This window comes from Quadrisphaera granulorum, from assembly GCF_003149145.1.
Lineage (GTDB): Bacteria > Actinomycetota > Actinomycetes > Actinomycetales > Quadrisphaeraceae > Quadrisphaera > Quadrisphaera granulorum.
This window is the reverse complement of record NZ_QGDQ01000019.1, coordinates 1-105,506: the sequence shown is the minus strand read 5'-3', so window position 1 is coordinate 105,506 and position 105,506 is coordinate 1. Positions and strand designations below refer to the sequence as shown.

Annotated in this window: 111 protein-coding genes, 2 tRNA genes, 1 pseudogene and 1 riboswitch; of the genes and pseudogenes, 78 read left to right on the top strand and 36 right to left on the bottom strand. The window is 70.4% G+C overall.

The features are described 5' to 3' along the window. Window positions 1-64: 64 nt before the first annotated feature. Entirely contained in the window at window positions 65-433 is a 369-nt protein-coding gene (locus tag BXY45_RS15010) for a hypothetical protein (RefSeq protein WP_109775312.1), read from the bottom strand. A gap of 45 nt (window positions 434-478) precedes the next feature. Between BXY45_RS15010 and tnpC the strand changes: the two genes are divergently transcribed. Continuing rightward, window positions 479-2,008: an IS66 family transposase gene (gene tnpC, locus BXY45_RS15005; RefSeq protein ID WP_109775311.1), complete on the top strand. Its 1,530-nt coding sequence runs from the start codon at window positions 479-481 to the stop codon at window positions 2,006-2,008. Between the two features lie 22 nt (window positions 2,009-2,030). On the opposite strand, the gene BXY45_RS15000 is transcribed toward tnpC, so the two are convergent. Then, the gene (locus BXY45_RS15000; RefSeq protein ID WP_109775310.1) at window positions 2,031-2,414 is read right to left on the bottom strand and encodes a helix-turn-helix domain-containing protein; all 384 of its coding nucleotides are present in this window, start codon (window positions 2,412-2,414) and stop codon (window positions 2,031-2,033) included. Between the two features lie 149 nt (window positions 2,415-2,563). Further along, entirely contained in the window at window positions 2,564-4,027 is a 1,464-nt protein-coding gene (locus BXY45_RS14995) for a hypothetical protein (RefSeq protein WP_109775309.1), read from the bottom strand. A gap of 42 nt (window positions 4,028-4,069) precedes the next feature. Here BXY45_RS14995 and BXY45_RS23375 point away from each other — a divergent pair, with 42 nt between their 5' ends. Continuing rightward, a complete protein-coding gene (locus tag BXY45_RS23375) occupies window positions 4,070-4,207 on the top strand; it encodes a hypothetical protein (RefSeq protein ID WP_170131541.1) in 138 nt (45 codons plus the stop codon). 480 nt (window positions 4,208-4,687) lie between these two features. Here the strand turns inward: BXY45_RS23375 and BXY45_RS14990 are convergent, their stop codons facing one another. Continuing rightward, window positions 4,688-5,491 (bottom strand): adenine nucleotide alpha hydrolase family protein, encoded by an 804-nt coding sequence (locus BXY45_RS14990; RefSeq protein ID WP_170131540.1) that lies wholly within the window; start codon window positions 5,489-5,491, stop codon window positions 4,688-4,690. A gap of 844 nt (window positions 5,492-6,335) precedes the next feature. After that, complete coding sequence (locus tag BXY45_RS14985; RefSeq protein WP_109775307.1) at window positions 6,336-7,589, bottom strand: flagellin N-terminal helical domain-containing protein; 1,254 nt, start codon at window positions 7,587-7,589, stop codon at window positions 6,336-6,338. 853 nt (window positions 7,590-8,442) lie between these two features. On the opposite strand from BXY45_RS14985, the gene BXY45_RS14980 reads away from it, so the two are divergent. Further along, on the top strand, window positions 8,443-9,114 hold the full coding sequence (locus BXY45_RS14980) for a transposase family protein (protein ID WP_109775306.1): 672 nt from the start codon (window positions 8,443-8,445) through the stop codon (window positions 9,112-9,114). 118 nt (window positions 9,115-9,232) lie between these two features. Here the strand turns inward: BXY45_RS14980 and BXY45_RS14975 are convergent, their stop codons facing one another. Then, the gene (locus BXY45_RS14975; protein ID WP_109775305.1) at window positions 9,233-10,678 is read right to left on the bottom strand and encodes a bifunctional cytidylyltransferase/SDR family oxidoreductase; all 1,446 of its coding nucleotides are present in this window, start codon (window positions 10,676-10,678) and stop codon (window positions 9,233-9,235) included. Window positions 10,679-10,772: 94 nt separating this feature from the next. Here BXY45_RS14975 and BXY45_RS14970 point away from each other — a divergent pair, with 94 nt between their 5' ends. Continuing rightward, window positions 10,773-12,257 carry a hypothetical protein gene (locus BXY45_RS14970; RefSeq protein WP_109775304.1) on the top strand — a complete coding sequence of 495 codons (1,485 nt, stop codon included), beginning with the start codon at window positions 10,773-10,775 and terminating at the stop codon, window positions 12,255-12,257. Between the two features lie 14 nt (window positions 12,258-12,271). Here the strand turns inward: BXY45_RS14970 and BXY45_RS14965 are convergent, their stop codons facing one another. The 3 genes from BXY45_RS14965 to BXY45_RS14955 form a co-directional block, all read right to left on the bottom strand. Then, the gene (locus BXY45_RS14965; protein ID WP_109775303.1) at window positions 12,272-13,039 is read right to left on the bottom strand and encodes a methyltransferase domain-containing protein; all 768 of its coding nucleotides are present in this window, start codon (window positions 13,037-13,039) and stop codon (window positions 12,272-12,274) included. Then, window positions 13,029-14,132 (bottom strand): DegT/DnrJ/EryC1/StrS family aminotransferase, encoded by a 1,104-nt coding sequence (locus BXY45_RS14960; protein WP_211319600.1) that lies wholly within the window; start codon window positions 14,130-14,132, stop codon window positions 13,029-13,031. The genes BXY45_RS14965 and BXY45_RS14960 overlap by 11 nt, the downstream gene beginning before the upstream one ends. Before the next feature lie 83 nt (window positions 14,133-14,215). Next, window positions 14,216-15,217: a Gfo/Idh/MocA family protein gene (locus tag BXY45_RS14955; RefSeq protein WP_109775301.1), complete on the bottom strand. Its 1,002-nt coding sequence runs from the start codon at window positions 15,215-15,217 to the stop codon at window positions 14,216-14,218. 158 nt (window positions 15,218-15,375) lie between these two features. Between BXY45_RS14955 and BXY45_RS14950 the strand changes: the two genes are divergently transcribed. Then, the gene (locus tag BXY45_RS14950) at window positions 15,376-16,353 is read left to right on the top strand and encodes a GNAT family N-acetyltransferase (protein WP_211319599.1); all 978 of its coding nucleotides are present in this window, start codon (window positions 15,376-15,378) and stop codon (window positions 16,351-16,353) included. On the opposite strand, the gene BXY45_RS14945 is transcribed toward BXY45_RS14950, so the two are convergent. Both BXY45_RS14945 and BXY45_RS14940 read right to left on the bottom strand, forming a co-directional pair. After that, entirely contained in the window at window positions 16,325-18,199 is a 1,875-nt protein-coding gene (locus BXY45_RS14945) for a glycosyltransferase family 2 protein (RefSeq protein ID WP_109775300.1), read from the bottom strand. The genes BXY45_RS14950 and BXY45_RS14945 overlap by 29 nt on opposite strands. After that, complete coding sequence (locus tag BXY45_RS14940) at window positions 18,196-20,208, bottom strand: tetratricopeptide repeat-containing glycosyltransferase family 2 protein (protein ID WP_109775299.1); 2,013 nt, start codon at window positions 20,206-20,208, stop codon at window positions 18,196-18,198. Before BXY45_RS14940 ends, BXY45_RS14945 begins: the two co-directional genes overlap by 4 nt. Before the next feature lie 162 nt (window positions 20,209-20,370). Between BXY45_RS14940 and BXY45_RS14935 the strand changes: the two genes are divergently transcribed. The 32 genes from BXY45_RS14935 to csrA all read left to right on the top strand — a co-directional run bounded on the left by BXY45_RS14935 (window position 20,371) and on the right by csrA (window position 50,215). Then, entirely contained in the window at window positions 20,371-21,660 is a 1,290-nt protein-coding gene (locus tag BXY45_RS14935) for a flagellin N-terminal helical domain-containing protein (RefSeq protein ID WP_109775298.1), read from the top strand. Window positions 21,661-21,766: 106 nt separating this feature from the next. Then, window positions 21,767-23,212, top strand: coding sequence for a flagellar filament capping protein FliD (fliD, locus tag BXY45_RS14930; RefSeq protein ID WP_109775297.1), 1,446 nt, complete (start codon window positions 21,767-21,769; stop codon window positions 23,210-23,212). A gap of 55 nt (window positions 23,213-23,267) precedes the next feature. Beyond that, the gene (gene fliS / locus BXY45_RS14925) at window positions 23,268-23,702 is read left to right on the top strand and encodes a flagellar export chaperone FliS (protein ID WP_109775296.1); all 435 of its coding nucleotides are present in this window, start codon (window positions 23,268-23,270) and stop codon (window positions 23,700-23,702) included. After that, window positions 23,699-24,094 carry a hypothetical protein gene (locus tag BXY45_RS14920; protein ID WP_109775295.1) on the top strand — a complete coding sequence of 132 codons (396 nt, stop codon included), beginning with the start codon at window positions 23,699-23,701 and terminating at the stop codon, window positions 24,092-24,094. The genes fliS and BXY45_RS14920 overlap by 4 nt, the downstream gene beginning before the upstream one ends. 12 nt (window positions 24,095-24,106) lie before the next feature. Then, window positions 24,107-25,387: an EAL and HDOD domain-containing protein gene (locus tag BXY45_RS14915; RefSeq protein ID WP_109775294.1), complete on the top strand. Its 1,281-nt coding sequence runs from the start codon at window positions 24,107-24,109 to the stop codon at window positions 25,385-25,387. Window positions 25,388-25,561: 174 nt separating this feature from the next. Further along, window positions 25,562-25,903: a flagellar basal body rod protein FlgB gene (locus BXY45_RS14910; protein WP_109775293.1), complete on the top strand. Its 342-nt coding sequence runs from the start codon at window positions 25,562-25,564 to the stop codon at window positions 25,901-25,903. Between the two features lie 10 nt (window positions 25,904-25,913). Then, entirely contained in the window at window positions 25,914-26,330 is a 417-nt protein-coding gene (locus BXY45_RS14905; protein ID WP_109775292.1) for a flagellar basal body rod protein FlgC, read from the top strand. A gap of 1 nt (window position 26,331) precedes the next feature. Then, the gene (fliE, locus tag BXY45_RS14900) at window positions 26,332-26,748 is read left to right on the top strand and encodes a flagellar hook-basal body complex protein FliE (RefSeq protein ID WP_109775291.1); all 417 of its coding nucleotides are present in this window, start codon (window positions 26,332-26,334) and stop codon (window positions 26,746-26,748) included. Then, window positions 26,748-28,355 (top strand): flagellar basal-body MS-ring/collar protein FliF, encoded by a 1,608-nt coding sequence (fliF, locus tag BXY45_RS14895; RefSeq protein ID WP_109775290.1) that lies wholly within the window; start codon window positions 26,748-26,750, stop codon window positions 28,353-28,355. The genes fliE and fliF overlap by 1 nt, the downstream gene beginning before the upstream one ends. A gap of 42 nt (window positions 28,356-28,397) precedes the next feature. After that, entirely contained in the window at window positions 28,398-29,393 is a 996-nt protein-coding gene (gene fliG / locus BXY45_RS14890; protein ID WP_109775334.1) for a flagellar motor switch protein FliG, read from the top strand. Next, window positions 29,377-30,141 carry a FliH/SctL family protein gene (locus BXY45_RS14885; protein WP_109775289.1) on the top strand — a complete coding sequence of 255 codons (765 nt, stop codon included), beginning with the start codon at window positions 29,377-29,379 and terminating at the stop codon, window positions 30,139-30,141. Before fliG ends, BXY45_RS14885 begins: the two co-directional genes overlap by 17 nt. Continuing rightward, the gene (locus BXY45_RS14880; RefSeq protein WP_281270602.1) at window positions 30,138-31,493 is read left to right on the top strand and encodes a FliI/YscN family ATPase; all 1,356 of its coding nucleotides are present in this window, start codon (window positions 30,138-30,140) and stop codon (window positions 31,491-31,493) included. The genes BXY45_RS14885 and BXY45_RS14880 overlap by 4 nt, the downstream gene beginning before the upstream one ends. After that, on the top strand, window positions 31,493-31,951 hold the full coding sequence (locus BXY45_RS14875) for a flagellar export protein FliJ (RefSeq protein ID WP_109775288.1): 459 nt from the start codon (window positions 31,493-31,495) through the stop codon (window positions 31,949-31,951). The genes BXY45_RS14880 and BXY45_RS14875 overlap by 1 nt, the downstream gene beginning before the upstream one ends. Further along, window positions 31,948-33,000 carry a transglycosylase SLT domain-containing protein gene (locus BXY45_RS14870; protein ID WP_245961839.1) on the top strand — a complete coding sequence of 351 codons (1,053 nt, stop codon included), beginning with the start codon at window positions 31,948-31,950 and terminating at the stop codon, window positions 32,998-33,000. The genes BXY45_RS14875 and BXY45_RS14870 overlap by 4 nt, the downstream gene beginning before the upstream one ends. Beyond that, window positions 33,000-34,694 carry a flagellar hook-length control protein FliK gene (locus BXY45_RS14865; RefSeq protein WP_109775287.1) on the top strand — a complete coding sequence of 565 codons (1,695 nt, stop codon included), beginning with the start codon at window positions 33,000-33,002 and terminating at the stop codon, window positions 34,692-34,694. The genes BXY45_RS14870 and BXY45_RS14865 overlap by 1 nt, the downstream gene beginning before the upstream one ends. Window positions 34,695-34,765: 71 nt before the next feature. Then, the gene (locus tag BXY45_RS14860; protein ID WP_109775286.1) at window positions 34,766-35,347 is read left to right on the top strand and encodes a flagellar hook capping FlgD N-terminal domain-containing protein; all 582 of its coding nucleotides are present in this window, start codon (window positions 34,766-34,768) and stop codon (window positions 35,345-35,347) included. Window positions 35,348-35,531: 184 nt separating this feature from the next. Further along, entirely contained in the window at window positions 35,532-36,857 is a 1,326-nt protein-coding gene (flgF, locus tag BXY45_RS14855) for a flagellar basal-body rod protein FlgF (protein ID WP_109775285.1), read from the top strand. A 215-nt stretch (window positions 36,858-37,072) separates the two neighbouring features. Beyond that, the gene (locus BXY45_RS14850) at window positions 37,073-37,441 is read left to right on the top strand and encodes a flagellar FlbD family protein (RefSeq protein WP_109775284.1); all 369 of its coding nucleotides are present in this window, start codon (window positions 37,073-37,075) and stop codon (window positions 37,439-37,441) included. After that, window positions 37,441-38,208 (top strand): motility protein A, encoded by a 768-nt coding sequence (locus BXY45_RS14845; protein ID WP_109775283.1) that lies wholly within the window; start codon window positions 37,441-37,443, stop codon window positions 38,206-38,208. The genes BXY45_RS14850 and BXY45_RS14845 overlap by 1 nt, the downstream gene beginning before the upstream one ends. After that, a complete protein-coding gene (locus tag BXY45_RS14840; protein WP_109775282.1) occupies window positions 38,208-39,152 on the top strand; it encodes an OmpA/MotB family protein in 945 nt (314 codons plus the stop codon). The genes BXY45_RS14845 and BXY45_RS14840 overlap by 1 nt, the downstream gene beginning before the upstream one ends. After that, window positions 39,145-39,618 carry a flagellar basal body-associated FliL family protein gene (locus tag BXY45_RS14835; protein ID WP_109775281.1) on the top strand — a complete coding sequence of 158 codons (474 nt, stop codon included), beginning with the start codon at window positions 39,145-39,147 and terminating at the stop codon, window positions 39,616-39,618. The genes BXY45_RS14840 and BXY45_RS14835 overlap by 8 nt, the downstream gene beginning before the upstream one ends. 130 nt (window positions 39,619-39,748) lie before the next feature. Further along, a complete protein-coding gene (locus BXY45_RS14830; protein ID WP_109775280.1) occupies window positions 39,749-40,690 on the top strand; it encodes a flagellar motor switch protein FliM in 942 nt (313 codons plus the stop codon). Further along, window positions 40,687-41,445, top strand: coding sequence for a flagellar motor switch protein FliN (gene fliN / locus BXY45_RS14825; RefSeq protein ID WP_109775279.1), 759 nt, complete (start codon window positions 40,687-40,689; stop codon window positions 41,443-41,445). Before BXY45_RS14830 ends, fliN begins: the two co-directional genes overlap by 4 nt. Window positions 41,446-41,447: 2 nt before the next feature. Then, a complete protein-coding gene (gene fliO, locus BXY45_RS14820) occupies window positions 41,448-41,948 on the top strand; it encodes a flagellar biosynthetic protein FliO (RefSeq protein ID WP_109775278.1) in 501 nt (166 codons plus the stop codon). Beyond that, a complete protein-coding gene (gene fliP / locus BXY45_RS14815) occupies window positions 41,945-42,901 on the top strand; it encodes a flagellar type III secretion system pore protein FliP (RefSeq protein ID WP_109775277.1) in 957 nt (318 codons plus the stop codon). Before fliO ends, fliP begins: the two co-directional genes overlap by 4 nt. Window positions 42,902-42,903: 2 nt before the next feature. Then, the gene (locus BXY45_RS14810) at window positions 42,904-43,176 is read left to right on the top strand and encodes a flagellar biosynthetic protein FliQ (protein WP_172601956.1); all 273 of its coding nucleotides are present in this window, start codon (window positions 42,904-42,906) and stop codon (window positions 43,174-43,176) included. Window positions 43,177-43,189: 13 nt separating this feature from the next. After that, a complete protein-coding gene (locus tag BXY45_RS14805; protein ID WP_109775276.1) occupies window positions 43,190-43,993 on the top strand; it encodes a flagellar biosynthetic protein FliR in 804 nt (267 codons plus the stop codon). After that, window positions 43,990-45,096, top strand: coding sequence for an EscU/YscU/HrcU family type III secretion system export apparatus switch protein (locus tag BXY45_RS14800; RefSeq protein WP_109775275.1), 1,107 nt, complete (start codon window positions 43,990-43,992; stop codon window positions 45,094-45,096). The genes BXY45_RS14805 and BXY45_RS14800 overlap by 4 nt, the downstream gene beginning before the upstream one ends. Before the next feature lie 189 nt (window positions 45,097-45,285). Then, window positions 45,286-47,334, top strand: a complete 2,049-nt coding sequence (locus tag BXY45_RS14795) for a flagellar biosynthesis protein FlhA (protein WP_109775274.1) — start codon at window positions 45,286-45,288, stop codon at window positions 47,332-47,334. Continuing rightward, window positions 47,309-48,844 carry a hypothetical protein gene (locus BXY45_RS14790; protein ID WP_146211223.1) on the top strand — a complete coding sequence of 512 codons (1,536 nt, stop codon included), beginning with the start codon at window positions 47,309-47,311 and terminating at the stop codon, window positions 48,842-48,844. Before BXY45_RS14795 ends, BXY45_RS14790 begins: the two co-directional genes overlap by 26 nt. Beyond that, the gene (locus BXY45_RS14785; RefSeq protein ID WP_109775272.1) at window positions 48,841-49,596 is read left to right on the top strand and encodes a PilZ domain-containing protein; all 756 of its coding nucleotides are present in this window, start codon (window positions 48,841-48,843) and stop codon (window positions 49,594-49,596) included. Before BXY45_RS14790 ends, BXY45_RS14785 begins: the two co-directional genes overlap by 4 nt. Before the next feature lie 304 nt (window positions 49,597-49,900). Beyond that, window positions 49,901-50,215, top strand: coding sequence for a carbon storage regulator CsrA (csrA, locus tag BXY45_RS24585; RefSeq protein ID WP_109775271.1), 315 nt, complete (start codon window positions 49,901-49,903; stop codon window positions 50,213-50,215). Here the strand turns inward: csrA and BXY45_RS14775 are convergent. The 4 genes from BXY45_RS14775 to BXY45_RS14760 form a co-directional block, all read right to left on the bottom strand. Continuing rightward, window positions 50,181-51,362 (bottom strand): glutamate--cysteine ligase, encoded by a 1,182-nt coding sequence (locus tag BXY45_RS14775; RefSeq protein WP_172601955.1) that lies wholly within the window; start codon window positions 51,360-51,362, stop codon window positions 50,181-50,183. The two genes, csrA and BXY45_RS14775, sit on opposite strands and share 35 nt — an antisense overlap. Before the next feature lie 106 nt (window positions 51,363-51,468). Then, window positions 51,469-51,681, bottom strand: a complete 213-nt coding sequence (locus tag BXY45_RS14770) for a DUF6480 family protein (RefSeq protein WP_109775329.1) — start codon at window positions 51,679-51,681, stop codon at window positions 51,469-51,471. A gap of 104 nt (window positions 51,682-51,785) precedes the next feature. Further along, window positions 51,786-52,361: a type 1 glutamine amidotransferase domain-containing protein gene (locus BXY45_RS14765; protein ID WP_109775270.1), complete on the bottom strand. Its 576-nt coding sequence runs from the start codon at window positions 52,359-52,361 to the stop codon at window positions 51,786-51,788. 114 nt (window positions 52,362-52,475) lie between these two features. Further along, window positions 52,476-53,984 (bottom strand): LCP family protein, encoded by a 1,509-nt coding sequence (locus BXY45_RS14760; RefSeq protein WP_109775269.1) that lies wholly within the window; start codon window positions 53,982-53,984, stop codon window positions 52,476-52,478. On the opposite strand from BXY45_RS14760, the gene BXY45_RS23370 reads away from it, so the two are divergent. Next, entirely contained in the window at window positions 53,974-54,225 is a 252-nt protein-coding gene (locus BXY45_RS23370) for a hypothetical protein (protein ID WP_109775268.1), read from the top strand. The two genes, BXY45_RS14760 and BXY45_RS23370, sit on opposite strands and share 11 nt — an antisense overlap. A gap of 144 nt (window positions 54,226-54,369) precedes the next feature. Here BXY45_RS23370 and BXY45_RS14750 read toward each other — a convergent pair whose 3' ends face one another. Then, window positions 54,370-55,833, bottom strand: a complete 1,464-nt coding sequence (locus tag BXY45_RS14750; protein WP_109775267.1) for an LCP family protein — start codon at window positions 55,831-55,833, stop codon at window positions 54,370-54,372. Between the two features lie 292 nt (window positions 55,834-56,125). Here BXY45_RS14750 and BXY45_RS14745 point away from each other — a divergent pair. Beyond that, a tRNA-Ser gene (locus BXY45_RS14745) sits at window positions 56,126-56,216 on the top strand. Between the two features lie 54 nt (window positions 56,217-56,270). On the opposite strand, the gene BXY45_RS14740 is transcribed toward BXY45_RS14745, so the two are convergent. Then, window positions 56,271-57,851: a hypothetical protein gene (locus BXY45_RS14740; protein WP_109775328.1), complete on the bottom strand. Its 1,581-nt coding sequence runs from the start codon at window positions 57,849-57,851 to the stop codon at window positions 56,271-56,273. A 253-nt stretch (window positions 57,852-58,104) separates the two neighbouring features. Between BXY45_RS14740 and BXY45_RS14735 the strand changes: the two genes are divergently transcribed. Next, a tRNA-Arg gene (locus BXY45_RS14735) sits at window positions 58,105-58,177 on the top strand. 111 nt (window positions 58,178-58,288) lie between these two features. Here BXY45_RS14735 and BXY45_RS14730 read toward each other — a convergent pair. The 3 genes from BXY45_RS14730 to BXY45_RS23360 all read right to left on the bottom strand — a co-directional run bounded on the left by BXY45_RS14730 (window position 58,289) and on the right by BXY45_RS23360 (window position 60,335). Continuing rightward, on the bottom strand, window positions 58,289-59,386 hold the full coding sequence (locus BXY45_RS14730; protein WP_170131539.1) for a tyrosine-type recombinase/integrase: 1,098 nt from the start codon (window positions 59,384-59,386) through the stop codon (window positions 58,289-58,291). Window positions 59,387-59,484: 98 nt separating this feature from the next. Next, the gene (locus BXY45_RS23365) at window positions 59,485-59,694 is read right to left on the bottom strand and encodes a helix-turn-helix transcriptional regulator (protein WP_170131538.1); all 210 of its coding nucleotides are present in this window, start codon (window positions 59,692-59,694) and stop codon (window positions 59,485-59,487) included. A 53-nt stretch (window positions 59,695-59,747) separates the two neighbouring features. Then, window positions 59,748-60,335, bottom strand: coding sequence for a VldE C-terminal domain-containing protein (locus tag BXY45_RS23360; protein ID WP_170131537.1), 588 nt, complete (start codon window positions 60,333-60,335; stop codon window positions 59,748-59,750). A gap of 357 nt (window positions 60,336-60,692) precedes the next feature. On the opposite strand from BXY45_RS23360, the gene BXY45_RS14720 reads away from it, so the two are divergent. The 17 genes from BXY45_RS14720 to BXY45_RS14640 all read left to right on the top strand — a co-directional run bounded on the left by BXY45_RS14720 (window position 60,693) and on the right by BXY45_RS14640 (window position 77,234). Further along, window positions 60,693-61,145 (top strand): helix-turn-helix domain-containing protein, encoded by a 453-nt coding sequence (locus BXY45_RS14720; RefSeq protein WP_109775326.1) that lies wholly within the window; start codon window positions 60,693-60,695, stop codon window positions 61,143-61,145. A 48-nt stretch (window positions 61,146-61,193) separates the two neighbouring features. Continuing rightward, window positions 61,194-61,685, top strand: coding sequence for a hypothetical protein (locus BXY45_RS14715; protein WP_109775265.1), 492 nt, complete (start codon window positions 61,194-61,196; stop codon window positions 61,683-61,685). Next, on the top strand, window positions 61,682-62,929 hold the full coding sequence (locus tag BXY45_RS14710; RefSeq protein WP_109775264.1) for an MAB_1171c family putative transporter: 1,248 nt from the start codon (window positions 61,682-61,684) through the stop codon (window positions 62,927-62,929). Before BXY45_RS14715 ends, BXY45_RS14710 begins: the two co-directional genes overlap by 4 nt. Continuing rightward, on the top strand, window positions 62,926-63,555 hold the full coding sequence (locus tag BXY45_RS24580; RefSeq protein WP_109775263.1) for a phosphatase PAP2 family protein: 630 nt from the start codon (window positions 62,926-62,928) through the stop codon (window positions 63,553-63,555). Before BXY45_RS14710 ends, BXY45_RS24580 begins: the two co-directional genes overlap by 4 nt. Window positions 63,556-63,896: 341 nt before the next feature. Continuing rightward, the gene (locus BXY45_RS14700; RefSeq protein ID WP_109775262.1) at window positions 63,897-64,277 is read left to right on the top strand and encodes a hypothetical protein; all 381 of its coding nucleotides are present in this window, start codon (window positions 63,897-63,899) and stop codon (window positions 64,275-64,277) included. A 138-nt stretch (window positions 64,278-64,415) separates the two neighbouring features. Next, a riboswitch (cyclic di-AMP (ydaO/yuaA leader) is annotated at window positions 64,416-64,578 on the top strand. A 15-nt stretch (window positions 64,579-64,593) separates the two neighbouring features. Then, entirely contained in the window at window positions 64,594-65,109 is a 516-nt protein-coding gene (locus BXY45_RS14695; protein WP_170131536.1) for a C40 family peptidase, read from the top strand. Between the two features lie 614 nt (window positions 65,110-65,723). Further along, on the top strand, window positions 65,724-66,668 hold the full coding sequence (locus BXY45_RS14690) for a F510_1955 family glycosylhydrolase (protein WP_109775260.1): 945 nt from the start codon (window positions 65,724-65,726) through the stop codon (window positions 66,666-66,668). Between the two features lie 149 nt (window positions 66,669-66,817). After that, a complete protein-coding gene (locus tag BXY45_RS14685) occupies window positions 66,818-67,318 on the top strand; it encodes a hypothetical protein (protein WP_109775259.1) in 501 nt (166 codons plus the stop codon). A 52-nt stretch (window positions 67,319-67,370) separates the two neighbouring features. Beyond that, the gene (locus tag BXY45_RS14680; RefSeq protein ID WP_109775258.1) at window positions 67,371-68,090 is read left to right on the top strand and encodes a DUF305 domain-containing protein; all 720 of its coding nucleotides are present in this window, start codon (window positions 67,371-67,373) and stop codon (window positions 68,088-68,090) included. 383 nt (window positions 68,091-68,473) lie between these two features. Next, entirely contained in the window at window positions 68,474-68,824 is a 351-nt protein-coding gene (locus BXY45_RS14675; RefSeq protein WP_109775325.1) for an NADH-quinone oxidoreductase subunit A, read from the top strand. A gap of 383 nt (window positions 68,825-69,207) precedes the next feature. Next, a complete protein-coding gene (locus BXY45_RS14670) occupies window positions 69,208-70,314 on the top strand; it encodes a hypothetical protein (protein ID WP_146211221.1) in 1,107 nt (368 codons plus the stop codon). Window positions 70,315-70,368: 54 nt separating this feature from the next. Next, on the top strand, window positions 70,369-71,247 hold the full coding sequence (locus BXY45_RS14665; RefSeq protein WP_109775324.1) for an NADH-quinone oxidoreductase subunit H: 879 nt from the start codon (window positions 70,369-70,371) through the stop codon (window positions 71,245-71,247). 3 nt (window positions 71,248-71,250) lie between these two features. Beyond that, the gene (locus tag BXY45_RS14660; RefSeq protein ID WP_109775256.1) at window positions 71,251-71,820 is read left to right on the top strand and encodes an NADH-quinone oxidoreductase subunit J; all 570 of its coding nucleotides are present in this window, start codon (window positions 71,251-71,253) and stop codon (window positions 71,818-71,820) included. Beyond that, complete coding sequence (locus BXY45_RS14655) at window positions 71,817-72,119, top strand: NADH-quinone oxidoreductase subunit NuoK (RefSeq protein WP_109775255.1); 303 nt, start codon at window positions 71,817-71,819, stop codon at window positions 72,117-72,119. Before BXY45_RS14660 ends, BXY45_RS14655 begins: the two co-directional genes overlap by 4 nt. Window positions 72,120-72,156: 37 nt before the next feature. Further along, entirely contained in the window at window positions 72,157-74,172 is a 2,016-nt protein-coding gene (locus tag BXY45_RS14650) for a proton-conducting transporter transmembrane domain-containing protein (RefSeq protein WP_109775323.1), read from the top strand. Window positions 74,173-74,189: 17 nt separating this feature from the next. Beyond that, window positions 74,190-75,797 (top strand): complex I subunit 4 family protein, encoded by a 1,608-nt coding sequence (locus BXY45_RS14645; RefSeq protein ID WP_109775254.1) that lies wholly within the window; start codon window positions 74,190-74,192, stop codon window positions 75,795-75,797. Between the two features lie 21 nt (window positions 75,798-75,818). Next, the gene (locus BXY45_RS14640) at window positions 75,819-77,234 is read left to right on the top strand and encodes a proton-conducting transporter transmembrane domain-containing protein (protein ID WP_109775322.1); all 1,416 of its coding nucleotides are present in this window, start codon (window positions 75,819-75,821) and stop codon (window positions 77,232-77,234) included. 143 nt (window positions 77,235-77,377) lie between these two features. Here the strand turns inward: BXY45_RS14640 and BXY45_RS14635 are convergent, their stop codons facing one another. The 4 genes from BXY45_RS14635 to BXY45_RS14625 all read right to left on the bottom strand — a co-directional run bounded on the left by BXY45_RS14635 (window position 77,378) and on the right by BXY45_RS14625 (window position 80,786). Further along, window positions 77,378-77,710: a metal-sensitive transcriptional regulator gene (locus BXY45_RS14635; protein ID WP_109775253.1), complete on the bottom strand. Its 333-nt coding sequence runs from the start codon at window positions 77,708-77,710 to the stop codon at window positions 77,378-77,380. A 216-nt stretch (window positions 77,711-77,926) separates the two neighbouring features. After that, window positions 77,927-80,293, bottom strand: coding sequence for a heavy metal translocating P-type ATPase (locus BXY45_RS14630; RefSeq protein WP_172601954.1), 2,367 nt, complete (start codon window positions 80,291-80,293; stop codon window positions 77,927-77,929). Between the two features lie 116 nt (window positions 80,294-80,409). After that, the gene (locus tag BXY45_RS23355; protein WP_170131535.1) at window positions 80,410-80,580 is read right to left on the bottom strand and encodes a hypothetical protein; all 171 of its coding nucleotides are present in this window, start codon (window positions 80,578-80,580) and stop codon (window positions 80,410-80,412) included. Then, window positions 80,577-80,786, bottom strand: a complete 210-nt coding sequence (locus tag BXY45_RS14625) for a heavy-metal-associated domain-containing protein (RefSeq protein ID WP_109775320.1) — start codon at window positions 80,784-80,786, stop codon at window positions 80,577-80,579. Before BXY45_RS14625 ends, BXY45_RS23355 begins: the two co-directional genes overlap by 4 nt. 228 nt (window positions 80,787-81,014) lie before the next feature. On the opposite strand from BXY45_RS14625, the gene BXY45_RS14620 reads away from it, so the two are divergent. From BXY45_RS14620 to BXY45_RS14610, 3 genes are all read left to right on the top strand, one after another. Continuing rightward, entirely contained in the window at window positions 81,015-81,506 is a 492-nt protein-coding gene (locus BXY45_RS14620; protein WP_109775252.1) for a hypothetical protein, read from the top strand. Window positions 81,507-81,842: 336 nt separating this feature from the next. Next, window positions 81,843-82,700, top strand: a complete 858-nt coding sequence (locus BXY45_RS14615) for a GNAT family N-acetyltransferase (protein WP_109775251.1) — start codon at window positions 81,843-81,845, stop codon at window positions 82,698-82,700. A gap of 181 nt (window positions 82,701-82,881) precedes the next feature. Beyond that, window positions 82,882-84,078 (top strand): acyltransferase family protein, encoded by a 1,197-nt coding sequence (locus BXY45_RS14610; RefSeq protein WP_109775250.1) that lies wholly within the window; start codon window positions 82,882-82,884, stop codon window positions 84,076-84,078. Window positions 84,079-84,168: 90 nt separating this feature from the next. On the opposite strand, the gene BXY45_RS14605 is transcribed toward BXY45_RS14610, so the two are convergent. From BXY45_RS14605 to arsM, 5 genes are all read right to left on the bottom strand, one after another. Further along, window positions 84,169-84,591: an arsenate-mycothiol transferase ArsC gene (locus BXY45_RS14605; protein ID WP_109775249.1), complete on the bottom strand. Its 423-nt coding sequence runs from the start codon at window positions 84,589-84,591 to the stop codon at window positions 84,169-84,171. Next, window positions 84,588-84,941, bottom strand: a complete 354-nt coding sequence (locus tag BXY45_RS14600) for an arsenate reductase/protein-tyrosine-phosphatase family protein (protein ID WP_109775319.1) — start codon at window positions 84,939-84,941, stop codon at window positions 84,588-84,590. Before BXY45_RS14600 ends, BXY45_RS14605 begins: the two co-directional genes overlap by 4 nt. Before the next feature lie 131 nt (window positions 84,942-85,072). Then, the gene (locus tag BXY45_RS14595) at window positions 85,073-85,771 is read right to left on the bottom strand and encodes an arsenate reductase ArsC (RefSeq protein ID WP_109775248.1); all 699 of its coding nucleotides are present in this window, start codon (window positions 85,769-85,771) and stop codon (window positions 85,073-85,075) included. Continuing rightward, on the bottom strand, window positions 85,768-86,916 hold the full coding sequence (arsB, locus tag BXY45_RS14590) for an ACR3 family arsenite efflux transporter (protein ID WP_109775247.1): 1,149 nt from the start codon (window positions 86,914-86,916) through the stop codon (window positions 85,768-85,770). The genes BXY45_RS14595 and arsB overlap by 4 nt, the downstream gene beginning before the upstream one ends. A gap of 34 nt (window positions 86,917-86,950) precedes the next feature. Beyond that, a complete protein-coding gene (gene arsM, locus BXY45_RS14585; protein WP_109775246.1) occupies window positions 86,951-87,760 on the bottom strand; it encodes an arsenite methyltransferase in 810 nt (269 codons plus the stop codon). A gap of 122 nt (window positions 87,761-87,882) precedes the next feature. Between arsM and BXY45_RS14580 the strand changes: the two genes are divergently transcribed. From BXY45_RS14580 to BXY45_RS22940, 5 genes and pseudogenes are all read left to right on the top strand, one after another. Further along, window positions 87,883-88,260 carry an ArsR/SmtB family transcription factor gene (locus tag BXY45_RS14580; protein ID WP_109775245.1) on the top strand — a complete coding sequence of 126 codons (378 nt, stop codon included), beginning with the start codon at window positions 87,883-87,885 and terminating at the stop codon, window positions 88,258-88,260. A gap of 93 nt (window positions 88,261-88,353) precedes the next feature. Further along, window positions 88,354-88,838, top strand: a pseudogene (locus tag BXY45_RS24740) (GNAT family N-acetyltransferase). Window positions 88,839-89,082: 244 nt separating this feature from the next. Beyond that, window positions 89,083-89,676, top strand: a complete 594-nt coding sequence (locus tag BXY45_RS14570; RefSeq protein WP_109775318.1) for a SigE family RNA polymerase sigma factor — start codon at window positions 89,083-89,085, stop codon at window positions 89,674-89,676. Continuing rightward, complete coding sequence (locus tag BXY45_RS14565) at window positions 89,673-90,683, top strand: hypothetical protein (protein WP_109775244.1); 1,011 nt, start codon at window positions 89,673-89,675, stop codon at window positions 90,681-90,683. Before BXY45_RS14570 ends, BXY45_RS14565 begins: the two co-directional genes overlap by 4 nt. 218 nt (window positions 90,684-90,901) lie before the next feature. Further along, complete coding sequence (locus BXY45_RS22940) at window positions 90,902-91,300, top strand: hypothetical protein (RefSeq protein WP_146211220.1); 399 nt, start codon at window positions 90,902-90,904, stop codon at window positions 91,298-91,300. A 208-nt stretch (window positions 91,301-91,508) separates the two neighbouring features. On the opposite strand, the gene BXY45_RS14555 is transcribed toward BXY45_RS22940, so the two are convergent. The 3 genes from BXY45_RS14555 to BXY45_RS14545 all read right to left on the bottom strand — a co-directional run bounded on the left by BXY45_RS14555 (window position 91,509) and on the right by BXY45_RS14545 (window position 92,855). After that, the gene (locus BXY45_RS14555; RefSeq protein WP_109775242.1) at window positions 91,509-91,928 is read right to left on the bottom strand and encodes a hypothetical protein; all 420 of its coding nucleotides are present in this window, start codon (window positions 91,926-91,928) and stop codon (window positions 91,509-91,511) included. A gap of 307 nt (window positions 91,929-92,235) precedes the next feature. Then, window positions 92,236-92,616 carry a type II toxin-antitoxin system VapC family toxin gene (locus BXY45_RS14550; RefSeq protein ID WP_109775241.1) on the bottom strand — a complete coding sequence of 127 codons (381 nt, stop codon included), beginning with the start codon at window positions 92,614-92,616 and terminating at the stop codon, window positions 92,236-92,238. Beyond that, entirely contained in the window at window positions 92,613-92,855 is a 243-nt protein-coding gene (locus BXY45_RS14545) for an AbrB/MazE/SpoVT family DNA-binding domain-containing protein (RefSeq protein ID WP_109775240.1), read from the bottom strand. Before BXY45_RS14545 ends, BXY45_RS14550 begins: the two co-directional genes overlap by 4 nt. 233 nt (window positions 92,856-93,088) lie before the next feature. Here BXY45_RS14545 and BXY45_RS14540 point away from each other — a divergent pair, with 233 nt between their 5' ends. Together BXY45_RS14540 and BXY45_RS14535 are read left to right on the top strand one after the other, a co-directional pair. After that, complete coding sequence (locus BXY45_RS14540) at window positions 93,089-93,511, top strand: PadR family transcriptional regulator (protein ID WP_109775239.1); 423 nt, start codon at window positions 93,089-93,091, stop codon at window positions 93,509-93,511. After that, window positions 93,504-94,184, top strand: coding sequence for a hypothetical protein (locus BXY45_RS14535; RefSeq protein WP_146211219.1), 681 nt, complete (start codon window positions 93,504-93,506; stop codon window positions 94,182-94,184). Before BXY45_RS14540 ends, BXY45_RS14535 begins: the two co-directional genes overlap by 8 nt. 169 nt (window positions 94,185-94,353) lie before the next feature. Here BXY45_RS14535 and BXY45_RS14530 read toward each other — a convergent pair whose 3' ends face one another. Continuing rightward, window positions 94,354-94,827 carry a VOC family protein gene (locus BXY45_RS14530; RefSeq protein ID WP_109775237.1) on the bottom strand — a complete coding sequence of 158 codons (474 nt, stop codon included), beginning with the start codon at window positions 94,825-94,827 and terminating at the stop codon, window positions 94,354-94,356. Between the two features lie 133 nt (window positions 94,828-94,960). On the opposite strand from BXY45_RS14530, the gene BXY45_RS14525 reads away from it, so the two are divergent. The 6 genes from BXY45_RS14525 to BXY45_RS14505 all read left to right on the top strand — a co-directional run bounded on the left by BXY45_RS14525 (window position 94,961) and on the right by BXY45_RS14505 (window position 99,923). After that, on the top strand, window positions 94,961-95,659 hold the full coding sequence (locus tag BXY45_RS14525; protein WP_211319592.1) for a response regulator transcription factor: 699 nt from the start codon (window positions 94,961-94,963) through the stop codon (window positions 95,657-95,659). Window positions 95,660-95,733: 74 nt separating this feature from the next. Continuing rightward, the gene (locus tag BXY45_RS14520) at window positions 95,734-97,086 is read left to right on the top strand and encodes a sensor histidine kinase (RefSeq protein ID WP_109775236.1); all 1,353 of its coding nucleotides are present in this window, start codon (window positions 95,734-95,736) and stop codon (window positions 97,084-97,086) included. An 87-nt stretch (window positions 97,087-97,173) separates the two neighbouring features. Continuing rightward, a complete protein-coding gene (locus BXY45_RS14515; protein WP_109775235.1) occupies window positions 97,174-98,046 on the top strand; it encodes a COG4705 family protein in 873 nt (290 codons plus the stop codon). Between the two features lie 171 nt (window positions 98,047-98,217). Continuing rightward, on the top strand, window positions 98,218-98,340 hold the full coding sequence (locus BXY45_RS24575; protein WP_281270601.1) for a hypothetical protein: 123 nt from the start codon (window positions 98,218-98,220) through the stop codon (window positions 98,338-98,340). Between the two features lie 81 nt (window positions 98,341-98,421). Beyond that, the gene (locus BXY45_RS14510; protein ID WP_109775316.1) at window positions 98,422-99,306 is read left to right on the top strand and encodes a COG4705 family protein; all 885 of its coding nucleotides are present in this window, start codon (window positions 98,422-98,424) and stop codon (window positions 99,304-99,306) included. Further along, window positions 99,303-99,923, top strand: coding sequence for a DedA family protein (locus BXY45_RS14505; RefSeq protein WP_218566927.1), 621 nt, complete (start codon window positions 99,303-99,305; stop codon window positions 99,921-99,923). Before BXY45_RS14510 ends, BXY45_RS14505 begins: the two co-directional genes overlap by 4 nt. 3 nt (window positions 99,924-99,926) lie before the next feature. Here BXY45_RS14505 and BXY45_RS14500 read toward each other — a convergent pair whose 3' ends face one another. The 3 genes from BXY45_RS14500 to BXY45_RS14490 form a co-directional block, all read right to left on the bottom strand. Further along, complete coding sequence (locus BXY45_RS14500) at window positions 99,927-100,700, bottom strand: ABC transporter permease (protein ID WP_211319591.1); 774 nt, start codon at window positions 100,698-100,700, stop codon at window positions 99,927-99,929. Window positions 100,701-100,853: 153 nt separating this feature from the next. Further along, window positions 100,854-101,477 (bottom strand): maleylpyruvate isomerase family mycothiol-dependent enzyme, encoded by a 624-nt coding sequence (locus BXY45_RS14495; protein ID WP_211319590.1) that lies wholly within the window; start codon window positions 101,475-101,477, stop codon window positions 100,854-100,856. 321 nt (window positions 101,478-101,798) lie between these two features. Then, window positions 101,799-102,572 (bottom strand): 2-phosphosulfolactate phosphatase, encoded by a 774-nt coding sequence (locus BXY45_RS14490; RefSeq protein ID WP_109775234.1) that lies wholly within the window; start codon window positions 102,570-102,572, stop codon window positions 101,799-101,801. A 308-nt stretch (window positions 102,573-102,880) separates the two neighbouring features. On the opposite strand from BXY45_RS14490, the gene BXY45_RS23865 reads away from it, so the two are divergent. The 5 genes from BXY45_RS23865 to BXY45_RS14470 all read left to right on the top strand — a co-directional run bounded on the left by BXY45_RS23865 (window position 102,881) and on the right by BXY45_RS14470 (window position 105,447). Continuing rightward, window positions 102,881-103,048, top strand: a complete 168-nt coding sequence (locus BXY45_RS23865; protein WP_211319589.1) for a hypothetical protein — start codon at window positions 102,881-102,883, stop codon at window positions 103,046-103,048. A 23-nt stretch (window positions 103,049-103,071) separates the two neighbouring features. Next, entirely contained in the window at window positions 103,072-103,518 is a 447-nt protein-coding gene (locus tag BXY45_RS14485; protein ID WP_211319588.1) for a nucleoside/nucleotide kinase family protein, read from the top strand. Window positions 103,519-103,580: 62 nt separating this feature from the next. Beyond that, window positions 103,581-104,114, top strand: coding sequence for a hypothetical protein (locus BXY45_RS14480; RefSeq protein ID WP_109775233.1), 534 nt, complete (start codon window positions 103,581-103,583; stop codon window positions 104,112-104,114). A 165-nt stretch (window positions 104,115-104,279) separates the two neighbouring features. Next, window positions 104,280-104,768 (top strand): hypothetical protein, encoded by a 489-nt coding sequence (locus tag BXY45_RS22935; protein WP_146211218.1) that lies wholly within the window; start codon window positions 104,280-104,282, stop codon window positions 104,766-104,768. Between the two features lie 130 nt (window positions 104,769-104,898). Then, window positions 104,899-105,447, top strand: coding sequence for a GNAT family N-acetyltransferase (locus BXY45_RS14470; RefSeq protein ID WP_170131532.1), 549 nt, complete (start codon window positions 104,899-104,901; stop codon window positions 105,445-105,447). Window positions 105,448-105,506: the final 59 nt, after the last annotated feature.

Sequence of the window (105,506 nt, the reverse complement as noted above, 5' to 3'; positions counted from 1 at the left end):
TTTGAGCGGACCGATCCATCCTTCGGGGTCCCACCCTCGACTCGCAACCCAAGGTCACGCAGCGTCACCGCCGACGCGCTAGTGGCAAAGGCTCACTGTCGAGCTCGACCTCGGCCGCGGGGAAAGCGCCGTTCATCGCGGCGAGTAGCCGGGCGCCGGCTGTCGCATCGAACCCGGCGATGTTCTCTGCGAGGTGTTCGATGACCTCCGCCAGGATCGCCGCGCTCCAGCGGATTTCCAGCAGGCCCCCTGTCGCCGCGTACAGCAGGTAGTCCCGAAGGACGCGGGAGTAAAGAACGTTGGCGTCCGCGAGGATGACGCGAATCGGCGCGCGCTCGTTGCCGCCGAGTAGCTGTTCAGGTACCTCGGTGATCTTGGTGTCGTTGTAGGGGTTGCCAGCGGCCGTCGGTGCAGGTGAGGCTGGTCCTCCCACCGCTTGCGGTGGGCTGTGACCTTCCCCGCACAGAACGGTTGTCTCGTGCTGCCCGTGGACCGCTCCGCGTTGGCCTCAGCTTCTCGTGAGGAGCTGGTGGACCTGGTGGTGATGCTGTCCGAGCAGGTCGCGGCGTTGACGGCGCGGATCGCTGAGCAGGACGCGAAGATCGCTGAGCTGTCCGCCAAGCTCGCTGCCGCCTCGGCTACCTCGAGGACGTCCTCCAAGCCGCCGTCTTCGGATGGGTACAAGAAGCCCCCGACCCCGTCGCCGACGTCGCGGCGGGTCAAGAGTGGTCGCAAGCCTGGTGGGCAGGCTGGCCATGAAGGCGCCGCGCTGTGTCAGGTCGATGACCCCGACGTCGTCATCACTCACCGCCCCGCCATCTGCTCGGGCTGCCAAGCTTCGCTGGCAGGCGCGGAGGTGGCTTCCTTCGCGCGCCGGCAGGTGTTCGACCTGCCCGAGGACGTGGCCCTGGAGTGCACCGAGCACCGGATCGTGACGTGCCGCTGTGTCTGCGGGGTGCGTACCACCGCCGGTGTCGCCGATGGGGTGGCAGCGGGGGTCGCCGCCCCGGCGCAGTACGGCCCGCGGGTCAGGGCGAGTGTGACGTGGCTGGTCAGTGAGCATTTCCTGCCGATCGCTCGGGCTGCGGTGGTGATGGGCGCGTTGCTGGGTGCGCCGGTCAGCGCGGGGTCGGTGAATGCATGGGTGGCCCAGGCCGGGGACGCCCTGGCCGAAGACGGCGGGTTCCTGGACGTCGTCGCGGCCCAGCTGCGTGACGCCGATGTGCTGCATGCCGATGAGACCGGGCTGCGCACAGCGGGGGCGTTGGCGTGGGTGCACGTGGCGTGCACGCTGGCGTTGGTGCTGCTCAGCGTGCACACCGGGAAGGGCAAGCGCGGGAAGGTCGCCATCGAGCGGACCGGGGTCATCAACCACCTGCGCGAAGAGGCGGTGCTGGTCACCGATGCCTGGGGGCCGTACCTGTCCTACGCATCGGTGCACGCCCTGTGCGGGGCGCACGTGGTCCGGGAGCTGCGCGCGGTGGTGGACGCCGCACCGGGGTGCACCACCGAAGCCGGCTCGCAGTCGTGGGCGGGCAAGATGCTGCACTTCCTGGAAGCCCTCAGCGGCGAAGCCCGCCAAGCCCGCCGCGACGGGCAGGAGCAGCTGGATGAGGCGGTGCTGGCGGCCAGGGTCGCCACCTTCGAGAAGATCCTCACCCTGGGGCATCAGCAGAACCCGGCCCCACCCGGTGGGTGGCCGGGAGCGAAGAAGAGGCCGAAGGCGGTGAACCTGCTACTGCGCATCGAGCGGGAGCGGGAGGCTTACCTGCGGTTCGCGGTCGACCTCACCGTGCCGTTCACCAACAACCAAGCCGAGCGTGATCTTCGTGGTGTGCGGTTGCGGGAGAAGGTCTCCGGGTGCCTGCGCACTCTCAAGGGCGCGGAGGTGTTCGTCGCGATCCGTTCCTACCTGCTGACGGCCCAGCGTCAGGGCCGGGCATCGCTGGAGGTGCTACGGGAGCTGTTCACCGGCCGCGTCTGGATCCCTGAGCTGGCCACCACCTGAATAGCTACGCCGCCGACAGAGGTCAATGGGAGAGGCCCAGCTCGTTCTGCAGCTGGGACACCGCCTCCATGCCCCTCGTCATCTGCTCCCGCTCCCACGCCCGAAATGCCTCGATGGATTCCAGGGGGATGCGGTGGTGTGCGCCGACCATGCGGAAGCCCAGCTTGCCTTCGTCCATGAACTTGCGGACCTGGGGGCGCGAGACGCCCAGTAGTGCTGCTGCCTCGGCGGGAGTGACTTCAGCCCGGCCTTGCGTCACGACGATGCGCTGGCCGCGTGAGCGTGCGTCCACGATGTCAGCCAGCCATTCCGCGGTCGCCCGCGAGACGCTGACCTTGACCTCGTCCCCCGCGCCTTCGAGGGCGCGATGCAGTGCATCCGCGTCGCGCATCAGTACGTCAGTCATGCCGCATCTCCATCTGCTCCAGGTGCAACAACTGTATCAAGTGATCCTGTTGGGGGAGGTTTGCGGCGCGATGACGCGCAGGCTGCCCCCACCAGATCGGCACCCCCGACGACGTCGCCCGTGAGCCCAACCGGCACCTGTGGCGACGCTCACGTCACCGCGCGCTGGAGCTGGGCGTGGACGGCCCAGAGTCCCAGCGGGGTCAGTGACGCTCGACGCTCGCTGCGGTGGAGGTCGATGGCTCGATGAGTGGGGACGTCGGCCGCTGCGTCGTCGTCAAGGACCAGCGCACCGAGAAACTCCAGCACGGCGACCTGCTCCAACACCATGACCGTCCTGGCTTCGATCATCAGCTCGTGCATCTGTGCCGCCATGTCCGCGAGGTCTCCGCCGCCCGGGACGGTGGGCGGTGCGGGCGGAGCGCTGGTGAGCGCCGCGGCGCGTGCCAGGGTGTCGATGGCTACTGGGGTTCCCTGTCCGCCGGCACACCGGTAGAGCGTGACGGTCACCTCGGGCATGAGGTTGCTGCGCCACGTCGTCTCATCGCTGCCGCTGTCACGCGCGGCCACCATGCGCTCGGTCACCGTGAAGGTGGCCTGCCACAGCTCGAGCACCTCGTCGTCGGACAGGTCAGCCAGGTTCGGCTCGATGGCGTCGTCGCGGAGGGGTGGCAGGCGGTGCCCGGGCAACCAGCCCGTCATGCCGGGAGCGATGAGTTCCACCAGCTCCGCGGTGCGCAGAAGCTCGGCCGTGAGCGGCGCATCCCGCAGATGGCGCAGGCGTTCACCGTGTTCAGCTTCTCCGGTCATGAGGGAGAGCAACTCGACGTCGGCGGGTACCGGCTCGCCGTCCTTGGTGGTCTTCCTTCCGACGAGGAACTGGCTCACCGAGACGAGCGTCGCCAGCATCGGCGACTGGCGCGCCGCGTCGGCCGCCTCCGCCCGTGACGGCAGTGGCACCGTCGGGTACGGCTCAGTCGGCTCGTCATCGGTGGCCGAAGGGCCGCCGATGACTGCACTGGCGGTGAGGCCGATGTTCCGGGGATCGTCAGGGTCGAGGGCAGCCGCTTGGCCGTTGCGGGCGATGAACCTGGCCCGCAGCACGCTCGGGTCGCTGGCGGCAAGGTGTTTCAGGACGACGGCGCGCGCGTCATCGTCGCGCTCGGAGAACTCCTCGGCCCACGCCTCGCAGGCGTCGTCGTCGGCGATGTCGACACCTTCGGCGAGCATCTGCGCGTAGAGGGTCTTGGCCAGACGCCAGCGGCGCCGGTCAGCCAGTGCATCGGGCGCCAAGGGCGCGGCCTGGTTCAGTTCGCGGCGCAGTGTCGCCGGCTTGGCGCTACCGGGGTGTAGCCGACCGGTGCTCTCCAGAAGGTCGAGCAGCGCCTCCAGGGCCGGCGCCGCGTGGGCGGGCAGGTCGCAGGGGTCGGTGATTCGCGCGGGTGCCATGTCCAGCAGGACGGCGCGGACGTCACCGGCCTTCCACCGGGTCGGCGGGGAAGCCGGCAGGTACTGGCGCCGGCCGTGCAGCAATCTGCCGAGGCAGTCGGCGCAGGTATCGGGGTGGGCGGCGACGGTGTCTTCGACGAGGACGGTGATCGGGTCTCGCAGCACTGTTCCGAAAGTAGTAGCGGGAGCGCCCATCGGCAGGTCGCGGTGGACCCTAGCGATTCGCGGCACATCGACGCCCGGGACTGGTTGGGTCTGGACGACGACGCGAGCTTCGACGCGTCGCTGGCCGACCTTGCCGCAGCCGACGCCCGGCTGGCGTGGTTGCGGCCGGCGCTGTCCTGATCTCGACGCGCAGAGCGCCCCTCCGCGGCCGTGCGATGCTGTGCTCTGTACTGCAGCCGCAGTTCGTGACTGAGCGTGGGACCCGGTGACCAGGAGGAACGGCCGCCGCGACAGCATCGGTAGGTGTGTGGACTAACAACGAGAACGCGACGGCCGCATGTCCAGCGTAGGAGCCCTGGAGTACGCCCGGCACTTGCTCGACGTCGGTGAGCGCATCGGCTCCTGCGCAGCCAGGGTCGAGACGCGCACCCGGATCCCGCAGGTCACGCCGCCCTGAGCGCGGAGCTGCCGACCAAGAACGCCTGGACGCTGGCCGAACACGCCGGTGAGGCCGACTCCCACGGCAGTCCAGCATCTGCTCAACCGCGCTGTCTCCGATGAGGACGCCGCCCGCGACCAGCTGCGCTCCCCTCCTACATGGTCGCCCACCTGGGGCACCCCGCCGGGGTGAAGGCAGGGCGACGATCGATCCCAGGCCCGTCAAATCATCGCGTTGGAGCGGTCGATCGCGTTGAGCGTTTCGGTCCCCGGCGTCGTCCTGGCTAGGGCATGACGCATCGGGTGCATGCCGAGGTCACGGCACACGACGATGTCTTGCAGAGCGAGAACACGCGCCTTGGCCTCGTTGTGCCAGCGTCGGCGTTCCTGACGCATGCCCTCGTCCGACTCCCAGTAGCGCGGGTCGTTGACGGCGTAGACCCACCACGCTCGGACGTGGTACTCGGTGAGCTCGACGCACTGGACAAGTGAGGGCCATCGAGATGCCGCGGCCCGACACGTCTGCGCCGCGCGGTCCCAGTCGGAGTAGGCCTCCATGAGTGACGGGTGCGCGTCGGCTGTCGCCTGGGCTCGTAGCCGCCACCGGTCTTCGGTGTTCGTCACCAGCTCGATGAGCTGCTTGTTGCGCTCGGCGACGGTGTCGTAGCGCCGTTCGAGCCAGCTCTCCAGATTCTTCGGGCTGGCGGGTCGGTCGAGTGCCGTCACCTGGCGCAGCTGGGCGTCAACCTTGTCGATTCTCCTGGTCCCAAGTTGAGCCACGCGGTCCTCTTGGCGAAGCAGAACGAGGTTGCTCTCGATGGCGGCAGTGATGCCCGTGGATGTCCGCAGCACGTTCCAAGCGTTCACGAGATCGGCCACCGCCTTGCTCAGGTGCTGATGGTCTGCCTCCTTGCGACGGGACGACCACGTGCAGAGCGTGGTGACGACAGCCACCCCGAGGCCCGTCGTCGCGATGAGAAGACGCCAATCGGTGGGGCCTTCCGAGGCGGCGAGCATGGCCACCACGGCGGCGAGAACGGTGATGCCGCCCCAGATGCCGAAGCGGACCGGGAGCAGTTGCAGCACGCCAGGTCGGGCTCCTGTGACGGGAAAGCCGACAGCAGCGGGGGAGTTCTCGCGAATCATGTCGTCCGTGTCGGTGTGCGTGTCGGTCTGCTTGCGCCCCTTCAGCCCTGAGCTGACCGCAGCGCTAAACGGCCACCCTCGGAGACGTCACCCGACGCTGTCTGCCTGAACCCCAGGTCTCATCGTCACTGTGCCCTGGCGTGATCATGATGCTAGGTAGGGTGGCTTCTGGAGCTGGGGCAGCCTCACCTCGCTGCACGTCTCCAGGGGTCGCGGAGCATACCCGGGACTGACGCACCGGAAGAGATCGTGGAAGTCCTGTGGGCCCACCGGTCGCAGGCCACACGGCACAAGGGGAGCCTGCGAGTCCCGCCCTGGGTGCAGCGACGACCACGTACGCGGCCCTCGCCCAGCCGGCGGTAGCTAGGAGTAAGCGCCCGGAGCCGTTGACGTCGAGCCGTCACTCCTGCGGGGTACTTCCCCACGGCGCGCCCAGTTGCATGTCGAGCACTCCGACGTCGATGAAGACCCAGCGCGTCCGGCGCTCTGTGCACGAGGTGCTTCAGCTGATCGGGGCCGGCGGCGTCGACCTACAGCGCTCGTCCGCCCGCCTGCGCGAACTCGTGCTCGGCCGCCGGCATTTCGACGTCAGCGACAACTGCCAGGCTCGCTCATCTGCCGGGGACGCCAAGAGGCCGTCAGGTTCCGATTTTGTGAACCTGACGGCCTCTTGGCGAGTAGCGGCGGTCTCCGGCAGGAGAGGAGGCCACAAGCGGCGCCCGGCTCAGTTCTTGAGCAGTTCCAGGATCGACGCCGGGAGGTTCTTGGCCTGCGAGAGCATCGCCGTGCCCGATTGCGACAGGATCTGCGCCCTGGTGAAGCTGACCATCTGTGCAGCCATGTCGGTGTCGGCGATACGGCTGAGGCCGGCCGACAGGTTCTCGGCGGCCGTGTCGAGGTTGTCGACGGTGTACTGGAACCGGTTCTGCAGCGCACCCAGACGAGCACGGGCGAGCGAGACTGTGGTGATCGCCGCGTCGATGGCCGACAGCGACGACTGAGCGTTCGTTTGGTCCGATAGCCACACACCGGCGACGCCCAGGCCTCCGGCGTCAAACGACCCTGCGGCTACGGCGCTCTGGCCAAGTCCGAGCCCGGTAGACAGACCGACTGATGCTGCGTTCGTAGTGCCGCCAGAGACGGCGGTGATCTCCACAATGTGGCTACCAGTGGTCGAGGCTGACAGCGTGATGGCGCCGTTGGCTCCGGTCGTGAAGACGGCTACGGGCGCCCCGTAGGCCGAGGTAAGGGCGGTGTTCAGAGACGCAGCCAGGCCGGTGGCGTTGGTGACGAGGTTGGTCGAGGTTCCGAGGTTCCCGCTCACCGTCAGCGTCTTGGCAACGCCGTCGACCTTCACTGACACCGTAAGCGCATTCGCGCTGAAGTTGAAGGCCACGCTGGAGGCAGCGGTCACCGAGGCGCCGGCGAGGCTGGCGGTCGTGGCTGACGCCGCCACAGCTCCGGAACCGATGGCGACCATCACGACGTTGCCCGTCGCCCCCATCGCAGCGTTGTCGCCACGGTAGCCGACCTGGAACCCGGCGCCAGCGTTGAAGGTGCCGTCCAGCAGGTTGACGTTGTTGAAGGACGTCGTGTTGGCGATCCGGGTCAGCTCGGCCTTGAGGGCGGTCGCTTCCTCATTGATGGCCTCACGGGAGTTGCTGGACTGCGATCCGTTGGCCGCCTGCATCGCCAGGGTGCGCAGGCGCTGCAGCACCGCGTGGGTGGTGGCGAGCGCGCCGTCACCGGTCTGGACCAGGCTGATGGCGTCCTGAGCGTTGTGTGAAGCCTGCTGGATACCACCGATCTGGGCCTTGAGGCCCTCGGAGATGGCCAGACCGGCAGCGTCGTCAGCAGCGCGGTTGATGCGAAGACCGCTGGACAGCTTCTCGAGCGAGCTCGACAGGCCGGCCTGGGTCTTGTTCAGGTTGCGGTAGGCGTTGAGGGCCTGGATGTTCGAGTTAACGGTGAGTGCCATGATTTCCTCCGTGAAATGGTGCCTGAAGTGGCTCTAGCCCATCCGTGGGCTCGATGCATCAATCGGGTGTGGACTAATCCATTTGAGGATTTTACTTCGGGAGTATCGGTGATATCTGGCTGATGTTCTAATGGGCTGTCGCCGAGGCGGCCTCCGACTCCTTCGGAGCGGTCATGGCCGTAGGGCATGACCGCTCGAAACGCTATGTGCAGGGGCAGCGCGTCCACATGGGTGACGCTGGTCGTGATAGCAGCCCGAAGTCTTGAAGGTGCAGGCGATGACGCCGATGAGCATGGAGCAAGAGATCAAACCCTGTGACCGAGGAGGTCGCGATGAGCATGTTGATCACGTTCGGGGACCACTCGGCGAACGGGGCGCACCACGTCCTGGAGCTTCCGGAGACGCGCCCATCCTCCACGGGGTCAGAAGGTCGCCGTGGGGCGCCCAAGCGGCCGGCTGAGGACTCCGTGTTGCTCACGGTGTCTGTGGCGAATACCAGGCGCACCTACACCTGCGTTATGCCAGAAACGGAGCGGCTTGAAGCAGCCGTGACCTCGATTGCCAGCGCACCGGCTGATTCTTTAACTTCGCAGAGCGCACGCCTGAGTCGTGGAGCAGTGACCCTCCTCAGTTCCTGACCAGGGTGATTGCATTGTCGGCGTAGCGCGACTCTGACCTACATCGATGCAGCCTCCGGATGAGTGCGGAAACGGGCCTCCGTGGTGGCTTGTGGGTCTCTGGCCACCCTCGACTTCCCGTGAGGTAGCGGTGTCCGCGACGCCATCGTGCCTTGACCGGCCCGACGCCCTGAACCTGCCGCCGCATCTGCTGGAGGCACTGACGCGGGCCACCGTTGCAGAGCGGGTCACCGCTGTGGAGCGAACTTCTCAGGGTCGTCGACGGCCGCTGCCCCCAAGGTCTGCGTCACCCTCTGCAACCAACCCTGAGGCTGGCGATCTTCGCCGTGATCGGTGGAGCGAAGTCCTTGGCAGCCATCTCCGACGCCGCCGCCGACGCCGAGATGATCGACTTCATCGGGTTGCGGCACCCACGCTTCGGTCTGCCCCACGCCGGCACGATCCGCCGAGCCCTGATCACGATGGACGTGGCCTCCTTCGAGGCGGCACTACGCCGGTGGGCGTCCCGCCGCTCCCTGGCCCACGCCACTGAGCGCGCCAGGCTGCCGGCGTGGCTGCGGGGGCCCGGAGGCAGGGATGAGTGCGTGTACTCCCTGGATGGCAAGGTTGCGACCGGCTCAACACACGACGAGGTCGACCCCGACACCGGTGAGGTCACCCGTCGCCAGGCGGCGTCCGCGTCCAGCACGGACACCGCCTCGGGGGTGGTGCTGACCCAGACCCCCATGATTAGCGTTGATGAGGTCGCCGCCACGGCGAAGGCGTTGGAGGGCCTCGCCGCGGTGATCGACCTGGCCGGAGCCGTCATCGTCGCGGATGCCCGGCACACCGGCAGGACATCGGCGACGGGGCTGAAGGCGCGAGGCGCACACTACATTTCGCCGTGAAGGGGAACACCCCCAAACTGTCGGAGTACCTGGGCGCCCAGCGGTGAGCAGACTCCTCTCCCAGGGATCTTGCCGTTCGGTGATGCCGAAGCAGACCCCGCAAGGAAAGGTGCCGCGGTCACAGAGACGCCAGAGCCTTCTCTCTCACGGCCTCGACGTACTTGACATCAATGACGCTTCCGGTGGTGCTGGATGTCAAGACGGCGATGGTGGCGTGGGCGACCTCTTCGGCTTCCAGGAGCCCGGTGTTCGACTCCGGCTCGCTGAAGCCGGACCGCATGTCGGTGCGTGTACGGGCCGGGCTGACGCAGTTGACCCTCACGCCGTCGTCGTACCATTCCTCGGCCAGGGCCTGAGTGAGGTTGACGACGGCTGCCTTAGTCGCGCTGTACACGGCATACCCGTCTCGGCCGCGGGTGTATGAGCTCGAGCCGAAGAGCACCAGCTGGCCACCCGACCTTTGAAGGGCACCGTGGACCGCTCGAGCCACTGCTACCGGACCCCAGAAGTTCGTCTCGATCATCTCCTGGAGTTGCCGCGGCTCAGCCCGGGTCACCGAGCCGTGCGAGAGGGTGCCGGCACAGAGCACCACAGAATCCACACGGCCGTGCTTGCGCTCAACGCCATCGACGACTCGCTGGACCGAGGCTTCGTCGCGCACATCGAGTCCGTCTGTCCGTGAGGGCACCTCGGCCAGAGCTCCGGCCTTCCGCAAAGCAGCGGCCAGCGCGGCGCCGATCCCCCGAGTACCTCCAAGGACCAGGACGACCTGGCCTCGCAGCGCATCGTGCTTCACCTCGGTGTCGCCGGTGCTGCGACTGCGGAACAGCTGGTCGAGGAGCATGAAGTCCTGGGGATGGGTGACCTTGATGTTCGTCTCTGCGCCGAGCACTGTGCCGATGGTGGTCGCGGGGGCGAAGGCGCGCAGTACTCCACAGTCGTCGGTGACTGGGGCCGGGAGAGGTGAGGCCTTGGCCGCCTCGTAGGCCCGCTGGATCGTGTGCAGGATGAAGCCCTGTGGGGTCTGTCCACGGCGGAGGCGCTCGCGGAGCGGGATGTCCGTGATGTCACCAGCCGCGTCGACCTCGACGATGGTGTCGCTCGTAGGTACCACCACGTCCACGGCGTCGAGCATGTCGAGCGCCGCGACGCAGTCCTTGATGATGCGCTCATCGAGCAGCGGGCGCACGGCGTCGTGGATCAGCACCTTGGCATCGAGGACGCCCCGGGCCTTGAGGTGGTCGAGTGCGTTGCTGGTGCTGTCGAAGCGCGTCGTTCCGCCATCGACCACCAAGACGGGCTTGGCTCGTGCGGCGGTCTGCGCGATCGAGGTAGCACGCGCCAGGTGGTCCCGGTGTGCGACGACGACGATCATGTCGATTGCGTCGGACCGCTCGAAGATCTCCACGGTGTGCTGGAGTACAGGCTTGCCCGCCACCCGCACGAACTGCTTGGGCAGTGCGCTGCCGGCACGGGAGCCAGTGCCGCCGGCGAGGATGATGCCGATCACGGGGAGCGAACGCCTGTCGGTCCCGGCGAGCGGTCCCTGGGTCAGGTTGGTCACACCACTCGATCGGCGTACCGGCGCCCTGGCTTGAGCAGGTGCCGAGCTGACGTTCAGCGCTCAACCGCGGTCTCGAATGCGCCGATGAGGTGACATGCTCGCCACCGATCGCCGTCGCGCCGTCCTGCTGCACCTGCACAGCACCCCGGACGCGCCGGTGCCGCCGGTGCCGGGACCGGTCCTGCGGCGCCTGCTGGCAAGCACCTCGTCGTCAGACCCCGTGGACCTCTACGTTGCCCTGGCAGTGGAGCCGCGCGAAGAGGACGTGGTCTCGTTTCTCGGCGTGTGTGCGGATGTCGTCCCCGACCTCTCACGGCTCGTGTCATGCAGCCTGGTGGGGCCGCAGGAGGTGGGGTCCCTCGTCGTCGACAATGTGCTGGTCGATGGCAGTGTCAGCGCGGAGACCGCTCTCATGGCGGCCGCATGGAACAGCCGTCAGGCCCGACTGCTGCGCGACGCGGAGCGTCGTCCCTTGCGTGACCGTCCGTTGAAGATGATGGTGCTCGCCCAGCACATGGACAGCTGGGGAGCGCTGGAGCCGCTGGTGAGAGCCGCTTACAGCGACCCTCGCGTCGAGTGCAGCGTGGTGGCCCTCGAAGGTCCCTTCAGTCGCACCGCAACGGAGGCGCACGACACCGTAGTCAAGGCGGGGTGGGCGCCTGTCGCGGCTGCCTCGGTCATGGGGTGCCTCGACGACTTCGACGTCATCGTGGTGTGCGATCCGTACGACGAGTACCGGCCGGAGGGTCTGAGGCTTCCCGACTTCCTCGCCGTGGGTGTTCGCGTCGTGCTCTCGCCGTATGCGGAGAGCATCGGTGCCGAGGTGTCCATGCAGTACGACATGCCGACCCACAACCTCGCGTGGCGCGTCTACGTTGCCAACGACGTCCAGGCTGCTCTGTACGGTGAGCACTGCTCCTCGGGCAACGACCACGTCCGAGCGCTGGGCGCGATCAAAGGGGATTGGTTGCGAGCGGCCCTCGAGCAGGCGGGCGATGCAGGTAGCGCGATCCAACGGAAGCTCGGGAGCGACCGGGTCGTCCTGTGGAACCCGCACTTCCGGAGCGGGGCTGACGGTTGGTCGACCTTCTCCCTATACGCGGAAGCGATGCTCGCCCTCGTAGACCGTGACCCGACCCTGGCTCTCGTGGCCCGCCCGCACCCGATGCTCCTGCCGGGGCTCGAAGCGGCTGGTGGCACTGCTGCTCAGCTCGCTCGGTGGTTCCGTGAGCAGTGCGCGCTGCGGCCTCGCGTTCTCCTCGATGAGGACCGCGACTACCGGCCGGCCTTCGCAGCGTCATCGGTCCTGGTGAGTGATCTGAGCTCGCTTATCCCTGAGTACTTGCATCTCGGCCGACCGGTTGGCTACCTCCGCCACCCCGTCCAGCGGGGTACGACGGCTGATGCCACTTGGCGTGACCTGGTCGACGTCATCGACGACCAGGAGCAGCTGTCCAGGTTCGTCCTCGCGACGGCGCCGCGCGGCCCGGTGTCCGTCGCAACGGGACGCACTGTGGGAGCTCGGGTCATCGACGACGTGGTCGACGGCGTGCTGGACGAGACGCGGACCTGGAACTGATCTCCGGAACTCGGTCAGGCGCAGCTGAGGACACCCTCGCACCAGATCTCCGAGGCGAGCTCCGGGAGCTGCGCGCCGAGCACAACCAGCGCCTCCAGCACCTGCGGGTCGAGCATCCCTGACCCGACTGCCTCCGACATCTGCTCAGCCGCGAACGGCTTCAGGAAGTAGCCACCCTCTGCTGTGACGGACAACCCGACCGACTCGAGCTCGGCCTTGAGTCCCGCCGAGTCGTAGAAGGCCCGCTGCTGGAGCGTCTTCTGGCGGGTCGAGAGCTCCCTGAGGTCGCGCAAGAGGCCCATCTGCATCCCCAGGCGCCGGTGCAGCGACAAGAGGTTGGGCGCGTTCACGTGCACGAGGGTGTTCTCGGAGCAGCAGGCACGGACCGCACGCATGAGGGCCGACGGGTCGGTGACCTCGTGCAGCAGGCTGCTCACCACGATGACGTCGAAAGGGACGTCCAGGGGGAGTGCTCCGCTGGTGACGGCATCCTCAAGCGTCGAGTGCACCACCGTGTGACGTGCATCGAGCTGATCGCGGACGGTCGTGACGAAAGGGGCCGTAGGTTCGACGACCACGCAGGTCGTCTTGTCCTCGACGAATGAGGCGAGCGAGACCAAGCCGCAGCCGACCTCCAGGACGCGGCGGGGAGCGCGCAGGGCCAGGCGCTCCAGCACGATGCGACGGCGCACCTCGGCCTGGTACTCCTCAAAGGCGGAGCTTGCGTAGTCGAGGGCGTAGACCTCGAGATCTCGGAGGTCGGCGTGACGCTCAGGAGACACCGGTCAGGTCTCCTCCGACGCGCGTCGTGATCACTGCGACGCTGTCAAGCAGGACATCGCACACGCGCTCCACCTGAGCGTCGCTGATACCCGGGAACATAGGCAGGCTGAGAATCTGGCTGGCGGCGACTTCGGCGACGGGGAGGGACTGCGGTTCAGCGGCACAGCTCATCGAAGGTTGCAGGTGGCACGGAACCGGGTAGTGGACGGAGGTCGCGATGCCCGCGGCGCGCAACCTCGCCTCCACCCGCTCGCGGTCGACGACTCTGACGACTTCGAGGTGGTACACGGACCTCGAGCCAGCAGGCTCCTGCTGCAGCCGCACGCCGTCTGCGCCGCTCAGCGACCGCTGGTAGGTGGCATGGGCAGCCCGCCGCTGCTCGTTCCAGGTGGAAAGGTGGCCGAGCTTCACGGAGAGCGCGGCCGCTTGGGTGGCGTCGAGTCTGCTGTTGCGTCCGGCTACCACGTGCGAGTTCCGATCAGTGGTGGAACGGCCGTGGTCCGCGATCTGACGGATGGCGGACGCGAGAGCGCTGTCAGCCGTGACCACCGCACCACCGTCTCCGAGAGCGCCCAGGTTCTTGGACGGGTAGAAGCTGAAGCAGCCAGCGTCACCGAAGCTGCCGACGGGCCGTCCGGCCCACGTCGCTCCGTGGGCCTGGGCGCAGTCCTCGACGAGGAACAGGCCGTGCTGGCGGGCCAGGCGGCCGATCTCGTCCACGTCCGCGGCGTGGCCGAACAGATGGACGACGATGACGGCGCGCGTGCGGGGCGTAAGCGCCTCTGTGACGCTGGCTGGTGTGACCAGCAGCGTGACGGGGTCGACATCGGCGAAGACCACGCGCGCCCCGGTGCTGATGACGGCGTGCGCCGTGGCGATGAACGTGTTGGCCGGGACCACGACCTCGTCGCCGAGGCCAATCCCGAGGCCGCGCAGCGCTAGCTCAAGGGCGTCGGTGCCGTTGGCCACTCCGATGGCGTGGGGCGTGCCGCAGGCCAGCGCCCACTGCTCCTCGAAGCGGCGCACGCTGCTGCCGCCGATGAACTCGCCCGAGGTGATCTGCTCCGCGAAGGCGCGTTCCAGATCACGCATGATCGGGGCGTGCGCCACCCTGATGTCGAGGAAGGGGATCGCAGCATCAGAGTGAGTGCGGGCCCGCGGGAGGGAGGGTCGAGTCATCGGATCGAGACCTTTCTGCCGTCCTCTGCCAGTGACGTGGTCGCGGCGACGAGGATGCGTGTCACAGCTGCACCGGACGAGCCGTCCGTCAGCGGGTGGGCTCCGGTGCGGATGCAGCCGACGAAGTGCTCGTCCTCCCGCTGAAGCGGCTCCTCCGCGGGGAGCAGCGGGGCTGTGATGTCGCCGTACCGGTACGACAGCGGCACGGAGTGCGGAGCCTGCTCGATGTCCTTGTCGACGCCCTTGTCGTAGAGGCGCAGCCGCTCCTCGTCGCGGAGGTCGTCGAAGACAGCCATACGCCGTTCTCCGACTACCGTCACACGGCGGACCTTGCGGGGGTCCAGCCAGCTGACGTGCACCACGGCCTGCAGGCCGCTGTCTTCGAAGTCGAGCATGAGGTGGGCGTCGTCGACCACGGCTGGATCGATGTGCCCGCGACCGAAGCTCTGCACGGACGTCGGCGTTTGGCCCGTGATGAGCATGATGATGCTGAGGTCGTGAGGGGCGAGGTCCCAGAGCACGTCGCACTCTGACTGGAAGCGACCGAGGTTGAGGCGCTCGCTGTGGATCCTCAGGACCGTGCCCAGGGAGCCGCTCGCGATGTCGCTCTGCAGCCTCTCCACAGCCGGGTTGAACGCGAACGTGTGGCCGACCATCAGCACGAGGTCAGCTGCGGCAGCCAGTGACGTCAGGCTCTCTGCATCCGTCGGCCTGAGTGCGAGAGGCTTCTCGACCAGGACGTGCCGCCCGCGCTCTAGCGCTCGGCGGGCCAGGTCGGCGTGAGTCGCGGGCCCAGTCGCAATGACGACGGCGTCCACCTCGTCCAGCAGGGCATTGAAGCTCGGCGCAGTCTTGACCGCCGGGAAGACAGCGGTGGTCGCAGCGCACCGCATGGGGTCGGGGTCGAAGCCCGAGACGCGGTCGACGCTGGGCGTGCTCGATAGGACGCGCACGTGCTTGGAGCCCCAGTACCCAAGACCTACCACTCCGACGTGCATCGGGCACCCTCCTGCCGCGGGCTTCCGGCGCTGGCCGCCCGGTTGTTCTCCCTCGGCGATGCTAGGCGGGCGCCGTCGGCGAGTACGGGCATTCTGAACATCCGGCGAGCCATCGGACGGGTGAGGCTCGAGGACGTCGTGAGGAGGTCGATGCTGTTGTGGACGTGCGGATCGTGCCCTACACCAGGCACCTTGAAGACGCGTGGGACCAGTTTGTGGCTGGCTCGAAGAACGGCACCTTCATGCTGCAGCGATCGTTCGTCGAATACCATGAGGCCAGATTCACGGATGCCTCCCTCCTGGCCTTCTCCGGGGAGCGGCTGATCGGTGTGCTTCCTGCTGACGTCGTCCACGGCGAGACGGGGTCACGTCTCCGTAGCCACGGTGGCCTCACTTACGGCGGGTGGGTCACGGACGAGAAGATGACCCTGCCGACGATGCTGGTGGTCTTCGACGCGATGGACGAGCACCTGGCCGATCGCGGAGTGGTCTCGGTCACTTACAAAATGGTTCCCCGCGTCTATCACCGTCTGCCGGCTGACGAGGACGAGTACGCCCTATTCAGGCGAGGTGCCATCAAGACCAAGCACGACGTCAGTTCCGTCGTGACCATCCAAGCCGGCATCCGGCCTTCATCGGGTCGCTTGGATGGCCTGAGGCGGGCACGCCGCGCCAGCCTCAGCTTCACCGAGTCAGATGACTGGGATGCCTTCTTCGCGCTCCTCTCGCAGGTCCTGCGAGAGCGGCACGGCACGGTGCCCACCCACACCTTGAGTGAGATGCTCCTCCTAAGGTCGCGCTTTCCGGCGCACATCAAGCTCTACGGCGCCCACGCCGCCGACAGCGCGATGCTGGCGGGCGCGGTGGTCTTCGACTGCGGAGCCGCGGTGCACACCCAGTACCTGGCCTGCGGAGACGACGGTCGTCGAGTCGGCGCCCTGGACCTGGTGATCAGCCGCCTGATCGCAGACGTGTACGCCGACCGCGCCTACCTGAGCTTTGGCATCTCTACCGAGTCGGGCGGAAGGCACCTCAATGAGGGGCTGGTGCGCCAGAAGGAGATGTTCGGAGGGCGCTCGGTGACGGTGGCTACCTACGAGTACTCCCTCAAGCGCGGGCAGTCATCCACCCCGTGAAGGACGCGACGTCACCTGACCGAACGAGCGTTCCCGTCGGGCGGCCCGGGTCTGGCGGCAGGAGGCAGAAGTCCTCGACCGTCTCGATGGCAATCTCGCCTGCTGCGGAGAGGTCAACGACGTCGCTGGCGGCGTCGGCGAGCCGGGCCAGGACTGCCTCGAACCCGTGACCGAGGTCGGGGTAGACCCATCTCACCGGGGACGTCGCCGTGGTGTGGCGGCTCCACGCCTGGAGGGCCTGCCGGTTCTGCGCGTCCTGCCCGTAAGGCAGCGCCACGTAGGCGCTGGCCACGGACACGAAGGAGCCGTCCCACATCCGCTTGTCGGTGCCGAGCCCGGCGCGAGCAGCGCCCAGCTCCTGGCTAAAGTCCGAGTCGGGGGCGAACAGGTCGACGTCGGCGACGGCACCCCTGCGGAGTGCGTCGTGGAGAGAGGCACCCCGAGTGCTGCCCGCTGCAGCCAGCGCCGCAGCGGCGATCGCATCGTCCCGTTCCCCGGCCAGGTGGTGCGCCACCGCGAGGTTGTAGCTGGCCCGGTGGCTCTGTCGGGCTTCAGCGCCCAGCTGGTAGAAGTGCGCGGCCAAGACGGGGTCAGCGCTGATGAGCCGGTTTCCGAGCTCCAGCGCGGCGTCGTGCCAGAGACCCGACTCCGTCCGCCCACGCAGCTCGGGGAAGTAGTCATCCAGATCTCGGCGCTCTGCCACGAGCCGGCGGTGTCGGCGGGCTTCAAGGCCGCAGCGCGCCATACCTTCGGCGGTCGTCGACAGCGACCGGTCGTGGATCCGGTATTCGACGAGCCGCTGTGGCAGGTACCGGAAGCGGATGCGACCACCGGCCTTCAGCCACCAGTGGTAGTCGCAGGCGACTCCCTCCTCGTACCAGCCCACCGTCTCGAGCGAAGCCCTGCTGTGCATCACCGACGGATGTGACACGAGGTTGACCCGCTGCATGTCTCGGAGGAACGACAGCTCGTCGTAGGGGACCGACAGGCTGAACGACCCCTGGCGTTCCCCTGAAGCGTCGATGAAATAGCCGCCACCGTGGCACACACCGAGCCCAGGATCCTCGTCGAACGCCGCGACCTGAGCCGTCAGCCGATGGGGGAGCGACACGTCGTCGCCGCCCATCATGGCGATGAGTTCTCCGCGAGCCGCCCTCAGGCCTCGGTTGATAACGAGGTCCATACGGCCGGTGCCGCCGAGGTTCTCTTGACGTACCGACACCAGTCGCGGGTTGCCGGAGTACTGTTGGATGATCGATGGGCTGGCGTCTGTCGAGCCGTCGTCCAGGACAAGCACTTCGTAGTCGTCGTACGTGTCGGCCAGGGCTGACTGCAACGTCGCGTGGAGGTAGGGCTCCTGGTTGTAGACGCAGACCAGCATGGTGACGCGCGGGCTGCGATCAGTGACCTGCGGTCGCGGCATCGGGGCGTTGCGGTGCCAGCGAAGGAGGACCGCCGCCGCGTTCGACGTGTCGGAGTCATCAGTCCGTGCGGCACCGACCTCGGAGATGGGTCGGGCGGGTCCTTCGAGATTCCCCTTCTCGATGCACGACAGCACCGCGAGAGCCACCTGGCGCGTGACGTGGACGGCGTCGTGGGACGTCGGCAGCGTGACGGAGCCGGAACCAGGGTGGTCGTCGATGACGACGATCATGTCGGGCTGGTACTCCGCGACCAGCCACGTGACCACATGGCGCGGTCGTCGCATGGACGTCGTCGTCCGCGCGGCGACGGGGTCGAAGCCGATCATCGTTGTCGCGGTGGCAGCGGCTATCAGGGCCCCGAGTTCGTCTTCCGCGTCCTCCGCCCCTTGGCCGATGACCAGCAGCACGCGAGGGGTGCTCACGAGCCGACCGCGCTCTCGGATCCGATAGAGCTGACCTCGACGCCGATCTCACGGAGGTCCACGACGAGCGTGTCGAGGGTGCTCGAGCTCGCCTCCTGCGTCAGCTGCTCGAAACGGTCGAACATAGCCGCTTGCGAGAAGTACTGGGCGAGGAGAGCGCTGGCCATGCAGCGGTCGTGCAGCGGCATCGCTGCGTCGCCCGCCATCGTCGTCAGTGCGTTCACGTCGGACAGGCCGAGCTCGAGCGCGCGCATCGCCCAGACGAGGGCGACACGCCACCCGGCGCGCACCGCGAACACGTTGCCGGCGACTACAGGACGCGGGTCTTCGGGGTGTGTGGTGAAGAGGGCCTCGAACCACGCGAGCGCCAGGAGCGGGTGCTGAGCCGCTGCCTCGCGGATCGTCCTCTCGATGAACTCGTGCGAGGCGACCACAGCCGCGTCCTCCAGGGGGCGACCGGCGAGAGATACCGCCCGGACGAGGAGGTCGAAGGGAACCGCTGCGGGGCTGGTCCTGACGAGCTCCACGAGGAGCTCAGCTGCTCGAGCCGGTTCACCCAGGGCGACGTTCGCGGCTGCCTCGATGACATCGATGCGCGTCGTGTCGAAGGGAGTTCCCCAGGTGTCCGTGCCACCTCGACCACCCTTGACGTCCTCCATGCACTCGAGCGCCTCGCGGTGCTCGTTCAGTGCCAGGTGGCGTCGCGCGCGGAAGAACGCCAGGTTTCCTGCGGACTCGCCGTTGTCAGCCATGACTTTGAGCCACGGCTCCACCTCGTCGAGGCGGTTGGTCCCAAGGAGACCCTCCATGGCAGCTCGGCCACCGCTGACAATCGACGTCGGGTTGCCCTGAGTGCTGCGCAGCTCCTCGAAGACCCTGAGGGCTTCGTCGACCTTGCCGGCCCACATCAGCGAGCGGCCCTGGTTGCTCAGCTTGACAGCACGGGCGGGGTCGTCCGCTGACGCCTCCATCAGCTCCTTGGTCGCCAGGGCCAGGTTCCGGCTCGTCTTGTCGCGAGACTCGGTCCTCTCCTGCTGGTAGCCGCTGTGGAGCACCCGGATCGCCGAGTGCTGGGGTGACATGCCGCGGATGGTGACGCCGGGCAGCGCGTCCGGGTACTCGTGGAGCGCGCCGGTCCAGCGGTAGAGGTTGCGACGGAAGAATCGCGCGGGCTGCGTCTCCATGCCCGTCGTGCCGCCGCGGTAGTTGGTGGAGACGATGGTGAGGGACACTTGATCGTGCACTTCAGTGTCGAGTTGCCGGCGGAGGGCCTCGATGTCGCCGGTGATGACCTCGTCGGCGTCGATCTGCAGCACCCAGTCGCAGGTTGCGTGCTCGAGCGCACGGTTGCGCGCATCGCCGAAGTGATCGTTCCAGTATCCCTCGATGACCTTCACCCCGTGACTTCGGGCGATCTCCACCGTGCGGTCTGAGCTTCCGGTGTCGTAGACGACGACCTCGTCGACGAACGGCTTGAGGGCTGTCAGGCACTCGTCAAGGACGTCCTCCTCATCCTTAACGATCATGACGGCTCCCAGTGTCTGCCGACGTGCTCCGCCGGTCGCGTGGCCCCGCAGCCGCAGGCACGCCGCGTCGATCCACGTCAAGCGTGTGCCGTGCGTGTCGGTCACCTCTGCCGGCACCACGAGCACACTTCGCCCGTAGGCTCCGTACACGCTGATGGCCTGGCTGTGCATCGCAGCACGCGCGCGGACCTCGTCCGTCCAGCCCCGCGAGAAGGCCGTGCTCGTGGGCGCGAGTACCACGAGCGCACTGCGAGAGGCCTCCTGGGCAGCGACTGCCTCGAGCTCAGTCGTGCTGCTCCGCACGACGCGTGCTCGGCGACCGACAGCGGCAGGTACGGACGAGGTGTTGGCGGTCACGAGCACCAGGGAAAACTCCGAGCCGGTGCGCAGAGCCTGCTGAGCGCACCGCACGAGGGCTTCTGGCCCCGCGCTGTCGATGAGGACGAGCGTGAGGTGCGCCTCGGGGGAAGAGGGAGATGCCATGCACTGCTCATCGGTCTCACGAGCGGTGCGCTTGAGCCGAATGGGCGACGTGCCATGCGCTTCGAGAAAACCCTCAGCGGACGGGACCGGAGACCGATGGACGGGTGTCAGCCCACGGACGGGCTCGATAGGCACCACCAGTCAATCACGGAGGAACTTCCCATGGCTCTGACCGTTAACTCGAACATCCAGGCCCTCAACGCCTACCGCAACCTGAACAAGACCCAGGCCGGCCTGTCGAGCTCGCTCGAGAAGCTGTCCAGCGGTCTTCGCATCAACCGCGCTGCTGACGACGCTGCCGGTCTGGCCATCTCCGAGGGCCTCAAGGCCCAGATCGGTGGTATCCAGCAGGCGTCCAGGAACGCTCAGGACGGCGTCAGCCTGGTCCAGACCGCCGATGGCGCTCTGAGCCAGTCGCAGGCCATCCTGCAGCGTCTGCGCACCCTGGCAGTCCAGTCCTCCAACGGCAGCCAGAGCGCTGACTCGCGCACCGCGATCAACGCTGAGGCGACCGCGCTGAAGGCCGAGCTCACCCGCATCTCCGACACCTCGTCCTTCAACAGCGTCAACCTGCTCGACGGCACCTACAAGACTGGCTACAACTTCCAGATCGGTTACAAGGCCGACGGCGCCAGCGCCACCGGCAACCAGATCGCCGTCTCCATCGACTCTGGTGCGGCTGCGGCGAGCGCGGTCACCGCGGTCACCGCTCAGGCGCAGGTTCTGGCGTCCCTCACCGGCACCGGCACGTTCGCCAACGCCACGTCGACGGACTACTCCGCGTCGGAGACCACGCTGCGGATCAAGGTCAACGGCGTGACGATGAACTTCTCGGTCAGCGGCACGTTCGCCAGCACCGCGAACGACGCTGTCGCGGCGTCGATCGTCACCCTGCTCAACACCCAGGCCGGCTCGAGCCTGACCTTCAGCTACAGCGCCACCACCGATCAGTTCACGGTGACGGCTGCCGGCGCTGCGCTGGGTGTCTCCTCCACGATCGAGGTCGTGGCTGCCACCGTGGCGACGGGCGGCCTCAACCTGAACCTGGCGGCGGCGAGCAACACTGGCGTCGCTTCCGTCAACGCCGTCGCGGCCGCTTCGGCCGTCGCGGCTGGGGCATTCAGCGCCGGTGGCCTCGGCGTGGCCTCGCTCGACTTGACGACCCAGAGCACCTCGCAGTCCGCGATCACCGCCATCGACGACGCCATCAAGAAGGTGTCGACGGCTCGCGCCTCCCTCGGTGCGCTGCAGAACCGGTTCCAGTACACGGTCGACAACCTCGACACCACGGCTGAGAACCTGTCTGCCGCTCAGAGCCGCATCACGGACACCGACATGGCGTCCGAGATGGTCTCCTTCACCCGGGCTCAGATCCTGTCCCAGGCCGGTACCTCGATGCTGTCGCAGGCCAAGAACCTGCCCAGCAGCATCCTGGACCTCCTGCGCGGCTGACCCATCCCGACACCGTGGCGCCGGGCGAGGCGACTCGTCCGGCGCCACGGTGTTCGGCCCTTTAGCACCTTCCCCCTGATTCTCGTCAGCCTTCGGAGGCTTCCCTGTGACTTCGTCGACGTCCAACGTCAACACGTCTGCCAGCGGTCTTGCGTCCATCTCGGGCCTCGCCAGCGGTATCGACACGACGAGCCTCGTGAAGAACCTCCTCGCGCTCGAGGCAGCCCCGCAGACCCTGCTCAAGGGCAAGCTCTCCACCGGCCAGGCGCAGCTCAGCGCGCTCCAGGCCATCAACGCCAAGCTCGCCTCGCTCACCACCTCCGCCGCAGCGCTGTCCGGTGGCACCGCGCTCAAGACGATGTCCGTCAGTGCGACCAGCGCGGGAGACACAACCGCGGCCAAGGTGGCAACGGCCACTATCACCGGTACTCCCATCGCCACCACACTTGACGTGAAGGTGAACACCACCGCCCAGGCCGAGCAGCGGCAGTTCACCGGTAGTGCGACCACGACGCCAGGATGGGCACCTCCGAGTCGTACGGGAACATTCCCCATCACCATGACCGCTGGTGGTCAGACCAAGACCTTCACCGCGACCAGCTACAGCGCCGCCGACGTCGCTGCAGCGATCAACGCCAACTTCACCGGTGTCAACGCCGTCCCGGTGCCTGGCGATGGCGGCGCCACCAACCTCCTCGTCACCGCTCCTCCCGGCGACTATCCGGGGTTCTCCCTCACGCTGAAGGACGGCTCGAACAACGATGTCGTGTCAGGTGAGGCGGCTGACAGCGGCACCACGCGCGGTACTGCTGGACGTGACGCGTCGATCTCGGTCAACGGCATCACCAGGACCTCCAAGTCCAACACCTTTACCGGGGTCATCGACGGACTGGACCTCACGATCGCCGGCTCTGCGCCGAACAACACCTCGGTGTCAGTCGTCACTACGCGCGACGTCGCAGCCACGGCCACGTCGGTGTCGAACGTGGTCTCGCAGATCGCTGCTGTGCTCTCCGACATCGACTTCCACACCACCTCGCCGGCTCCCGGCACCAAGGCCTCCTCGGTCAACGGCGGTCTGCTGGCCGGTAACTCCGTGCTACGGAGTGTCTCCGACGCCCTGACCAAGGCCGTCTCCGACGCTGCTGCCGCCGTCGGTGCCACGACGGCTGACACGGGCATCGAGGTGAAGTCCGACGGCAGTGTCGCCGTCGACTCCACCAAGCTCACGGCGTTCATCACCAAGAACCCGGCGCTCTCAACCACCCTTCTCACGCAGCTCGGCACCACGGTGAACACCGTGGCAAGCCAGGCGAGCCTGTCGGGTGACGAGAAGAGCCCGACCACTGGCACCGTCAGCCGCCTCATCGCGGCGATGCAGACCAGCAATACCCGCCTGAGCAGCGATATCAGCGCCTGGGACGTGCGCCTGGCCATCCGGTCCAAGACACTCACCGCGCAGTACTCCGCCATGGAGACCGCGCTGTCCAAGCTGCAGTCGCAGAGCTCGGCCCTGACCGCCGCACTCAAGCAGCTCGAGCCCAACAACTGACGCTGAGGCTCGCGTCCGCTATTCATCCCCTCACTGCTGACGGAAGGGATCTCCCATGCCCGCTCCCGCTGCCATGCGCGCCCGCTTCATCGAGGACGGCGCCTCCGGCGCCTCGCCGCAGGTCATGCTGCTCCGCCTCTTCGACCGCCTCCTGGCCGACCTCGCACGCGGTGCCGCCGCGCTGCGGTCTGGAGAGCGCGAGGCGTCGCACAAGGCGCTCATCAACGCTCAGGGCATCGTCAACGCGCTGATGGTCGCGCTTGACGGATCCGACTGGGAAGCGGCAGACAATCTCCGGGCGCTGTACTCCTTCCTCCTCACCGAGTTGGCCCAAGCCAACGTCAAGCAGGACGCCGACCGCGTCGATGCCTGCTTCACCGTGGTCGAGCCCCTGCGCGACGCCTGGAACCAGGCAGCCACCAGCCTGGGCGCCGGCGACGGCACCGCACCGGTGCACCGCAGCTTGCCGATGGGAGGGATGACCGCGTGAGCCACACCGTCTCCCTGCCCCCGACCCGTCCCGCCGACGGCGCGCAGTGGCGCGCCGCGTGGACGCATGCCCTGGACGCGCTCGAGCTCGACGTCAACGACGTCGAGAACCTCCTCGACGCGCTGCACTCGGCCGCGGACGCCACCGCGCAGACCGAGGCCACCGAGGCCGTCGCGCAGCGCGCTCGGCTGTTCCACCAGCTCGACGGCTCCCTCGGCCCCATGCCGATGGAGCTCGCTCACCGCGCCCGCGTGCTGCTCGCCCGCCAGCTCGACGCCGGCGCGTACCTCTCCCGCGCCATGGTGGCCAACCGTCGCCACGCTCGTGCGGCGGAGGAGATGCAGGTCCGGCCGCACGCCGGCATCCCCCTCTACGTCGACGCCGAGGCCTGAGGACCGTCCCCCATGACCGCCACTCGACGCGCCGCACACGGCGCTCGCGACCAGCGAGCACCGGAGGCTGCCCCCGATGCCTCCGTGCTGGTGGTGGTGGCACGACAGGCCATTTTCACAGCCGACCTTGACCTCTTCGCTCACGAGCTGCTCTTCCGCGCCTCGGAGGGCTCTCAGACCTCCGAGCTCACGACCGTGGAAGACCACGATGCTGCGACCTCGCACATCCTCTCCGCGACCTTCGCCGACTTCGACCCCGAGGAGATCAGCGGCGGCCTGCCGCTCTTCGTCAACCTCACGCGCGCCTTCGTGGTGGGGGACCTGCCGCTGCTGGCCGGCGCCGACCGCATGGTGCTCGAGATCACCGAAGACATCCCGATGGACGACGCCGTGCTCGCCGGCATGGAGCGGCTCCGCGGCGAGGGCTACGCGCTGGCCCTGGACGACTTCGACGGCGAGGACTGGCGCCTGCCGGCCCTGCCCCTCGTGGAGTACGTCAAGCTCGTGCTCGAGCCCGAGCGCCGCGAGCGCGTCGGTGAGCTGGTGGAGCTGGTCCGCCGCGAGGCGCCGAGCGCCAAGATCGTGGTCGAGCGGATCGAGACCGACGAAGACCTCGACCTCTGCCTCGCGCTCGGCGTGGAGCTGCTCCAGGGCTACGGTCTGGAGCGCCCGAAGACGCTGACCGCCAAGACGTTGCAGAGCTCCCAGCTCGTGGCGCTGCAGCTCATCGCCGCGCTGACCAACCCCGAGACGCACCTGCGCGACGTCGAGCGCCTCGTGGAGAACGACCCGGGCCTCAGCATGCGCGTGCTGCGTGCGGCGTCGTCGTCGATGGTCGCCTCCACCAGCAAGGTCTCCTCGGTGCGTCAGGCGATGGTGCTGCTGGGCCCCAAGCCGCTCACCTCCTGGGCCACCCTGACGGCGCTCAGCCCCACGGGCAGCAGCTCTCAGCAGCGCGTGGTGATGACGCACGTGCTGCACCGCGCGAGCGCCTGCGCGCTGATGGTGCCCTCCGACCCGCACACCGCCTACACGGCCGGCCTGCTCTCGGCCACGGCCGAGGTGGTCGGGGTGAGCCCTGAGGAGCTGCTCGCCGACGTCAACGTCGCTGAGAGCGTGCGCGCCGCCGTCGTCGACCACGCCGGTGAGGTGGGGGAGGCGCTGAAGTCGCTCATGGCGTGCGAGAACCGCGTTCCGGGCCAGCAGATCGACGGCGTGGACGACCGCACGGCCTCGGCGTACCTGCAGGCGCTCAAGGGCGCCATGGACATCGCGAACTCGCTCGCAGGCTGACTCGCTTCACATCACTCACCCGAACGGCTCAAGGACTGCGGCGCCGCTGCCGACAACTCCTTTGAGCGACGGACAGCTCACCACCGGCCACGGATCGGCCACAGGTCACACCGGCAGCGCACCCCGCCCGCTCACGCGGCAGAGGTCCACCGGTCGGCTCGTGGAGGTCCTCCCGTGTTTGACTCCATCAGCTCCACCGCGCTGCAGAGCGCCCTCGACGGTCTGGCAGCGCGTCAGCGCGCCACCGCCGACAACATCGCGAACATCAACACCCCGCACTACCTCGCCGCCCGTGTCGACTTCGAGGGCGCCCTGCGCTCCGCCGTCGCCGGTGGCAGCGGCGCCGCCCGCCCGACCGAGAGCCGCTCGACGGACCCGACGCGCGAAGACGGCAACAACGTCGACCTCGAGACCGAGACGCTCTCCAGCATCGACACGCAGCTGCGCTACCAGCTGCTGACGCAGGCGATCTCGAACAAGCTCACGTCGGTCCAGACCGCGCTCCGGACGAACTGAGGCGGCGACGATGGGACTCTTCGACGCAATCGGTGCGGCGGGCAGCGGTATGACCGTGGCCCGCAAGTGGATGGACGCGATCAGCGACAACCTGTCGAACATGAACACGGCGACGCGCACCAACGCGGACGCCTTCCGGCAGCGGTTCGTTACCGCCACGTCGGTGCAGTACGGCGCCGAGCACGGCAACCAGGCCGGCGGGGTGCGCGTCACGGGCGTTGCCTTCGGCAAGGCCGACGGCCGCATGGTCCACGAGCCGGACAACCCGCTGGCCGACGAGAACGGCTACGTGAAGTACCCGGACATCGACCTCGCCAGCCAGATGGGCCAGCTGATCATGACGCAGCGCGCATACCAGGCCAACGCCGCCGTGGTCGACCGGGCCAAGAGCTCCTACGAGGCAGCCCTCCAGATCGGAAAGAAGTGAGATGAGCCTCCCACCCATCGAGGGGCTCACGAGCCTTCTCAGCACCATGCCGGGCGTCAGCTCGCTCGGCCCGACAGCGGGCACGGGCGCCAGCGCCGGTGCCGCCGCCGTCACCGCGGCCCTGGCGGGGGGACAGCCCACCGCCACCACCGCCACGACGGGCACCGGCACCGGGGTCGGTGCCGTCGGTGCCACCGGCTCCTCGTTCGCTCAGACGCTCACCTCGAGCCTGGAGAACGTGCAGCGGCTGCAGGCCAACGCCTCCGACCTTGCTGTCCAGGCCGCCACGGGCGACCTGAACGACGTCCACGACTACATGATCGCGGCCGCCAAGTCCTCCATGGCCACTGAGGTCACCGTCGCCATCCGCAACAAGGCCCTCGAGGCCTTCAACGACATCATGAGGATGCAGGTCTGATGCCCCCGCAGCTGCTCGACCGGTTCAAGAGCGCCGGCACGTCGATCTCCGCCATGTCACTGGGGCAGAAGGTGATTGCCGTCATCGGCATTGCCGTCCTGGTGCTCGGCGCCACCGCCTTCGGCAAGTGGGTCTCGACCCCCAACCTCGTGCCGCTGGCCTCCAACCTCTCGGGGGAGGACGGCACGGCGATCACTGCGATCCTCGACCAGGACGGCGTGAAGTACGACGTCGTCGACGGCGGCCGCACCATCATGGTGCCGCAGGAGAACAAGGACGCCGAGCTGCTGAAGCTCGCGGGAGCGGGCCTTCCCAGCTCCAAGGACAGCTCCTCGCTGTTCGCCAGCTCCAACTTCACCCAGTCGCAGTTCATGGAGAAGGCCAACTTCCAGCGCGCCATGGAGAAGGATCTGGCCCAGACCATCCAGGGCATCGACGGCGTGCGCACCGCGGTGGTGCACATCGCCGTCCCCGAAGACACGGTCTTCACCGACGAGAAGGGCAAGACCACGGCGTCGGTGCTGGTCGACACGACTCCTGGCAAGACGCTGACCGACGAGCAGATCCAGGTCATCCTCAACCTCGTCGCCTCGAGCGTGCCCAACCTCGACCCGACCGAGATCACCGTCAGTGACTCCACGGGTCGCCTGCTTTCGGCGGCGGGCCAGGGCCTGACCGGTTCGGGGTCCACCGACGCTCGCACCCAGCAGTACGAGAAGGACAAGGCCGCGGCCATCCAGGGCGTGCTCGACAAGGTGCTCGGCCCGGGCAAGGCCATCGCCTCGGTGAGCGCCGAGCTGAACTTCGACACGACCAACGAGGTGGAGGAGAACTTCAGCTACCCGAAGGACATCCCGCCGCTGTCCGAGACCAAGCAGACCGAGAAGTACACCGGCACCAACGGTCAGACCGGCGGCGCGCTGGGCAACAACGGCGTGCTCGGCCTCGACGGCACCACCACCAACCCCGGTGGAGCGGGCGCCGGCACGGGCTACGAGAAGGACTCCTCGACCGTCAACAACCCCATCGACAAGAAGACGACCACCCGGCAGCTTGCTCCGGGCTCGGTGAAGCGGCAGTCCATCGCCGTCGTCGTCGATGAGGCCGCGGCCAAGAACATGACCGCGCCGCAGCTGCAGGAGACCATCGCCAACGCGGCCGGTGTCCAGGACGCTCGCGGTGACACCCTGTCGGTGACCCAGGCGACGTTCGACACCTCGGTGGCCCAGAGCGCTGCCGCGGACCTCAAGGCAGCCGAGGCCGAAGAGGCCAAGGCCGCTCAGTTCAAGCTCATCAGCCAGGGTGCCATCGCCCTGCTCGTGCTCATCGGTCTGATCGTCATCTTCATCGCCATGCGCCGCGCCGCTAAGCGTCGCCCGGCCCGCGAGACGCTGGACCTCGGCGAGCTCGAGCGCCTCTACCCCGCCGGCCCCGTCGTGGGACCGGACGGCATGGCCCTGCCCGCCGCGGGCGGACCGCAGCTCACCCCCGCCACCCCGGACCCCGCCGCGCTGCGTCGCGCCGAGGTCGGCGAGCTGGTCGACCAGCAGCCGGCCGAGGTCGCCGACCTCCTCCGCGGCTGGCTCGCTGACTCCAGGAAGGCCTGACCGATGGCATCGACAGCACTGGTCCCGCTCACCGCGGACCTGATGACCGGAGCCCAGAAGGCCGCCGTGATGCTGGTCCAGATGGGCAAGGAGCGCTCCTCCAAGATCTTCGCCCTGATGGACGAAGAGGAGATCGAGCTCCTCACCACCGAGATCGTGCTCATGGGCGAGATCGAGCCCAGCGTGGCCGACGACGTGCTCCTGGAGTTCTACAACGAGCTCACCGGTGGCGGGAGCATCGGTGCCGGCGGCATGGGCTTCGCCAAGGCGCTGCTGGAGAGCTCTCTCGGCAAGGACAAGGCCGGTGACCTGCTCGACCGCGTCACCGCCGGGCAGATCGGGCAGCCGTTCGACTTCCTCCAGGAGGCCGACGCCCGCCAGGTGCTCACCTTCCTCTCTGGTGAGAACGCCCAGACCATCGCGCTGGTGCTCGCCCACCTGAACCCGATCAAGTCCTCCGCAGCCATGACGGGTCTGTCGCCCGACCTGCAGGCCGAGGTGGCGCACCGCATCGCCACCATGGAGCGCACCCCGCCGGACGTCATCGCGATCGTCGCGGAGACCATCATGCGCAAGGCCTCCACGGTGCTCACCCCGCAGTCGGCCTCCGTGGTCGGTGGCGTGCAGCCCCTGGTCGAGATCATCAACCGCGCCGACCCAGGCACCGGCAAGCACCTCCTGGAGGAGCTGGCCAAGCGCGACCCGGCGCTCGCGGAGATCGTCCGGGCGCAGATGTTCACGTTCGACGACATCCTCACCCTCGACGACCGCGCCATGCAGATCGTGCTGCGCGAGGTCGACGCCGCCACCCTCGCCGTCGCCCTCAAGGGCGTGCGGACCGAGCTGCGCGACAAGGTGCTCGGCAACGTCTCCGAGCGCGCTCGCGAGAACCTCCTCGAGGAGATCGAGCTGCTCGGCCAGGTCCGCCTCTCGGCCGCCGAGGAGGGCCGCGCCGCGGTCGTCTCGGTGATCCGCCGCCTGGAGGAGTCCGGCCAGATCCAGATCCAGAGGGAGTCGGACGATGAGTACGTCGCCTGAGCTGGTCAGTCTCCCGGCAACGACTGCGCTCGCAGTCTCAGAGCGGCGTGCCACACCGTCCGTCTCCGCCGCCGTGTTCGCCCCGCTGCCCGCGGTCCGCCGCGGGCACGAGGTGACCGGCAGCGTTCCGGACAGCACGGTCACCGCTTCGGCGCGAGCCGCCGGCTACGCCGCCGGGTGGGCGCAGGGCATCGCCGCTGCGGCGGCCCGTGAGGCCGAGGCGGTGGCCGTCGCGGCCGCCGCCGCGGCCGCGGAGCGCGAGCAGCTGCGTGCCGTCGTGGCCGCTGCCGTCCAGGCCCTCGAGGCCGCCGCGCAGCAGCTGCGGGAGCGCACCGCTCCCGCGGTCGAGGAGGCGGCGGACTCCGTCGCCTCCGGCGCGGTGGACCTGGCGGAGGTGCTCATCGGGCACGAGCTGGAGTCCGCCGATGCGCGGGGTCGTGCCACCGCGGCGCTTACCCGGGCGCTGGCCGCCTCTCCCGAGCTGGACGACGTGCAGGTGCGCCTCAACCCCGGTGACCTGGCCGCGCTGCGCGCCATCGACCCGGAGCAGGAGATCGCCTCGCTGGCCGGTCGCACGAACGTCACGGTGACGGCCGACCCGAAGCTGGCCTCCGGCGACGCCGTCGCCGACTTCCCCGGCGGTTCCGTGGACGCCCGCATCGACACCGCCCTGGCGCGCATGCGCTCCGTCCTGCGCGGTGGCGGTTCCCGCCAGCGCCTCGAGGTGTTCGACGTGGACGACCTGTGAGCGCCGCCATCACCCACCCGGGCCCGCTGACCACGGTGCTCGCCCGCGCCGCCGCAGCCGGCGCTCCGCAGCGCACCGGTGCGGTCCGCTCCGTGGTCGGCCTCACCGTCGACGTGACGGGTCTGTCTGCCGCGGTCGGTGAGCTGGTCCGCCTGCTCCCCGCCGAGGGCACCTCCGGTCAGCCGGTCGACGCCGAGGTCGTGGCCGTCAGCCGCGGTGGCCTGCAGTGCATGCCGCTCGGTCGCAGCGACGGTCTGCACACCGGTCAGCGCGTCATCACGCTCGGCCGCTCGCTGCGAGCCCCCGTCGGTGACGGTCTGCTAGGTCGTGTGCTCGACGGGCTCGGTCAGCCGATCGACGGCCGCGGCCCGCTGCGGGCCAGCAGCTGGGAGTCCGTCGACGCCTCCGCGCCCGACCCGCTGACCCGCCAGCGCGTGGACACCCCGATCAGCCTGGGCGTGCGCGCCCTGGACACCCTGGTGCCTGCCGGCCGCGGCCAGCGCTTCGGCCTGTTCGCCGGCTCGGGTGTCGGCAAGTCGACCCTGCTGTCGATGATCGCCCGCGGCACCTCCGCGGACGTCAACGTCATCGCCCTCATCGGCGAGCGAGGCCGCGAGGTCCGCGAGTTCCTCGAGGACGACCTCGGCCCCGAGGGCCTGGCGCGCTCCGTCGTCGTCGTCGCCACCTCCGACCAGCCGCCGCTGGTCCGCCTGCGCGCCGCGATGGTGGCCACCCGCATCGCCGAGCACTTCCGCGACACCGGCCGCGACGCGCTGCTCATGATGGACAGCCTCACCCGCTTCGCCATGGCGCAGCGTGAGATCGGCCTGTCGGTGGGGGAGCCTCCGGCCACCCGCGGCTACCCGCCGAGCACGTTCGCGCTGCTCCCGCGCCTCCTGGAGCGCGCCGGCACCAGCGACACCGGCTCGATCACCGGCATCTACACGGTGCTGGTGGACGGCGACGACCACAACGAGCCCATCGCCGACGCCGCCCGTTCCATCCTGGACGGCCACGTGGTGCTCGATCGCTCGCTCGCGACCGCCGGGCACTTCCCGAGCATCGACGTCCTGGGTTCGGTCTCCCGCGTGGCGACCCGCGTCACCTCCCGCGAGCAGCGCGACGACGCCACGCACGTGCGCCGTCTCATGGCCGCCCGCCGCGAGGCGCAGGACCTGGTGGACGTCGGCGCGTACGTGGCGGGTGCCAACCCGCTCACCGACGCCGCCATCGCCGCTCGCCCGCTCATCGACTCCTTCCTCCGGCAGGACGTCGAGGAGCGCACCGGCCTCGACGACGCCTGGGGCCAGCTGCGCTCCGTGGTGGCCGCCACACCGGTGGTGGGTGCCTGATGGCCTTCCGCCTCGCCCAGCTGCTGCGCGTGCGGCAGGTCCAGGCCGACACCGCGGCCGCCTCGGCCGGTACGGCCGCGGGCCGCGCCCGCACCGCGCGCAGCGCTGAGACCGCACGCCGCGCAGAGCTGGCCGGGGCCGGCTTCCCCGAGGGCACCGGCGAGAAGGCCTTCGCGGCCATCGTTGCCGCCCGTGGAGCCATGGCCGCTCGGTACGCCGAGAGCGTCGACCTCACCCACCAGGCCGAGGACGAGGCCCGGCACGCCGCCGCGGTGCTTGCCGCGGCCCGGGCCAAGGTCAAGGCACTCGAGCGTCTGCAGGAGCACCACGCGGCCGCCGAGCGTGAAGCCGCCGAGCACGCCGACCAAGCCCTGCTCGACGAGCGCGGCAGCCGCCGCCCCGCCGTCGACCTGACCGACCTGACGACCGACACGACCGCCCCGGAGGTCACCCCGTGAGCGTTCCCACCGTCGCCGACCCCCTGGCCGACGTCCAGAGCCGCGTGCTGATCGTCCAGCAGCGCATCGCCGCCCTGTCCGGGCGTCCCCCGGTGAGCGCCCTCGGCAGCAGCGGCTCGCTCAGCGGCACCGGCTCGACCAGCTCGATGTTCGCGGACGCCCTCGCCCAGGCGCAGGCCCAGATGTCCGGCACGAGCGGCGTCAGCGGAGACGACATCGTCACCGATGCCACCAAGTACCTCGGTGTGCCCTACAAGTGGGGCGGCACCGACCCGGCCACCGGGCTCGACTGCTCCGGCTTCACCCAGCTGGTCATGCGCGAGAACGGCATCACGCTGCCGCGCACCGCTGCGCAGCAGGCGAAGGTCGGCACCGAGGTGCCCTCCATCGACCAGGCGCAGCCCGGTGACCTCATCGTGCTGGACGGTGCCACGCACATCGGCATCTACGTCGGTGACGGCAAGATGATCCACGCCCCGCAGACCGGCGACGTCGTGAAGATCTCCAAGGTCTGGGAGACGCCCCTGACCATCCGTCGCGTGACCGGGGGAACTGCCGACGCGACGGCGAACTCGTCAGCGATCGACGGCCTGTCCTACCTCCGGTCCACCGCGCTCCGTGCGGCCACGGGTTCCACGGCTGACAGCGGCACCTCGGCCGCGACGGCTACCGGCCAGTTCGGTGCGCTGTTCAGCGCCGCCGAGGCCCGCTACGACCTGCCGCAGGGCCTGCTCGCCTCGGTCGCCCAGGTGGAGTCGGGCGGCAACGCTCGCGCCGTCAGCCCCGCCGGCGCCCGTGGCCTCATGCAGCTCATGCCGGGAACCGCCGCCGACCTCGGCGTCAACGCCTTCGACCCGGCGCAGGCCGTCGACGGCGCCGCTCGCCTGCTGAGCAGCCACCTCGACAGGTACGACGGCTCCGTGCCGCTCGCCCTGGCCGCCTACAACGCCGGGCCCGGCAACGTGGCCAAGCACGGCGGCATCCCGCCCTTCACCGAGACCCAGAACTACGTCCGCAAGGTCACCGGCCTGCTGAACGGGAGCAATTGATGACGTTCGTCGCCAACGCCCGCACCTCTGCTGCGGTGCAGGTCACCCCCGCAGCGCGCCCCACGACCGCCCAGGGAACCTCCGGCAGTGCCGAGGGCTTCGCAGCGCTGCTCGCCGAGCAGAGCACCACGGCCGCCGCCTCGGCGGACCGTTCCTCTGCACAGGCGGCCGCAGCGCGGACCTCCGCGCAGGCCGCGGCCCGTGCCAACGAGCGGGCTGCCGAGCGCGCGTCCGAGCGCTCCGCCGTCCGCGACGACTCGCCGGTCCGTGAGGTCCGTGACACCCGCTCGACGGATCGCTCCGAAGACCGCGGCACCGACCGCGCTGCTGACCGTGCCGCCGACAAGGCCGCCGAGCGCGCTCAGAGCGCCGCCGACCGTGCCGCCGACAAGGCTGCCGAGAGGGCCGCGGACCGCAACGACAGGGCCCAGCGCGACGCCGCTGACGGATCCCGCCGTGACGACCGTGGCGGCCGTGACGGTTCGGCGAAGGACGACGACGCCGCCGACCGCGGCCAGGACTCCGCCGCCGTGAAGGCCACGACCGAGACCACCGCCACCGCTTCCACCGACTCCGCAGCCGCAGCGCCGGTCGCCACGTCGATCTTCAGCGCTGCCATCGCCGCGGCCCTCGCCCCGGCGGGGGAGCAGGCCGCTGCTGAGACGTCGGCGACAGTGGCGGTCGAGGGCGGCACAGCCGCGGGCGCCGCTGCTGCAACCGTCCCGGCTGCTGCCGTGACCGCCCAGAACCAGACGACCGCTACCGCCGGCCCCGCCGTCCCGCCGTGGGCCGCCGCGGCGGCTGCGGCCGACGCCTCAGCGACCACGGCGCCCACCGCCGACGCTGCTCCCGCGACGGCCACCCCGGCGGACGCCTCCGCGGCGGCGGGCACCGACGCCACGGCCTCCGGTGACCGCCTCGCCGCGGCCCTGGCCGGCGCGGCGTCCGACACGGCTGGCGAGAGCGCCGGTGACGGCCACCCGGCCGACGCCGGTCACCGCCAGGCTGCCGCGCAGCCCTCCGCGGCTGCTGCGGCCGCCTCAGGGGCCCTCGCAGCCACCTTGAACAGCGAGCGGGCCGTCCTGTCCGGCGCGGCGGCTGCGTCGAGCAGCTCCACCGCGTCCGCGAAGGTCGACGGCGCTGCCGGTGCATCCAGCCCGGCCGTGCCCGCCGCCGTCGTCCTGCCTTCCACCCCGGCGACGACGTCCGCCGCCCCGGCGGCCCCGACGCACGCCACGGCCTCCGCGCACGCTGCGCAGCTCGTGCCGCAGCTCTCCCCGAAGCTCGTCGCTCTGCCGGGCCTGGGTGAGGGCGTGCACCGCCTCACCGTCCAGGTCACGCCCGACGCGATCGGCAGCGTGAGGGTCGTGGCGGACATCAGCGCCAACGGCGTGCAGATCACCCTGCACGGCGGCACCGAGGCGGCCCGTGAGGCCCTCAAGCTGGCCGTGGACGACCTGCGCCGCGACCTCGCGGCGACGGGCTCCAACGCCTCCCTGGACCTCGGAGACGCCTCGGCGTCGGCCGGTGGGCAGGCCCGTGGATTCGGGGCTCCCGACGGCGGCACGCGCACCTCCTGGAGCGCCTCTCGTGGCGCTGACCTGGGCCGTCAGGGCGGTGAGGACGTGGTGGACGTGCGGTCTGCGCGCCTCGGGCTTCAGTTCGGGGCCCGAGCTGTCGATGTCCTCGTCTGAGGGCGTCTCACAACCCTCGACCGACTGATCGGCCACCCGGCCGACAGACCAGCGATCCCGGAGGAGGTGTCATGACGGACGTCAGCAGCATCACCGCGGCGCAGAACGCTGCCCTAGCCAAGCAAAGGGCGCTCATCAATGACAACGCCGCCAAGGCCAGCCAGACGCCCTCGAGCGTGGCTGTCAACAGCCGCAACGGTACGGCCGTCGTGGCTCAGGACAAGACGTCGCTCGGCAAGGACCAGTTCCTCCAGCTCCTGGTGACGCAGATGCGCTATCAGGATCCGTCCTCGCCGATGGACTCCAACCAGGTCATGGCGCAGACCGCGCAGCTGAGCACCGTCGAGCAGCTCACCGAGCTCGCCACCACGCAGCGCGAGGCGTTCGGTCTGCAGATGCGCCTCTCGGCCTCGTCGTTCGTCGGCAAGCAGGTGGAGTGGAAGGACGCCGACGGCGTCAAGCAGTCCGGTGTGGTCGACAGCGCCGACTTCAGCGACGCGACGCCGCAGCTTGTGATCGGCGACAAGAAGGTGCCGATCGACCAGATCATCACCGTCAAGCCCGCCGCCACCAGCACGACGCCCACGACGACGACCTCCGGGTCGGGCACCACGGGGGCCTCCGGGTCTTCCGACTCTTCCGACAAGAAGTAATCCGCTGCGGCTTGAGCCGCACCACCACTGACGAGCCGAGAGGTACCGGCGCCAGGACGGCGCTCACGGTGTCTTCGACGTTCGGCACGGACGCGCATCACCTGCCACGGATGGCATGCACTCGCGCCACGCCAGCTCGCGACCCCCTTCGCGGCTTGGCTTCCCCCGTGAACAGGAGAGACGCATGCTTCGCTCGCTCTACGCCGGCATCTCGGGCCTTCGCAGCCAGCAGACGCTGATGGACGTCACCGGCAACAACATCGCCAACGTCAACACGACGGCGTTCAAGACGTCCACCACGCAGTTCCAGGACACCCTGAGCCAGGTCGTTGCTGCGGCCGGTCGCGCCACCACCGGCGACGGCGGCACCAACCCCGCGCAGATCGGCCTCGGCGTCCGCGTGGCCGGCATCACCACCAACTTCACGCAGGGTGCCGCCCAGCTCACGGGCAAGAGCACCGACATGATGATCCAGGGTGATGGCTTCTTCGTCGTCAACAAGGGCAACGAGCAGATGTACACCCGCGCCGGTGCCTTCAGCTTCGACGCCCTCGGCCAGCTGGTGACCACCGACGGCGCCATCCTGCAGGGCTGGAAGGCCAACGCCGACGGCTCCACGCCTACCAACGGCGCTACCAGCAACATGACGATCCCAGCGGGCACCCTGCTCCCGCCGGCGAAGACGACCACGTGGACCCTCGGCAACAACTTCGCCGACGACGCCCCCGTGAACGCTGGCGCCGTCACCAACATCTCGACCCTCACCGCCGGCAGCTACGTCGGCCCGGTGAAGGCACCCACCACCTACGACACCCTCGGTGTGCCGGCCGACGCCCAGGTCACCTTCGTGCACTCGGTCGGCGGCGCCAGCCCCGACGAGTGGAAGATGTTCTGGACCGCGCCGGGTACGGGGGCCCTCACCGACTCCGGCGCCGTCATCAAGTTCAACGCCGACGGCACCCCGAACCTGACGGGCTCTGTGCTGACCACGACGGCTGCCAGCGTGAGCACGCCGGCCATTCCGGTCGGCCTCAAGCTCACGATCGCCAACACCACCGGCTACGCGGGCACCAACGTCCAGAAGAACTCCAGCGGCGTGGTCGTGAGCTCGAACAGCACCGCGGCGATCACCTCGCAGGACGGCTCGCCCGCGGGCTCGATCTCTGCCTTCTCCCTCGGCGCCGACGGCACCATCACCGGAACCTTCGACAACGGCTTCAAGAAGATCCTCGGCAAGGTGGCGCTGGCCTCCTTCTCCAACCCCTCGGGTCTGACGAAGCAGGGCAACTCGCTCTACAGCGAGACCACCAACTCCGGTGTCGCCCAGGTCGGTGCCGCCAACGCGGCAGGCCGCGGGGCCCTGGCCGGCGGCACGCTGGAGATGTCGAACGTGGACCTCTCCCAGGAGTTCACCAACCTGATCGTCGCCCAGCGCGGCTTCCAGGCGAACTCCCGCGTCATCACCGCCTCCGACGAGATGCTGCAGGAGCTCGGCAACATGAAGCGCTGACCCTGACGGTCAGCATCATCCTCGCCGTGATCATGGACCTCCGGAGCAGGAAAGTGCTCGGGAGGTCCATGATCACGGCTTGGGGGAGCGGCGGTTCACCCGGTCGGGGAACGTCTGGCGGCTGACGGTCGCAAGGCCTCACGGGGGACAGTGCACCGCCGATGGAGTCTGTGACAGGGGTCATGGAAGGCCCCGCAGACTTGAGGACGGACCCCGTGATCGTCGTGACACGCCTGAACGGCCCGCCGTTCGCTGTGAACCCCGACCTGCTCGAGCGCGTGGAGTCCACCCCCGACACCGTGCTCACCCTCATCGACGGCACCAAGTTCCTGGTGCAGGAGAGCGTGACCGACGTCGTGGCGCTCGTCCGCGACTACCGCGCCAGCGTGGTGGCCACGGCTCGCGACCTCGGCCGTTCTCCCGCCGCGGAGATCGCGGCCGACGAGGAGCCCACCATCCCGGGCCCGCGCTCCGCTGACGAGCGTCCGCACCTCACGCCTGTCTCGTCGCTCACCGAACGTCTCGCCAGCCGTGCGAGCGCCCAGAACCCGACAGCTACCCCGACCTCGGAGGAGGAGAACTGATGGATCCGGCAAGCCTCATCGGCCTCGGCATCGCGTTCGGCGCCATCCTCCTCGCGATCATCCTCGAGGGCTCCAGCCCGATGTCGGTGGTCCTCATCCCGCCGATGATCCTCGTGATCCTCGGAACCATCGGCGCCGGTTTCACCGGTATCCGCATGGCAGACCTGCCGATCATCATCAACGCCCTCATCAAGGCGCTGACCGGCAAGGCCGTCAACATGGAGTCGACCATCGACATCATCGTGTCGCTGGCCGAGAAGGCGCGCCGCGAGGGCCTGCTGGCCCTGGAGGACGCCGCCAAGGACGTCGACGACAAGTTCCTCAAGGACGGGCTGCAGGCTGCCATCGACGGCGCGGACCCCGAGGACCTGCGCGAGATGCTCCACTCCAAGATCGACACCAAGAAGGCCACCGACAAGGTGGGTGCGGCCTTCTTCGCGACCGCCGGTGGTTACGCCCCGACCGTCGGCATCATCGGCACCGTCGTGTCGCTGGTGCACGTGCTCGAGAACCTCTCCGAGCCCGCGAAGCTCGGTCACATGATCGCCGCGGCGCTGGTCGCGACCTTCTGGGGCCTGCTGACCGCCAACATCATCCTGCTGCCCCTTTCCGCCCGCCTCAAGCGCCTCTCGGAGACCGAGGCCGCGCAGATGGAGCTCGTCGTCGAGGGCCTCATGGCCGTGCAGGCCGGCGCCAACCCGCGCCTCGTGGGTCAGCGCCTGCGCAGCCTGGTGCCTGAGACGGGCAAGGCCAAGGCGGCAGCCTGATGAGCCACGGCAAGGGCAAGCAGCGTGGCGGTGGCCACGAGGAGGAGCACGAGAACCACGAACGGTGGGCCGTCTCCTACGCCGACATGATGACGGTGCTCATGGCGCTGTTCCTCGTGCTCTTCGCGATGAGTTCCATCGACGTCAAGAAGTTCGAGGAGCTGCGCACGAGCCTCGCGCAGGGCTTCGGCAACGAGTCCCTGCCACAGACCGGCGGCAGCGGCATCAACGACGGCGCGACGGACTCTGCTCTGAGCATGGCCCCCGACGCACCGTTCGTGGTCTTGGATGCCGCGCCGGCGTCCTCGAACAACAACCAGTCCACCACCCAGGTCGCCGGACCGGGGGCAGGTGCTGGTGCAGAGCTCGCCGCCCGTGTCGAGGCAGCTCGACTCAAGAGTCTGCAGGACCAGGTGACTGACGCTCTGGCGGCCAAGGGTCTGCAGGACGCGGTGAAGACCACCATCACCGAGCGCGGCCTGGAGATCCGGGTCATCGCCAATGACATCTTCTTCGCCAACGCCAGTGCCGACATCCAGCCCCGCGGTCTGGAGGTGCTGGACGCCATCGGCCCGGTGCTGGCCGGAGAGCCCGGTCAAATTGCGGTCGAGGGGCACGCCAACCACCTGCAGCTCAAGGGCGGCCCGTACGCCAACAACTGGCTGCTCTCCTCGGCACGCGCCACCTCGGTGGTGATCCACCTGGCCCAGGCGGACGGCGTTCCGGGTGGCCGCATGTCGGCCACCGGCTATGGCGATACCCGCCCGCTGTTCCCCACGGACGACCCGCGGGCGATCGACGGCAACCGACGCGTCGACATCATCGCCGAGTCCGACAAGGCGCCCGAGGTCAAGGCCCTCGTGCCGTACTTCGCGGGCGTCTCCCAGACCTCCACCACCCCATCCACCACCAGCACGACCACCGAGGGAGAAACCCATGGCTGAGGCCAGGACCGCGACGCCCGCCAAGGGCGACGCAACCGACGAGGCGGGCGCCAAGAAGGGCAAGAAGAAGCTGTTCCTCATCATCGGGGTGGCCGCTCTGGCCCTCGCCGGCGGCGGGTACTACTTCCTCTTCATGAAGGGCGCCCCCGCCGAGGCAGCTCCGGTAGAGAAGCCGAAGCCTGTGGCCGGCGCCGTGGTCAGCATCGATCCCATCAGCATCAACCTCGCCGAAGGCCACTACCTCAAGCTGGGTCTGGCCCTGCAGCAGACCGCCGAGGTCACGGAGAACGTCGACGGCAGCCAGGCCCTCGACACGGCCATCGAGCTCTACAGCGGCAAGTCGATGGCGGAGCTGTCTGACCCGACCTCTCGCGAGGCTGTCAAGAAGGAGCTCAGCGAGAAGATCGAGAAGAAGTACGAGGACAAGGTCATGGACGTCTACTTCACCCAGTACGTCATGCAGTGACCCCTCCAATCCGTGATCATGGGCGTCCGCCACCCCTGCCGGGTGGCGGACTCCCATGATCACGGAGAAGAGATGAGCTGATCCACCCGATCGGCTCAACCTCTTCACCCGTTCTGCCGATGACTGGGCTGTGACCGTCGAGACCCCCGCACCGACCGGCCGGAAGCGCCGGCGTGGCGTCGTCACGCCCTACGATTTCCGACGACCCACGACGCTCGCCCGCGAGCACACTCGAGCCCTGGAAATGGCGTTCGAGACCTTCGCGCGCCAGTGGTCCACTCTCCTGCTCACCCGGCTGCGTCAGACCAGCCAGGTGACGCTCACCGGCGTTTCCGCCCGCAGCTACGACGAGTACGTTCGTTCGCTGCCCGGCTACGGCGCCTTCTTCACGTTCCGGCCTGACGCTGGAGGCCCAGCCGGGCTGTTCCAGCTCAGCGCCGAGACGGCGTTCGCCAGCCTCGACTTCCTCCTGGGCGGCCACGGCTCCGTGGTCACCACCGAGGAGCGCGAGCCCACCGAGATCGAGCGCCGTCTCTTCGGCGATCTCATCACCCGCACCCTCGCGGAGCTGGCCTACGCCTTCGCCACCACGGCGCCCATGAAGCCGGTGCCCGGCACCCTCGAGACCAGCGCGCAGTTCCTGCAGCTGGCCGCTGCTGCCGACGTCGTCCTCGTGGCGACCTTCAGCATCACCCTCGTCGAAGAGGGCGAGCCCTCCGAGGCCACGATGATGCTGCCGATGGGCCCGCTCATGGCGCGCCTTCACCAGGCCAGCGGTGACGCCGCCGGCTCCGAGGACGAGCAGCGTGTGCGTGCCGAGGCTGCGCAGACGCTGGGCACCACGGTGCCCGAGCTTCCCGTCGACGTTTCCGCTCGCATGATCCCCGTCGTCATGCGCCCCAGTGACGTCCTGGCCCTGGAGGTCGGTGACGTCGTGCGGATCCCGCACCCCACCGCCCGCCCGCTGGACGTCGTCACCCACGACATCGTCCTCGCTCGTGCCGTGGCCGGCGCGAGCGGCAACCGACTGGCCTGCCTCGTGGTGAGCCCGGATGAGGAGAACGACCGATGAGCACCGCAACCTTCACCCCCGCCTCCCTCGAGCAGCTCACCGCTGCGGCGAACGCCGCCGCTGGCCTGCTGCCCTCCCCGACCCCGCTGGTGCTCGGCCCCACCGACGGGTCGCTCGCTCCGGCTGCTGACGCCACCGGCACCGCCGTCGTGGTCCCCTTCACCGGGGGTACCTCGGGTGTCGTGACGGTCATCGTCGACGGCGGCCTGCAGGAGGCGCTGGCCTCCGCCGAGGGTGGCCCGCTCTCCCTCGCCGAGGCGCTCGCCCCCGCGCTGGACGCTGCGGTCGCCGCCCTGGGCCCGGCCGTCTCGGCCCCCGCTGAGATCCTCGATGCCGCGGACGCCGTGGCGCGCGGCGCCGAGACCGGTGTCGTCTGGGCGCCGCTCGTCGGCGGCGAGGGCGGCGACGTCGTCGCGTGGCTCGGTCTCTCGGTCTCCTCGACCTCGCCGAGCGCTCCCACCGCCACCGCCTCGCCGCTGGCCGCCAGCCTGCCGACGCAGCGCTCCGGCAGTGGGATGCACCTCCTGCGTGACGTCGAGATGGTGCTGACCGTCGAGCTCGGCCGCACCCGCATGTCGGTCAAGGAGCTGCTCGCCCTCACCCCCGGCTCGGTCATCGAGCTGGACCGCGCCGCCGGCGCCCCCGCCGACCTCATGGTCAACGGTCGCCTGCTGGCCCGTGGCGAGGTCGTCGTCGTCGACGAGGACTACGGCCTGCGCATCACCGAGATCATCCAGCCCGGCGCCGAGGGCTGATCGTGGACCTCGCCGTCACCGCGCTGCGTGTCGCCGCCTCCCTGGCCGCAGTGCTCTGCATCATGTGGCTCCTGTACCGGACGATGCGCCGTCGCGGCGCAGGCGCCGGCCTGGACTCCGGCCGCTTCGCAGTGGTGGGGCGCCAGTCGCTCGGCCGCTCCAGCGGCGTCACCGTGCTGCGGGTCGGCGACGAGGCCCTCGTGCTCGGGGTCACCGAGCAGTCCGTGCAGCTCCTGGCCCGCACGCCGCTGTCCGCGGTGAGCGAGCCCGTCCGCATCGCCGACGCCGTCCCCGCCCCCCGCCTGGGGGGCGAGGACGACGGCGACGCCCTCGCCGGTGCATCGGCTGTGGGGGAGTCCCTCTGGGGACGCCGCCGCGTCGTCGCCAGCACCACCGCAGGATCCCGCAAGACCAGCTCCTCCCTGCTGGCCGGCACCGCTCTGTCTCCCGCGACCTGGACTCAGGCGCTCGACGTGATCCGTGAGAGGACGACGAGGAGATGACCTCCAGCACCTCCCCGCTGCGCCGGCTCCTCGCCGCCGCGCAGCGGGCGACCCGCCCTGCCCGCACCCGCTCCGCCGTCGTCCTGATCGCCCTCGTGCTCGCCGTGCTCGGTGCTGGCGCCGCCTCGCTGGTCTCGGCCCCCTCGGCCGCCGCCAGCCCGGCAACGAGCAGCTCGTCCAGCAGCTCCTCGGTCAGCTCTGAGGGACCCGTGGTCCAGCTGCCGCCCGTGGAGCTCGTCGCCGGGGTGACCGCCCCGGCAGCCCCGGTGGCGCCCGGCGCTCCCACCGACCCGGCGGTGTCGGTGAACATCAACGGCGTCGACGGCAAGCCCAGCTCGACCATCACGATGATCATCGTGATCACGCTGCTCTCGGCGGCGCCGGCCCTGCTGCTCATGTGCACGGCCTTCACCAAGATCATCGTGGTGCTGAGCATCACCCGCAACGCCCTCGGCCTCATGACGGTGCCGCCCAACCAGGTGCTCGCCGGTCTGGCGCTGTTCCTGTCGCTGTTCGTCATGGCGCCGGTCATCAACGACATCAACCAGGTGGCTGTTCAGCCGTTCCTGGCGGGCACCATGGATCAGACGACGGCCTACCACCTCGGTGTGGAGCCCCTACGGACCTTCATGCTCGCCCAGACCCGCGGCGAGGACCTGGCGCTCATCACCCGCGCTGCCGACCGGCCCAACCCGGCCAACCCGGCCGACGTGCCGCTGCTGACGCTGATCCCCGCGTTCGTGCTCTCCGAGCTGCGGGCGGCGTTCATCATCGGCTTCGTCATCCTCGTGCCGTTCCTCGTCATCGACGTCGTCGTCTCCGGCGCGCTGATGGCGATGGGCATGATGATGCTCCCGCCGGTCACCGTGTCGCTGCCCTTCAAGCTGCTGCTCTTCGTGCTCGTCAACGGATGGGGCCTCATCGTCACGGCCCTGGTGGGGAGCTACGCGTAATCATGGACTCCGCAATCATGGACATCGCCGTGCAGGCCATGCTGATCTGCGCCAAGCTCTCCGCGCCGTTCCTCGTGACGGCCCTGGTCATCGGGTTCGCGATCTCCCTCTTCCAGTCCGTCACGCAGATCCAGGAGCCCACGCTCAGCTTCGTGCCCAAGGCCGTGGGCGTCGGGGTGGTGCTGCTCATCACCGGGCACTGGATGCTCGCGGAGATCACCGGCTTCACCACCGGCCTGTTCGACAGGATCCCCGACCTCCTCGCACTGGGCTGAGGGCCGGACCGCCATGACCATGCCGGACGTCTCGATGCAGATCATCGTGGGCTACCTGCTGGTGATGCTCCGCATCACCGCGTGGCTCGTGATCGCCCCGCCGTTCGCCCACCGCGCCATACCGGCCCGGGTGAAGGCCCTCATCGGCTTCGCCCTGACCCTGGCCGTCGGAGGCACGCAGGACTTCTCCACCCTCTCCCTGGACACCGACGCCCTCGTCTCCTCGGCGGTGTGGCAGGTGCTCATCGGAGCGGCCCTGGGATTCGTCTGCTACCTCGTCTTCGCGGCGGTGCAGACGGCTGGCAACCTCATCGACCTGTTCGGCGGCTTCCAGCTCACCCAGGCGTTCGACCCGCAGATGCAGTCGGGAGCGGCAGTCTTCGGCCGTACCTACCAGCTGATCGCGATGACGCTGCTGTTCGCGAGCAACGGCCACCTCATCCTCCTGCACGGCATCACCAGCAGCTTCCGGGTGCTGGGCCTGTCCGAGCCGCTCTCGCTCGAGGTGCTCTCCCGCGTGGTCACCGACGGCACCGGCCAGGTGGTGGTCGCCGCGCTGCAGATCGCCGGGCCGCTCATCGCCATCCTCTTCCTCACCGACGTCGGGCTGGGCCTGCTCACGCGCGCCGCCCCGTCGCTGCAGGCGTTCTCGCTCGGCTTCCCGCTGAAGGTGTTCGTCACCCTGAGCGTGGCCGCGCTGGCCGTCGCGATGCTCCCCTCGATCTCCCGCTCTCTCACCGAGAGCGCCGCGACCCAGCAGCAGCAGGTGCTCAGCGCATCTGCCACTGCCGCAACCTCCGAGGGGGGTGAGCCGTGAGCGAGGGGGGACAGGAGAAGACCGAAGCTCCGACTGGCAAACGGCTCGCCGAAGCCCGCAAGAAGGGTCAGTCGGCCAAGACCCCGGACCTCGGCGCGTGGCTGGGCCTCGCCGGAGCCGTCATGACGGTGCCGATGGCGCTGTCCGCGGGGCGCGAGCACCTCATGCCGCTGTTCGGTCTGCTCGACACCGTGGCCGCCGACCCGGAGCCGGCCCGAGTCATGCAGGCTCTCGCGCTGGCCGGCGGGGCGATCGTGCCCATGCTGGCGCCGCTCGCCGTCGTCACGGTGATCATCGCGATCGCGTCCGGCGCCGCCCAGGGCGGCATGCACCTGGCCACCCAGGCGGCCAAGCCCAACTGGAAGCGGCTCGACGTCATCAAGGGCATCAAGCAGATGGTCAGCCCGCAGCAGCTGTGGCAGATGGCCAAGTCGCTGCTGAAGACCGTGGTCATCGGCACCGTGCTCTGGATGAGCATCAAGGCTGTGCTCCCGGTGCTCCTGACCTCGGACATGATGCCGCTGGCCAACATCCTCAGCACCGTGCAGGGGAGTGCCGTCTCGCTCATCCGCACCGCCGTCATCGCCGGTCTCGTGCTTGCGGTGGTCGACTACGCCGTCGCCAAGCGGAAGAACCTCAAGGAGCTGCGGATGACGCGGCAGGAGGTCAAGGACGAGATGAAGTCCTCCGAGGGCAACCCGCTCATCAAGGGGACCATCCGCGCCAAGCAGCGGCAGATGAGCCGCAACCGCATGATGGCCGACGTCGCGACGGCGGACGTCGTCATGGTCAACCCGACGCACGTCGCCGTGGCGCTTCGGTACGACGCCGAGCGCGGTGCGCCCCGCGTCGTCGCCAAGGGTGCCGGGTTCGTCGCAGCGAAGATCCGCGAGAAGGCCGCCGAGCACGGCGTGCCGATGGTCGCCGACATCCCGCTGGCCCGTGCGCTGCACTCGGCCTGCGAGGTCGACCAGGAGGTGCCGCCGCACCTGTACGTCGCGGTGGCGCAGGTGCTCGCCTTCGTCATGGCCCTGCGGCAGCGGGGGAGCGTCAAGGGCGTGCACACCAGTCCCGTGACGAACGCGCTGCCCGTTCCCGTCTGAGCCGTCTGACGGTTCTCAAGGGTCTGACCAGCTTCACCAGTAGCCCGCAGGGGTGATGGCACTGCTCCGTTCAAGTGAACGGCGCGGTCTGCCGATGCACATCGAGCCAGGACGGCGACGCAGGGCCACGGACAGCCACCGATCGCGCTCGACCTACGGGTCGACGCGACAACGAGGGAGCGACTCACCGTGAACTTCCGCCGCCTGAGCACGCTGGCGCTGCCGCTAGGCGTCGTCGGCATCATCCTCCTGCTGGTGGTGCCGCTGCCGTCGGAGCTGCTGGACTTCCTCATCGCCACCAACATCGTGACCGGGCTGTTGATCCTGCTCACGGCGATGTACGTCAAGCGCCCGCTCGACTTCTCGATCTTCCCGTCGTTGCTGCTGGTGGCGACCCTGTTCCGGCTCGGCCTCAACGTGGCCTCCACGCGCCTCATCCTGCGCGACGGCGAGGCCGGCAAGGTCATCCACGCCTTCGGTGACTTCGTCGTCGGCGGGTCGCTGGTCATCGGACTGGTGATCTTCACGATCCTCGTGGTCATCCAGTTCCTGGTCATCACCAACGGTGCGGGCCGTGTCGCCGAGGTCGGCGCCCGGTTCACCCTCGAAGCGATGCCCGGTAAGCAGATGGCCATCGACGCCGACCTCAACGCCGGCCTCATCGACGAAGAGACCGCCCGCACCCGCCGCGCCGAGGTCACCGCCGAGGCGGACTTCTACGGTGCGATGGACGGTGGTGCGAAGTTCGTCAAGGGCGACGCGATCGCCGGCATCATCATCATCCTGATCAACCTCATCGGCGGCTTCATCATCGGGATGGTGCAGAAGGGCCTCGACCCGGCCGAGGCGCTGCACCGTTACAGCCTCCTGACGGTCGGCGATGGTCTGGTCACCCAGATCCCGGCGCTGCTCATGTCCGTCGCCACCGGCCTCATCGTGACCCGTGCCACCTCCCAGGGCGACATGGGCACGGACGCCGCGGCCCAGCTGCTGCGCCACCGCACCGCACTGCGCATTACCGGTGGCGGCGCCATCGTCATCGCCCTCATCCCCGGCCTGCCCAAGCTCCCGTTCCTCGTGCTCGGCGCCGGCCTGCTGCTGCTCGCCCAGCGTGTCCCGGCCACGGAGACGACGGACAAGGTCGTGGACGTCGACGCCGGTCCGGTCGCCCCGACGCCCGAGACCCCCGAGCAGCTCATGCAGCAGATGCGCGTGGACCCGCTGGAGATCGTGCTGGCGCCCGACCTCGTGGACCTCGTCGACGCGGCTTCCGGCGGCGACCTGCTCGACCGGGTGCGCTCGCTGCGCCGCAAGATTGCCCTGGAGCTGGGCATCGTGCTCCCGCCCGTCCGTACCCGCGACTCCCTCGACCTGCCGCTGTCCACCTACGCCGTCCGCATCTCCGGCGTCGAGGTCGGCACCGGCCTGGCGCCCGCCGGCAAGGTGCTGGCCCTGGGCGACCACCTCGAGGGCCTGCCCGGCACCTCGACCACCGAGCCGGTGTTCGGACTGGCCGGCAAGTGGGTTCCTGCGGAGCTGCGCCACCAGGCGGAGATGACCGGCGCCACCGTGGTGGACCGCGCCTCCGTGCTCGTGACGCACCTGGCGGAGATCGTGCGCACCAACGCCGCCCGCCTGCTCTCCCGCGAGGACGTCAAGTCCCTCACGGACTCCCTCAAGACCACCGACGCCGCCGTCGTCGACGAGCTGGTGCCCTCCCTGCTCACTCTCGGTGAGGTGCAGCGCGTGCTCCAGGCGATGCTCGAGGAGGGCGTTCCGGTCCGCGACCTGGCCCGCATCTACGAGGGACTCTCCCTGCGCGCCAAGGTCGGCACCGACCAGGCCTCCCTCGTCGAGGCGGCCCGCGCCGCTCTCGGCCCGGCCGTGGCCGCCCCGCACATCCGCGACGGCAAGCTCCGCGTGCTCACCCTCGACCCGCTGCTCGAGCACCAGCTCGTCGAGTCCCTGCGGGTCACCGAGGTCGGCGCCCAGATCTCGATGGACCCAGGGCGTGTCGAGGCCGTCGTGGAGGAGGCGGCCCGTAAGGTCCGTATGGCCGAGGATGCGGGATTCACACCCGTCCTGGTGTGCGCGCCGGCGCTTCGAGCCCCGCTGCGCCGCCTGGTCGCGATGTCAGCTCCAGCCGTCTCGGTGCTGTCCTACTCCGAGGTCTCTGGGCCTGAGCTGGTGATCGAGACAGTGGGAGTCGTCCATGGCGCCAACGCGGTTGCTGCTTGAGGGGCCTGAACTCGAACCGCTCCTCCAGCAGGTGCGCGCCGACCACGGCGCGGGTGTCCGCATCGTCAAAGCTGAACGTGTGCGCGTCGGCGGCTTCGTCGGGTTCTTCGCCCGCGAGCAGTTCGAGGTGACCATCGAGGTGGACGGCCCGGTCGGGCCGCCCACCTCGGTGGTGCGTCCGCGGGTTCCCGCCGCCGCGTCCGCTGAGGCCGTGCGCCGTGCACCTGCCCCGCTCGCCGTGGGCTCGCGGGGGGTTGCCGCTGGCGGGACGGGCTCCGGGGCCGCTGCTGGGTCTGCCGGTGCCGGCGGCCCGATGGGCATCGAGCAGCTGCTCGAGGCCGCCGAGGCTGCCGAGCGCGCTCCCGGCTCGCTCAGCGGTTTCGACAGCATCTTCAGCGACGCCCTCAGCAGCATCACGACGACGCCGACGTCTCCGCTGGCCCAGCAGCCCCCCGCCCCGGCGCCGGTGCCGGTGCAGGCGGCACGACCGGCGGTCGGCCACGCGATGAACCCGGCGATGAACCCGCCGATGACGTCGGCCATCAACCAGGCCTCGATCCAGGCTGCGCTGCAGGCCGCCGTCCAGGCCGGGCTGCGGCAGCCCACCCCGCCGCGTCAGGCCGAGGTCATCAAGTCGGTGCCGGTGACCCGTCCGGCACGTCCGCCGTACCAACCTCCTGCGCAGCAACCCCGCACGGTGCTCCCGGAGACACCGGTCGTGACCGCTCACGTGGCACCCGCGCCGATCTACCAGGAGCCCGTCTACCAGGAGCCTGTCTACCGCGAGCCCGCTCCGGTCCACCACGCCCCGGTCCACCACGCCCCGTCGCACCGCGCGCCCGCCAACCCGCTGGCCGAACGTCTCGCCGAGCTCGGCGTGCCGGAGGCGTGGCTGCACCGGCTCCCCGCCGACCGTGCCGCAGCCCTGCGGCACGTCGCCGCGTACATCGCGGCGCAGCAGGCCCGCCGGCCACGCCCGGCCATGGGCCCGGCACCCGTGATCGGCGTGCTGGGTGATCCGACCTCGGCCCTCCAGCTGGCCCGCCGACTCGGGGCGGGCCTGGGTGTGCACGCCTCAGACGTGGCCGTCGTCCAGCGCCGGGAGGCCTCGGGTGCCCGCGTGCTCACCGATCCGGCCGACGTCGCAGCCGAGGCGGCGCAGGCGCGGCTGGGCGGCCACCCGCTCGTCGTCGCCCTGCCCGCTCCGATCGGCGCGAGCTCCGGCCACCGGGCCGCCGTCGTCGAGGTGCTCGACGCCCTCGGCGCCGACGAGGTGTGGGCTGTGGTCGACGCGACGCGCCGTCTGCCTGACACCGCCGCCTGGCTCGCCTCCTTCGGTGGTGATGACACCGTCGATGCCCTCGCCCTCGTCAACATCCGTGCGACGAGCGCGCCGGCGGCAGCCCTCGGCCTCGTGCAGCCCGTCGTCGTCCTCGGCGAGCGGCCAGCTTCCCCGCGGGCCTGGGCCCAGGTCATCGCGGCCCGTCTCCGTGATGAGGACGTTCGATGAGCACCACCGCCGGTCATGACGCCGACCTGGAGCTGCCCGCCATCGGCGCGGCCGCCGAGCTGGTCCCTGCCGAGCTGGCCTCCGTCGAGGTGACGGGCGACGACGTCGTCGAGACCCGCATCGACGACGTCCGCGACGGGCGCATCGCCGTCCACGCGCCGCCGCCGCGCCCGGGAGACCTGGAGCCGCCCGCCGACGGCGCAGCGTTCGAGCTGCGGTGGGCCACGCCGCGCGGCCTCGTGACGCTGCCGGTGGAGCTGAGCGAGCGCGTGCGCACGCCCGCGCCACTGTGGTGGCTCGTGCCCGCCGGCCCCTCTCGCCGCCACCAGCGGCGCAGCTTCGTGCGCGCTGGCGCCGCGAGCACGCTGCCCGTGCAGGTCGAGGTGCTCTGGGAGCACCCCGAGCCGGGCCGCTGCGTCGGCGACCTCCACGACCTCTCTGAGGGCGGCCTGCGCGCCCGGATCCGCGCCCCGCGGTGGGCGCTGGAGTGCGCGCCCGGCAGTGCCGTCGCGGTGCGTCTGACCATCTCCGAGGTCGACCGCGACGGCGACGGGCTCGCCCTGCAGGTGGTCGAGCACGAGCTCGGCGGCACCCTGGTGCGTCTGGACGAGGACCCGGCAGCGGACGGCGCAGCCGCAGGCGGCGCGCACGAGGCCGTCGACGTCGTCGTCCAGCTCCACGACGACCGCCGCCAGGGCGACGCGCTGCGCGCGCTCGTCTTCGCCTGGCAGCGCCGCAGTCGCCGCGCCTGACGCTCCCCAGGATCACCGCCGTGATCATGGACAGTCGGCCACCCACGTGTGACAGCGGACGTGCAGAAGTCCGCTCGATGCCCTCCTGAGGTGGCGCGGGCGGGCTTCTGCACGTCGGGCGTCACGTGACCCTCGTGGCCAAGCCCGCGCGCCGCGCAGAACGTCCTTGATCGTCGCCGGGGGAGCGGGCTCGACCGTTGCAGAAGCGGTGCAGTGGCCGGGCAATACGGGTCAGACGGCGCCGAAACCCTGCAGATCGGCGCGGCGTGCCCGCCGCCCGTGACCGCGCGACTACTGTGGCGGGATGCTGGTCCTCACCCGACGTGCCGGTGAAAGCGTCATGATCGGTTCCGACGTGACGGTGCGGGTCCTCGAGATCCGCGGCGACGTCGTCCGGGTCGGTGTGGACGCCCCGCGCGACGTCCAGGTGCACCGTGAAGAGGTCTTCCACGCGGTGCGCGCTGCCAACCTCGAGGCCGCCAGTGCTGCGGCCCCCTCGCCCGCGGTGCTCGCGGGCCTGCGGAAGCGCCCGACCCCTCAGGGCGGGGTGCCGAGCCAGACCGCTCCCGACGGGGAGCCGGCGGCTACGCCTCCGGCAGACCCTCCCGCAGCTCCCTGACCAGGGAGCCCACCACGGCCTTCAGGTCGCCCCCGGCGGCGGCAGCCACCGCACGCTGCCGCTGGTAGCTCGCCCCTCGCACGGGGATCTGCGCCACCGCCGCCAGCTCGTCACTGCATCCCAGCTGCCGCGCCACCGGCTCCAGGCGGGTCAGTAGGTCGTCGAGGTCGTCGGTGACCAGGCGCTCGTCGCCGGCGGCGCTGGTGATGATGATCGCGTCGAGCCCGTAGCGGGCGGCGCGCCACTTGTTCTCCTGCACGTGCCACGGCGGCAGCACCGCAAGCTGCTCGCCGGCTTCCAGCCGCGCGTCGAGGTCGACGACGAGGCAGTGCGTCAGGGCCGTCAGCGCCGCCAGCTCGGCCTCGGTGGGCACCCCGTCGCACACGCGTACCTCCAGCGTGCCGATGCTCGGTGAAGGCCTCACGTCCCAGCGGACGTCCTTGAAGGAGTCGATGACGCCGGTGTGCAGCAGGTCGCCGACGTAGGCCTCCAGCTCCTCCCAGCGGGCGAACTGGAACGGCAGCCCCGCCGTCGGCAGCTGCTGGAACATCAGGGCGCGGTTGCTGGCGTAGCCGGTGTCGACCCCGCCCCAGAACGGCGAGCTCGCCGACAGCGCCTGCAGGTGGGGGGCGTAGGTGAGCATCGCGTCCAGCACGGGCAGCACCTTGTGCACGCTGGACATCCCCACGTGCACGTGCACGCCCCAGATGAGCATCTGGCGGCCCCACCACTGGGTCCGCTCGATGAGTTCGGCGTAGCGGGGTCCTTCGGTCATGGTCTGCGCCGACCACTGGGCGAACGGGTGCGTGCCGGAGCACGCCAGCTCCAGGCCCATGGGGTCGGTCACGGAGCGGACCTGGGTCATGACGTCGTGGAGGTCGGCGACGGCGCCGGCGACGGTGTCGTGGATGCCGGTGACGAGTTCGACGGTGTTGGTCAGTAGCTCGTGGGTGACCCGCTGGCGTCCGTCGGGGTGGGGTGGGCGGCCGTGCAGTTCGGCGAGCACTTCCGAGGCCTTGGGGGCCAGGTCGCCGGTGGCGGCGTCGACGAGGGCCACTTCCCACTCGACGCCCAGCGTGGGACGGGCGGAGGGGCGGAAGGGCAGCGCACCGCGGCGTGCGTGCGGCCCGAGGGACGGCGTGGTCACCCCGTCACCTCAGCACACGCCGACCCGGTGCGTTGCACGTCCGCCCGAGTCGATCGAGCGAAGAACGTCTCCACCCCGTGCGCTACGAGAGGCGCTACCTGAGTCGCTACCCGAGTCGGCCAGCGAAGAACGCCAGCGCTGCCGCCGCCACGAGCACCGCGACGACGAGCGCGATGACGAGGTTGGTGCGCCGTCCCGGCAACTTCGGTTCGGGAGCCGACAGGCCCGACGTCCCCGCCTCCGATGGCGGGGTGTCACCGGGGGCGACCCCGCCGCCAGGCTCCAGGCCGGGCGTGGTGGCGGGATCGGGGTCGGTCACCTCACTGGCGCTGCCCGGGCGCTCGCGGTCGGCTCCGTCGTCGCCGTGGCCCCCGTCAGGGCCCTCTCCGGGCCCGCGGCCCGGTCCGCCACCCAGGTTCGATGTCACGTGCGAGGACCAGCGCCGGCAGCGACGGAGCCGCGGGAGAACTCCGAGACCAGCGTCGCGCAGAACGCCGGCAGGTCGCCGGGGTTGCGGCTGGAGATGAGTCCGCCGTCGATGACGACCTCCTCGTCCACCCACGTGGCACCGGCGTTGACGAGGTCGGTGCGCAGGCTGGGCCAGGAGGTCAGCGTGCGGCCCCTGACGACGTCGGCAGTCGCCAGCGTCCACGGGCCGTGGCAGATGACGCCCACGGGCTTGCCGGACTCGACGAACCGCTTGACGAAGCTCACCGCGCCGTCGTCCATCCGCAGGTGGTCGGGGTTGGTGGTGCCACCGGGCAGCACGAGCCCGTCGTAGTCGGCCGGGTCGGCGGAGGAGACGACGACGTCGACGTCGAACGTGTCCGCGGGCTCGACGTCGTGCTCGTAGGCCTGGATGGTGCCGCTCTCCAGGGAGAGGATCACCACCTCGGCGCCCGCGTCCCGGACGGCGCGCACCGGCTCGACGAGCTCGGCCTGCTCCACGCCGTCGGCGGCGAGCACGGCGATCTTCCGTCCCTGTAGCTGTGAGGTCATGCGCCGCCCCTACCCCCGGGCGGCCCGGATAAACGACGGCGCGCCATCTCCCACCGCTGCAGGAGCGGGGGAGATGGCGCGCAGGCGCGTGACCGTCGAGGGGCAGGCCGAGGGTCAGCAGGTGGCCGTCGGGTCGACGGCCTCCTTCGGGTCAGCCGAGGCCGAGGGGGCCGGGTTCACCGAGGACGACGCCGACGGCGACGCCGAGGCGCTGGGAGCTGCCGTCGGCGCGGGCGCCGGGCGCAGCGCGTCGGCGACCATCGCGCGGAGCTGGCCGTAGTCGGGGTCGCCCGTGGAGATGTTCGCCTTCGTGAAGGGCAGCGCCCGCATGTCGCCGCCCTTGACGATCTCCCCGAGGGTGACGAAGGCGTTGAGCTCCTTCGCGGGGATGTCGGTCTGGATGTTCTTCTCCGCCGCTGCCGCCAGCGCCGGGAACTTCGCCGCGAGCTGCACGGCGTCGTACTGCTTCACCGCGGCTGAGATGACGCACTGCTGGCGGGCCATCCGGTCGTCGTTGTCGGAACCCTCGCGTGAGCGAGCGAACCACAGCGCCTCGTACCCGGTGAGCTCCTGGCCCTGGCCCTTCTTGATCCAGCCGGTGATGGGGTACTTCTTGCCCGTCTCCAGGTTGGTGCCGCCGCCGATGGGGATGTCGCGGGGCACGTTGAGCGTCATGCCGCCCATGGCGTCGACGAGCTGCTCGAAGCCTTCGAGGTCGACCATGGCGTAGTAGTCGATCTGCAGGCCGGTGGCCGTGGCGACGGCCTCCTTGGTGGCCTCGACGCCCGGGTCGTTGCCGTTCGCGGTGCCGCCGAACAGCTCGGGGTGCAGCGTGCCGAAAAGGTAGACGGCGTTGAGCATGCAGCCGCCCGCACCGTCCTCCTTGCAGGCAGTCGGCCACTGCTTCGCGGCTTTGCTGCCGGGCGGGAAGGGCACGTCCTCGAGCTGGCGGGGCAGGCTGAGCAGGGTGCTGTCACCGGTCTTGGTGTCGATGCTCGCCACCATGATCGTATCGGGGCGCGTGCCGACGCGGTCCATGCCGGTGTCCGCGCCGAGCATGAGCACGGTGACGCGGGGCACGTTGGCCCACGGGTTCTCGGCGCCGGTGTCAGGGCCGTTGCCGGCGCTCGACTCCGAGCCGAAGAGGTTCTTCAGCAGGTCGTGATTGGCCATGGCGTAGCGCGCCGTCGTTGCCGAGGGGGCCACCACGACGGCCATGAGCGCCGTCACCAGCACGAGGGACCCGAGGCGCTGCGCGCGCGAGAGACGGCCGACGCCGGGGGAGCGGCGCAGGCTGGCATGGCTCGCCACGATGACGAGACACCACATGAGAGCGACGACGACGGCGCCCGCGGCCACCACGAGCATGGCCGTCGAATCGAAGACGACACTGCGCAGCAGGGGCACGAGCCGGCCCGTGAACAGCACCGCGGCGGCCGCCCCCAGGAGCGCGAGCACCGGCAGCAGCACCGTCCACCCCAGGGCGCGGCGTCCCGCCGCGATGAGGCCGGTGCCGGGCACGGCGGCGCCGAGCACGGTCAGCAGCACGAGGCGCGTGAAGCCCTCTCCGGTGCTGCTGGCGTGACGTCCGCGGGGGTCGTCTCCGGCGTGGATGAGGGTCACCTCGTCTGAAGGCCGGGAGGCGGGTGCCTCCGCGGGGCGCCGCGGCGCCGGCGGCATCACGGACGGCGCGGCGCTCGTCGTCGTCCTCGTCGCAGCCATCGTGGCGGCGTCGCTGGCGGCGGTGGCTGTCGCCGTCGCCCCTGTACTGCTGGCCGCGGCTGAGCGCGGGTCGCGTGAGCCGCGTCCACCGCTCGCGGTGCGTCCGTCGCGGATGTCGCGGACGTCGCGTCGCCGCGGGTAGCTTCCCGGTTCTGTCACGGTCACCAGACCCCTTCGCGCCCGTGCGGCTCGGTCGCGCACGGCGGAAGGCCATTGCACCACCGGCATCGCCCAGCCACGCCGGATTCGCCACGTGACGCGCTGGAACGACTACGTGTGGTAACGATCAGGCCGGGCAGACGCTCGCGGCGTCCACGGCCTCCCCGCTGGGCGTGCTCTCGGTTCCGCTGGCGCTCGGTGAGGTGCTGCCCGACGGCGAGGCGCTCGCGGATGAGGTGTCCGAGGGGGACGGCGACGCAGACGTCGTCGTCGGAGCAGGCGACGGCGCGGGCGGCGGGGGCACCAGCGCCTGCTGCACGAGCTGGTGGATCTGGTCGTAGTCGGGGTCGCCGGTGTTGACGAGCGGCTCCGTGAACGACAGTGACCGCAGCGGTGCCTCCTTGACCTTGCGGCCCAGGTCGACGAAGGCGGAGAGGCGGCTCGCGGGGATGTCGGTGCTCACGTCGCGCTCGGCGGAGGCGGCCAGCTGCGGGAACGCGCGGGCGAGGTCGAGCGCGCTGTACTGCTGCACCGCGGCGTTGATGAGGCAGCGCTGGCGGTCCATGCGGTCGTTGTTGTTCGACTGCCAGCGGGAGCGGGCGTACCACTCGGCGTGGTAGCCGTCGAGCAGCTGGTTGCGGCCGGGCTCGATGTACCCGGTGACGGGGTAGAGGCCGACGACGCGGCCGGCGCTGTTGAGCCGCTCGCCGCCGCCGATGGGGATGCGCCGCTCGACGGTGAGCCGGATGCCGCCCATGGCGTCGATGAGGTCCTGGAAGCCGGTGAGGTTGACCATGGCCGTGTAGTCGATCTTCATGCCGACGACGCCCGCCGCGGCCTGCTCGGTGGCGGCCAGGCCGGGGTCTTCGGCGCCGGGGTACAGCTGCGGGTTCTGGGTTCCGAAGAGGTAGACCGCGTTGAGCCAGCAGCCGCCGCCACCGTTGGCCTCGCACGCCGTGGGCCACAGCTCTGCCGCCGGCGAGCCCTCGGGGAAGAAGTTGCCGGACAGCTGCCGCGGCAACCCGAAGATCACCGTGTCTCCGCTGACCGTGTTGATGCTCGCGACGATCAGCGTGTCCGGGCGGGTGCCGATCCTGTCGGCGCCGGTGTCGGCGCCGACGAGCAGCACGTTGACGCGCGGGATGCCGGCCCACGGATCCTCGTCCGTGCCGGTCGGCTCGTCGGTGGCCGCCTGCTGCCCGGAGGGGAACAGGGAGGTGATGAGGGAGCGGGAGACCAGGGCGTACCGGGTGGCGGTGCCCGCAGGGAGGACGACGACGGCGAGGAGCACCGCCACGAGGAGCGCAGAGGCCACGCGGTGCCCGGTGACGCCGCGATGGCGGCGCTGGGCCAGGTGGGTCGCGACGACGACGCCGCTCCACGCCACGCCGATCACCGCGGCGGCCACGGCCAGGTAGAGCAGCACGTCGGCGTCGAGCACGTACTGCTGCAGTACCTCGACGGCGCGCCCGGAGAACCACAGCACCGCAGCGGCTCCCACGACGAACGCGAACGGCACCAGCGCGAGCCACCCCAGGGCGCGACGGCCTGCGTTGAGCAGCCCGGTGCCGGGCACGACGGTGCCGAGCACCGTCCAGCCGACGGCGCGACCGAAGCCCGGCTGGGCGTGCCGGCCGTGCTGCGAGGGCGGGGTAGCGGCCGTCGCGCCGGTCCGTGTGGTCGCGTCCAGCGGAGGGCCTCCGTATTCGGTGGGTGGTGCTCGCGGGCGTGGGGCGTGACCTGGTCTCGTGATCGTCACTCCCTGCTGCCGTCCATTGCAGCACCTGTTCCTGGGGAGTGCTGCACGCGGACGACGAGGACGGCGTAGGGTGAGGGGGCGCTCACGGGTGCGCAGCGCGGCGACGCGTGTTCCCGTGGCGCAAGGAGGTGTCGCCTAGTCCGGTCTATGGCGCCCGCCTGCTAAGCGGGTTTGGGTGTTAAAGCCCATCGCGGGTTCAAATCCCGCCACCTCCGCCCTTCGGGTGCGTGAAGGCCCCGGCTCCCTGCGAGCCGGGGCCTTCGTGCGTCTCACTGGTAGCTGACGAACACCGGGCTCGGTTGCTCCGCCACCGTCTGCTGCGGCGTGAACGTGGGGGAGTCCTCGTCGTAGAAGTTCTTCCACCCCCACACCACGCCCTGCGGTGCCCCCGCCTGCAGCGCCCGGTAGGTGGCTTCCTTCTCGCCCGGCGCGCCGGCGCCGTCGGCGTGCACGACGAAGACCAGCTCGTCGTGGCTGGTGTCCAACGACGCCCTGCCGGTGACCATCGACGTCCTGAACTGGTGCAGGAGGAACACCTTCTGCGGCAGCTGGCGCTCGCGGACGAGCTGCGCCAACCACGCCGACGTCTCGTCGACCTCTGCGGCCGAGACGCTGCCGATCTGGTCCAGGTGCTGCTGCCCGGGCGCCAGTCGCCACTCCGGATCGAGCGCCAGACCGACCCCCGGCAGCGCCAGCAGCTCCTCGTACGCCTTCGCCTGCTCCAGGAAGGTCGCGCGGCCCGGCTGCAGGTCGATCACCACCTGCAGTCCGGCCGCTAGCGCCCGGTCCACCAGGGGGCGCAGCTCGGCGACGGGCGTCTCGGTGGAGTAGTCACCGTCCGACCCCGGGGAGCTGCTCGCCACCGTGGCGATGACCTCGAGCGCCGGGGCGGGCGCCAGCGCATCCAGCCCCGCGTACTGCTGGGCGACCTGCTGCGCGCGGGCGATGGTCGCGTCGTCGTCCTGCTCGCCGAGCACGCCCAGGCTCGGGGTGCCCGGGTGCCCGTACAGCGCCACAAGGCGCCGGCCTGCCAGCGGAAGCTGCCCGCCCAAGCCCTCCGGCGCGGGGATCTGCACGCCCGTGCGGACCACGCCCAGGCGCTGCTCCAGCCGGTCGGCAGGCCCGAAGGCGTCTCCCAGGGCGACGACGGGCACCTGCGGCGCTTTCCCGAGTTGCTCCACCAGCGCGCCGTCGGCCCGCGGGTCACCGCCCGGCAGGATCACGGCGCTGGCGCCGGCGGCCGCAGCGGTGGCCACCGCTGTGGCGTCCTGCGGGGCGCCGGTGGTGAGGACGACGGCGGTCGGCGTGGCAGTGCTCGCGGCTGGCGCGTCGCCGTCGTCGTCCTGCTCCTTCTGAGCGTCCTCCTTCTGAGCGTCGAGGAGCAGCGTGGCGGCGTCGTCGGCGACGACGAGCCCGCGTTGAGAGGCCCACTCCTGCGCCTGTGCGCCCACCGGCACCACCTGGGCGCCGAGGCGGCTGATCTCCTGCGCGCCGGAGTCGCCGGTGACCAGGACGGGGATCCGGAGGCGCTCGGCGGCGGCCGCGGCGGTGGACTGCGCGGCGACGTCGTCGGACCCGGCGAAGAGGGCGCGGGTCGCGCTGGTGAACAGCGCCGCGCTGGTGCCCGCGGCGAGCGCGTCCGCCGAGGTGCCGCTGACCAGCGTGGTGGCCCGAGCGGGCACTGCCGCGACCGCGTGGCCGTCGCCGTCCGCGGGGGCGGCTTGCGTCGTCGAGGCATTCGCGGGCGAGCTCGTTGCCGGCGACGGACTGTCCGCGGTGCATCCCGCCAGGGCCAGCGCCAGCGCCACGGCTCCCGCAGCCAGGACGGTGGACGACGGGCGGTGATGCATCGCTCGAGCCTCACCCACGCGGCACGAGTCCGCCAAAGCGCGCACGTCATGCCGTTGATCGCCCCCGCCCCACACCCGGCACGATCAAGCACGTGAGCGCCACATCACGTTCACCTCGCGCGGCCCCCAGCGCCGACGAGCGATTTCACGTCACTCGCCGGTCGAGGTGGCTCTGGCGCCCATCCGAGGGGCCGACGGCACTACCCGTTCGCGAGCACTGCCCGGCGTCGGGTAACGTTCTCTCCGCACTCCAGCGCCCGTAGCTCAACGGATAGAGCATCTGACTACGGATCAGAAGGTTGCAGGTTCGAGTCCTGCCGGGCGCGCTCGTTGAGACAGCGACGCACGAAGCCCCTGAACAGCGGAGACGTTGTGAGGGGGCTTCTTGTGTGGTGGAGCCCGACCGCCCCGGAGGGGCGCTGGAGCGTGTCCTGCGCTCACATTTCGCTCACATCTGTCGCGGGCTTGTCGGCGAGCAGGGCTGCGATGCGGTCGGCGCCGTCGTGCGCCACGTCGTCGTAGACGTGGGTGTAGAGGTTCGCGGTGACCGCGATCGTGGAGTGGCCGAGGCGGTCGGAGACGACCTTCATGGGGACGCCGGCTTTGAGTGCCAGGCTGGCGCTGGTGTGTCGCAGGTCGTGCAGCCGCACCTGCCGCATCCCGGTGGCCCGCACGAGGGCGCCGAAGTGCTTGGTGACGTACTCCGGTCGGTAGGAGGTGCCGTCCTCGCGCGTGAAGACACGCCCGTGGGGCGCCGCGAGCTGCTGCCAGGCCTTCCGCTCGGCCAGCTGCGCCTCGTGGTGCTCACGGAGCATCTGGACGGTCGTCTCGTCGAGAGCGACCCTGCGGACGCTGCGGCGGGTCTTGGGGGAGCCGACGGTGGCCTTGCCAGCGACCTCGGTGATCTGCTCGCTGACCCAGAGGGCCTTCTCGTCGAGGTCGACATCGTCCCAGCGCAGCCCGAGGCCCTCTCCGCGGCGCAGGCCGGTGAAGAGGTAGAGGCGGTAGAGCGGGTAGAGGCGGTCCTCGCGGATGGCGGCGAGGAAGCGCAGGCACTCGTCGGCGGTCCAGGGCTTGGGGCGCTTGGGGTTCTCGGGAGCCAGCTCGATGTGGTCGGCGGGGTTGTAGGGAAGGAGTCGTCGCCGGACGGCGCTGTTGAGCGCTGAGCGGAGCACTGCGTGGATGCGCCGGATGGTCGCTGGACTGAGCGCCTTGCCGCGGACGCCGATGGAGATGGCGACGTACATGCGGTCGAGGTGGTGGGCTCGGAGCTCGACGAGCTGGACGCCGCCGATGTGCGGGGTGATGTACAGACGGGCGAGGTCTTCATACATCGCCCGCGTCGTGGGTCGGAGGGAGTGCTTGCTGAGCAACCACGTGGCCAAGTAGTCCGAAACGGTCGTCTCGGTGATCTGGACGTCGCTGGCCAGCGTCTTCGTCAGCTCGCGCAGGGCCTTGCTCGCGGCCGCCCTGGTGGGGAAGCCAGCCTTCGTCGTCTGCCGACGGCGCCCTGTCGAGTCGGATCCGAGGTCCACCACGTACTCCCAGCCGCCGCGGCAACGGTGCGGTGGTCTACGACCGTCGACAGCCGCCGGGCACTGCCGGGTGTGTCGTGGTCGGACAGTGCCCTCCTTCACGGCTCGAGGCCGATCAGCCTCTTGAGGTCGCGGGACGGAATCCGGATGACCGTTCCGAGGTGCAGGACCGGCGTCGGCCATCCGCCGGTCCTGATGAGCTCGTAGGCCGTCGAGCGGCTGATGCCGAGAGCGGCGGCTGCGGTCGGCACGTTGACCAGCGGTGGCAGGACCTGCAGGTCCTCATGGGAGAGCTGGAGAGTGGACATCGGAACTCCTGGGATGCGCGCCCTTGGTCGTGGGCCGGGTGGGGGAGCAGCGTTCACGGCAGCACCGACACGTGGACGTGGTCGTAGTGGCCACCGACCGGGCTCGTCGGGTCGTAGACGCCTCCGCCGGTGTAGGTGCGCCAGCCCTCGTCGGAGCGAGCGGTCGACCAGATCTGGCCCTGCCAGATGACGTAGGAGACCCGCAGCGCCTTCGCGTTCGACACGAGCCACGTGGCGAAGGTCCAGCCGGCCGCCTTGTCGGCCTCGCCGGGAAAGCGGCCAGCTGTCCCGAAGGTGACGTCGCAGCCGCGGCCCTCGGGGTGGTCGGACGTCGGGTTCCAGGCGTGGGCGTCCCAGCAGCTGGTCGGCTGTCGGCCGAAGTGCGCGCCGGCCTGCTGCAGGAGCCACGCCGTGGCCGGGGTGACGCAGCCACCGGTCCCCGTGGGATCGGAGACGGTGCAGCCGCCGCTCGCGCCGGTGAAGGCAGCGGCGTCGCCGGTGTCGGAAACCATCCCTGCGGGCGGGCCGTCCACCTGCGCAGCGTCCTGGCTCATCACCCCGCCGATCAGGACGACCATGGAGATGAGGCCGAGCGCCGCTGCGGCGGCCCACGTCGTCGTCGAGGTGGTCGCTGTACTCACGGTCGGTCACCCCCATGCGGCTAGCCTTGAGGTGCCGCTCTCGACGCATCTGCGCAGAGGCGGCACTGTGGATGGATCGATGCCCACCGGCGTCTCGTCGGCGGGTGTGGATGCAGGGGTGGCGGTGCGAACCGGCGCTCCGGGTAGGTGTCCGGCTCCCCGTCATTTACATCAGTTGTGATGACGCTCCAGATGCTAAGCCCAGATGAACCGCTGTCAAGACGCGGGGCGCACGACCAGTGCGCCCGTGCGCCGTCGCAGGGCTGAGAGGGGCGAGACGTGGCCGAGGATGCGGTCGACACCGACGTCGATGTCACCGCGGACGAGGCTGCTCCGAACGGGGGATCTTCGCGGACCTTGGCTGAGAAGGTCGACCACCTGTTCCGGACCGTCCGCTCCTCGCGTGGCGAGTACACCTACGAGCAGGTCGCCAGCGAGATCCGTGACGCTGGGGGACCGACCATCAGCGCTGCGTACGTCTGGATGCTCCGCAACGGCAAGCGCGACAACCCGACCATGAAGCACCTCGAGGCGCTGGCGTCGTTCTTCGGGGTTCCGGCGGCCTACTTCTTCGACGACGAGGTCTCCCAGGCCGTCAACGAGCAGCTCGCTGTGGTTGCGGCCATGCGTGACGCCGGGGTACGCAAGATCGCCATGAGGGCGTCAGGTCTCTCCTCGGAGAGCCTCGGGACCATCGTGGACATGATCGAACGGGTGCGTGCCCTTGAGGGCCTCCCCGACGGTGCGGACGGCTCCGACGCCGGATCTGCGCCCGAGGGTCGGACGAAGGGCAGTCGCACCCCCGGGTGAGGGGGTGGCCGGGTGCGGCTGAGCGTCGTGCGTGCTCGTTGTGTCCGGATGCTGGACGACCTCGGCATCGACGGACCCACCAGCGTCGAGCAGCTCGCTGAGCAGCTCAGACATCTGCGCGGCCGACCCATCCGCCTCATGGCGCACCCGCGCCTCGGGGAGATGTCGGGGTTCTGGGTCGGCCTGGATGACATTGACGTCGTCTTCTTCGACGACGCGCTGACAGGTGTGCACCTGGAGCACGTCATCGCCCACGAGCTCGCGCACATCGCCTTCGGCCACGGTCACGACGAGGTGCTCGCTCCGGACGTCCTCAAAGCCCTGTTCCCTCTCCTGGACCCGTCGCGGGTGCGTCGGATGCTGGCGCGCAAGGAGTACAGCGAGGCTGAGGAGCGCGAGGCCGAGGTGTTCGCCTCCATGCTGCTGCAGCTGTCCGCCCGCCCCGCGGCCGACGACCTCGCTGCGCTGCCTGCTGAAGCTCGCCGCCAGGCAGCGGACCTCACCGCCACCTTCGGCTCCCGCCGCCGAGACGCCCGGTGAACCTGGCCGACGTCGTCTCGACGTACGCCATCCCCGCAGTGGCCGCCTTCGTCGGCGTCGCCGCGCTGCTGCGCGCCCGCGACCTGCTCCCCGGGAGCCGCCGCGACCGCCAGGGCCTGGCCGTCGCGCTGTCGGGTCTGGCAGTGGGGACGACGGCGCTGGTCTCTCCGATCTACGCGGCACTGGCGCGACTGACGGGGGTGGCGAACATCGGCGAGCCCATCGCCCGCACCGCTCTGATGGCCTGCGCCGTCGGCATCCTGGCGATGGTGGGTCACTTCGCCGTCCGCGCCGGCGTCGGCGTCGGCGGATTCGCCACACATCGATGGCGATCGGGCTGGACCAGGCGACGGCGGACGTGGCTGGCGGTCGCCGTCGTCATCCTCTGGACCTGCTTCGCCCTCGGCCCGCAGGGGCAGCAGGTGCGCTCCTACATGGTGACCTTCGCTAGCGATCCCGCGGTGCAGGTGTACACGCTGGTCTTCGTCGCCTTCGTCGGCGGCGCCTTCGCCGAGCTGCTGCGGCTCGGCTGGCGGATGCGGGCGACCATGACCGGTCGGCTGGCGACCAGCGGCTGGCTGATCACCCTCGGCGCCGCAGCGGGCTGCCTCTACGTGGTGCTGCGCCTGATCGGGCTGGGGGCGCTCAGCGCGGACCGCTCCGGAGTGCTGGAGGCGCTGGCCTGGCCGGGCGCGGTCCTCGCTGCGGCCGCCAGCATCCTGCTGGTCGCGGGCACCCTGTGGCTCGCCGCTGTGGCCCGAGCACGTGCGGCCTCAGACGGGCTGACGGCCCACACCAAGAGCATCCGCCTGTACCCGCTGTGGAGGGACCTGGTGCGCCTGCGTCCTAGCGTCGCCATGGAGCCCGACCCGGGGCCGGTTCGGGAGGTGCTGGCCGTTCGCACCGGCGCGTGGCGGCTCTACCGGCGCGTCATCGAGCTGCTCGACGCCGTGCGCATCCTGGGCGGACGCTCCGTGACCGTCAGGCCGGTGACGCCCGCGGCCATGGCCTCGCCCGACGCCTCCGCCATCGAAGCCGACCGGGCGGCAACGGCACTGGCTGAGGTCGTCGTGGCCGAGTCCGCGGGGGCGCCGATGCCGAAGGAGACGATCCCGGTGCCTCCGACGGCAGCGACCGTCGAGCAGGAAGTGGCGTGGTGGGCCAAGGTGGCCAATCGGTACCGGGTGCGCCGAAGGCAGGCGCGCCGACACGTCAAGGACCAGCGGAAGGAGGCCACGCGATGACCGACCAGGTGGACGTCCAGACGAGGACCTCCACCGGCGTGAGCGGTGGTCTTCGCCTCCGGCTGGCGAGGGTGTTCACCGAGCTGCTGGCCCCCTCAGTCGTCGGCGTGATCTGCCCGGTGGCCATCGGGGCGCTCAGCGACACGAACGCGTGGCGCGGCGCGGGCCTGGGGCTGCTGGGTGCCGTCTTCGCCATCGGGCTGCCCTACGCCTACATCGCCTGGCTCATCCGCACCGGCGGAGCGACCGACAGGCACGTGTCCCGGCGCGAGGACCGCCCGAAGGTCCTGGTCGCCGTCCTGCTGTGTCTGGCGGCCGGCATCTCGGTGCTCGTTCTCCTGGGGGCGCCGGCGCTGCTGGTCTGGCTGCTGGTGGGCGAGGTGCTCCTCGTCCTTGCCTGCCTGGTGATCTCCAAGCACTGGAAGATCTCGATGCACTCTGCGGTGGCGGCTGGGACAGTGGCTGCGCTCGTCGTCGTCCTAGGCCCCTGGGCGCTTTCGGCCGGAGTTGCGGTGGTCATGGTCTCGTGGGGGCGCGTCGTGCTGGGAGATCACACCCCGGCGCAGGTGACGGCGGGATCGGTGCTCGGCGCCGCCGTCCTCTCCCTCCTTGCCTTGGCCGGTTGATCGGCACAGGCGGAGGTAGCTGCGGATCCACTTCAGGAGACGCATCCAGCGACGCGGTCGTGCGCCGACCCGGGTGAGAGGAGGTGTCTGTGTGGCAGCCACCAGCCGGCGACGCCCCCACAGCGTGCAGTGCCGGCTCCGAGGTGGGGTCCTGGCGAGGAGGTCATCCCGTCGACTGGAGCGAGCCCCTGGGAAGGCTCCGGCCAGGGTGAGTGACGATGGCGTCACCGCGGTGTGCGGAGCAGTCAGCACGTCGTGCGAACGAGGAGCCGTTCCTGCCCAGACGAGGTCGCCGTCGAGCCCAGCCGGTCGCACCCAGCGGATCGGCCCCCGAGCAGGCCATGGTGGTGGTTTGCAGGGGAGGGGACTGCGGCAACAGGAGCAAGCACCCTGGCTTCGACCACGCTGCGCAGCTCGCTGCAGTGCGCGAGGGCGTGCAGGGCAGCGCCACCGTGGCCGTCAGCAAGTGCCTCGATGCCTGTGACATGTCCAACGTCGTGGTCGTAGTGCCGGGACAGGTCCAACGCGATGCCGGCATGACGCCGGTCTGGCTGGGGAACGTGCTGACCCCAGACGCCACCGACGACGTCGTGGGGTGGATCGTCGCAGGTGGGCCTGCTGCCGAGCCGCCGTCACTGGTGCAGATCGTGACCTTCACGCCGACGCGGTTGAGTCGGCGAGAGCTCGATGAGCCGGGGACGCTGTCAGGCCCGCAGCATTGAGGAGCTTGGCGAGGTGCTGCAGTGCGGCGGGCGCGGGCGACGGCGCCCTTGAGTGAATCTGTGACTTTCAGGTACTTTTCGGTCGCTCTCGGACATGACCGAGTGCTCTCGTCGCGCACGCCGAGCCCCTGCCAGCGCGTTCGAGGTCCACAGATCTTTGTGGCAGGGGACGGGGGAACCACTTCCGGGCGCGCTGCTCTTGGGAGCGTCGTCGCGTCCTCGGGGTGAAGCTCGCCTAGCGAGCCGGGGGACCTCACCTCCCGAACCCGACAGCTCACCTCGCAGGCGTCGGAGAGGCCCACCCCCCAACATGTCGATGACCCATGCCCATCACGGGCGCCACGTCTCCTGCCGCCGCTGCGACTCCTCGCCCGCCGGCTCTTCCCGTCCCCGCCGTGCCCTGGCCCGTGCCGCCGCCGGCATCGCCCTGAGCGGTGGCCTGATGGCCGCCGCCGCGCTTCCGGCCAACGCTGCACCGGTGCTGAACAGCGGCGCGGTGCTGACCACCGCCAGCCAGTACATCGGCACGCCGTACCGCTTCGGTGGCACGACGCCGTCCGGCTTCGACTGCTCGGGCTTCACCCAGCACGTCTTCGCCCAGCACGGCGTGAGCCTGCCGCGCACCACCAGCCAGCAGCTGGCGGCGGTGACGCGCATCAGCAAGGCCCAGGCCAAGCCCGGTGACCTGGTGTTCTTCGTCAACGCCTCCGGCAAGCCGTACCACATGGGCATCTACACCGGCGATGGCCGACTGATGGACTCCCCGCGCACGGGCAAGTCGGTCAGCGAGCGCTCCATCTGGAGCGACAACGTCATCTACGGCCGCGTCTGACCTTCCCCGCCCGGGGTCGTCCGCGCCTTGCTGGGGCTTCCACGAGGCCCAGTGAAGAAGGCGACGCACCCCGGTGGTGGGCAGCGCTTCTTCATAGTGATCCGCGAGGGCGAGCCTCTGCGGTGCTCACCCCGGCCCGATGAGGAGCCGGGGTGAGCACCGCACCGCCCACCAGCTGCGCTCAGAGCCGTCTACCCATCCTCTGCGCCCGGGCCCGCCCTTGAGCCAGGGCTTCGGCCGGTCGCTGTGGCGGCGCGTGTCGTCGGTCACAGCTGGATGAGCGTGCCACCGGGTGCCTCAGGGCCGCCGATGTGTTCTCGCCTCGGTCGGCCAGGCAGCTGGGCTGGTCGCGACGGGCGTGGTGGTGTCCGTGCAGGTCCGCAGCGTGCGCAGTCGCTCCGGTGTCGCCCGAGGATCTTCGCGGTGCGGAGTGATCGACGTGGCACGGTGAACCCTGACCCGCGCACGGCCAGTACCCGGCGAGCAGCGAGGGAGCGCAGCCCGCTGCGTCCCAGACGTCGCGCCCGCCGCGGAACGCGGTCAGGCTCGGGGAGGGTCGACGGCGACTGACGCAGCTGGTCACGCGTCGGAAGAGCAACAACGCGAAGGTGAGCATGAGAAGCACATCCAGGCTGTGGGTCGTCGGCGTCAGCGCGAGCCTCACCCTGACCGCCTGCACCGCTTCGGCCCCCAGCCAGGGCGAAGGGCAACCCGAGCAGGCCTCGACGGCGACCTGGGGCCACATGCACGGCCTCGGGGTGGATCCCGCGGACGGTGTCTTGTACGTGGCCGCGCACGATGGCCTCTACCGCTCCACCTCGGACGGAGTCGAGGGGCCGGTGGGTCAGCGTCGCCAGGACACCATGGGCTTCACCGTCACCGGTCCCGGCACCTTCCTGGGCTCTGGCCATCCCGACACCGCGGTGGACCCCGACCTGCCCAACCCCCTGGGCCTGGTCGTCAGCCGGGACAGTGGCCAGTCCTGGGAGCAGACCTCCCTGGGCGGGCAGGTGGACTTCCACGTGCTGCGCGCCCGTGGCGACACGGTCTACGGCTGGGACTCCATCAGCGGCCAGCTGCTGGCCTCCGAGGACGCCGGCCAGTCCTGGCAGGCACGCAGCGACCTGGCAGCACGTGACCTGGCGATCGACCCCTCCAACCCTGCCACGGTGGTGGCGACCACAGCTGAGGGCCTGCAACGAAGCACTGACGGCGGACGCACGTGGTCGGTCGTGGCCTCCTCGCCCCTGCCGGTGGTGGTGGAGTGGACCAACGGCGGTGATCTGTACGGCATCGAGGGCGACGGCGCCGTCCTGCACTCCACCGACGCCGGCTCCTCGTGGGACCGCATCGGCGACGTCGGCGGCTCCCCCGAGGCCATCACCTCACAGAACCCCGTACCGGCAGCGCCTACCGCAACGGAGGCGCCCTCGGTGGGGGAGGCGCCGACGGCCACCGTGCTGCACGTCGCGGTCGCCCGCGAAGGGGAGCACCCTAGCATCGCCACGAGCCGCGACGGAGGCCGCACCTTCTCCGAGCAGGCCACCTCCGACGCCTGAGGATCCTTCCTCGGGCAGGTCCAGGCGGCACGAGGCAGCGGACGGCGGCCACCGCTTCTTCTCGGCCCGGCAGGTACCACGCGTGGGCACGAGTATGCGAGGAATACCCCTGTGGGGTACCGTCGTGATCTCATCCGGAGGAGGCAGGTGTGGCGCACAGGCGGGGACTGCTTCACGCAGCGCTGATCCTGCTCGCCGGTGCGCTGGTGGCCGGGATCCTCACCATGCACGTACCGCTGATGAGCGTCCTGGGTGCTCACGGCTCGATGCACGCAGCCAGCGCGAGCGGGCATTCGGGGTCGTCAACGGCCGAGCACGGCTCGATGGCCAGAAGCGCTCCTGCCGCCGTCGCATCGTCGATGCTGGTCGGATCAGCCGACGGCACGACGCTCGAGCGAGCCAGCGAACAGTTGTGCCACCCCGACGGCGCCGGTCACAGCGCCCCCACCTCGGCTCACGCCGTCGCGTGTGACCTGTCGGCGCCGCCGGCGAACGCCGCGACGGCGCTCGGTGCAGCCGCGCTGGTCGCCGTCGTCGTGATGGCTCTGGTCATGCTGCCCAGTGGTGCGTCAGCGGGCGGGTGGCTGCTGCGTCGCGGTCCTCCTCGCGGCCAGCTTCTGCGTCTCTCCCTGTGCGTGATCCGGGTCTAGGAGCGGGCTCACCCCCGCCCCTGTGATCCGCACACCCTTTTCAAGGAGAGTCATGCCTCGCACCAGTTCCGACCTGCGTCACCACCTCGCCCGCACCTCCGCCCTGCGCGCCCTGGGCGCTGCCGGCGGCGCCGTCGCCCTGGCGGTGGTCCTGACCGCCTGCTCCGGCGGCGGCCACGACATGTCCTCCATGGGCTCCTCGGACTCGGGCACCTCGTCCAGCTCGAGCGCTCCGATGAGCTCGGCGGCGGTCACCCCTGACCCGGCGGCCGTGGCCTCAGCATCATCGGCGGTCTCGGCGGAGCACAACGACGCCGACATCATGTTCGCCCAGCAAATGATCGTCCACCATCAGGGCGCGGTGCAGATGGCGATGCTCGCCGGCGACCGCGCGCAGGACCCCGCGGTCCGTGACCTCGCCTCGCGCATCCAGGCCGCCCAGACTCCAGAGATAGCCCAGATGACGGGGTGGCTGCAGGCCTGGGACGCCCCCGAGACGATGGAGGAGGGCTCGATGGGTGGTCACGACATGGGCTCGATGGGCATGAGCGAGGAGGACATGGCCGCGCTGGAGGGGGCCTCCGGTGCTGAGTTCGACAAGCTCTTCCTGGAGCAGATGACCGTGCACCACCAGGGCGCTGTCGACATGGCCAAGACCGAGCAGGCCGACGGGTCCAACCCCCAGGCCATCGAGCTGGCCGGGACGATCGTGACCTCCCAGACCGCGGAGATCGCCGAGATGGACCAGATGCTGCAAACCCTGCAGGGCTGACCGCAACCACGCAGAAGCACCCCTAGAACGGGATGGTGCGGCGCCTGCTGCGGCGCCGCACCATCCTGTCGGCCCCGAAACGGATCAAGATCCGGTGTTCCAGTAGACGACGCTGCCGGTGGGACTCGGCTGGTCGCGGCCGGACGGCGCGATGCCCCTCTCATGAGGCGCAAGGACACTTCACGCGCTATACCCCCAGTGGGTACCGACGACTCGCGGGTGCTTTGCCACCTCTCGGTGCGGCATGCCGCAACGGTGAAGGAAGGTGCTCGCACCAGAGCGGCGCCCGCTGTGCCCTGTCGCGTGCTTTCGCTGCAGGACGGGTTGGGACAGGTTCCGAGCAGGTGGCGGCACAGGTGTGAGCCGAGGAAGTGGAGGTCCCGTTGGCCGGGTACGCAGGACTCGCGGCGCTCCTATTGACGGTGATCGTGGGCGTCGCCGCGGCGCAGCTGGTCAGTAGGTCCACAGCTGTGGACAGCAAGGCTCTGCTCTCGCTGCCCTTCCTCTCGGGGTCGATGCCGCAGGAGCACGCGCTCTCACGCTTCCACGCCCGCTGGTACCCGATGACGCTGGTCTTCCTGGCCTTCGACGTGGAGATGCTCTTCATGTACCCGTGGGTCGAGGTGGTCGCCACCGTGGGCCTGTCGGCTGTGGTGGAGATGTTCATCTTCTTGGGCGTCCTCCTGATTGCGGTCGTCTGGGCCTGGCGTGAGGGAGCCTTCAGGTGGGTCTGACGAGGGCTCGAGGACTCAAGGCATGGCTCAAGGGCACAGCCCTCAAGCGCCCTCACTACTTGGTGGTGGCAGAGCCTGGGCGTGACGTCACCCGGTTCGCGCTGGAGCGCGTTGCCGCTGAGCGCGGCTGGGTGATGGCCCACTCTCCCGCCGAGGCTGACGCACTGATCACTTGCGGCCCGCTGTCTGGAGAACTGGCCGCAGCCGCGGAAGTGGTCTGGCAGCAGCTGCCTGGCCCGAGGGCTCGCGTGGACGTTGACAGCCCCATGGGCGTCGAGTCCGCCCTGGGTCACGTTTTGGAGCGGCTGTCTGACGACGACTTCCAGCGCCGCGACGCAACCAATCGACCCCAGGAACAGCCAACCGATTCTGGCCACGCCGACATGGACATGTCTGACCACGGCGACATGGACCACGGCGGCATGGACCACGGCGACATGGACATGTCCGACCACGGCGACATGGACATGTCCGACCACGGCGACATGGACCACGGCGGCATGGACATGTCCGACCACGGCGACATGGACATGTCCGACCACGGCGACATGGACATGTCCGACCACGGCGACATGGACATGTCCGACCACGGCGACATGGACATGTCCGACCACGGCGACATGGACATGTCCGACCACGGCGACATGGACATGTCCGACCACGGCGACATGGACCACGACGGCATGGACATGTCCGACCACGGCGACATGGACCACGGCGGCATGGACATGTCCGACCACGGCGGCATGGACATGTCCGGCCCCGGTGGCATCGCGTTGGCCAGCGGTGGGGAGGACCGCGATGGCTTGGAGATGGACGTCCTGCACGTCCAGCTCGGTCCGGTGCTCGGTCTGTGGCCGAGCGGCCTGGTCGTCACGGTGACGCTTCAAGGTGATGTGGTGGTGGACGCCCACGCCCACCACCTGGACGAGGCCGCCGCGCCGGAGCGCGTCGATGCCCGCGTGGCGGCGTGTGAGCGGGCCGCGCGGATCCTCGCCTTGGCCGGCTCGCGGTACGCCGCCGCTGCCGTGCGCCTGCGCGATGCATTGCAGATGGGCACCGAGGTAGGCAGCGCCGACACTGGTCGACAGATCGATCTTGATGGAGAGCTCGCCGGTCTGCTGGCTCGTGTTCAGCGCTCCCGCACGCTGCGCTGGTCCCTCCGGGGCCTGGGCGACCTGAAAGATGATCAGATCGAGAAGGCTGGGTTGCCGGCTGGCGACCAGGGCGACGTTCACGACCGACTGATCGCTTCCCTGCGCCTCGCCGCGGACCCTGTCGCGGCAGCCCCGACGTCGTACGGGCACCGCCATCGTGCAGTCGAGGCCCTTCCGAGCCTGCTGATCGGGCGAGAGCTCGCCGAGGTGCGACTCACCGTGGCCAGCCTCGACCTCGAGTCCCGTGGCGTGTTTCCCGAGCCTGAGCATGGCCCTGACGCCGGCGGCGCCGACGCGGCTGGTGGCGCCGTGGCGGCCGAGGCGGTGGCCTGAGTGGACGTCGTGGGCGTGTCCTGGGTGTGGGCTCCTGCTGCTGTATTGCTGCTGATGGGCGTGGCCGCGGCCGGCGCAGCGTTCAGCGGCGCGCTCTCCGCGGGTGCCACAGGTCAGCGGCCGGTGGCCGGCCTGCTCGCTCCCGCCTACGAAGCAGCGCGGTTGATGCGCCAGCGCCGCCGCGTGCTGCTGGGCGCAGACCGGCCGTTGTGGCGCGGCGGTGGCGGGACGCTGCTGGTGGCTGCGGTGTTGATGGTGGGTGTCGTGCCGCTGGGTAACTGGACCCTGGCGGACCTCGGCGTCGGGGTCGTCTGGGTGAACGCCGTCGACGTGCTGGTGTGGGCGGCGGCCTGGCTGCTGGGCTGGGGGGCGAACAGCGCGCACGCGCTGGTGGGTGCCCATCGCTACCTCGCTCAGGCGCTGTCCTACGAGCTGCCGCTGATGTTCGCCCTGGTAGCGCCCGCTGTAGCCGCTGGCAGTCTGCGGGTGGGTGACATCGTGGCGGCGCAGTCGCAGCTGTGGTTCGTGGTGTGGATGCCGGCGTCCTTCGCCCTGTTCTGCGCCTGCGTGCTCGCCTTCTCACTGTGGGGCCCCTTCTCTACGGGCAGCGGGCCGGATCTCGCGGGTGGCGTTCTCGCGGAGCTGTCCGGGGTGGACCGGCTGCTGGTCCTGGCCGGTCGGTGGGCACTGCTGGCGGCGGGGTCGGCGGTGGCCGTTGCGCTCTTCCTCGGGGGTGGCGCCGGCCCGTTGCTGCCCGCCTGGGCGTGGTCGCTGCTCAAGACGCTGCTGGTGATGGCGGCGCTGGTGGTGTTGGCCCGACGGTTGCCACTGCTACGCCCGGATCGCCTGGCTGAGGTGGGATGGCTGGTCGGCTTGCCGGTGGCACTGGCGCAGCTGCTCGTCGTCAGCCTGGTCGTCCTGGGGAGGAGCTGAACGATGAGCGACCTAATCACCGGACTGGTGTTCTGGGTGCTGGGGGTGCTTGCCGTCGTCAGCGGGGCGCTGGTGTTCCGCTTCGACTCGATGGCACGTGCCACCTACGCCCTGGCCGTCTCCTTCATCGCGGTGGGCGCTGCGCTGCTCCTGCTGCAACTGGACTACGTGGGGCTGGTGACCGTGCTCATGATGGTCATGGAGATGGCCGTGATGGCCATCTACATGATCATGTTCATGGGGATGAACCCCGCTCTCATGCCCATGAGCATGGTCCACAGCCGGCGCACGGCTCTGGGCATCTCGGCGGGGGTCTTCCTCGTGCTCGCCGCGGGGATCGTAACGGTGCCGTGGCCGCAGCGACGCGCGGCCCCCGCCGCTGACCTCACCGCCTCACTGGGCGAGACGATCATGGGCTCGAAGATGCTGGTGATGATGGGTATCAGCCCCGTCCTGTTCGCCACCGTCGTCGCTGCGGTCGTACTGGCCGCGCCGCGCACCCGCTACGACCGCTTTGGGGACGACCTGCGCTCAGCGCCGTCGGACCCCCACCACGGAGGTGTGGGGCGGTGACCTTGGAAGCGGTGCTGCTGATCGCAGCTGCCCTGTTCAGCATCGGCCTGTACGGAGCGCTGTCCCAGCAGGTCGTGGTGATGGTGATGATGGGGCTGGAACTCATGCTCAACGGCGTCATCCTGGCTGCTGGAGGGCTGTGGTGGTTCCTGTCGCCGTCCCCCAGCGGCCACCTGCTGCTCTTGGTGGTGGTCGCCGCGATGACCGTCGACATGGCCATGGGCTTCGCGGTGGCGGTGCTGCAGCACCGGACCCGCGGCTCGGACATGACCGACTCCGCCACGGAGCTGTCCCAGTGAGCCGGGCGAGAGCGGCGGCCACCGAGTGAGCGCGCAGATGAGCTCACTGCTGTGGGCGGTCGTGCTGTTGCCAGCTGCCACCGGTGCCGTCTTGGCGCTGGTCGGGCACCGGCTGGACAAGGCAGCTGCGCCAGCAGCGGTCGTGACCGCCGCAGCCGGCCTGGTGCTGGCGGTCACGGCAGCGGTGCTGCACCCCTCCGCTGGTGCCCCGCTGGTGGTGGCCGGCGGACTCGATCTGGCAGTGGACCCCCTGGGCGCGCTGATGCTGGTCACCTCAGCCTCCGCCGTGCTGCTGGTCGTCATCTTCGCCGCCGGCGACATCCACGAGCACCGAGCCCGCTTCTTCGGCCTGCTGCTCATCTTCAGTGCAGCAGCGGCCACGACGGCCACGGCGACAGCCCTCCCCGGGCTGCTGCTGGCCTGGGAGCTGATGGGGGCCTGCTCCTTCGCCCTGATCGGCTATCCGTGGCGCCAGGCGCGGACGGTGGGTTCAGGGACCACGGCCTTCCTGGTGACGCGGACCGGTGACCTGGGCCTCTACCTCGCTGTAGCGGCCGCCGTGGCAGGGGCTCCAGGGCTGGCCCTGGCAGACCTGCCCGTAGCGCACGAGCCCTGGCGCTCGGTGGCCGCCGCTGGCGTCCTGGCCGCCGCGATCGGGAAATCAGCTCAGCTGCCCGTCTCATTCTGGCTGTCACGCGCCATGGACGGCCCCAGCCCGGTCAGCGCGCTGCTGCACTCCGCGACGATGGTGGCGCTGGGGACCTTCCTGCTGCTGCGCACCACCGACCTGCTGGCTGCCACGAGCTGGGCGTCGGCCACCGCCGCCTGGGTCGGGGTGGTGACGGCGGTGGTGCTCGGTGCGGTCGCCCTGGCCCAGCGCGACTTGAAGCAGCTGCTGGCCGCCTCGACGGCTTCGCAGCTGGGCTACGTGGTGCTGGCCGCGGGCATCGGGTCGGTCTCCGGTGGGGCGGTGCAGCTGGTCGCCCACGCGGCGACCAAGGCCCTGCTGTTCCTCGCGGCGGGCGCCTGGTTGTCCCTGCTGGGCACGAGGCAGCTGTCCGCCCTGCGCGGAGCCGGGCGGCGATGGCCAGTGATCGGAGTGTGCGCCGCGGTGGGCCTGGCATCGCTAGCGGGTTTGCCGCCGCTGTCGCTGTGGGCCGCCAAGGACGGCGTGCTGGCCGCGGCGCGAGAGGTCTCCCCGGCGCTGTACCTCGCTGGTCTGCTGGGCGCTGCCCTGGCGGCTGCTTACGCCGCCAAGGCGTTGGCGGTGCTTTTGGGTCCCGAACCGCAGATCACCACGAGCCCTAGGACCCGCGAGGAAGAGGACCGCACGGGCCCCGGGGACCACGGCTCCGCCACAGCACACTGGACACCCCACGCCGGTGGTGTCGGTGGGCTGCAGCGGGTGCCGCTGGTGGTGCTCGCGGCGGCAGCTGCGGTGCTGGGAGCACTCGCCCTGCCGCCAGTGGCGCAGCGACTGCGAGGGGCTCTCGACCGTGCTGGCGCTCCACCGGCCACACCGAGCGTCGGTGAATTGGTGCTGTCGGGGGTGGTTGCCCTCGTAGTAGTTGCCGTGGTCATCGCGGCACAACTGCGCCGCTCGTCACCCACCACCTCATCGGTGCCCTCATCGTCGTCCTCCTCCTCTTACTCCTCGGCTGCGGCGGGTCCGACAGCCGAGTGGCGACAGAGCGGGCTGCGGACCCGGCTGCAGGACTGGCTACAGGGCTGGCTGGGGCTGGAAGCCGCCGCACACGCCCTGGTGGTGCGCCCCGTGGTGGGCCTGGCCACCGTGCTGGCGCGCTGGGATGACCGTGGGCTGGACCGCGGCGTGAGCGCTGTTGCGGCCGCCGCTACCTCGACGGCGCGCGGCGCTGCTCGTTTCGATGACCGGCGCGTCGACGGTGCCGTGCGCAGCGTCGCCGCCGCCGCCCGCGCCGCTGGCCGTCTGGCGCGGCGCTCCCAGAGCGGGCAACTGCACCGCTACTACGCGGCGGCTGCGGTGGTGCTGCTGCTGGCTGCTGTCTTGCTCGCCCTGGCGCCGAGCGCCTGACCGGAAGTGGTGTCCTCGTGTTGAGCCTGCTCGTCTTCATGCCGCTGGTCGCGGCTGGTGCCCTAGCTGTACTGCCGCGCGTGCCCGACGCGGCAGCGCGCTGGGCCTGGGTGGCTGTTGCCGGAGCCGAGCTGGTCCTGGTCGTCGCGATGGCCCTCGCCTACCGCACCCCCGCCCCCGGTGGCCTGACCTTCGAGCAGCGGGTCCGATGGATCCCGGCTGTCGGGACCAGCTACCACGTGGGCCTGGATGGCATCTCCTTGCCGCTGGCGGCGCTGACGTGTGTGGTCTTCCTGGCCTGTGCGGTGTACGCGCTGCGCGAGGCGCACCGCCCGCGGGCTCAGGCAGCGCTGTTCCTGTTCCTGCAGACCGCCTGCCTGGGCGTCTTCGCCGCGCAGGACCTGGTGCTGTTCTTCGTCTTCTTCGACCTGTCGATCGTGGGGATGTACTTCTCCATCGCGGGGTGGGGCCATGGGGACCGGGCGCGCTCAGCGCTGCGCTTCTTCCTCTACACCTTCCTGGGCTCCCTGGCCCTGCTGGTCGCCTTCATCGGGCTCTACCTGGCATCGGCACCGCACACCTTCGACATCGTCGAGCTGGCGGCGAACCCGCCGCTACAGGGATCACCGACCACCGGGGTGCTGGTGCTGGTCGCGGCGCTGGTCGGGTTGGGCATCAAGACGCCCGTGGCGCCCGTGCACACCTGGCTGCCACCCGCGCACACCGACGCACCGACCATCGGTTCGGTGGTCCTGGCGGGGGTGATGCTCAAGCTGGGCACCTACGGCCTGGTGCGGGTCGTGATGCCGCTGCTGCCCGATGCCTGGCGCGCTGCGGCATGGGTCGTCGTGACCCTCGGGATCGTCTCCGCGCTTTATGGGGCGCTGGTGGCGTTGGCTCAGAGCGACTTCAAGCGGATGGTGGCCTACACCTCGGTGAACCACATGGGGTACGTGGTGCTCGCGCTCGGAGCGGCGGGCCTGGCGGGGGGTTCTGCGGCATCTGCGGCTTCCGGCGCGCCCGCAGGTGGGGCTGGCAGCGCCCTGGGGGCCGCCGCGGCCAGCAGCCAGCAGCTGGCGGTGATGGGGGCCGTGACGCAGATGGTCAGCCACGGCTTGATCACCGCTGCGTTGTTCCTGCTGGCCGGGGTGCTGCGCGACCGCACCGGCACCTACGCGATGGGGCCCGGCAGCACCGTCAGCGGCCTGGGACGGCTGGCGCCGCGGTGGGCGGCGCTGTTAGCGGTGGCCTCCTTCGCCTCCCTCGGGCTGCCGGCCTTCAGCGGCTTCGTCGCCGAGCTGCAGGTCTTCGCCGGCAGCATCGCGACAGCGCCGGTGACCGCGGTCGCACTGCTGGGCATCCTGATCACCGCCGCACTGTTCCTGCGGGCACTGCAGCACCTGCTGACCGGGCCAGCGCGAGCCCCGCGGGGCGGGTTCGCCGACCTGCGGGCAGCCGAGGCGGTGCCCGTGGTGGTGCTGCTGGTGCTGGCCACCGCTATCGGTGTGGCACCCCAGCCGCTGCTGGACGTCATCGCTCCGACGTCGGCGTGGATCACCTCGGTGGTCACCCCCTCCGCGACGGACGCGGTCGCGGCCTCGGTGGCGGCACCGGCGGGGAGCTGAGCCGTGGAGCACGACGTGGCCATGCTGACCCCAGAGGTCTGCCTCCTGGTCGGCACCGTGACGTGCCTGCTCATGGGCAGTTTCCTGGCGCGTGAGCGGCAGCGCTGGTCGCGGGTGGTCGCCGTCCTGGCTCTGGTTGCGGCCGCGGTCACCGCGCTGGTGGGGCCGGCCTCGCCCGCCATGGGTTCACTAGCCTTCCAGGCCAGCTACGCCCTGGACGCGCCGACCACGACGGCGCGGATGCTGATCTGCGCTGCCACGCTGCTGGTGCTTCTGCTGGGACGCGATGAGCTGGCGGGTGACCCGCGCGAGAGCGAGATCTGCTCGCTGCTGCTGGCTGCAGCGCTCGGCGCGGTGGTCCTCGCCGGCGCCAGCGACCTGCTCGTGCTGGCGGTGGCCTACCTGCTGGCGAGCATCCCGCTGTACGCGCTGGTGGGACTGGCGCGGACACCAGCAGCCGCTGAGGCCGCCTTGAAGACGTACCTGCTCGGCGCGCTGCTGGGCATCGTCATGCTCCTCGGCGTCGTGGTGCTGGTGGCGCTGGCCGGCGGCAGCACCTATGCGGAGCTGGTCAGTGGGCTGCGTTCAGGCCAGGTGCCACGACCGCTGGTTGCTGTCGGGGTCGTGGCGACGCTGGGAGGGCTGCTGTTCAAAGCCGGGGCGGTTCCTGGCCACTTCTGGGTGCCCGACACCGCACAGGGAGCACGGACCGCGCTGGCCGCCTTCGCCACCACCGTGCCCAAGATCGGCGGCCTCATCGCGGCCTACCGGCTGGTCGATGCCACCGTCCAGAGCGGGGCCGTCCAGACCGGCACCGTCGTTGCCGGCATCGCGGCGGCGACGGCGCTGCTGGGCGTGCTGGCGGCCTTCGGGCAGGACGACGTGCGCCGACTTCTGGGGTGGTCCACGGTCTCCCAGGCCGGCTTCCTGCTGTTCCCGGTGGCGGCTGCGGGCCGCAGCGATCTGGCGCAACCCTCGCTACTGCTGTACCTGGCCGGGTACGCCGCCGCCAACCTCGCTGCCTTCGCCGTGGTCGCTGCTGAGCCACACCGACGCACCCGCGAGGCTTGGCGCGGGGCCGCCCGGCGACGGCCCTGGGTGGGTACAGCTCTGCTGGTGTCGCTGCTGGGTCTGGTGGGAACACCGCCCACCGCAGTCTTCGTCGGGAAGCTCACCACCTTCACCGCGGCCTGGGACGGGGGACTGGCCTGGCTGGTGGTGCTGGGCGCGGTCGCGACTGCCGCTTCGTTGTTCCCTTACCTGCGCTGGTTGGCGGCTGCTTTCGCGAAGGCACCAGCCGATGAGGACGCCGGACAGGTGAGCCGGGGACCTTCGAGTGCTGCGGCCGCAGCAGTCAGCGCCGCTGCCGTGGTCCTCGTGCTCGGAGTGGGGGCTGGGCCGCTCTGGACGGCCCTCAGCGGGCAGGTTCTGAGGTGATCTGCCGGCGGCTGGAGCTCCCCGCCGCAAGTGAGCTGACCCAGATCGTGTGGTGACCTACTGGTCAGGCTCCTGCCCAGCTGCCGGCCCGCTGCCGGTCAGTTGAGCCTCACCGCCGGCGACGGCCGGGCGGGCAAAGAGGATCAGGACTTCACCAGCCGGGCGATGGCCGCGGAGGCTTCGGCGATCTTCTCCTCCGCCTCAGGGCCGCCCGCACGAGCCGCGTCGACCACGCAGTGCTTGAGGTGGTCATCCAGGAGGCCGAGGGCGACGTTCTCGGTGGCCGCGGTCATGGCGCTGATCTGGGTGAGGATGTCGATGCAGTACGCCTCGTTCTCCACCATGCGCTGCAGACCACGGACCTGCCCCTCGATGCGCTTCAGGCGCGTGAGGTAGCGGTCCTTGTCGCTGATGTAGCCGTGGTGGTGGGCGCTCGGGGTGTCCTCGGTCGCCTCGGGGGCGGGGTGGTCGGTCATGGACGACTCCTTGGGCCTGCACCGACGTGCGGATAGGGGTGACGGGGTGGGTGGAGTGGTTCAGCGGCACCATGGTGGCTCACGCGCTCGCTCATGCGCGCAGGCCGGGACTGGTCACTCGCCCAAGATCCCGGTCCGCTCCTGTCCGACGTTGGCCGGCCGTGAGCACCTGGACGCGTGCCGCGGGCAGGGCTCGGGGCCACCTGCACGGTGGTGCTAACGGGAGCCCATGGGCTCGGTCGCGGTGAAGCGGCGCAGGCGCAGGCTGTTGCCCACCACGAAGACGCTGGAGAGGGCCATGGCCGCTCCGGCCAGCATCGGGTTGAGCAGCCCCAGCGCAGCGACCGGGATCGCAGCGGTGTTGTAGGCGAAGGCCCAGAACAGGTTGGACCTGATCGTGGCCAGGGTCCGCCGAGACAGGCGGATCGCATCGACCACGCCAAGCAGGTCCCCTCCCACCAGGGTCAGGTCTGAGGCCTGCATGGCGACGTCGGTGCCGGTGCCCATCGCCAGGCCGAGGTCGGCCTGGGCCAGGGCGGGGGCGTCGTTGATGCCGTCCCCAACCATGGCGACCTTCTTGCCCGCCTCCTGCAAGGCGCGCACGGTGGCGACCTTGTCCTGGGGCAGCACCTCGGCGATGACTTCGGTGATGCCCACCTGGGCGGCGACGTCGCGGGCGACGGCCTCGTTGTCACCGGTGAGCAGGACCGGGGTCAGGCCCAGCTCCTTCAGCGCGGCCACGGCCTGGGCGCTGGTGGCCTTGACGGTGTCGGCGATGACGAGCAGGCCGCGGGCCGCGCCGTCCCAGCCGACGGCGACCACGGTGGACCCGCGGGACTCGGCCTCGGCCTTGGTGGCGGCCAGGTCCTCGCTCAGGGGCGCGCCGTGCTGGGCCAGCAGCGAGGCCCGACCCACGACGACGGAGCGGCCTTCCACGGTGCCGTGCACCCCGCGGCCCTCGTCGGTGGTGAAACTGGTGGGCACGGGCAGCACCTGGCCGCTGGTCCGATCGTCAGCCCGACCGTTGGTGCGGGCGCCTACGACGACAGCTCGGGCGATGGGGTGTTCGGAGGCGTCCTCGAGTGCGGCCGCCAGGCGCAGCAGCTCGGCCTCGTCGACGCCGGGGGCGGGGATGGTCCGGACCAGGCTCATCTGGCCGGTGGTGACGGTGCCGGTCTTGTCCATGACGACGGTGTCGATGCGGCGCGTGGACTCCAGTACCTCCGGGCCCTTGATCAAGATGCCCATCTGGGCGCCGCGACCGGTGCCGACGAGCAGCGCGGTCGGGGTAGCCAGGCCCAGGGCGCAGGGGCAGGCGATGACCAGGACGGCCACTGCGGCGGTGAAGGCCGCCGAGGCCGGGAAACCGGCCCCCAGCCAGGCACCCAGAGTGATGACGGCGATGACCAGGACGACCGGGACGAAGACCGCAGAGATCTGGTCAGCCAGGCGCTGGACCTGGGCCTTGCCGTTCTGGGCGGCCTCGACCAGGCGGGCCATTTGGGCCAGCTGGGTCTGCTCGCCCACCCGGGTGGCGCGCACCACCAGGCGCCCGCCGACGTTCAGCGTGGCTCCCACGACCTCGTCGTCGGCGCTGACCTCCACGGGCACCGACTCCCCGGTGAGCATGGAGGCGTCCACGGCGGAGGTGCCGCTGACCACGACACCGTCGGTGGCGATCTTCTCGCCGGGGCGGACGAGGAAGTCCTCGCCCACGGCGAGATCGTCGATGGCGACGGTGTGCTCCACCCCGTCGCGCAGGACGGCGACCTGCTTGGCACCCAGATCCAGCAGGGCCCGCAGGGCGGCTCCGGCGCGCCGCTTGGAGCGCTTCTCCACGTAGCGCCCCGCCAGGACGAAGGTGGTCACCCCCGCGCCGACCTCGAGGTAGATGTTCCCCGCCCCGTCCGACGGGGCCAGGGTCAGCTCGAAGGGGTGGACCATCCCGGGCATGCCCGCGGTGCCCAGGAAGAGGGCGTACAGCGACCAGGCCAGCGCTGCGGCGGTGCCCACGGAGACCAGGGTGTCCATGGTGGCGCTGCCGTGGCGCAGGTTGACCCACGCAGCCCGGTGGAAGGGCCAGGCTCCCCACACGATGACGGGGGCGGCCAGGGCCAGGGAGGCCCACTGCCAGTAGGTGAACTGCAGCGCGGGGATCATGGCCATGGCGACCACGGGCACTGTCAGCACCACCGCACCGATGAGCCGCTGGCGCAGCGAGGTCAGCTCGCGCTCGGCGCTGGTCTGCTCACCGCCGTCCGCGGCCGATGACCCGGCTGCCGGGGCTGAGGCGTCGGTCTCCGAGCCACCACCGGGCACCGGTGGGCGCCTGGGGGCAGGGGCGGGAGGCAGGACCGCGGTGTAGCCGGCCTTGCTGACCTCGGTCAGCAGCACTGCGGGGTCGAAGCCCTTGGGAATGCTGACCTGGGCCTTCTCGGTGGCGTAGTTCACCGTGGCGTTGACGCCGTCGAGCTTGTTCAGCTTGCGCTCGATGCGCATGGCACAGGAGGCACACGTCATCCCCTGGATCTGCAGGGCGAGGGTGGACGAGTCCGCGGGTGCGGAGGGGTTCGTCGTGCTCATCGAGGTGCCTTCCGTGCGGTCTTCGAGCGGTGGGCCGACAGCCGAGTGAACGGTGCGGCCACGGTCAGCGGGCCCAACCGGTCCAGCCGGTCAGCTGATCGACCCAGCTTGTGGGCCTAAGGGTTCATCGCGTGATCGCTGTCTTCGCCGTGTGAGGTGTCCGCGGAGGACTGCTGCCAGCGCTGGGCTGCCTCAGGCGGCGCCAGCGCCGAGGCGGTGGCGTAGGAGGCGCCGAAGGCCAGCGCGAGGCCGGCGGCGAAGACGCCGAGCCGTCCTGCGCTGTTCACGGCACGGGGACAGCGGTGTAGCCGGCCTCCTCGACCGCGGCCAGCACCTGGGAGGTGGGCACGTCCTGGGTGGCCTTGACGACCAGGACTCCAGTGCTGGCGTCCACCTCGACCTCACGCACCCCGGCCAGGACGCTGACCTCCTCGCGCACGGAGGTCTCGCAGTGGCCGCAGGTCATACCACTCACCTGGTAGCGCTTGTCCATCGTCAGCTCCTCTCGACCGGTCATCCACCGTGTACCCCTGGGGGGTACCACCTCATCAAGGTATTACCCCCCCGGGGGTATTCCACAAACCCGTCTGCACCGGGCGCTGTCCGCCTCTAACAACACCCGCTCCCGTCCTGCCCATCTCCACCTGACCCCTGGCGTTCAGACGGGTGATGAGAGGTCGGCTGAACCCGCCCGCGCGTTGAGGGCAGTTAGCCTGCCGGTGTGCCCGCCACAGCCACGGCGCCTGCTCGGGTGCAGGCGCTCCTCGGCCGGCCGCGACGACGCGGCCACGTCGAGGTGTCCGGGCTGCCGGGCGCAGGCATCCTTCTGCTCGTGCTGGCTCTGCTGGTGCTGACCATGGCCAGTCCTCTGGATCGCGCCGGGCGCAGCGCGCACGCCGCACCGCAGCTGATCGCCTCGAGTGTGGCCGCTCACACCCACGCGAACTTGGCCACCCTCGCTCAAGCCCCCCATGCCTCGGCCTCCACGGCACCGAGCTCGACGTCAACGTCGGCCCAGGACGCTTCAGCGACCCCGGCCCTGGGACACGACGCCCCCTCGGGGCACAACGGTGACCACCACCACCACGTCGACTTGGATCCCGTCGGCGCCGGTGCTCTGCACTCGGCTGGCGCCCCAGTCTTCGCCCTGACTCCCGCCCGGCACCTCTCGGTGCTGCTGGTCGCTGCCGTCACCTTGACCTACCCCGACTGAGCCTTCGGGCAGCGCTATGCCCAGCAGGCCTCTTCGTGCCTGCCGCCACACCGCCATCGCGATCCCCATGGGGCGCTGAGTGCGGCTGTGACATCGGGCGACTGCCGCTGCTCCCGCTCCGGCCCACGCCCGGCGCCCCGTTCCCAGGCGACTGCCCATGCAGCGCCTGCTGGAGCGCACGGGCGCCCTGCGTCGCGCCGCGGGCTGCCCGGCTCATTCGACGACCCCACGCACCAGAGGTGACCCATGCCCTCCCACCAGCACAACGACCCCGGCCGCCCCCGCCTCACCGCCCGGCCTCAAGAAGCTAGGACCGAGCCGGGTGAAGAGAGCCCGATGCGACCCACCGGTGCCGGAGTGCACGAGCGTCTGCGCGCCGCGACCTGGTCTGCGACCGACACCACGCACTTCATGAACATCCGCGAGATGACGCCTGCAGACCTGCCGCGCACCGCGTTCTGGCACCGCACGGCTCTGCCCCAGGCCTTCTTCACCCGGCTCGGTCCCCGCTTCTTGAGGCGCTGGCAGCAGACCTACCTGGACTCCCCCCACGCCATCGCGCTGGTGGCTGAGCGCACCGACGTCCTGCCGCCGCAGCCGGTGGCCTTCCTCCTCGCGGCCACTGACGCCCAGGCTCACCAGGCCCACGTCCTGTGCCACCACCGGCTGTCGCTGACCGTCCTCGGTCTGGGCGCCCTGCTGGGCCGCCCGGCGGTGTTGGTGCGCTTCCTGCGCACCCGCGCCGGTCGCTACATCCAGCGCATGGCCCATCTCCCCACTACCGGCGGGCTCGCAAGCCAGGCCAGCCCCACGGCCACCGACGCTGCGTGTGGCTGCCCGCCACCCACGTCCACCTCGTCCACGGACCCGGCGCAGGCCCATCGAGCCCGTGTGGCCGTGGTCGTCGCGCTCGTGGTCGACGTCAAGGTCCGCCGCAGCGGCGTGGGACGAGCGCTCCTGGACGCCTTCACCCTCCGGGCTGCCCAGGCCGGGGCCGACAGGGCCGAGCTGGTGACCGCATGGGCATCAGACGCTGAGGCCTTCTACGACGAGTGCGGCTGGTCGAGGTCGACCATGCGACCCAACCGAGATGGCAGCTTCGTCTCCCCCTTCCACCTCGCGCTGGGCGCTGAGGTGCCCCCGGCCGAGTGCGCGCGGCACGCCGCCGGCCCCGTCGCGACGTCCAGCGACTGACGCTGCGCGGCGCTGTAGCGACGTCACCGCTCACCGGCGCCACGTCCTGCCTCGCTCGTACTCGCTGACCTGCGCGCTGCCCTCGAGCGCGCGGCACCTCGCGTCGCCACGACCTGCGTTGAGCGCTCCTTCCTCAGCGGTCCTGGCGGCGGCCCTCGCTCAGTGACCTTGGAGAAACGTCGTGACTCAGACCGCTGTCCCCGTCCCCAGTGCCCGGCCACCTGCGCGCCGCCCGGGCTTTCGCCCTGACGTCGAGGGCCTGCGCGCACTGGCCCTCGGGCTGGTGCTGCTGTACCAGGCCGGAGTGCCCGGCACCGCAGGAGGACGCCTGGGCGTCGATGTCTTCTTCGTCATCTCCGGCTTCCTCATCACTGGGCTGCTGGTGCGCGAGGTGGAGACCACAGGCCGCATCGACCTACCTCGCTTCTACGCGCGCCGAGCACGGCGCATCCTGCCCAGCGCAGTCAGCGTCAGCATCGCCGTTCTGCTCATCGTCGCCGTGGTCGCCCCGACGACCTTGGCGCGCGTCGGCATCGACGCGGTCGCTGCAAGCCTGCAGGTCGCGAACTGGCGCTACGTCGTCGCCGACCTGTCCGGCCTCAACCCGGTCGGCGTCGGTAGTCCCCTGCTGCACTACTGGTCCCTGGCCGTTGAGGAGCAGTTCTACCTCGCTTGGCCACCACTGGTGGTCCTGACGGCGTGGCTGGCGCGCAGGCGCCAGGGGGTGCTGCGCAGGTGGCTGGCTGCTGTCGCCGGCGGACTGGCCCTGCTCTCCTTGGGCGCCTCGGTCTTCCTGACGCCCCTGTCCGGCACGGTGGCCTACCTCTCGACCCCTACGCGCGCCTGGCAGCTGGCCGCCGGTGCACTGCTGGCACTGGCGGTCCCGGCTCTGCTGGCGTTGGCGCGCAAGGCGTGGTGGCCTGCTGCGGCGGCTGGCTCGGGTGTTGTGGGGCTGGCGATGGTCTTGACCAGCGCTCACTGGACCGGCGCTGTGGACTATCCCGGTTCAGCTGCCCTGGTCCCCACGCTGGGCACCGTCATCCTGATCGCCAGCGGCGTGGGTGCCCCAGGAGTGGTGCAGCGCCTGTTCTCGTGGGCGCCGGTGCAGGCCGCGGGGCGCCTGTCTTACGTCTGGTACCTCTGGCACCTTCCGGTGATCTACGTCGCTGAGGAGATGGGGGTGCAGTCGTGGTTGGTCCTGCTGGGCGCGGAGGTCCTCATCGGAGGAGCGCTGGCCTGGCTGACCGCTGTGCTCATCGAACGTCCGTTTCGATTCGCGCCGAGATGGGCGGCCAACGCGAGCCGGGGGCTGCTTCTCGGTGCTGGGTTCACGGTTCTAGGCGTGCTCGCAGGCATCAGCGCTGTCGTGTTGAGCTGATGGACGTTCGGGCAGGATGGTCCGCGAGACACTGACCGGTCGGGGATCGCTCTCCGGACACTGACCTGAGCCGTCGTCCGTCGAGGTGACTCAGCCGAGGCGGTCGACGAGCTCCTGCACGCGGGCGGCGATGTCGTCGCGGATCAGAGCCATGCGCTCCATGCCCTCGATACCGCGGGTGGAGGGCTCATCGGTCTCCCACACCTGCACCGGGGTGCCGTCCACGGGCTCGACGTGGGCTTCCTTCCCGAGCACGACGACGAGGTCAGCCGCGCGCACGTCGTCATCGGTGAGCTGGTGGGTGCGCTCAGCAGAGATGTCGACGCCGACCTCGGCCAGGCTCGCCACCGACTGGGTGTTGAGCTTGTCGCCGGCCTGGGTGCCGGCCGAGGAGACCTGCAGTTCCAGGCCCCGCTGCTCCGCGGCGTGGCGCATCAAGCCGGCTGCCATCTGAGACTTGCCGCCGTTGCGCACGCATACGAAGAGCACGTGCGGCTTGTTGGTGGCGCTCATGCGCGCGCCGGCAGCAGCTCGGCCAGCAGCGCCTCGACGCGGCCGCGAATCTCATCGCGGATCGGGCGCACCGCCTCGATGCCCTGCCCGGCGGGGTCAGCCAGCGCCCAGTCCTCATACCGCTTGCCCGGGAAGATGGGGCAGGCGTCCCCGCAGCCCATGGTGATGACCGCGTCAGAAGCCTGGACCGCTTCGGTGGTCAGAACCTTGGGCACCTCAGCGGTGATGTCGATGCCGACCTCGGCCATCGCCGCGACGGCGACGGGGTTGATCTGGTCGGCAGGCATGGAACCGGCCGAGCGAACCTCGACGGCGCCGCCGGACAGGGCGCTCATGTAGCCAGCAGCCATCTGAGAGCGACCGGCGTTGTGCACGCACACGAAGATCACGCTCGGGCGATCAGTGGTGGGCGCGGTGGTGGGGTCGGACACGAGAACTCCTGGGTCGTGGTGGGTCAGCAAGGTCGGGCGGCCTCAGTGGCTCAGCGGCCAGCGGTCGGTGCGATCTCCTCGACCAGCGCGCTCACGCGCCGGGCGATGGCGTCGCGGACGGCGCGCACCACGGCCAGGTCCTGGCCGGCGGGGTCAGCGACGTCCCAGTCCAGGTATCGCTTGCCGGGGTATATCGGGCAGGCGTCCCCGCAGCCCATGGTGATGACCACGTCGGCGGCCTGAACCACGTCGTCGGTCAGCGGCTTGGGGAAGGCCAGCTCCTCGGGGTCGGTACTGGCAACGCCGGCGGCGGGTCCGAGGCCGACCTCGGCGAGAGCCTGCAGCACGACGGGGTCGACCTGGTCGGCGGGCAGGGACCCCGCCGAGCGGACATGGACGCGGCCCTTGGCCAGGTGGGCCAGGTAGGCCGCGGCGATCTGGGAGCGGCCGGCGTTCTGGACGCAGACGAACAGGACCTCGGGCACGTCCTTGGCCCAGGCGCCCTTGGCCTGGGCGAGGGCGGTCAGGCGCTCGGTGGCGAAGCGGCAGGCCAGCACCGGCACGTGAGTCTTGACCTTCGCGGTGCGCCCGAGGGCGGTGTAGGACTCGAACACGACGCGCTCGATGGTCTCGCGGCTGACCACGCCGGCGAAGCGGGTGGTGAGGTCATCGACGTGGCGGTTCAGCACCGCGCGGGGGTCGACGAGTCCGGTGGTTGCAGGGGCTGCGGTGGCCTGGTCGGTGCTCATCGGGTGCTCCCAGAAGTCGTCGAGGCAGTCGAGGCAGCGATGTGAGGGGCAGGGACGGTGGGGTCGTTCGGGAAGAAGCGGCGCCCGGCCCACAGCGCCACGTAGACCAGCGCCACCAGCACCGGCACCTCGATGAGGGGGCCGACGACGCCGGCGAGGGCCTGGCCGGAGGTGACCCCGAAGGTGCCGATGGCCACGGCGATGGCCAGCTCGAAGTTGTTGCCGGCGGCGGTGAAGGACAGCGTGGTGGTGCGGGCGTAGTCCATCCCGATCAGGCGGCCGAGCAGGAAGCTGCCGCCGAACATGAGGACGAAGTAGGCCAGCAGCGGCAGCGCGATCCGCGCCACGTCACCGGGGGCGGAGACGATGGCGTCGCCCTGCAGGGCGAAGAGCAGCACGATCGTGAAGAGCAGCCCGTACAGGGCCCACGGACCCAGGCGGGGCAGGAAGCGCTGCTCGTACCAGTCCCGGCCCCTGGCCCGCTCACCCAGAGTGCGGGTCAGGTAGCCGGCGACGAGCGGGATGCCGAGGAAGACCAGCACGCTGACCACGATGGCGACCACGGAGAAGTCCGCGCTCGTGGTCGGCAGGCCCAGCCAGGCGGGGAGCACCTGCAGGTAGAACCAGCCCAGGGCGGCGAAGGCGAGGATCTGGAAGACGGAGTTGATCGCCACCAGCACGGCGGCGGCCTCCCGGTCCCCGCAGGCCAGGTCGTTCCAGATCAGGACCATGGCGATGCAGCGGGCCAGGCCGACGATGACCAGGCCGGTGCGGAACTCCGGCTGGTCGGGCAGCAGCAGCCAGGCCAGGGCGAACATCAGCGCCGGCCCGAGGACCCAGTTGAGGACCAGGGAGGCGATGAGGAGCCTGCGGTCCCCGGTGACGCGGCCGAGCTGGGTGTAGCGGACCTTGGCCAGGACCGGGTACATCATCACCAGCAGACCCAGGGCGATCGGCAGGCTGACTGAGCCGACCTCGACCGCCGACAGTGCGTCATCGAGCCCCGGGACAAGGCGGCCGAGGGCCAGACCGAGGATCATCGCGGCGATGATCCAGACCGGCAGGAAGCGGTCCAGGGTGGACAGGCGAGCGAGCACCGGGGCCTGGGGCCCAGCGGCGGGACGCTCGGAGACAACATCGCTCATCGGGTGGGGTCCTCGTAGTTCGTTGGCTGAGGGGTCAGCTGGTCTGGGCGGTGGGCTTGGTGGCCTTGACGATCGCGCCGTGCAGGCCCGGGGCGACCTCGTGGGTGAACTCCACGCTGGCGTCGCTGAACCCGGCCGCGGCCAATCCCTCGAGGTACTCCGTGCGTGAGAGGGCGCCGGCGATGCAGCCGACGTAGGAGCCGCGCTCGGCGCGCTGGGCGGGAGTGACGTCGTCCTCGGCGACGACGTCGGAGATCCCCACCCGACCGCCGGGGGCGAGGACCCGGAAGGTCTCGGCCAGGACGGCGGGCTTGTCGGTGGACAGGTTGACCACGCAGTTGGAGATGACCACGTCGATGCTGGCGTCGTCGAAGGGCAGTGCCTCGATGGTGCCCTCGCGAAACTCGACGTTGCTGACGCCTGCGGCGGTGGCGTTGGTGCGGGCCAGGTCGAGCATCTCCCCTGTCATGTCCACGCCGTAGGCGAAGCCGGTGGGCCCGACGCGGCGCGCGGAGAGCAGGACGTCGATGCCGCCGCCGGAGCCCAGGTCCAGCACGCGCTCGCCGGGGTGCAGGTCGGCCACCGCGGTGGGGTTGCCGCAGCCGAGGGAGGCCAGCACCGCAGCGGCGGGCAGGTCAGTGGTGGTGTCGGCGTCGTAGAGGGCTGCGCCGAAGCGGTCATCGACCTCGATGGCGGCAGCGGGACTCGGAGCGCAGCAGCTAGCCCCGGTGTCCCCCGTGGTGGCGCCGGAGGCCGGGGAGGCAGCGCGGGCGGCGTCGGCGTAGCGGGCGCGGACCTGCTCGCGCAGGTCGGCGTCGTCGCTGCGGTGCGTCGTGTTGGTCATGTCCGTCCTCCTAGGCAGGCCCCCGCGAGGGTGGCATCGACGTTCATCGATGCCGACCCTGCCACGGACATGGACGGGCGTCAATATCGACAGAAGTGAATGTCCGGTGTCAGACTTCGGCGATGGCCACCGCTGTGCAGATAGCCCCGTCAGCGCGCTCGTCGAGCGAGAGCGCGGGCCCAGGCGTTGCCTGCTGTGCTCCGTTGGCGCGTAAGCCCCTCGGAGCTGAGGACGCCGTTGCCCTTGCCCGCACCCTCAAGGCCCTGGCCGACCCCGCGCGGCTGCGACTGCTCAGCCTGGTCGCTGCCCACGAGGGTGGGGAGGCCTGCGTGTGTGACCTGACCGAGCCGCTGGGCCTGAGCCAGCCGACGGTGAGTCACCACCTGAAGGTGCTGGTGGAAGCGGGACTGCTGACCCGCGACAAGCGCGGGGTGTGGGCCTACTACGCCCTGGTTCCCGGCGCGCTGGACTCCTTGGCCGGGGTCCTGACCACCTGCTGATCAGCCCAAGGGACCGGAGCGGGCCCGGGCAGAAAGGGGAACCTAGCGATGGGCAGCACCGACGTCGGCCGCAGTGACGTGTCCGTTCTGCCGATGACCGAACAGGACTGGCCGGCGGTCCACGACATCTACGCCTCCGGCATCGCCACCGGCCATGCCACCTTCGAGGCGTCCCCGCCGAGCTGGGAGGACTTCGACTCCGCCAAGGCGCCCCAGCACCGCCTCGTCGCGGTCGACCCCGCGGGGCGGGTGCTGGGGTGGGCGGCCGTCGTGGCGGTCTCGGACCGCTGCGTCTATGCCGGGGTGGGGGGCACTCCGTCTACGTCGCCCCCGACGCCCGCGGGCGGGGCGTCGGCCGGTCGCTCCTCGACGCGTTGATCGCCTCGACCGAGGCCGCCGGCATCTGGACGGTCCAGTCGGGCGTCTTCCCCGAGAACACCGCCAGCCTGGCCCTGCACGCCGCTGCCGGCTTCCGCACCGTCGGCGTGCGCCAGCGGCTCGGGCGGATGAGCCACGGCCCGATGGTGGGGCAGTGGCGAGACGTGGTGCTGCTCGAGCGCCGTAGCGCCTTGCTCTAAGCCTGTTGCACCCAGGGACCGCTGACCGCCCGCCTCGGTCCATGTCGCGACGCGTCGACGCCCGAGGCCGCCGCCCGTCGCAGATGGGATCCCCATCCGAGCGCTCGAGTCGTTCAAGAGCGGCTCGGACGAGACCCACGGGCCCATGGGCTTCTAGGGCGGTCGCTGTCGTCACGGGGCAGGACCCGGTGAGCACCGGGGAAGGAACCTTTCGTGGGGTCCAGGTCCCTTAGAAGGTGTGGACGTGCGCCAGAGCAGGCCCCCGGAGACGCCCGAGGGGTTCGAGGCCTTCGTGGTCTCTGCCTACCCACACCTGGTCCGGCTCGGCGCGCTACTCAGCGCCGACCACCACCACGGTGAGGACCTCGCCCAGACCGCGCTCGTGCACACGCTGCGCGCCTGGCCACGCCTGCACCCCCACGGCGACCCCGCCGCCTACACCCGGACGGTCATGACCCGTCTGGCCAGCAAGGCGAGCCGCCGGCGTTGGCTCGCAGAGCAACCCACTGAGCCTTCCGACCTCCTTCAGGCTGGCGGCCAACCCCACCAGACCCCTGCTCTTGTGTTCGCCGACCAGGTCGGCACCGCCATCGACGCCCGCCGACTCCTGCACTCTCTACCCGCAGCCCAGCGCCTGGTCCTGGTCTTGCGGTTCTGGCTGGACCTGACCGAAGCCCAGACCGCCGCCGAGCTTGGATGCTCCATCGGCACGGTCAAAAGCCGCACCTCCCGAGCACTGGCGACCTTGCGCGCCCGCACCCCCACTACACCTGCGCGCGGCATCGACGACCCGCCCCCAGCCACCGATCTGAACTCCTGGATGGGAGCCCACCGATGACCACCAACTGCGGTGACCGCCCGGAGGTCGACATCACCGACCTGCTGCGCCTTGCCGCCGACGTCGAACCCCAAGATCGTGACCCCGTCGCCAGCGTCCTGGTCCGGAGTCACCACTCCCAGCACCGACTGAAGGGCCTCGGTCCCGCCCATGGTCCCCGCCGGCGCATCCAGCGGACTCTGCTGTGGAGTGCGGCAGGTCTGGCCGCAGCCGCTGCGGTGGTCGGCGTCATCGTCGCTAGCCCGGGACTGTCTTCGCATTCCCGGGACTCCTTCGTGGTCCGGCCTGCCCCTGCGCCCGGGATCAGCCAGGAACCCTCCCCGGAGACCTTCACCCCGACAACGGCCCCGACGACGGCCTCGACACCTCGACCTGGCGCAGCGCCATTTCCCAACTCCCGGACCTCGACGTGGCCAGATCCGGCGCTGACCATCCTGACCATCCCCGAGGGCAGCCCACCGGCGATCACCGCCGACGACCAGCAGATGGCCCGCAGCATCGCGCAAAGCACCGGCCAGGATTACAACCGACTGCTGGAGCTCATCCGCTACCAAGACTCCTTCAGCGCCCTCGTGGAACAGGTCGAAGCCGATTACCCCCAGCAGTACTCCGCCTCATCCGGGGCCACCTACGACGGTCAGCCCGCCTGGATCGCCATGACCGGCACTGTGCCTGAGCAGCTGATCCAGGCCGCGCAGCGACTAGCGCAGCCGGTACAGCTGCGCGGCGGCGCCGCGCTCAGCGCAGCGGATGCCCTCACCGTCCAGGCAGCCGCGCTGGAGACGTTCGACGACCTCGTCCAGCCCGCCGACGACCGAGCCGGGGAGTTCGATGCCACGACCGCGCACCTGCGCGTCGGTTATCTGCCTGGTCCCACAGGACTCCGCGCCGACTCTGAGACCGCGCAGCGCATGCAGCAGGCCGTCAACGCCCAGCTTGGACGTTCAGTCCCCCTGACCATCACCTTCGTGCCCGGTGGCGCTGGGCAGAGCACCTCCGCGCCGTGACGTCACACACCGACCCCCGAGGCCTGATCAGGACGGCCACCATGCGACCGCGATACCTGGCCACCGCCGCGACAGCAGCCGCGCTCTCGCTGACCACCGCGTGCGGAGCCACCGATCCCTCCGCTGTCGGCGCTGTGTCGCCCGCCCAGGAAAGCCTCGGTGCGCACACGTCCACACCGGCGACCTCGTGGCAGGACCCATCCGGGGGTGCGCCCTCCGTGAAGGAGCAGCCGCAGGTGCCGGACGCCCTCCAGCTCGCGGATGGCGCCGCCGTCCTGGTCGGGTCGGAGAATCGTGGTTCGGTGCCCGCGGTCGCGATCAGCGGTCAGATCGTTCGCATCGGTACAGCGTGCTGGGGGTACGCCAACAGCCAGGGCACCTGGGTTCTGGTGGTCGACCACGGCTCCACCGTGACTGCGGACGGGCGAGGAGTACTCACGCCTAACGGTGTGACCATTCGCGTGGGGGACACGGTGTTCGGCGGAGCCGGCGGGGGCGTGGACCAACAGCGTGAAGATCGGTGGCGGGCGGCCTCGCCGGCGTGCATGGAAGGGCGCGGGGTCTATCCCGTCTCAGCAACCAATGCCCGCGGTGCTGCCGGCGGAGTGGTGCCATGAGCTGAGAAGACGCCCGCAACAGCTATGAGCGAAGGACACTCGCCAACGCCTGCCGTTCCGTCCACGTCCCCTGGCGAGGCTCACCTGTGGAGGCTCCGCCGCCCCGCGCCACAGACGCGCCCGCATAGCGACCGCCACCCGGACGCCCCGGCGGCCCGGAGCCGTCCCAACTCGCGGCGCCTTCGCCCGTTCCTCGTGGAGGGCAGGGTTAGGGCAAAGGCAGCCAGGGCCGTAGCGGTGCGAGTTCTTGGAGATGCCGCTCGTCCCATATGACTGTCGACAGGGCGGCGTGCCACCTTTCAGCGAGGTCCGAACGTCGACACCGCTCGGCGACGACGGAACTCACCTCGGGGCGTTCATGGAGCAGCTCCTCGAGGGGGCCAGCGCCGACGTAGATGGGGTCTGCGTCGTCGGCTGAGAGCAGGTCCTCCAGCAGGTCGACGACATCGGCGGCGCTCCACCTCTGAGATGCCTCGTCGACGGCTTCGACAGCCCAAAAGTCGGCGTCCTCGTCGGCGGTGTTGTCCGCCGACGAAGCAGGCTGGGACCCGGGGGCGTCTGTACGGGCGGTGAGGCGCCGGTTGTTCCGCCAGTAGGCCTCGACCAAGCGGGTCCGCTCGACGTCCATGCCCGGACGCTAGCCAACCTGTCCGAGCCGTCTCACCGAGGACCGCTCACCGGACGCTGTGAAGCCGCCGGGTCGCCTCACCGGCCGACGGCGCTGGTCGTCGCTGATTGGATCCTCAGCTGCACGCTCCTGGAAGACGGTGAAGGATTGACTCCCGGCTACTCCGTCAGCGCAACCCTCCCTGTCAGGCTGAGGTGAGAGCCGTTGCCCGTTCAGGGTGAGCGCGTCGTCGGCCGTCGACGATGGCCCTCGCGAAGCCTCACTCGCTCGGCTGTGACCTCCCGCCCGAGAGGCTCGCCACCATCAACTAGCGGAGCAGTCGGACCTCGACCGGCAGGTCGAGCTTGGCCCAGGCGTGGTCGGCTGTGAGGACAGACGCTGGGTCGCTGCGCACGGCCAGCGCGAGGCAGCAGCGGTCACCGAGGGAGAGCTGCCGGCCACCGGGCAGTCCACGCAGGGCCCCAGCGAGCTCGGCGTCGGCTTCGGTCACCGGCTCGATCCTCACGCCGGCGGCCGCCAGGAGCTGGCGCAGGCGCGAAGGGTCGACGTCCTCGTCGATCAGTTTGCCGATGACCTCGGCGAGGTTGGCCGTTCCCAGCACAGACCCGGGCAGGGCTGCGGCGACGACGTCAGCGCCGGACTCGTCGTGGACGAGGGCGAGGATCGCCGAGGCGTCCAGGACCGTCATTCGTCGATGGCGGCTCGGCGGCGCTCAGCCAGGAGCTCATCGACCAGAGAGCGGGAGGCCGGTACTGAGGCGGCGAGACCGCGCAGTTCCGCGGCTGCGTCCTGGGAGCTCTCCAGGACCAGGCGGCGCCCGGTCAGGTGCAGGTGCAGTCGGTCACCGGCGCTGAGTCCGAGGGCGGAGCGGACCTCGGCGGGGATGACGAGCCGGCCCTGCTGGCCGAGCACAAGCGTGGCATCCATGCGCTCATAGTGGCACGATCCGCCTTGTCGTGTCATCAGATTACGTCTCGCTGACCATCCTCATCCGGCCAGCGCCAGGCCGCCGCGAATTGCGGTGCTCTTCGGTGCAGGTCATCCGTCAGGTCATCGCTCAGCTCCGCCAAGTGCCGCAGCAATCTCGACTGATCACGGGATCCGAAGTTCGGCAACGCGGTACTAGGCGACACCCACTACGTGACAGTACTGTGCGTTGCATGACAGCGGACGCCGATCGCCGCACGCAGCTGCTGCGGGGATCCTTGGACACCTGCTTGCTCGCCCTGCTGGACCACACCCCAACCCACGCCTACGACCTCGTAGTCCAGCTCGAGCGCCACGGCCTGCCCGACATCAGCTACGGCACCGTCTACCCGCTGATGACCCGGCTGCGCCGCCAGGGCCTGGTCAGCGAACAACCCGAGCCCAGCGCCAGCGGACCACCCCGCAAGGTCTTCCACCTCACCGCCCAGGGCCGCTCAGCCCTTGCGACCTGGGTCCAGCAGTGGAGCAGCACCACCGCCACCATCACCTACCTGTTGACGGCAGCGGGGGCCCTGCCCACCGCACCGACCACGCCCGCCCCGCTCCTCCCGTCCGCTCTGCCCGCCCCAAAGGTCCACAACCGTGTCGATGCCTGAGCCGCCCCGCACTGCCGATGACCTGCTGCGAGAGATCGACCGCGAGCTGCGCCGGCACCGGGTGCGCCGGGCCGACCGCGACACGGTCCTGGCAGAGGTCAGAGCCGACCTGCTCGCCGCTGACGCTGACGGCCGCGACCCGCGCGCGCTGATCGGTGGTGATGTCGAGGCGTTCGTACGCCGCACCGTGGAAGAAGGCGGCTACGCCCGGGCCCCACGTGACATCACTCGCATGGTGCTGCTCGGCGTGGTCGGCGCGCCGGTAGCCGTCGTGGCCAGCTACCTGTTCTTCTTCGAGGTGGTCTTCCCGTTGTTCGTCGCGCTGTTCGACCTTCCGTTTCGCGCGCCGGTGCTGGGCCCGCTGGTCGCCTTGGTGGGCATCGCGACGATGGGTGTCTTGGTGGTGCTCGCCCTGCTGGCGGTGCTGCTGCGCGGTCGCCTCGCGGCGCGGGAGACCGCGCGAGCGGCGCGGGCGACGGTGAGCGCCGCCGCCGCGGTTGGGGCCGTGGGCAACGTGGTGGTGCTGACCACGACCGCCTCGATCAGCACGCACAGCGTGGCCGCGCAGGTGATGGTCGTGCTCGTGCCGCTGGTGCTCGCCTTGGTGGGCGCGCGGTGGGTAGGGCTGCGCCGCGCGGAGCGGCGCGAGCCGGAGCACCCACTGGCCAGCTGACGGGCGCTGACGGGCGCAGGCGGTATCGCTGACACGGCGTCATCGCCCTGCTGCCGTCACCGACGTCCACCCAGCGACCGCTGATGCCCGCCTGGCCGTGTTTTGCGCCCCCCCCCGGCGCCTGGGCCACCGCTCGTCGCGGACCGGATGCCCATCTGGTGAGTGAGGCTCAGGCTGACGGGCTGGTAGGGGCCAGCGTCTGGCCCTCTGCGCTCAGCCCCCGCGGTGGTCTTCCGAAGACAATGCAGAAGGGGTGTCCGGCCGGGTCCACGAAGGTGCGGAAGCTGCCGTGAACCGCCTCGGCGGCGGTCGGTCGACGGCGAGCCCCCAAGCGCAAGAGCTCGGCCTCGGCCCGGTCGGGGTCCTGAACGCGGATGTCTAGGTGCATCTGCTGCGGCTGGCCAGTTTGCGGCCAGGTGGGCGGTGAGTAGTCGTGCACGCGCTGGAAGGCCAAGTCGCGTCGGTCGGGACCTCGGCCGATCACCGTCCAGTCGCCGAGATCCTGGTTCACCTGCATGCCGAGCACTTCGCAGTAGAACGTTGCTAGAGCCCGGGGGTCTGGACAGTCGAGGACCGTCTTCTCCAGGTGACCGATCACCGAGCGAGTGTGCTCCTCGGTGCCCTGCTTGCCGGCGCGCAACATCTCACAAGGGATCGCTCACCGAACCACCGAAGGACCTGCGTCGCGCCCGCCGTCTGACGTCGTCGCCGGGCCGGCAGATGGCCGCGGTCACAATGGGCGGCGCTGGAGGGCATGGCGACGGCGGGGAGGTCCGGTGAGCATCGGCACTGAGGGCGCTGCGGTGCTCCTCGTCGAGGACGACGCCCTGCTGCGCCGGGCCATCAGCCGCGCCCTGCAAGAGGTGCACGCCGAGGTGACTGCTGTCGGTACCGGTCTGGAGGCCCTGGAGGTTGTTGGTCCTGGACCGGACTGCGACTTTTCGGCTGTCATTCTGGACATCGGGCTGCCCGACGCCGACGGACGCGACGTGTGCGCAGCCGTCCGTGCCCGCGGCATCACCACCCCGGTCCTGTTCCTCACCGCACGCGGGCAGGTCGACGACCGCCTCTCGGGTTTTACCGCAGGCGGGGACGACTACCTGCCCAAACCCTTCGACACCCGTGAGCTGCTCGTGCGCACCGGCGCGCTGGTGCGCCGCGCTGGCAGTACACCGCCGCGGGAGGTCACCGCAGTTCGCCTGGACCCGGTGAACCTGCGCCTGCTGGCTTCCCCGGGCGGGCAGGACCAGTCCCTGACCCCCACGGAGTACCGGGTGCTGGCGCCGCTGATGAACGCCCCCGGACAGGCGCTGCGCCGCAGGGCGCTGGCGGTGGCCGGGTGGTCTGCCGGCGCGATGGTCACCGACAACGTGCTCGACCAGTACATCTCCCGCATCCGCCGCAAGGTCGAGGCCGCCTCCGCTGGCACCAGTGCGATCCATACGGTCCATGGCGTCGGGTACCGCTTCGAATGAAGGCACAGGCGCACGCACCAGCGCGACAGGGCGCGGTCAGGCGGTGGTGGCGCGCCAGAAGCCTGCGCAGCTCGGTGGCTTGGTCGGCCACGGTCGTGGTCGCGGCGTGGATGGCTGTGCTCGCCGCGCTCGCCGTCGTCGTGGTGGGGGTGGCCCTGGACCGCGCCGCCGACGACTCCCTGCGAGCTCGCGCGCAGGCGGTCACCGCCACCGCTCAGGTGCGCGCGGACGGGTCCGTCACCGTGCTGGAGGGACCCGATGACCAGGCGCTGGACACCGACACCTGGGTGATCGCCGCCGATGGCGCCTTGGTTGAGGGGCCCGCCGGAGCTGGTGCGGCACCTCCTCGCGTGGCCGAGCTGGCAGCACGGGTCCTGGGTGCGGACGGTGAGCTGGTGGACACCGTCGACGCCGACGCCCCGACCCGGTTGCTCGGGCTGCCCGTTCATGACCAGAGCGGTCAGCCCGTCGCCGCTGTGGTCACCGCGGCGTCCCTGGTGCCCTACCAGCAGCTGCGCGAGCTGACGCTGGTCGCCGTGACCGTGCTGGCGCTGCTGCTGGTCGTGGGTGTCCACCTGGTGCTGCGGGCCGCGGTCGCGCGCGCGTTGATGCCGGTGGCGGCGATGAGCCGGCAGGTGGACGCCTGGAGCACCAGCGACCCCACCCAGCGCCTGGGTGAGGGGCCGCGGCCCACCGAGCTGGCGTCTCTGGCTGGCACGCTGGACGCGCTGCTGGACCGCATCGCCGCGGCGCTGCGCCACGAGCAGGTGCTCACCGCCGAGTTGTCTCACGAGCTGCGCACACCGCTGGCGGGGATGCGGGCCGAGCTGGACTGGGTACGAAAGCCTGCACGCAGCGACGCGCAGCGCCAGGAGTCGCTGGCCGAGCTCGACACGGCGCTGCGGCGGGCTGAAGGGGTCGTGGAGGGGCTGTTGGCCTCGGCGCGGTCAGCGACGGCGGCCCCGGGGCGATGTGAGGTGGCCCCGGCCGTTGAGCGCGTACTCGCCGCGCGCCGAGCAGCCGATGCACCCGGACGAACAGAAGATGTCAACGCTGTGGCCTTGCGCGCGGATGTCGACCAGACCCTCGCCGTGGGAGTCGAGGCGGCGGTCCTGGAGCGGGCCCTGTCACCGTTGGTCGACAACGCCTACCGCTACGCCCGCTCCATCGTCCTGGTCACGGCACATCGTGACCAGGCGCAGGTACGCATCACCATCGCCGATGACGGACCCGGCATCCCCGCCGACCTGATCGCCCGCGTGCTCGAACCTGGCTTCCGAGCGGACCCCGGTGAGCAGCACCGCGGCTCCGGTCTGGGCTTGCCGCTGGCAGCCCGACTGGCGCGCACCGCCGGTGGCGACCTCCTCCCGCAAGCAGCCGGCGCAGACGGCGGGGGTGTGCTGCACCTGCTGCTTCCCGCGGCGTGAGCCAGTCCCGCAAGCAGCGTCGACGTGGATGACGCGGCAGAGGGGGCGTAAAGGCGGCGTACAGACCGGCGCCGTCACCCTCACAGCATGTCGACGTCCACACCCTCCTCTCGGTCCTCGGCCACCTCGCCACACGTCAGCGCTCCCGCAGCCGCCGTCCGCGGTGACGGGCTTTCGCGGGCCCGCACCGTGCTCAACAAGGTCCCCGAGGTCACCGCCTGGTTCTGGGTCATCAAGGTCCTGGCCACCACGGTCGGGGAGACCTTCGCGGACTACCTCGACGGAACCCTCGGCCTCGGCCTCGGAGGCACCAGCGTGCTGATGACCGCGGTGCTCGTCGTGGTCCTGGTCGCCCAGCTGCGCGCCGACAGGTACCGGGCGCCGCTGTACTGGCTCACCGTGGTGCTGGTCAGCGTCGTCGGCACGCTGCTGACCGACTGCCTCACCGACGCCGCCGGCGTGCCGCTGGTCGTGAGCACCACCGTCTTCGCCGTCGCCCTGGCAGCGACCTTCGCGATCTGGTTCGCCAAAGAGCGCACCCTGTCGATCCACGCGGTGACCTCCCTGCCGCGCGAGCTCTTCTACTGGCTGGCGGTCCTGCTCACCTTCGCTTTGGGCACCGCCGCCGGTGACCTGCTGAGTGAGCAGGTCGGGCTGGGCTACTGGCCCACGGCGCTGCTGGTCGCGGTGGTCATCGCCGCCGTGGCCGCCACCCGCTACGGCCTGGGCGCCAACGCGGTGGCGTGCTTCTGGGTGGCCTACGTGCTGACCCGACCCCTGGGCGCTTCCCTGGGTGACGGCTTCAGCCAGGCCCACACCGACGGCGGGCTGGGGCTCGGCACCACCTGGACCAGCGTGGTGTTCCTCGGCGTGATCCTGGCCTGCGTCACCTACCTCACGGTGACCAAGCGTGACCAGACCCCTGCGGAGTCCCTGAGCGAGCCGAAGGTCCGGCACTGACCCACAGCCCCGGACTGGGCGGACCTCCAGGTCCCTGACGCGGGCATCCTGCACGTGCGCGTGCAGGACGCCCACGCGCCACGAGCGTGCCGACTCCGGAGGTAGCGCGGTGGTGGCCGTCGTGGTCGGCCGTAAAGGCGACGCACAGGTCCGGCGCCGCACGCTGTGACCATGCCGATCACCAGGTCCTCGAGGCTGGACGCCCGCCGCTTCCGGCGGCGCACCACGTACCTGCAGCTGACGGTGACGGCTGGCTTCCTCGTGACCGTCGCCTTCGCGCTGCTTCAACGCTGACGTGCAAGGGACCTCAGCCTCGCCCAGCCCGCCCCATCGACGGCCCTGACACTCTTCGACCAACGGAGACACCGCATGCCCATGCCACCGACCGCCGCCTCCACGGGCGCCATCCCACCCGCCCACAGGCCCCGTGCCCGCACCCGAGGCTTGCCGATCGCCTGGACCACCGCCCGCGCCGCCAAGGTGCCTGAGATCACCGCGGTGTTCTGGCTGGTGAAGGTGCTCACCACGGGCATGGGAGAGGCGGCCTCGGACTACCTCGGGGAGACCAGCCTCGTGCTCGGCGGCCTGGTCGGCGTCGGCTCGCTAGTGGGTGCGCTGGCCTGGCAGTTGCGCGCGCGGGAGTACTCCGCGGTCCGCTACTGGACGGCCGTGAGCGCCGTCGCGGTGTTCGGCACCATGACCGCCGACATCACCCACGTGGTCACGGGCCTGTCCTACGCGGTCACCACCGCGGCGTGGGCCGTCGTCGTCGCCGTCCTGTTCACCGCCTGGTGGAGGGTGGAGGGCACGCTGTCGATCCACGACGTCGACTCCACCCGGCGCGAGCTCTTCTACTGGGCCACCGTGCTGGCGACCTTCGCCCTCGGCACCGCCGCCGGTGACCTCACCGGGCTAGCGCTGGGCTGGGGCTTCCTGCCGTCCGGGCTCCTCTTCGGCGCGGCGATGGTCGTGCCGCTGGTGGCGTGGCGCCTGGGGCTGAGCCCGGTGGCGGCGTTCTGGAGCGCGTACGTGCTCACCCGCCCCTTCGGCGCCTCCTTCGCGGACTGGCTCGGCAAGCCCGCGCACGTCGGTGGCGGCGTCGGTCTGGGCGACGGCCCCGTGACGCTCGCGGCGCTGGTGGCGATCGCCGCGCTCGTGGGGGTGCTGGCCGTCACGCGCGCCGACGTCCAGCGCGCCGACGTCCAGCGCGCCGACGTCCAGCGCGGTGAGCGCGTCCCGGCGGAGGAGGGCGCGGCGTGAGCCTGCTCGACCCGCAGCACCTGCTCTCCTCCTTCGGGGCGGTGGGGCTCTTCGTCATCCTCTTCGCCGAGACCGGCCTGCTCATCGGCTTCTTCCTGCCCGGCGACTCGCTGCTCTTCACCGCCGGGCTGCTCGCGGCGACCTCGGCCACCAGCGCCGCCCACCTGCCGCTGGCCCAGGTGCTCCTCGCCGGTGCGGCCGGAGCCCTGCTCGGGGCTCAGGTCGGCTACCTCATCGGTCGCCGCGTGGGCCCGGCGCTGCTGGACCGCCCCGACCGTCCCAAGCTGCAGGCCGGGGTGCGCCGCGCCCAGCAGGTGCTGGACCGCTACGGGCATGGCCGCGCCGTCGTCCTGGCCCGCTTCATCCCCGTGGTCCGCACGCTCATGAACCCGCTCGCCGGCACGGTCGGGGTGCCCGCGGGGCGCTTCGCGCTGTGGCAGGTGGTCGGCGGGCTCATGTGGAGCCTGGGCGTGGCGCTGGCCGGGTACGTGCTGGGCACGCGCATCCCCGGCATCGTCGCCTACCTGCTGCCGATCATCGCCGTCGTCGTGGTGGTCTCGCTCATCCCGGTGGCGGTGGAGCTGGTCAAGGCCCGCCGGGAGGCCGGCCGGTTCTGATCCTCAGCGCTGCTCGGGAGGCGCGGGCAGCACCTTCGGGGCCCCGAGCAGCGTGGTGACCAGCACGGCCACCACGCTGCCGGCGCAGATCAGCCCGGCCAGCACGATGAGCTGGAACCGCGCCGCCTGCACCGGGCTGGCCCCGCCGAGCAGCGCGCCGATGAACGCGCCCGGCAGCGTCACTAGACCGGTGGTGCGGGTCTGGTCCAGCACCGGCACGAGCGACTCGCGCACCGCCGCGCGGGCCACGTCGAGCACCGCCCGCCGCGGTGGCGCGCCGAGGGCCAGCCACCCCTCCACCTCCTCGCGGCGGGCCAGCAGGCCCGCCAGCAGGTGGCGCCCGGCGAGGGTGGCGGAGGTCATGGTGCCGCCCAGCACGATGCCGCCGAGCGCGACGACGTAGCGCGCCGAGAACGGCAGCACCCCGAGGGAGAAGGCCACCCCCAGGACGACGACGGCGCCGGCCGCGCACGCCACCGCCACGGCGCGCCGCGCCGCGCGCAGGCCCTGCAGCGGGGCGAGGCGGTGCGAGGCGGTCCACACCGCGGTGGTGAGCATCACCGCGAGCACGGCGGCGGCCAGGGCGGGCACGTGGTCGAGCACGCCGCGCAGCACCAGGCCGATGGCGGCCAGCTGCAGCCCGCCGCGCAGCACGGCCGTCAGCGGTGCCGTTCCGCGGGGGCCCACGGCCACGCCCGCGACGCGCAGCACCACCAGTGCCACGGCGAGCAGCGCCGCCACGCCCAGCAGCAGGCGCAGCAGCTGGTCAGCGGTCACGGCCCAGCATGTCCCAGCGTGGAGTGACTCGGCGAAGCATGCCCTGAAGCGACCGCTGACGGCCGCCCCGGTGGAGGGCGCAGAGCATCGGCGCTCGAGGCTGCCAACTGTCGCAAATGGGATCGCTGCCCGTCAGCGTCTCGCTAACCATCGCTACCCGGACACCCGATCAAGGATCCGGGACTTGCCGGACCCTTCCAGCTCGTCCAGAGTCGCCGTGCGCCCGGCGACCGTCATCAGCAGCGCCTCGGCGGTCCCCTTCAGCTCCGGGCCCCGCCCGAACTGCCACTCCATGTCGGTGGCGACCAGGCGCACGTCGTAAACGCGACGGATGCCCTGGACCACGGGGGCGAAGATCGCCGTCGGCAGCGCGACCCGCAGCCGCTCGTGCGCGATCGAGCGGTGCAGTCCCAGAGGGCGGCGGATGTCCTGGTGGTGGATGAGCGCGTCGGTCAGTCCGATGCGTCCGCCCATCCCAGCCGGCAGTCCCGCTGGTCGCAGGTGGGTGGACAGCCGTTGCAGCAGCTGCTCAGGGCTGGTGCCGTCGAACTCGGCCAGGACGGTCGCGTTGATGCGGGCGGTGCTGAGGCGGCCGGAGATGAAGCGGTGCAGGGTCTGGCCGGCTGTGAGGTCGTCGTAGCTGAGGACGTGGGCGACCACGTCGCGCACGGTCCAGCCGTCGCACAGGGTCGGCTGCTCCCACTGCTCGAGGGGCAAGGAGGACAGGAGCTCGAGCAGGTCGGCTCGCTCCTGGCGGGCCAGCTCCATCGCGGTCATCGAGACATCATCCGCGGCTGGTTCCTCGGAAGTGCGATCGTGGGCCACTTCCTCGGATGGTCCGGGGCGTGCTGCGGGGAGTCGCCAATGCATGGCCGGCGCGCCTCCGTCACTCGACGACCGGTCACTGCACCCGGTGACGCGTCCGGGGGCGCTTCGCCCCCCCCGACGGTGGTCGTCGCAGATGGGACCGCTGACCGCCCGCGTCGGTGCGCGTCGCGGCGCCCTGCCGCTCAAGGCCGTCGTCCGTCGTAGATGAGATCGTCAACCGGACGTCCGGTGCTGGTCGGCTGCGGCAGGCGGAGTGTTGATGGCGCTGGGTCATCCGGCGATGAAGGCGTGGCCGTCGTGGACCGGCACGGTGCTGCCCTCGTCTACTTCAGCTGCAACATCGACGTCGTTGCCAAAGCCGGCTTCGCCCAGCTCACGTCCACTTGCGCAAGCAGCGAGCTGGCGGGGCACCTCGGCAGCGACGGCTCGAAAGGCCCCACCTGCCACCACAGCCTCGGGTGAGAGGTCTCGCCACCCGAGGTCGGTCAGAGCGTCGAGCACGGCACCGGCGCCCCAGAGGTCCTCCACCGCAGGGCGCAGGGACCCGTCGGGCCACCGCTCCCCGGCGGAGATGACCGCCACAGATGCGGTCTGATGGTCGTAGTGGGCGTTGATCCAGGCTGCTGCGGATGTGGCGTTGCGCAGACAGGCACCGATGACGACCCCTGCCCTGTCCGCGAGGTGGTGAGCAATCATCGATCCGTTGGGGGAGGGCAGTACCAATCGCTTCGGTGGTGGGTCAGCTGCTCGCACGGTGGACGCGGACAGGCTGATCTGTCCGGGGCGGGCGGTGCGCCGCCCGACCGCGAGGACAGCCTGGTGGTCGGCGGCCAGCTTCGTGGCGCCGTCGTCGGCCCACCGGTAGGGCAGGACCTCGATTCCTGCGTCGGTGGCCACGCTGAGGGTCGTGGTGAAGGACAGGACGTCGATCACCACGGCGACGTCAGCGCCGGTGCTGATCGCGTGGGCGCCCGGTAGGCCCCAGTCGTGACGGATCCGATGGTTGTCCTGGCGGTGTGCCTGCTGGAGCCGGCGGGGGTCCACGGCTGATCAACCTAGGCTGTTGGCGCTCGCCAAGGCGGGTTCGTCGATGGATCCCCGACAGCTCGGGCTCCGGGCAGGCCAGCTGGCAGGCAGCCGTACGCGGGAACGTCGCGATGACCACCGCTGGCCGTCCGCATCGGGCACGTCGTGGCGTCTCGACGAACGAGCCCGCCGCTCGTTGCAGATGGGATCGCTCACCGCGACAAGACGCGCTTGCCCCGCCGCATGAGCGGCCGGTGTCGGTGCAGGTCGCAAGCGTCCCCCGTGGGGAGACTCGTCGGGCTCCTGACCTGCTGGTCGAATGCAGCATGCGACTGCACCCCGGAGAGATCGAGGTCGGCGGCTGGCAGGTCACCACACTGACCGACTTCGTGCAACGACTCGTCGCGGCTTCGCCGGAGATCTCCGGTCGCCCGCGCATCGTCGCCATCGACGGGCGCGGTGGCACGGCAAGTCGACCCTCGCTGAGCGGCTGACCTCTTCGGTTCCGGCCTCGGCGGTGGTCCACACCGATGACGTCGCCTGGTTCCAGGCCTACTTCGACTGGGGTGGGCTGCTCGCCCAGGGGGTCCTCGAGCCCCTCCACCGCGGGGAGGCGGTGCACTTCACGCCACCGGCGTGGGCACCGAACGGCAAGGAGGGCGCCATCACCGTCCCTGCTGGACTGGAGGCGGTGTGGGTCGAGGGGACCGGCGTGATTCGCCGCGAGCTCGCCCCCTGGATCGATGCCTCGATCTACGTGCAGGGCGATCTCGACGTCCAGGAGCGGCGCCTGGTCGAGCGCGACGGGGACTCCCCGGCCATCAGGGACCACATCGCCTCCTGGCTGCAAGAGGAGTTGCCCTTCTTGCTGGCTGAGCAGCCGTGGCAACGCGCGACCATCGTGCTGAACGGCACGTCGCAGCTCACCCACGACCCGTCCATCGAAGTGGTCATCGCTTCGTAGCGTCGCTGTGCGACCGGCGACACGCTGACCACCAGCGACGTCCCGACACGACGCTCACTAGCGTGACCGAGGTGCGCCCGGCTCACGCGATCTTCCTGAACGGCAGCTACGGGATCGGCAAGAGCACGCTGCTGGAGCACCTGGGTGATCAGCTCGCGGCAGCCGGCACGCCGTTCGCCTTGATGGACGTCGACTGGTTCCACCGCAGCTGGCCACCGGCGCCGCACGACCCGAGCAACGTGGTGGTCGAGGCCGAGAACATCGCCGCTGTGTGGGCCGCCTACCAGCGCGGCGGTCCCCGTCAGCTCGTGCTGGCCGGGGTCATTGAGACGGCTGAGGACCGTGCTCGGTACGAACGGGCCACGGGGCTCGCGGTGCGCTCGGTGCGCTTGGAGGCGGACCCGGGTGTGCGTGAGGCGCGACTGCGGCGCCGGTACACCTCAGCCCAGCACGCGGCTCTGCAGTGGCACCTGGCGCGGCACGAGACGCTGGCCCAGCGCCTCAGAGCAGCAGATCTCGATGAGCTGGTGGTCCAGACCGATGACCTTCAACCGCACGTGCTCGCGCAGGAGGTGCTCGAGCACTTCACGCGGTGAACGCCGGTAGCGCCATCACCGAGGGCGCCCGGACAACTCCTCAACGGTCCACTGACGATCGATGCTGGGTCAGCGTCGCGCTGACCATCCGCTTCCGGACAGGTCGTCGTTCCGCGGGAGCCTGAGTCTTGCTGGCCACGATGAGTTGTCGAGACCATCCAGCCCATGACCACCTGGCGCTGGCCACCGGCTGTTCCTCCCGAGGACCTGGGGGCCGTGGCGCACGGACCGGTCGTGCTTGCCAGCGATGGCGACGTCGCAGCTGGGCTGCGATGCGTGTGGGCCTATCCGGAGGGACTGCTGCTGCCGGTCGTCATCCGGGCGCGTGGCGTCCACGCAGAGGCCGCTGTTCGCCAGACCTTCGGGCGTGACCGAGCTGGGGTGCACGCCAGTGAGTTACAAGGTTCGGCGCTTCGTGTCGAAGTGCGAGTTAACGATCACAACGGGGTGGCAGAGGCCAGCGGGGGGAGCTCTTCAGGAGGAGAGGAGGTTTTCACCGCAGAACCTCACTACTGGATAGGAGAGCTTCCTCGAGACGGGCAGATCGACCTTCGTGTCTCATGGCCCGAGGTCGGGCTCGCTGATACGGCCATGACGTTGCACCTGGAGGACTTGACCGACCTGCGGGAGCGCGTCGTCCGCCTGCTGCCGTAACGGTTCCAGGCCTCATCTACAGGTGTGCCGACGAAGGACCGCTCACCGCAACCTCCTAAACGGCTGTCACACCCCTGCCACGGTGTTCCCTGGCTGGCCTCGTATCCCTCACCAGGGAGAGGATCTCCGGGTGGGAGCCGAGGACGGAGCGCTGTGGCTGCGCGCCTGGGAACCCGCTGATGCTCCCGTCGTTGCAGGCCTGCTTGACCCCGACGCCGACCCCCTGTGGGTCGCTCAGTGCCACGCGCTGCACGGGCCACCGCGCGAGGGCGAGCGGTGGCGCCGCACGCTGGTCGCCGTCAGAGGGGACCGGGAGGGGAAGGTCGTGGGGGCGGCGACCGTGGCGCGGAACTGGGTCCACCCGGGCCAGTACTCCTGCGCCATCGACGTCCACCGCGCCTGGCGCCGTCAGGGGGTCGGGCGACGGCTCCTGGACGGCCTGCGCGAGGTGCGGCCCGAGACGCTGCCCCTCGTGAGCAAGCTGCGCCCGTCGAACGCTGCGGCCATGGGATTCCTCGCCGCGGCCGGAGGTGGCGTTCGCCAGCGCAGCCCAGGGCAGGTTGTCGACGTCGCTGATCATCGCGTGCTCGCCTGGGCCGAATGGCACGGGGCAGCAGCGGAGCACAGCGGTCCTCCTGGACTAAGAGCGTCCGCCAGTAGGTGCGATCTTGGCGAGTGACCCGCTGGAGTTGCGAGCGGGCACGGGGCCCTCCACATCATGGAGTTGCTAACGCTCTG

Excerpts from the sequence above, each read along its gene's own strand:
- BXY45_RS15000 (WP_109775310.1), bottom strand. The coding sequence starts at position 2,414 with ATGACTGACGTACTGATGCGCGACGCGGATGCACTGCATCGCGCCCTC.
- BXY45_RS14985 (WP_109775307.1), bottom strand. The coding sequence starts at position 7,589 with ATGGCACTCACCGTTAACTCGAACATCCAGGCCCTCAACGCCTACCGC.
- BXY45_RS14970 (WP_109775304.1), top strand. The coding sequence starts at position 10,773 with ATGCTCGCCACCGATCGCCGTCGCGCCGTCCTGCTGCACCTGCACAGC.
- BXY45_RS14960 (WP_211319600.1), bottom strand. The coding sequence starts at position 14,132 with ATGCGTGATCTGGAACGCGCCTTCGCGGAGCAGATCACCTCGGGCGAG.
- BXY45_RS14955 (WP_109775301.1), bottom strand. The coding sequence starts at position 15,217 with ATGCACGTCGGAGTGGTAGGTCTTGGGTACTGGGGCTCCAAGCACGTG.
- BXY45_RS14940 (WP_109775299.1), bottom strand. The coding sequence starts at position 20,208 with ATGGCATCTCCCTCTTCCCCCGAGGCGCACCTCACGCTCGTCCTCATC.
- BXY45_RS14935 (WP_109775298.1), top strand. The coding sequence starts at position 20,371 with ATGGCTCTGACCGTTAACTCGAACATCCAGGCCCTCAACGCCTACCGC.
- fliS (WP_109775296.1), top strand. The coding sequence starts at position 23,268 with ATGCCCGCTCCCGCTGCCATGCGCGCCCGCTTCATCGAGGACGGCGCC.
- BXY45_RS14915 (WP_109775294.1), top strand. The coding sequence starts at position 24,107 with ATGACCGCCACTCGACGCGCCGCACACGGCGCTCGCGACCAGCGAGCA.
- BXY45_RS14905 (WP_109775292.1), top strand. The coding sequence starts at position 25,914 with ATGGGACTCTTCGACGCAATCGGTGCGGCGGGCAGCGGTATGACCGTG.
- fliE (WP_109775291.1), top strand. The coding sequence starts at position 26,332 with ATGAGCCTCCCACCCATCGAGGGGCTCACGAGCCTTCTCAGCACCATG.
- fliF (WP_109775290.1), top strand. The coding sequence starts at position 26,748 with ATGCCCCCGCAGCTGCTCGACCGGTTCAAGAGCGCCGGCACGTCGATC.
- fliG (WP_109775334.1), top strand. The coding sequence starts at position 28,398 with ATGACCGGAGCCCAGAAGGCCGCCGTGATGCTGGTCCAGATGGGCAAG.
- BXY45_RS14885 (WP_109775289.1), top strand. The coding sequence starts at position 29,377 with ATGAGTACGTCGCCTGAGCTGGTCAGTCTCCCGGCAACGACTGCGCTC.
- BXY45_RS14875 (WP_109775288.1), top strand. The coding sequence starts at position 31,493 with ATGGCCTTCCGCCTCGCCCAGCTGCTGCGCGTGCGGCAGGTCCAGGCC.
- BXY45_RS14865 (WP_109775287.1), top strand. The coding sequence starts at position 33,000 with ATGACGTTCGTCGCCAACGCCCGCACCTCTGCTGCGGTGCAGGTCACC.
- BXY45_RS14860 (WP_109775286.1), top strand. The coding sequence starts at position 34,766 with ATGACGGACGTCAGCAGCATCACCGCGGCGCAGAACGCTGCCCTAGCC.
- flgF (WP_109775285.1), top strand. The coding sequence starts at position 35,532 with ATGCTTCGCTCGCTCTACGCCGGCATCTCGGGCCTTCGCAGCCAGCAG.
- BXY45_RS14845 (WP_109775283.1), top strand. The coding sequence starts at position 37,441 with ATGGATCCGGCAAGCCTCATCGGCCTCGGCATCGCGTTCGGCGCCATC.
- BXY45_RS14840 (WP_109775282.1), top strand. The coding sequence starts at position 38,208 with ATGAGCCACGGCAAGGGCAAGCAGCGTGGCGGTGGCCACGAGGAGGAG.
- BXY45_RS14835 (WP_109775281.1), top strand. The coding sequence starts at position 39,145 with ATGGCTGAGGCCAGGACCGCGACGCCCGCCAAGGGCGACGCAACCGAC.
- fliN (WP_109775279.1), top strand. The coding sequence starts at position 40,687 with ATGAGCACCGCAACCTTCACCCCCGCCTCCCTCGAGCAGCTCACCGCT.
- fliP (WP_109775277.1), top strand. The coding sequence starts at position 41,945 with ATGACCTCCAGCACCTCCCCGCTGCGCCGGCTCCTCGCCGCCGCGCAG.
- BXY45_RS14810 (WP_172601956.1), top strand. The coding sequence starts at position 42,904 with ATGGACTCCGCAATCATGGACATCGCCGTGCAGGCCATGCTGATCTGC.
- BXY45_RS14805 (WP_109775276.1), top strand. The coding sequence starts at position 43,190 with ATGACCATGCCGGACGTCTCGATGCAGATCATCGTGGGCTACCTGCTG.
- BXY45_RS14790 (WP_146211223.1), top strand. The coding sequence starts at position 47,309 with ATGGCGCCAACGCGGTTGCTGCTTGAGGGGCCTGAACTCGAACCGCTC.
- BXY45_RS14785 (WP_109775272.1), top strand. The coding sequence starts at position 48,841 with ATGAGCACCACCGCCGGTCATGACGCCGACCTGGAGCTGCCCGCCATC.
- csrA (WP_109775271.1), top strand. The coding sequence starts at position 49,901 with ATGCTGGTCCTCACCCGACGTGCCGGTGAAAGCGTCATGATCGGTTCC.
- BXY45_RS14765 (WP_109775270.1), bottom strand. The coding sequence starts at position 52,361 with ATGACCTCACAGCTACAGGGACGGAAGATCGCCGTGCTCGCCGCCGAC.
- BXY45_RS23370 (WP_109775268.1), top strand. The coding sequence starts at position 53,974 with ATGAGGGTCACCTCGTCTGAAGGCCGGGAGGCGGGTGCCTCCGCGGGG.
- BXY45_RS14740 (WP_109775328.1), bottom strand. The coding sequence starts at position 57,851 with ATGCATCACCGCCCGTCGTCCACCGTCCTGGCTGCGGGAGCCGTGGCG.
- BXY45_RS23365 (WP_170131538.1), bottom strand. The coding sequence starts at position 59,694 with ATGTCCACTCTCCAGCTCTCCCATGAGGACCTGCAGGTCCTGCCACCG.
- BXY45_RS14715 (WP_109775265.1), top strand. The coding sequence starts at position 61,194 with ATGCTGGACGACCTCGGCATCGACGGACCCACCAGCGTCGAGCAGCTC.
- BXY45_RS24580 (WP_109775263.1), top strand. The coding sequence starts at position 62,926 with ATGACCGACCAGGTGGACGTCCAGACGAGGACCTCCACCGGCGTGAGC.
- BXY45_RS14700 (WP_109775262.1), top strand. The coding sequence starts at position 63,897 with ATGGTGGTGGTTTGCAGGGGAGGGGACTGCGGCAACAGGAGCAAGCAC.
- BXY45_RS14695 (WP_170131536.1), top strand. The coding sequence starts at position 64,594 with ATGACCCATGCCCATCACGGGCGCCACGTCTCCTGCCGCCGCTGCGAC.
- BXY45_RS14690 (WP_109775260.1), top strand. The coding sequence starts at position 65,724 with ATGAGAAGCACATCCAGGCTGTGGGTCGTCGGCGTCAGCGCGAGCCTC.
- BXY45_RS14680 (WP_109775258.1), top strand. The coding sequence starts at position 67,371 with ATGCCTCGCACCAGTTCCGACCTGCGTCACCACCTCGCCCGCACCTCC.
- BXY45_RS14670 (WP_146211221.1), top strand. The coding sequence starts at position 69,208 with ATGGACATGTCTGACCACGGCGACATGGACCACGGCGGCATGGACCAC.
- BXY45_RS14665 (WP_109775324.1), top strand. The coding sequence starts at position 70,369 with ATGGGCGTGGCCGCGGCCGGCGCAGCGTTCAGCGGCGCGCTCTCCGCG.
- BXY45_RS14660 (WP_109775256.1), top strand. The coding sequence starts at position 71,251 with ATGAGCGACCTAATCACCGGACTGGTGTTCTGGGTGCTGGGGGTGCTT.
- BXY45_RS14650 (WP_109775323.1), top strand. The coding sequence starts at position 72,157 with ATGAGCTCACTGCTGTGGGCGGTCGTGCTGTTGCCAGCTGCCACCGGT.
- BXY45_RS14640 (WP_109775322.1), top strand. The coding sequence starts at position 75,819 with ATGCTGACCCCAGAGGTCTGCCTCCTGGTCGGCACCGTGACGTGCCTG.
- BXY45_RS14635 (WP_109775253.1), bottom strand. The coding sequence starts at position 77,710 with ATGACCGACCACCCCGCCCCCGAGGCGACCGAGGACACCCCGAGCGCC.
- BXY45_RS14630 (WP_172601954.1), bottom strand. The coding sequence starts at position 80,293 with ATGAGCACGACGAACCCCTCCGCACCCGCGGACTCGTCCACCCTCGCC.
- BXY45_RS14625 (WP_109775320.1), bottom strand. The coding sequence starts at position 80,786 with ATGGACAAGCGCTACCAGGTGAGTGGTATGACCTGCGGCCACTGCGAG.
- BXY45_RS14615 (WP_109775251.1), top strand. The coding sequence starts at position 81,843 with ATGCGACCCACCGGTGCCGGAGTGCACGAGCGTCTGCGCGCCGCGACC.
- BXY45_RS14605 (WP_109775249.1), bottom strand. The coding sequence starts at position 84,591 with ATGAGCGCCACCAACAAGCCGCACGTGCTCTTCGTATGCGTGCGCAAC.
- BXY45_RS14600 (WP_109775319.1), bottom strand. The coding sequence starts at position 84,941 with ATGGCTGCTGGCTACATGAGCGCCCTGTCCGGCGGCGCCGTCGAGGTT.
- BXY45_RS14595 (WP_109775248.1), bottom strand. The coding sequence starts at position 85,771 with ATGAGCACCGACCAGGCCACCGCAGCCCCTGCAACCACCGGACTCGTC.
- arsB (WP_109775247.1), bottom strand. The coding sequence starts at position 86,916 with ATGAGCGATGTTGTCTCCGAGCGTCCCGCCGCTGGGCCCCAGGCCCCG.
- arsM (WP_109775246.1), bottom strand. The coding sequence starts at position 87,760 with ATGACCAACACGACGCACCGCAGCGACGACGCCGACCTGCGCGAGCAG.
- BXY45_RS14580 (WP_109775245.1), top strand. The coding sequence starts at position 87,883 with ATGGCCACCGCTGTGCAGATAGCCCCGTCAGCGCGCTCGTCGAGCGAG.
- BXY45_RS14565 (WP_109775244.1), top strand. The coding sequence starts at position 89,673 with ATGACCACCAACTGCGGTGACCGCCCGGAGGTCGACATCACCGACCTG.
- BXY45_RS14555 (WP_109775242.1), bottom strand. The coding sequence starts at position 91,928 with ATGGACGTCGAGCGGACCCGCTTGGTCGAGGCCTACTGGCGGAACAAC.
- BXY45_RS14550 (WP_109775241.1), bottom strand. The coding sequence starts at position 92,616 with ATGACGGTCCTGGACGCCTCGGCGATCCTCGCCCTCGTCCACGACGAG.
- BXY45_RS14545 (WP_109775240.1), bottom strand. The coding sequence starts at position 92,855 with ATGGATGCCACGCTTGTGCTCGGCCAGCAGGGCCGGCTCGTCATCCCC.
- BXY45_RS14540 (WP_109775239.1), top strand. The coding sequence starts at position 93,089 with ATGACAGCGGACGCCGATCGCCGCACGCAGCTGCTGCGGGGATCCTTG.
- BXY45_RS14535 (WP_146211219.1), top strand. The coding sequence starts at position 93,504 with ATGCCTGAGCCGCCCCGCACTGCCGATGACCTGCTGCGAGAGATCGAC.
- BXY45_RS14530 (WP_109775237.1), bottom strand. The coding sequence starts at position 94,827 with ATGTTGCGCGCCGGCAAGCAGGGCACCGAGGAGCACACTCGCTCGGTG.
- BXY45_RS14515 (WP_109775235.1), top strand. The coding sequence starts at position 97,174 with ATGTCGACGTCCACACCCTCCTCTCGGTCCTCGGCCACCTCGCCACAC.
- BXY45_RS24575 (WP_281270601.1), top strand. The coding sequence starts at position 98,218 with ATGCCGATCACCAGGTCCTCGAGGCTGGACGCCCGCCGCTTCCGGCGG.
- BXY45_RS14510 (WP_109775316.1), top strand. The coding sequence starts at position 98,422 with ATGCCACCGACCGCCGCCTCCACGGGCGCCATCCCACCCGCCCACAGG.
- BXY45_RS14495 (WP_211319590.1), bottom strand. The coding sequence starts at position 101,477 with ATGACCGCGATGGAGCTGGCCCGCCAGGAGCGAGCCGACCTGCTCGAG.
- BXY45_RS23865 (WP_211319589.1), top strand. The coding sequence starts at position 102,881 with ATGCGACTGCACCCCGGAGAGATCGAGGTCGGCGGCTGGCAGGTCACC.
- BXY45_RS22935 (WP_146211218.1), top strand. The coding sequence starts at position 104,280 with ATGACCACCTGGCGCTGGCCACCGGCTGTTCCTCCCGAGGACCTGGGG.